Genomic DNA, 113,391 nt, shown 5'->3' on the forward strand with positions numbered 1-113,391 from the left:
CAAGATCTCTTGCCCGCTTAAAGAAGGTATCTCTACAGAGAATGCAAAGAAGATCGCTAAGTTTTTACGTGATGAGGGTCCAAAGTCAGTTAAATCTCAGATCCAAGGTGATGAACTACGCGTCACTAGTAAGAGCCGTGACGACCTGCAAGCCACGATGGCGATGATCAAAGAAGGTAAGTGGGAGTTCGCAGTTCAATTTGTGAATTTCCGTTAATTGAAAAAGCAGAAGCTTGGCCTCATATATGGGGTTAGCGCATATGTCTTGTGGGGAATGTTTCCTCTCTATTGGCCGCTGCTCGAGCCTGCTAACCCGCTTGAAATCGTTTCGCACCGCGCTGTCTGGACTTTGATCTTCTGTGTAATTGTTCTGGCAATCACTCACGCCCTTAAATCAACCCTGGCCACTTTTCGTCGCCCAAAGGTGGCAATCAAGTTGTTCCTTGCCTCAGTTCTGATCTCAATAAACTGGCTGATTTATATCTGGGCAACCAATAACGGGCACGTTGTTGAGGCCTCACTTGGTTATTACATAAATCCGCTGATAATTATCGCCTTCGGTGTGATCTTGTTGAAAGAGAAGATGCGCCGGCTTCAATGGGGAGCAGTTTCAATTGCAACAGTTGGAGTATTCATCCTTACCGTTGATTACGGTCGTCTGCCTTGGGTTGCTTTGGGGCTTGCCCTTTCGTGGGGAACTTATGGACTTGTTAAGAAACAACTCGGTCTTGGTGCGCTAGAAGGTCTAGCGATCGAAACAATGATCGCCTTTATTCCCTACTGCGCATATCTATTCATTATTGGATCTAAGGGTGAAGGACAGTTTGGCAGCGGCGCAGGTTTAACCATTCTCTTGATTAGTGCGGGCGCAGTTACCGCTATTCCGTTGCTCTTATTTAACGGATCTACTACACGCCTTCCATATTCAACGATCGGGCTCTTGCAGTATATAACTCCAACGATTCAATTTTCGATCGGTGTTTGGGTAAACCATGAAGCGATGCCGACAGCGCGTTGGGTGGGATTTATCTTTATCTGGTTAGCGCTAATGACACTGGCAACGGATCTTTTGAAATCAGGCAGATCGGTCGACAACAGCATCGCATAGCGAGAATAAAGCGCTAGTTGCTGAATTAAGAGGCAGTGGGCCAAGTGCGGTGCGCGCATCTTTAGCAATATTTCCAAGCTGTTGACGGGCTTGTTGCAAGCCATCATGGGTGCGCAATGCGCGAAGAACTTGCTGCACCACAACTTCGTCATGAATAGGTGCGCTTAATAACTCTTTAAGTTCAGCATCTTCAGCTTTATTTGAAGCCATTACATTTAAAGTTACAAGGGTAGGAACGCCCTCACGCAGATCAGTTCCTGGAGTTTTTCCAGATTGGCTAGATTCGCTAGCGATGTCGATTACATCATCAGCCAGTTGGAATGCGATACCGATCTGTTCTCCAAATTTAGTTAGCGTTTCAACGGTTTCACGCGGTGCTCCCGATAGAAGTGCGCCAAAGCGGGCGCTAGTTGCAATTAGCGAACCTGTCTTATCCCCCACAACGCGCAGATAATGTGCGAGTGGATCTTCACCGTTCTGTGGTCCCTGGGTTTCCATGATCTGACCTATAACTAAACGTTCGAAAGTTCGCGCTTGTAAGCGAACTGCTTCAGGGCCTAAGTCGGCGAGTAGATCTGATGCCTTTGAGAAAAGGTAATCACCGGTCAAAATTGCGATGGTATTTCCCCAGCGATTATTTGCACTTTCTACACCGCGACGAAGTGGCGCTTCATCCATTACATCATCGTGATAAAGCGTTGCCAGATGCGTTAATTCGCAGACCACCGCTGCAGGAATTACTTCCTTGCGAGTTGGATCACCAAAGTGAGATGAGATAAGAGTTAATAGTGGGCGCAAACGCTTCCCGCCGGCTGCAACTAAGTGGCGAGAGGTTTCTTCAACAAGCGGGTAATCGCCTTTAATGTGTTCACGGAGTAAATGTTCAACGCCTTGCATACCTGTAGCAAGACCTGCCTCAAGTGCCGGATCTAGATCAGGAATGCCGAATGATGACATTAGCGAAGGAAGGCAGCTGAACTTTGAATAAAGTTAATCAAAGGAGTTGGGTAGATTCCAAGTGCGAATGTTGCTACTGCAGATACCGTGATTGTGATCTGTGTGTAGATTGACGGGATTACAACGCTAGTTCCATCTTCGACTGGATCTTTAAAGAACATCAGAACAATTACGCGGATATAGAAGAACGCTGCGATTGCTGATGAAAGAACACCGGTAATCAAAATTGCTGTTGATCCACTTTCGTAGGCAGCTGAGAAGATCGAGAACTTTCCGATAAATCCGCTCGTTAGCGGAATTCCTGCAAAGGCCAGTAAGAAACCAGCGAAAGCTGTGGCAACCCAAGGAGAACGCTTTCCTAGACCGCTCCAGCGATTTAGATCGGTAACTTCACCAGCAGAATCGCGAACTAGAGTCACGATACCGAAGGCACCTACTGTGGCAATTCCGTATGCAAAGAGATAGAAGATTGAAGATTCCAAACCTGATTTGCTAAGCGCAATTACACCTGAGAGCAAGAAGCCTGCATGGGCGATAGATGAGTAAGCAAGCATGCGCTTTACATCGCGCTGTGCGATTGCAACTAGTGAACCAAAGACCATAGTTATCAACGCAATTGCGATGATCGCTGGACGCCATTGCCAGTAAGCCTCAGCGAATGAAACATAGAAGATACGGAGCATTGCACCGAACGCGGCAACTTTGGTGGCAGCTGCCATAAGGGCGGTAACTGCAGTTGGTGCGCCCTGATAAACATCTGGTGACCAAGCGTGGAACGGAACTGCGCCAACTTTAAAGAGAAGTCCGATTGAGATAAATGCGATTCCGAGAAGTAGATAAATATCATTTCCACTTCCACCGATTACCGCTGAGTGAATTCCAGCGAAGGTAACGGATGATGAATATCCGTAAAGATATGCGATTCCCATCAAGAAGAAAGCAGATGCGAAAGCGCCGAGCAAGAAGTACTTAAGAGCAGCCTCTTGCGACATCAAGCGGCGGCGGCGCGATAGTCCGGCCAATAGATAAAGTGGAAGCGAAAGAACTTCTAGCGCCACAAAGAGAGTAATTAAATCGGTAGCAACTGGAAAGAGCATCATTCCGGCAATTGCAAAGAGAGTTAGCGGGTAGACCTCAGTGACTCTTAAATCTTGCTGCAGTGATGCACGTTCTTCATCTGATCCTGGAAGAGCAGCAGCCAGCGCGGTGAAGTTCTCTTGATCTGCAAGCAAAAAGACCGCAATAATTGAAATAAGAAGTATCGAACCTTGAATCAACATTCCTGCGCCATCGAAGGTTACTGACTCCATCGCAGCCGCTGATGATGAGCGATCACGCACGCTAATTAGCGAAACTAGCGATAGGACCAAAGTGGCCAGAGTAATAAATAGTTGTGATGAAGCGCGTGATTTACGAGGAGCAAAGGCTTCGATGAGCACGCCAAGAACAGCGCCACCAAGCACGATCAGAATCGGTGCAAGAAGTGCATAATCAAGGGTTGGAGATACGAATTCAATCATTACTTGCCCTCACTCATGGTTGGCGCTGGATCGCTAAATCCTTGTTGCGAAATGATGGTCTGCGATGCTGGATTAATGATGTTTAACAACGGTGATGGGTAGAAACCAAGAACGACGATCGTTGCGATAACAGGTGCGATCGCAATTTTCTCGCGCAGAGTTAGATCGCTTAAATTCTCATTGCCCGGAGTTGTTGGGCCATGGAGCGCGCGTTGTACCGGAATCAAAATGTATAGAGCCGCTAAGACGATACCGAAGGTAGCGATAACCGCTGCAACTGGATATCGCGTAAAGGTTCCAACTAATACTAGGAATTCGCTAACGAAGCTAGAAAGACCCGGTAGCGCCAAGCTCGATAGACCGGCGATAAAGAATGACCAAGCCATGATTGGTGTGACGCGTTGTAGTCCACCGAAATCTGAAATTGTCGATGAGTTACGGCGAGTGATCATAAATCCAGCAACTAAGAAGAGCGCTGCAGTTGAGAATCCGTGGTTAAACATGTAAAGCGTTGAACCAGACATACCTTGCGAAGTCATCGCGAAGATTCCCATGGTGATAAATCCGAAGTGAGAAATCGAGGTATATGCGATCAGGCGCTTAATGTCTTTCGCACCAATTGCAAGAAATGCACCGTAGAGAATGGAGATAACTGCCAAGGTAATAATCATCGGAGTAAATGTCTTGCTTGCCTCTGGGAAGAGAGTTAGGCAGTAACGGATCATTCCGAATGTTCCGACCTTATCTAGAACACCTAAGAGCAATACTGAAGTTCCAGGGGTCGCTGATTTTGCAGCATCTGGTAGCCATGTATGTAGCGGCCAGAGCGGAGCTTTGATCGCAAATGCGATAAAGAATCCGAGGAATAAGACGTTCTCCATCATCGGAGTCAGAACTGTATGTAGCTGAGAAAGTGTTGTTATATCGAAGGTGCGGTTGCCGTAGCGAGTTGCCATTACATAAATGCCGATAATTGAAGCGAGCATTAGCAAGCCACCGAAGAGGCTGTAGAGCAAGAATTTAACTGCTGCGGCAGCGCGTTCGCCGGATCCAAAACCACCAATTAAGAAGTAAACCGGAACCAACATCGCTTCAAAGAAGACGTAGAACAAGAAGACGTCAGTTGAAGCAAAGACGCCGATCATCATTGTTTCAAGTACTAGAAGTAGTGAGTAGAAGACCTTGGGGCTCCAACGTCCGCCTTCAGATTCATTCCAGCCCGCAACTACGACGATTGGGGTTAAGAGAACAGACATCAAGATCAATACGAGGGCAATACCGTCAACACCCAAGGCATATTTGATACCAAAGGCAGGAATCCATTCGCGAGATTCTACGAATTGAAAACCTTTAGCGTTGAAGTCAAAGGAGATCGTCATGTAAATGCCAACAAGAGCAACCAATATTGTGGTCACAAGTGCGATCTGTTTAGTTAAAAGAACGTTTGTCTTAGGAGCTAGCGCGATGAAAGCGGTACCAATCAGCGGCAGCAGCATCAAGAAAGAGAGGATGTTCATATCTGCCAGGTTCACGTTGTTACCACCCAAATTGCCGCGATCAGCGCTGCTGCGCCAATCAAAATTAGAACTGCATAGCTACGAACAAAACCTGTCTGAGTTTCGCGGAGCGCAGATCCAGAGCCGAGCGCCATCTTTCCAACACCGCGAACTGCGCCATCAACAACTGAGCCATCAATCTTGACTAGGGCAGAAGTTAACGCTTGTCCTGGGCGCATAAAGAGCGCTTCGTTTACATCATCTTGGAGTAAATCGCGTCGTGCGATGCGAGTAAAGATTGAGACTTTCTCAGGTGCCACGTTATCAATTTCAGAGAGTTGGTACTTGATGACTGCAATTGCAACGCCAATTGCAACCATTGTGAGAGCAAGTCCAGAGACAACAATTGGAGGCAGAAGTTCGGTGTGCTCACCATGTTCTTCAAAGAGTGGCTCTAGCCAATGCTTGAACGCTTTTCCACGATAGAGCAGATAGCCTGAAATAACTGAGCCGATTGAAAGGATAACCATCGGTACCCACATCAAAGCAGGGGATTCATGTGGATGTTGGTTATCGTCCCAACGCTTTGGACTGGTAAAGGTCAAGATCATTACACGCGTCATATAGAAGGCGGTGATCGCTGCACCTAAGAGCGTGACTGAACCGAGAATAATTCCCTTTGCACCACCGGCATTTAGCGCCGTTTCGATAATCATATCTTTGGAGTAAAAACCAGCGAATGGTGGAACTCCGATAATTGCTAAGTAGCCAAGACCAAAGGTCACAAATGTGATCGGCATAAATTTACGCAGTCCACCATATTTGCGCATATTTACTTCATCGTTCATGCCATGCATTACCGAACCTGCGCCAAGGAACATTCCGGCTTTAAAGAATCCGTGGGTAAGTAAGTGCATGATTGCAAATGCGTAACCGGCAGGTCCAAGACCTGATGCCAAGATCATGTAACCGATCTGAGACATCGTTGAAGCAGCAAGTGCTTTCTTGATGTCATCTTTAGCCATACCGATAATGGCACCGAACAAGAGAGTGATTGCTCCAACGATAACAACGAGAAGTTGTGCGGTTGGCGCGGCATCAAATACAAAGTTAGAGCGAACAATTAGATAAACGCCTGCTGTAACCATGGTTGCGGCGTGGATCAAAGCAGAAACTGGAGTTGGGCCAGCCATCGCATCGCCCAGCCATGCCTGCAATGGGAACTGCGCAGACTTTCCGACTGCCGCAACTAGCAACATAACTCCGATGGCAGTCATCGCTGCTTCAGATGCATGATGTGAATGTTCTTTTACTCCGCTAAATGAAACGGTGCCTAATGTGGCAAAGGCGATCATGATCGCAAAGGAAAGCCCCATATCGCCGATACGGTTCATGACAAATGCCTTCTTAGAAGCAGTTGCATACGCTGGTTTTTGATTCCAGAAACCGATCAATAGATAGGAGGCAAGTCCTACGCCTTCCCAACCGACATAGAGGTTGAGATATGAATCGCCAAGAACCAAGAGCAACATCGCTGCGATAAAGAGGTTTAGGTATGCAAAGAAACGACGGCGATCTTTGTCGTGAGACATGTATGAGATGGAATAGATATGAATCAAAGTTCCAACGCCGGTGATTAGCAGTACAAAGCAGATCGATAACTGATCTAACAAAAGCGATGCATCTACGTTAAAGCTTCCAACGCTGATCCAGGTAAAGAGCTTCTGCGTCACCGGGCGAAGCTCTGCTTCGCGATCAAGCATCTGTGAAAGTTGAATTAAACCAACTGCAAATGATCCAGCAGACATCGCAGTAGCAAGTAGGTGTCCCCACTTATCAGCCTTACGTCCAAGAAGCAGCAGGGCAAGTGCGCCAAAGAGTGGAAGCGCGATTAAATAAACGAGACCGTTATTGGTAGCCATATTTATCGCTTCAACAAACTGGCATCATCGATAGATGCTGATCGGCGTGAACGGTAGATCGTGACGATGATCGCAAGGCCTACTACAACTTCACAGGCTGCAACAACCATCGTGAAGAAGGCAACTACTTGACCATCTAGCGTTCCGTTAATTCTTGAGAAAGTTACTAGTGAAAGATTTGCTGCGTTGAGCATTAGCTCAACACACATAAAGACAACAATGGCGTTGCGGCGAACGACTACGCCAACGGCGCCGATCGTAAAAAGAATCGCGGAAAGGTAGAGATAGTTATCGAGGCTCATTACTTCTCCTCCACAACTGATGTATCAACATTGTCGAGTTGGAACTGAGCTGAATCAATTACATCTCCACGCGCCTTGAGCGTTGCAGAAATTGAAGAAGGGGCTGGCGTTCCATCTGGCAAAAGCGCTGGAACATCGACTGCGTTGTGACGAGCAAAGACGCCTGGGCCAGGTAGTCCAGCAGCGCCTGCTAAAGAATCTGAGCGGAAACGATTTACTGATTGTTCGCGCTGAGTTGGGCGCGGGGTTGTGCGTTGATGATGTGCCAGAACCATTGCGCCAACTGCTGCGGTAATTAGCAGCGCTGAAATAACTTCAAATGGCCATACGTACTTTGAGAATAAGAGTGCAGCAAGTCCTTGCACATTTCCTGGTCCATTTGCAGCATCTAATCCAATTGGTTCGCGACCCAAAGTTGCACGACCAAGGAGTGAAACCATTAGTCCGCCAAAGCCGACTGCTGCAGTGATTGCAATAGGACGAAGTCCAGTAATTGTCTCGGTTAGCGAATCAGATGAATCAACACCGACCAACATCAAGATAAAGAGGAAGAGCATCATCACCGCACCGGTGTAGACAACCACCTGAACAATTCCGAGGAAGAGCGCACCTTGTGCGATGTAGAAAATTGCGAGCGAGACCATAACCCAAGCCAGTAACAACGCTGAATGAACTGCCTTCTTAACTAACAACATTCCAAGTGAAGCAAGAACTGAAAGTGGTGCTAAGAACCAGAAGAGAACTGTCTCTGGCGTCTGAATAGTTAGTAAAGGTTCCATTATTTTTGCTCCTGTGAAGGATGAGCTTCCTTAACATCGCCGTTGTAATAGTTGGTATCGGTCATACCTGGATACATTGGATGTGGAGGTGGCAACATGCCTGCGCGAAGTGGACCTAGTAAATCGTCTTTTTCGAAGATCAATTTGCTGCGAGTTGAATCTGCTAGCTCGTATTCATTTGTCATGGTTAGCGCACGTGTTGGACATGCTTCAATGCAAAGCCCGCAGAAAACACAACGTAGATAGTTAATTTGGTAGACCTTGCCGTAACGCTCTCCTGGTGACATTTGATTATCAGGAGTGTTATCTGCACCTTCAACATAAATCGCATCAGCAGGACATGCCCACGCACAGAGTTCGCAACCAATGCACTTTTCGAGTCCATCTGGGTGGCGATTTAATTGATGGCGACCGTGGAAACGCTCTGCAGTTGGCTCTTTAACTTCAGGGTATTGAACAGTGTTTACCTTCTTAAACATGGTTATGAAGGTGACCCAGAAACCCTGCGCCTGCTTGAGCAAACTCTTTGGACCAGGTTGCTCTACTTTTTCATAGGCAACGCTGGTGATATCTACATCTTTATTCTCTTTATTTACGAGTGGTTGAAATTCGTTTTGGTCAGCCACGATCGCCTCCCTTGTCTGAAACACTATTTGAAACATTGATTGTGGTTATTTCGGATGGAAGCGATGGAACGGCAAAACTTGGAGCTGCTGCTTCTGGGTAAACATGTGCAGCGCGCTTTCTCTTTGAGGCATCAACTGCTGTAGAAATTCCCATAACGATGAGGACTACGACGCCAGCAAAAATAAATGTGGTGACACGAGATTGGCTGGTAGTAGAAATTAGACGAAGCGTTGCAACTACCAAGATCCAGAGCAACGAGACCGGAATCAAGACTTTCCAACCGAATTGCATAAATTGGTCGTAACGCAAACGAGGAAGAGTTCCACGTAACCATACGAAAACAAAGAAGAAGAAGAGAACCTTTAAGAAGAACCAAACGAGTGTGAACCAACCGCCGAGCCATTGCTCTGTAAAGCCCAGACCTGGAATTGCGTGGTAACCACCAAGGAATAACGTTGTTGCTAGTGCTGAAACAGCGATGATATTTACATATTCTGCCAAGAAGAAGAGTGCGAATTTAAGTGATGAATACTCAGTATGGAATCCACCAACGAGTTCACCTTCAGCTTCGGCTAGGTCGAATGGCGCGCGGTTTGTTTCGCCAACCATTGAGATCGCATAGATAACAAAGGATGGGAAGAGAACTAGTCCGTACCACCAAGTGCTCTGCTGCGCGGCAACGATTGATGATGTAGACATTGATCCGGAGTAGATAAAGACTGAAACAAGTGAAAGTCCCATGGCGATTTCATAAGAAACAACCTGCGCGCTTGAGCGGAGTCCGCCAAGCAGCGGATAAGTCGAACCTGATGACCAACCAGCGAGAACAATTCCGTAGACACCGACTGATGCGGTGGCAAGAACATAGAGAACACCGACTGGAAGGTCGGTTAACTGCATAACAGTTTCTTCGCCGAAGAAGTTAACTGGGCCAGTCATTGGCATAACCGCAAAGGCCATAAATGCTGCGGTGGTGCTGATTACTGGAGCAATTACAAAAACAACCTTGTCGGCTGCAGCCGGAATCAAATCTTCTTTGAGCGCAAGCTTTACGCCATCTGCAAGCGCCTGAATTAAGCCGAATTTTCCAACGCGGTTAGGGCCAACGCGCATCTGCATACGAGCAACGATGCGACGTTCGCCCCATACAGACATGATCGTCAAGACAACGCAAACGGCAAAGACAATAACTGCCTTAAGGGTGATGATCCAACCCGGATCATCTAGCAATAACTGAGCGTTATTCATGCCTTCACCACCGATACAACATCGCCGTGCACGGCATTTAATGAGATCAAAGTTTGTGTACCGAATGAGTTGCGTGGCACCCAAACTGCATCATCGTGAATATCTTCAACTAGCGCCGGAAGTGAGATTGATCCGTGTGAGTTAGAGACTCGCAAGATATCGCCATCTTTAACGCCCATTGCCTCTGCGCGCTTTGGTGAGATAACTGCAACAGATTTACGTGCAGTCCCAGCTAAGTTGGCTTCACCTTTTTGCAAAGTACCAAGATCTAACAAGCGACGCCATGAAGTAAGTAGAGCTTCATTTCCAGAAACCTTATTTGCACCCGCTGCAGAAACTGCTGCGAAGTTAGCGCGTGCGCCATCCCATTTACCGAGTGATGAAATCTCACGCGCTGCTTGGGTAACTGTGCCGAGCATGATTGATTCGCCCATTTCATCAGCGATAGCCGACAAGATACGAAGATCAGAACGATTTAGTGAATCTGCAACTGCCGCATCGAAAGCACGTGCGCGGCCTTCCCAGTTAAGGAACGAGCCAGATTTTTCAGTAACTGCAGCAACTGGCAGAACTACATCAGCCACATTGGTAACTGCAGAGTGTGCAATCTCGAGTGAGACAACAAATGACTTTGAAAGTGCGGCAAGTGCGGCTGCGCTATTTGGCATATCTTGTGGATCAACGCCACCAACAACAACTGCATCAAGTGAACCGTTGCCAAGGCTTTCAATAATTTCAGAAGTTGTGCGACCAACGTTTGTAGGAATTGTTTGAACTCCCCAAACAGCCGCGATATCTACACGTGCTGCAGCATCGGCAACAGGGCGGCCACCTGGAAGAAGTGTGCCAATTGCACCAGCTTCAAGTGCGCCGCGTTCGCCTGCGCGACGCGGAATCCAAGCAAGCTTTGCGCCAGTCTTTTCAGCAAGCGCAGCGGCTGCAGAAAGTAGACCAGTAGTTTCAGCAGCGCGTTCGCCAACCAAAATAACTGACTTACCGGTTAGGGAAAGCGCTGAAAGTGCAGCGACTTCAGATCCTGGTGCGACCTTAATAAATTCAGCCTTTAACTTTTCAACGCCGATTGAAAGCTTAGTTGCAACTGCGCTGACCTTTAGCGCGCGCTTGCGAACCTGCTTGTTGATTCGAAGGAAGACGATTGGTGATTCTTCTTCTGGTTCAAAACCAATGAGAACCACATGATCTGCGATATCGATATCGCGGTAGGTAGTTGCTGATCCAACAACTTTCGCGCCAAGGAAATCACGTTCTTCATCTGATGAAACGCGCGCACGGAAATCGATATCGTTTGTGCCAAGTGCGATGCGTGCAAACTTGCTGTAACCGTAAGCATCTTCTGCAGTTGCGCGTCCACCAACTAGAACCGCAGCGCGCTTGCCCTTAAGACCTGCTGCAGCTGCAGCGATTGCCTCTGGCCATGATGCAGGAGCAAGAACTCCGTCAGCGCCACGAACCATTGGAGTTGTTAGACGATCAACTTCAGTTACGTACTTAAATGCCCAGCGACCTTTATCGCAGTTCCATTCTTCGTTAACTGCGGCATCATCACCAGCAAGGCGACGTAAAGTCTTTCCTCGACGAACATCGGTGCGCATATCGCAACCTGATGCGCAGTGTTCGCAAGCAGATGGAGTTGAAACTAAATCGAATGGACGAGCGCGGAAGCGATAAGCAGCGCCAGTAAGCGCGCCAACCGGACAGATCTGCACTGTATTTCCAGAGAAGTAAGACTCGAATGGTTGGTTCTCGTAGATACCAACTTGCTGCAGCGCACCGCGTTCGTTGAGAGTAATAAATGGATCGCCAGCAATTTGATCAGAGAAACGTGTACAACGAGCGCAGAGAACGCAGCGTTCGCGATCGAGCAGAACCTGAGATGAAATTGCAACAGGCTTTTCAAATGTGCGCTTTACGCCTTCGAAGCGAGTCTCACCATTTCCGGTGCTCATCGCTTGGTTCTGCAATGGACATTCGCCGCCCTTGTCGCAAACTGGGCAATCAAGTGGGTGGTTAACAAGAAGAAGTTCCATCACACCGCGCTGTGCTTTTTCAGCAACTGGTGAAGTTAGTTGAGTCTTTACGATCATATTTGGTTCTACAGGAATCGTGCAGGAAGCCTGTGGCTTTGGAAATGCGCGACCATTGATTTCGATATCAACTAAACATTGACGACAAGCGCCAACTGGATCAAGAAGTGGGTGATCGCAGAAACGTGGAATCTGAATTCCTAGTTTTTCTGCAGCGCGAATAACCAAAGTCCCCTTTGGAACGCTGACTTCAAAACCATCGATAACAACGGTGATGAGTTCTACTGCTTGCGCGGTTGTGTTCTCTTGAGTCGTAGTCATTATGCGTTTGCTCCAGAGAAGAGAGTTGATTTAACTGGATCGAATGGGCATCCACCGTTTGTTAAGTGGGCGATGTATTCGTCACGGAAATATTTGATTGAAGATGTGATTGGGCTAGTTGCGCCATCACCAAGTGCGCAGAATGAGCGGCCCATGATGTTGTCGCAGAGATCGAGCAACTTAGCTAGATCTGCTTCAGTACCCACGCCGTTTTCTAGATCGCGCAGAATCTGAACCAACCACCATGTGCCTTCGCGACATGGTGTGCACTTGCCACATGACTCGTGCTTGTAGAACTCAGTCCAACGCAGTACTGCGCGAACCACACAAGTTGTTTCATCAAAGATCTGTAGCGCTTTAGTGCCGAGCATTGAGCCAGCAGCGGCAACGCCTTCGTAATCAAGTGGAATATCAAGGTGCTGATCTGTAAATAGTGGCGTTGATGATCCACCTGGTGTCCAGAACTTCAACTTATGTCCGGCGCGAATTCCACCTGACATCTCAAGGATTTCACGAAGGGTAATTCCAAGCGGGGCTTCAAATTGACCAGGATTTACAACGTGGCCAGAGAGTGAGTAAAGCGTGGTTCCCTTTGATTTTTCGGTGCCCATTGATTGGTACCACTCAGCGCCGTTTGCGATGATCGCAGGAACTGAAGCGATTGATTCGACGTTATTTACAACCGTTGGTCGTGCATATAAACCTGCGATCGCAGGAAATGGTGGACGCAGACGTGGTTGGCCGCGGAAACCTTCAAGTGAATCAAGCAAAGCAGTTTCTTCACCGCAGATGTAAGCGCCGGCACCAACGTGGAGAACAACATCAATACCTTTACCAAGATGGCCAGCTTTGTAAGCATCTTCGATCGCTTGATTTAAACGACGGACAACATGTGTAACTTCACCGCGGATATAGATAAAGGCATGCTTTGCACGAATTGCATGGCAAGCGATGATGCAGCCTTCAATAAGTACATGTGGGTTAGCCATCAAAAGTGGAGTGTCTTTACAAGTACCTGGCTCAGACTCGTCAGCATTTACAACTAAGTAGTGATCTTTGTTATCGCCCTGTGGGATAAAGCCCCACTTCATTCCGGTTGGGAAGCCTGCGCCGCCGCGACCGCGAAGTCCAGAATCTTTTACAAGTTGAATAACTGCATCTGGATCCATAGCAAGTGCTTTGGCAGATGCCTTGTATCCACCATGACGTGTGTATGCATCGATTGTGAATGAATCTTTCTCATCCCAATGTGCAGAAAGTACTGGAGCTAGTTTTGTCATTACTTGCCCTCTTTCGAAAGTTTTAAACCAAGCAGTGTTGGTTCGCCAGCTTGCAATCCTTCATTGGCTTTTCCATCGCTTAAACCGGCAAGAACAGCTGATGCTTCTTTCCAAGTAACCAAAGAGTTAGGTCCACGAGTTGGTGGTTTAGGTGTTCCCTTGCGCATTGAATCAACTAGATTTTTTGCAGTCTCAACGTTCTGGTTGTCGTAGAACTCCCAGTTAGCCATAACAACTGGTGCGTAATCGCAGGCTGCGTTGCATTCGATATGTTCTAGAGAAACTTTTCCATCAGCGGTAACGCCATCGTTTTCAACGCCGAGGTGATCTTTAAGCGCTGCAAATATCGCATCTCCGCCCATAACCGCGCACAAGGTGTTGGTGCAAACACCTACGTGGTACTCGCCTACTGGGCGGCGCTTGTACTGGGTGTAGAAAGTTGCAACGGCAGTTACTTCAGCAGTTTCTAATTCAAGCAACTTTGCAATCTCTTCAATGCCTTCGTTGGTTACATAACCGGCAAGTGATTGCACATAGTGAAGTAAAGGCATGATGGCAGAGCGGCTTCGTGGGTAGCGCTTGATAATCGAATTCATGATTTCGATCTGATCTGGTGAGTAAGCCATTAGCGGTCAACTCCTCCCATCACAGGATCGATTGAGGCAACAGCGCCGATGATGTCGGCAACCATTGAGCCTTCACACATTGCAGATGTTGATTGCAAGTTATTGAAAGATGGTTCGCGGAAGTGAACGCGGTAAGGACGTGTGCCGCCATCAGAGACTACGTGTGCACCGAGTTCGCCACGTGGAGATTCAACTGCTGTGTAAACCTGACCTGCTGGAACGCGGAAACCTTCGGTAACAAGTTTGAAGTGGTGGATCAAAGACTCCATTGATGTGCCCATGATTTCGCGGATGTGGTTAAGCGAGTTACCCATTCCATCTGCACCAATTGCAAGCTGTGCTGGCCATGCAATCTTCTTATCGGCAACCATTACTGGTGCGCCTTCAAGTGATTTAAGTTTTTCAGCGCATTGTTCGATGATGCGAAGTGATTGTTCTAGTTCGTTGATACGAATCAAGAAGCGGCCGTAAACATCGCAAGTGTCTGCTGTTACAACATCGAACTTGTAATTCTCGTAACCTGAGTAAGGCTGAATCTTGCGTAGATCAAGTGGCAATCCAGTTGCGCGAATAACTGGACCTGTGACTCCAAGTGTTGTTGCACCAGCAAGATCAAGGTAACCAATTCCCTCGGTGCGCTTCATCCAGATGCTATTTCCAACGAGCAACTTCTCGTTATCTTTAAAACTATGACGCAGATCTTTTACCGTTGCCAAAACTTTCTCAACAGAGCCGGCAGGAAGATCTTGAGCAACTCCACCTGGGCGGATATAGGCCATATTCATACGAAGGCCTGAGATAAATTCGAAGATATCTAGAACTTTTTCGCGTTCGCGGAAGCAGAAGATCATTGGTGAAAGTGCACCTAATTCAAGTGCTCCGGTACCGAGTGCAACCATGTGTGAAGAGATACGGTTGAACTCCATCATCATTACGCGAATAACGTTGGCCTTTTCAGGAACATCGCCTGTAATTCCGAGAAGCTTTTCAACGCCTAAGCAGTAAGCCGCTTCGTTAAACAACGGTGCCAAGTAATCCATACGAGTTACAAATGTTGTGGCCTGAGTCCAGTTACGGAACTCGATGTTCTTTTCGATTCCTGTGTGCAGGTAACCAATTCCGCAACGAACTTCAGTAACAGTTTCGCCTTCAAGTTCTAGAACCAAACGAAGTACGCCGTGAGTTGATGGGTGCTGAGGACCCATATTTACAACAACGCGTTCTTCTTTCGCCTGACCAATTTCAGTTACGAGTGAATCCCAATCGCCACCGGTTACCGAGAAGACAGTGCCTTCAGTGGTTTCGCGTGATGATGCATATGGATCTGCGTACGTGCTCACTTGTAAGACCTCCGATCTGATGGAGGTGGTGTAACAGCGCCCTTGTATTCAACGCCGATTCCGCCAAGTGCGTAATCCTTACGTTGTGGATGTCCTTGCCAATCATCTGGCATCAAGATGCGAGTAAGTCCTGGGTGGCCATCAAAGATGATTCCAAACATGTCGTAAGTTTCGCGTTCGTTCCAGTTAGATCCAGCCCAGACTTCAACAAGTGAAGGAATGTGTGGATCGACATCTGGAACAGAAACTTCCAAACGAATTCGTTGGTTATTTGTCACTGATAACAAGTGGTAAACCGCGTGAAGTTCGCGATTGGTATCTTCTGGATAGTGCACACCAGATACGCCCATCGACATTTCAAATTTCAATTTATCGCGCAAGATAAGTGCGACTTCTACTAAACGCTCGCGCTTGATGTGCAGAGTTAGCTCGCCGCGATCAACAACAACGCGTTCGATTGCATCAGCGAAATCTGGATATGCGCGCTCTAAATCATCAGCAACCTGATCAAAATAGCCACCAAATGGGCGCTGTGAAGAGCCTGCAGAAGCGGTTGCGCGAACTAGCCCACCGTAACCCGAGGTATCCCCCGTGCCGGCAGCACCAAACATTCCGTGTTGCTCATCAGACATTTAAGCCAACAACCCCTTTAACTGATGGGTTGGAACAGCGGCCATAGCTGCAGCTTCAACTTCCTTGATAACTTTTTCGCGGTTAGGTCCGAGTTTTTCGTCGTAAATCTGATCGTGCAATTTAAGAATTGCATCCATCAACATTTCAGGACGTGGTGGACAACCTGGCAGATAAATATCAACTGGTACTACGTGGTCAACGCCTTGCACGATTGCGTAGTTGTTAAACATTCCGCCTGAAGATGCACATGCACCCATTGCGATAACCCACTTTGGTGCAGCCATTTGATCGTAAATCTGGCGAAGCACTGGAGCCATCTTGTTTGAAACACGACCGGCAACAATCATCAAATCTGCTTGACGTGGGGATGCGCGGAAAACTTCCATGCCAAAACGTGCGAGATCGTAACGACCTGCACCGGCAGCCATCATCTCAATTGCGCAACATGCCAAACCGAAAGTTGCTGGCCAGAGTGAATTTTTACGCATATAACCTGCAAGTTTTTCAACTGAGGTTAAAACGATTCCGCTAGGTAACTTCTCTTCTAATCCCACTCGAGGCCTCCGCGACGCCAGACATATGCAAATGCAACGAAGACTGTTCCGATAAAGATCGCCATTTCGACTAAACCAAATAGTCCAAGTTGATCAAAGGTGACAGCCCATGGATATAAGAAAACGATTTCAATATCAAAGATGATAAATAGCATCGCGGTTAGGAAGTACTTAACTGGAAAACGTCCACCCTGTGCTGCTTGCGGTGAAGGTTCGATTCCGCACTCGTACGCCTCTAACTTTGCGCGGTTGTAACGTGCAGGTCCGGTGAGGGCGGCTGCGGCAAGAGAGAAAATTGCGAACCCAAAGCCAACGGCGGCAATCGCCAGAATTGGAATATATGGGTTACCGATCACAAGCGAAATCCTAAGGTGGCCACGGGGGTGGTCGCGACCGTTAGGCCTTTACGCCTCTGTGAACTGCAACAACCCCGAAAGTTAAGTTCTGCCAGCCGACTTGGCTCCATCCCGCGGCCTCGATCTTGGCGGCGAGCGCCTTCTGATTTGGCCAGGCCCGGATCGATTCAGCCAGGTAGATATAGGCATCTGGGTTTGAAGAGGTCCGCTTTGCGATTGCGGGCAGGGCGCGCATTAAGTAATTGGTATAGATGGTGCGGAATGGGCGCCAGGTTGGGCTGGAAAACTCGGCTATAACGATCCGGCCGCCCTTTTTGGTAACGCGTAGGGCTTCCCCGAGGGCTTTATCTACATCTGAGGTATTGCGCAGGCCGAAAGAGATGGTCACAACGTCGAATTCGCCATCGGCAAAAGGCAGATTCAAGGCATCGGCGAAGGTGAAGGGCAGGTGGGGCCGGGCTTTACGGCCGGCAGCCAGCATTCCTTCAGAGAAATCAGCTGGAATAACGTCTGCGCCAGCAGCAGCTAGGGGTTCGGAGCTAGATCCAGTGCCTGCAGCCAAATCCAAGATCTTCATCCCAGGCATTGGGGCGATGATCGCGGTGGTCGCACGGCGCCAAGCCTTGGTCTGGCCCAGGCTGAGCAGATCGTTCACGAGGTCGTAGCGCTTGGCCACCCCGTCAAACATTGCGGCGACTTCATCGGGGTTTTTATCCATATTTGCGCGCGACATAGGCCAAGTCTCTCGCAATAGTAGGCTCACTCACAACTCCAAAGCGGTAAAGGGGAAGTAAATGTCGATCTCAACCGGATCACTTCGGGCAACGGTCTTTCCTCGCAGCACTGCGCTAACCCATGCCACCTTCATCGTCGGCGGAACTTTGTTCATTGCCGCTTTGGCACAAATCGCAGTTCCAGTTCCGGGATCCCCAGTTCCCGTCACAGGTCAAACACTTGCCGTTTATTTAATCGGAACCACTTACGGTGCACGACTTGGGTTTGCAACTTTTGCAACATATTTACTTGCCGGAGTTGCAGGCGCTCCAGTCTTTGCTGCAGCAACAGGTGCAACTAGCCACGGTATTGCCCGTTTAACTGGTGCAACCGGCGGTTATCTAATCGGAATGCTTGTAGCCACTTTTGTTCTTGGCGCGCTCGCAGATCGCAAAGCCGATCAGAAATTTAAAACTTCATTTCCAGCGCTAACTTTGGGAAGCGCCATTGTCTTTGCCTTTGGATTGATCTGGTTAAAAACATCGCTAGATCTTTCTTGGGCAGCAACAATTAGCGCAGGCCTTACTCCATTTATCTTCGGCGAACTTTTGAAGATCGCAATCACTGCAACTTCTCTGCCACTGATTTGGCGCAAGATTTCACAAAAGTTAAATCGATAACCTAATTCTTTATGCCGCAACTTATCCCCGTTACTACTGCGCGCCTGGGCGAGCACTTACCGCTGCTGGAGCTACTTCCAGATAGCGCACCTGTTACATGGGTTCGCGGCGGCGATGGCTTAGTTGGCTGGGGCTCTTACGCAACCACAGCAGTAAGTGGCCCAAATAGATTTAACGATGCTCGCAAATGGTGGCATCTGCAGCTAGAAAAACTAGCAATCTCTGATTCAGTTCACGTCAGCGGAACTGGCCCAATACTTTTTACCTCTTTCTCTTTTGACCCGAACGAAGAGTCAGTTCTTGTAATTCCTGAAATCGTCGTCGGCATGCGCAATGGCAGCTCTTGGATCACTTGGATCGGCGATCAAGCCCAGCCGAAACTCGCTGAAAGTGCGCAAACTTTGGAAGATGCTGAATACAACTGGGGAGATGGATCGATAAGCCCGGCCGAATGGCAGATTCGCGTTGCACAAGCAATTAAAGAGATTGAAAGTACCAAACTTGAAAAAGTTGTTCTTGCTCGCGATCTGAAAGTTAACTCACATCGCGCAATTGATCCACGAAAAATTCTCCGCAACCTAAGCGCTGAATATCCATCTACTTGGATCTTTGCAGTCGATGGGCTAATCGGCGCAACTCCCGAGCTATTGCTCCGCCTATCTCGCGGCATGGTTACGTCACGAGTTCTTGCTGGAACGATCAGCAAAACTGGAGATGATGAGAGAGATTTAGCACTTGCCGCATCGTTGGCGAGATCATCTAAAGATCTCGAAGAACACGAATATGCAGTCAGATCAGTTGCAGATGCGCTCGATCCTTTCTGCACATCAACGAACGTTCCTGAATCCCCCTTTGTTCTTCACTTAGCAAATGTTATGCACCTTGCGACTGACGTCACGGGTGCTTTAATTGAAAGCAAGAAGAGCGTTGATGCTTTTACAATTCTTGAGAAATTACATCCCTCCGCTGCTGTATGCGGCACACCAACTGAGATTGCTGCAAAGCTGATTAAAGATATCGAAGGGATGCCACGAGGCCGCTACGCCGGCCCAGTTGGTTGGCTAGATGCGCGCGGTGACGGTGAACTTGGAATCGCCCTTCGCTGCGGACAGATTTCGGGAAATGAACTCCGCATCTTTGCGGGCTGCGGAATTGTGGCTGGGTCGAACCCAGAGAAAGAGTTAACTGAGAGCAACGCTAAATTTGCGCCAATGCGAAGCGCACTTTCTTAAGCTTTAAAGCGATTTCATCTTCCCTGCCAGATCTTTAATTAGATCGGCATTTGCTTCTCGGTTAGGAACATCCAGGACTACAACGCTTAGCCCCTTAATTGGTGCAGTTAATTCCTTACTTAAATCTGCGGAGTTATCGATAGTTTTTGTGCTGATACCCATTGATTTGGCAATCGCCGCAGGATCTAGCCCGTGTGGTGTCCCAAAAACTTCTTCAAATCCTTCAACTCCGCGTTGTGGCAGAGTTGAGAAAATTCCACCGCCATCATTATTTACAACGAAGATCTTGAGGTTTACCTGGTCGTGATGAATTAACCCAGTTAAGTCATGTAAGAAAGCTAAATCTCCAAGTACTGCAATTGCCGAACCGTGATGTGTTGCAATTCCCGTTGCGGTTGAGATATTTCCATCAATGCCTGCAAGCCCACGATTGGCATAGGTAATGACTCCTGATCGTGCAGCTGCAAAAGCTTCAAGGTCTCTAATCGGACGCGATGATGCAATAAATATTGCCGTTTCTGCAGGAAGGTTGGCTGCAATCTCACGAGCGATAACTGGTTCAGACCAGATTGAAATCTCTTTCACAACTTTTGCAGTGCGTTCAGAATACTTCTGCCATTTAGCAATCCATTCCAGATCGGCAGGCGCAACATAAAGTTCGGGGAGATCGGTAAAACGCTTATCTGCCGTGCGATCTGTATCTACTGTTGCAATTCGCGGATCAATAACAAATGTTGACCGCGCAGATTTAATGAGTGCGTTAACCGATCTGGAAAGTGTTGTGCGGCCAATGACAATGACGGTATCTGGAGCCAAATCTTTAGCGATTGGAGTTGCTGTTAGAAATAAACTGGCATGGGCGTTGGCCTCTGCAAATGTAAGTGGATCCTCGCTGATTACCGGCCATCCGAGAGATTCAATAAATGCTCTAACTGCGGCAACTTCAAGTCCACCACGATCATGGCCAATTACTAGTAAGCCACGTGTTGATTTACTGGCGAGAGTTCCGGCTTTCTTGCGATCAAAGACTTTTGGTGGATTTACCTTTAAACCATCGAGCCACGCATCGTTATCGTCACCAAGAAGTGGTTCTTCAAATTGCACATTGATATGTACTGGGCCGGTTTGAAGTGCGTTAAGTGGAAGTTCTAGCGGATAGGCCCCACCAGAAACATCGGAGAAGTAACGAACTGCTTTGCCAAAGATGCGTGCTTGCTCAGTGGTTTGGTTGGCGCCCGTTCGACGTAGTTCGGCTGGACGATCTGCAGTGATTACAAAGAGTGGGATATTTGAATGTGATGCTTCCAGAACTGCAGGATGGTAATTCGCAACCGCTGTTCCGCTAGTGCAGATAACTGGCACAGGACGATTACTGGCCTTTGCTAAACCAAGTGCGTAGAAAGCAGCGGTGCGTTCGTCGATGCGGATATGTAACTTAATCAAGCCACGCTTTTGTGCCGCAACGAGTGCAAGAGATAAAGGTGCATTGCGGGATCCTGGTGAAATAACTGCATCAGTTATTCCCGCCTCAAGAATTTGGCGAATGATTACGCGAGCAAGTTGAGTTGCTTGGTTCATGCGATTAGCTCCCAAGTCTTCATGAGGCGATCCTGCCACCATTTATATCTCTCTGGTGAAACTTCAAGACCTTCGAAGTTTGGCTTAATCCGCTTTACTTCAATTTCGCCGTTAACAATTGGAAGATCGCCAACATTTGCTGAAAGTAGTGAGCCTGTGGCAAGTCCGCAATCAAAATTCATCTCGCTAACTGAGGCAGCCAGAGCTAATCCGTGGGAAATTCCCACAGCACTTTCTAGGGCGCTAGAAATAACGATCGGTAAATTGTGGCGCTGCGCTAATTGATGTACGCGCACGATTCCACCTAGTGGTTGCACTTTGAGTGCCAAGATATCTACGGCGCCGCTTAGATCTACTTTAAATGGATCAGCAGATTTTCTAAGTATTTCATCGCCAGCGATTGGAATATCTACCTTTAGCTTTGCCTTTAATTCGCGCAGCTTGTCAACGCTCTGGCAAGGTTGTTCGACATATTCAATCGCACCAATGTTTTCGTAGATTGATCGCAAGTTAGTTATTGCAGTTGCAACGCTCCAATTCCCGTTTACATCGATTCGCAATTTAGCGTTTGGTCGAAGCGCGCGAACTTTGGCAAGGCGAGCGATATCTTCACTTAAGTTATCGCCTACCTTTACTTTAAAAGTATTTACTCCTGGGAAAGTTTCGACAATTCTTTCGATATCACTTGGCGCATTCAGCGCAGGAATGGTTCCATTTACTTTTACTTTGCTCCGCTTGAGTTCTGGCCATGGCTTGGTTGCGGCTTCAATTGCAGATTGCAGCCAAGGTACACATTCACTTGGTTGGTATTCCAGAAATGGTGAGAACTCTCCCCATCCAGCGACGCCTTGAATGAGCGCTACTTCGCGAATATTTATCCCGCGGAAGTTTGTCTTAGTAGGTAGCGCAACAACGCGCATTGTGGAGAAGAGTTCTTGCGACATATTTAGGGACGCTTGGGAAACTTTCCAAAATCTGGCGCGCGCTTTTCCTTGTAAGCATCGCGGCCTTCTTGACCTTCTTCACTTAAGTAGAAGAGCAGCGTTGCATCGCCAGCAAGTTGTTGAATTCCAGCAAGGCCATCATCGGCTGCGTTCATTGAAGATTTAAGTAGGCGAAGTGCAAGTGGAGAATTGCGCAGCATTTCGCGGCACCAAGAAACTGTTTCAGCTTCAAGTTCTTTAAGCGGAACAACGGTATTAACAAGGCCCATGGCGAGCGCTTCTTGCGCATCGTATTGACGAGTCATAAACCAAATTTCACGCGCCTTCTTCTGTCCAACACTTGCGGCAAGTAAACCTGAACCGTAACCGCCATCGAATGAACCAACCATTGGGCCGGTCTGACCGAACTTGGCGTTATCGGCAGCAATTGTTAAATCACAAACAACGTGCAGAACATGTCCACCGCCAATTGCCCAACCAGCGACCATTGCAACAACAGGCTTAGGGGTGCGACGAATTTGAATTTGTAGATCTAAAACGTTTAAGCGGCCGATGCCCTTTTGTGCCAAGGGATCTTCGCCGAGATATCCATCATCTCCGCGCACGCTGATATCTCCGCCAGAACAGAAGGCTTCATCGCCGGTTCCGGTAAAGATGATTACGCCGACATCTGAGTTATCGCGCGCGAGTGAGAATGCTTCTTGTAATTCAATAATTGTTTGGGGGCGAAATGCGTTACGCACCTCTGGTCGATTGATCGCGATCTTGGCCATGCCGTCGCCTACTTGATAGGTGATATCGGTAAATTTCTCTCCACCTGCGCCAGTTGCCCACGCAGGGATAGAACGGTTACCAAATTCACGCTTGATCGGCTTGCTCACGATTCCTCCATCTTCGACTTCGAGCGATAGCCTACGCGTGCAATGGAGCAGACGTCACAACGAGAGATTCGTGCGATAGATCCCACGTGGGACCTCGCCGAGTTAATGGCGCGCCTTGCCAAAGCCCTTATTGGAGATGGTTCGGCCCTGGCCCTTGGCCCAGTTTCAGTCGCCGGCGCCCCAGATCGCGTGGCGCTAGTAGTCAATACCAGCGGATCAACTGGGATAGCTAAAGAAGTTGGTTTATCGGCCAGCGCACTTTTAGAGAGCGCCAAGAGTGCAAATAAATTTGTTGGTGCAAAGCCAGGGCAGATCTGGTCGTTGTTGCTGCCGTTAACTCATATCGCAGGCATAAACATTTTAGTTAGAAGTTTAGAACTTGGAACAGTGCCAATTGATGCCCGAGAAATTACTGGCAAATACCCGTTCGCTGATTTCACTGCAGTTGTGCCGACTCAATTGTTTCGTGCGCTAAATGACGACAGCGATCTGCTGGAACATTTGATTTCTGCGCAAGCGGTATTGGTGGGAGGTGCGGCACTTTCTTCAGAGCTACGTGAAGCCGCACATGAAGCAGGTATCAAGGTAGTTGAGACTTACGGCATGACCGAAACCTCAGGTGGATGTATTTACAACGGAACACCGCTTGACGGAACCGAATTTGAAATTGACGATCTTGGAGTTATTTCAATATTTAGCAAATCGCTAGCCACAACTTATCTAAATGATCCAAAATCTTGGGATGAGAAGATCCGTAACGGATACTTTGTCACAACTGATCTTGGATATATCGAAGATGGAAAACTTGTCGTAACCGGCAGAAGCGATGATCTGATTATCTCTGGTGGCGAAAATATCTCGTTGGCTGAAGTAGAAAGAATTGTCTCGACAACTTTTTCTGGAATTGATTGTGCAGCATTTGCGGTATCTGATCCACAATGGGGGCAATCACTTCAATTAGCGATTGCTGGCGATGTTAAGCCAGAGCAATCTGCGATAAACGAATATCTCTCTTCACAAATCTCAAAAGCGGCAAAGGTAAAGAACTTCTTATATGTAAGCCAACTCCCCCGTACCGCCCTTGGCAAAATTGATCGCCGCAAACTTGCAGAGCTCGCGACTGAGGCAAACCATGGCTAATAAGTGGGTCCTTGGTGCGCGCCCGCGCACACTGGCTGCAGCTATTGCTCCGGTATTAGTTGCTACCGCATTTGCAGGAAGTGACTGGAAACCCGTCCCTGCAGCACTCGCACTCTTAGTTAGTTTGTCGCTGCAAATTGGCGTTAATTACGCAAATGATTATTCAGATGGAATCCGTGGCACTGATGATTCTCGTATCGGGCCGATCCGTTTAACCGCAAGCGGTCTGGCTAGTGCAAAATCTGTAAAGAACGCTGCCTTTATCTCTTTCTTCGTTGCGGCTATCGCTGGCTTAGTTCTGGCTCTTCAAACTTCCTGGTGGTTAATTGCTGTTGGTGCGCTAGCCATTGCGGCTGCTTGGGGATACACCGGAGGTTCTAACCCTTACGGATATAAAGGTTTAGGCGACTTTTCAGTCTTTGTGTTCTTTGGGATTGTTGCAACTGTCGGAAGTTATTACGTGCAGACCGAAGAGTTGAATTTGCAGATATTTATCGTGGCAGTTCCGATGGGTGCTCTGGCATGTGCCATCCTGGCAATTAACAACTTAAGAGATCGCGGCCAAGATGAATTAGTTGGAAAGCGCACGATGGCGGTGCGGCTGGGAGATAAAGGTGCGCGTGCTCTTTACATATCTCTACTAGTTTCGGCCCACCTCTTTGCTCTGCTTACCTTCGAGCCTTTTGCTTTACTTACTTTGTTAGCGCTACCTCTCAGCACATCTCTGGCAAGTTCGGTCTGGGCTGGGACAACTGGCGCAGCGCTGATTCCACTTCTGGCAAAGACCGGCAAGTTGCAGATGCTCTTTGCCGCTCTATTTGCACTCGGCCTAGTCCTCTAACTTTCGCTAGACTCTACCCATGCTCAGATTTCAAGCGCTCTTCGTTATCGCATCTCTTGCCTTAACTCTTTACTCGTTTATTGATTGTGCAAAACGTGATGAGTCGCTAATTCAGAAACTTCCTAAATGGGGTTGGCTGCTAATTATTTTGTTCTTCTCAGCTTTTGGAGCTATCGCTTATCTATTTATTGGTCGCACCCGCAGAGATAAAGGCCCTCGTCCACCAAAGCGCAGAATCTTGCCTCCGGATGATGACCCAGATTTCTTGCGTCGCCTTTAGTATTTAACTCTTAAAGACCGCTGTATGTGTGCTTTCCAGTTCCCCATACATTTACATATACATAGTTAAATAGAAATGTTGAGCCTGCAAATAAGCAGAGCCAAGCAGCGCGACGTCCACGCCAACCAATAGTTACGCGCGCGTGAAGATATGCGGCATAGGCAACCCAAGTAATGAAGGCCCAAGTCTCTTTTGGATCCCAACCCCAGTAACGACCCCATGCGCTCTCTGCCCAAATTGCACCCGCGATTACCGAGAAGGTCCAAAGTGGAAAGACAAATGCAACGAGTCGATAAGAGAGTTGATCCAAAGTCTCTAATTCAGGAAAACGTTTCGCCCAAGGTTTACGTTCGCCGCGACGTTCCATCGCATCGAGATAGAGGAACGCTCCGGCAATTACATTCGAAAGCAAGAAGACTCCGCCTGAAATAATTGCTGCGATTACGTGGATTACCAACCAAGTTGATTTCAGCGCTGGCACTAGCGGTGCGCTATCGCGATAAAGCAAAGTTACTGCAGTTCCTAAAGTTAACAACGCGGCGATTGAGATAAAGAGTCCGAGCCAACGCAGATCGTGCTTGCGCAGCGCGACTAGATATGCGCCGGTAAAAGCCAGAGCACCGGTGATTGAGAATTCATACATATTTCCCCATGGGACATGTCCATTGGAAATTCCACGCGCGATTACACCCGCGAGCAAAAGGAGAAAACCTAAGACCATCATCGCAGTTGCAATTCGCGCTGCACGTTCGGTTCGCGTGTAATCAAAAGTTCTAGTTAAAGTATTTCCTATCGCGCTATCAGCAAGCTCTGGTGAGCGAACTGCCCAAGCAGTCTCGAAGGCATGGGCTAAGAAAGAGAGCGCAAAAACTGCCATAGCCGAATAAATAGAGTAATTAGAGATATATGCCCAAGTTGTTTGCATTACTTCTCATCTCTCATATGCGCGGTTAATGAAGCGATCTCTTCTTCAAGTCCTGGGGCACCATTCTTGGCTAGCCCTGCTACTTCCACAACTCCAGACGGTGTGATCCTGATCCAAATACGACGGCGTCTTCCAAAGAGCGATGCAAGCAGACCAAGGATTGCGGCGATCGCGCCATAGAGCGCGTATTCCTTGCCGGGATCGTTAACTATTTGCAGGTTTATCCAAGGTACAAAAGTTTCAAAGGTGATTGATCCCGCGCTGAAATTGAAGGTTTCACCAGGCTTAAGCGAATCAAGTGCGATCCGCGACATCTCTGAAGTGTCAATGCGATAGACGGACTGTGGAATTCCTGAATCCAAACCGAGGTCACCTTCCCAAATAGAGAATAGAAGTCTGGGATCTAGCGCTTCAGGAAAGAGTGAGATTCCGCCATCGACTGCCGAACGCGCATAAGTAGGTAAGAAGCTTGCAACAAATCCAAGTTGGGGACGAGCATCAGGAACTTTGATCGAACCAATTGATTTTAGAAATCCGTCTTGCGGCAAGAATGGCACTGGACCTTGAAAGACAACAAAGCCAGCGGTATCTCTAACTGTAACAATGGGCGAGTAACCATTGGCCTGCAAATAAACGCGAGTATTTCCAAATGTAAGTGGGCTATTTACCTTCAAAGCCTTCTCTTCAGAAACTTTTTCTCCAGGATTTGTTACCCGTACATTTGCGGTGTAATCCCTTGGGGCTGCAGTAACTGGATCGTAATCTGCTTGGAAATCTTCAACTTCAATAATAAAAGGATCGATTACATCTTCATTTACTAACTTTCCAAATGACAAGGTGTCATAAGAAGTCGGAACGCTAATGAACCGCTCTCCTTTATTTACGATCGCTTCGCCACGCATTCCAAAGAGCGATCCAACGCTGACGCCAACCAGAATCAAGATAAGTGAGAGGTGGAATAAGAGGTTTCCAGTTTCGCGCAGGTAACCCTTTTCGGCAGAAACTGCTCCATCTTCGTAGCGAATTCGAAAGCGCTTGCGCTTTAACCAAGCAGCGCCCTTATCGAAGTTAGATTTATCGCCAACAAAAGAAGTGAAGAACTCCATGCGAGAGAGATTCTTTGGAGTTGCCGGCGGCACCGCGCGCATCGCCTTGAAATGCTCAACCGATCTTGGCAGAACACAACCAATTAGTGAGATGAAGAGCAGAATATAAATAGCGCTAAACCAAGGTGATGAATAAACCTCAAAACCAGAGAAGCGATCAATCCAGCGAGCTAACTGCGGATCATCAATAAAGTACTGCCGCACCGCCATTGGGTTCTGACTGCGCTGCGGGACGAGCGAGCCTGGAATCGCAGCAACGCCCAACATCATCAATAGAATTAGCGCAGTGCGCATACTTGTTAGCTGGCGCCAAGCAAAGCGCGCTAAACCGCCTGCACCGAGTTCGGGAACTTCTACTTGGCTACTCATTAGATCACCGGCGCAAAATCTGAAATTACTGAGCGAAGTGAGGCCATCAAATCAGACCAGAGACCAAGCAGTTGTGCGATTCCGATAAGAATCAAAATCACTCCACCGATCTTGGAGATCAAATCACCGCGTCTAACTAAGAACTTCCGTAACTTCTCGGATTTATCTAGAAAGAGTCCGGTTGCGATAAATGGTGCACCTAAACCGATGCAATATCCCAGAGATAAAATCGCTCCGCGTGCGGCACTTGATTCTTGAAATGCCAGAGTTTGTACCGTTGCTAGCGCCGGTCCAATGCATGGCGTCCAGCCGATACCAAAGAGAAATCCCAGAAGCGGAGCGCCAACTAGCCCGCCAGTTGTTGAGATACGGGGATGAAAAGTTGGAGCCATCGGAAAGATACCCATAAAGAGCAGGCCTAAGAGAATTGTTAAGCCACCCAGGATGCGAGTGATCAACTCTTCTCGCGCAAATACTTCAGAGCCGATTCCGCCGAAGAGCGCACCATAAGAGATAAAGAGCGCGCTAAAGCCGGCAACAAAGAGAATCGATCCTAAGAAGACTCGGCCGCGAGATTTAGAAAAACCTGCCGCATAGGCGAGATAGCCCGGAACTAGCGGAAGTACACAAGGAGATAGAAAAGAGATGATGCCAGCGAAGATGGCGAAAGGCAGCGCTGCCAGCAAATAGCCACCCATTAATTGATCTACAACGAAGCCGCTCATTCTGCTTCTAACTTTCTAATTATCTTGCTTAGCGATGTCAGCGTTACTTCACCAGAGATTCGTGCAGCGACATTTCCGTTCTTATCAATCAGAACAGTGGAAGGAATGGCATTTGCAGGAAGCGTAGATTTAAAGCCCAGCAAGAGCTCATCATCGATAAATGTTGGATATTGGATATTTAATCTGCGCGCTAAAGCTTCCGCATTTACTGGGTTATCGCGAGTCAATATCCCCATAAATTGCACGTTGGGATATTGCTTGGAAAGTTCGATAAGTGTTGGGATCTCTGCGCGACATGGTGAACACCAAGAAGCCCAAACATTTACTACCGCAACTTGTCCAGGGTTAAAGATAAAAGTCTTGCCCGTGAGAGTCATTCCCGATAACGCCGGCGCTGCTTTGCGATCTTCCAAATTTATATTGGTGACTGCCCCACTGCCTTCAATGAAACTTTCTTCCGCGATCGAACTTCCGCCACCGCACGCAGTTACGGTAAGGGCGATAATCAGAATTGGCGCGAGGCTAGAAAGTCTTTTGCGCATTACTTATTTCTTCTCGGGCAGTAAATGTCCGGCTGGTTCAGAATAGGAAAGTCCTGAAATAACGCCTTCGTCATCAAAGTGAACGCTAGTCACTGAAGCGAGTGTGCAGATTCGATTTCTTGGATCATGCAGAAGAGAGCGACCTTCGATTGCACTTCTTAAAATCCAAATTGGCAGTTGATGAGAAACAACGATCGCATCTTTTCCATTGGCAGCTTTGCGAGCAGCAAAGATTGCGGCGAGCATGCGGTTGATCTGCTCTTCGTAAGGTTCTCCCCAAGATGGTTTCCATGGGTTATATAAATGGCGCCACGAAGATGGGTGTTTTAGCACTCCACTGCCTAGTTCAAAACTTTTTCCTTCAAAGACATTGGCGGCTTCGATTAAACGTTCATCAGTTGTTATCTCAATACCGTGCGCGCGAGCAATTGGTGCTGCGGTTTCTTGCGCACGTTGCAGAGGTGAGACATGCAGTGCGCCAAGGTTTATCGATTTAGACCATTCACCAAGAGTTTGCGCCATTTGCTGTCCGCGAGTTGAAAGTCTCCAACCTGGTTGTCGTCCATAGAGAATTTTCTCAGGATTCTCTACTTCTCCATGTCGCGCGACGTGAACCGTTGTACTCATAGCGCTAAGCATAAAGCATCTGAAGGCTAAGGATTAAACGAGAAATAGCGCTGAAAATCGCTAGGGTAGTGACATGTCACTCACCGTCAGACGCGCAGCGTTCTTTGACGTCGATAACACCTTGGTTCGTGGCTCAACAATTTACTTCCTCGGCCGCGGCATGTACCAACGCGGTTTCTTCACAAAATCAGATATTTCGCGATTTGTATTAGCCAATCTGAGATTTAGATTAACGGGGACTGAAAAGCAGGATGAGATAAATCGCTTTCAAAAATCTGCCCAAGACTTTATCGGCGGCCATAACGTTTCTGAGATTAGAACTGTTGCTCAAGAAATTTATGACGAATATGTCTCTCCCTCACTTTGGGAAGGCACCATCGAAATCGCGCAAGCACATCTAAATGATGACGTAGAAGTTTGGTTGGTCACCGCAGCTCCGGAAGATATGGCAACGCTTATTGCGGAAAGACTTGGTTTTACTGGCGCTCTCGGCAGTAAGGCGGCGATAGTTGATGGCCACTACACCGGTGCAATGAACGGTCCGCTTTTGCACGGTAAAGAGAAAGCGGTTGCAATTGCAGAGATTGCTAAAGAGCGCGGATTTGTTCTAGCCGATTGCTTTGGATATTCCGATAGCCACAATGATCTTCCTTTACTTCAAAGCGTTGGCCATCCATCTGCAATTAATCCTGATGCAAAGTTAAGAATTCGTGCACTTAAGGAGAATTGGCCGATCCATGACTTCCGCAGAATGCGCTCTATCAATCGCTATCTGGGTCCGATCGTCTCGCGCGCTGCCTGGCTGGGAACTCGCTTAACTCCACGCAGAGAATCCAGATAACTCTTACAGTTCGCGCGAAGCGGTCACTTGCCAGTAATGTAGGCAAGTTATGGAAACGCGCTCCTTTGCAGATTACTTACGTACCTTGGATGACGCTGCCCTAATATCCTTGTTTTCACATCGCCCAGATTTAATAACGCCGGTTCCACCTGATGTGGCATCTCTTGCAGTGCGCGCATCTTCTGCGCCAAGCCTGGCGCGAGCCATTGATGCCTTAAACGCTTGGCAATACCAAGTACTAGAAGCCTGCGCGATCGCTGCCGAACCATTTACCGAAAAAACCATGGCAGCGCTAACTGATAAAGCAGCGCTCTTTGTTATTCCAGGCCTGCTCGAACGCGGCCTTATCTATCAAGGTAAAGATGGTTTCTATCTTCCAACCACCGTTCGCGAAGTCCTTGGCAATGAAATACAAGGACTTGGCCCACAGACTGTCGTTAAGTTAAATCTAAAGAAGTTAGATGAAGCACCACCTGCTGCACAGAAAGCTTTGGAAGCGATGGTCTGGGGCCCACCGCGCGGAACTGTTGCAGATGTTAAGAAGCCTGGTGCCGGCGTTGCTTGGTTACTTGAAAATAACTTTGTAGTTGCCGCTAATACCAAGACAGTTCTTTTAGTGCGCGAAGTAGCTCTTGCGCTTCGAGGTGGCAAGTTACATAAAGAGTTACAAGTCCAAGAACCTACTTTGAAAACTGAGAAACGCGATCTCAAGAGCGTGCAGTTAGCTGCGATCGCAAATATCACCACCTTCCTTAGATGGACAGAGGAGATTCTAAATTTCTGGGCGCAAGAGCCTGCCGATACGCTGCGCTCTGGTGGCTTGGGAGTTCGCGATCTGAAAGTTCTCTCGGCCCATCTTGGTGTCGACACATCATGTGCTGCCTTTATCGCCGAGGTTTCTTATTTGGCCGGACTTGTGACAATTGATGCGGATGATCGAATTCTTCCAACTACCCAATTTGATATCTGGTTGATGCAAACGCCATCTGCGAGATGGCAATCTCTTGTTTCACCTTGGCTAATAACTTCTCGCGTGAGCGGTCTAGTTGGTAAAGATGAAAGTAAGAACGTTGCTCCACTTGGCCCAGAGTTAGATCGCGTATCTGCTGCACCAATCCGTAAGTTAGTTCTGCGCTTACTTTCCGAAAACCCATCTGTAGCACCTGAGTTCAACTCATTTGCAGCCCTGGCCACTTGGCATATGCCGGCTAAGCGCAGCAACGGAATCCCAACTGATTATCTGCAGTGGGCGCTGCGCGAATCAGAATGGCTTGGAATTACTGGCCAAGGTGTAATTTCCAAATATGGCTTAGAGCTCTTAGCTGGTGGTGAGTTAGAAAGTATTAATGAAGATTTACCTAAACCAGTTGATCACATACTTATTCAGAGCGATCACACCGCAATCGCCCCAGGGCCGTTGGAACATGAAATCGCGCAAGAGCTTGCGATCTTGGCAGAGATTGAAAGTCGCGGTGGCGCAACCGTTTACCGTTTTAGTGAAGCAACTATTCGCCGTGGTTTAGATCACGGCCGCAGTGGCGATGAAATTAAGGCGTTCTTAAAGAAGACTTCTAAGACTCCGATGCCACAGCCGCTTGAGTATTTGATTGCAGATGTTGCAAAGAAGCACGGCAAGTTGCGCGTTGGAAATACATCTGCGTTTATTCGATGTGAGGATGCTTCGCTAATCGCGCAGATCATGAACGATAAGCGTTTAGATCTCTTATCGCTACGCCAAATCGCGCCAGAAGTTTTAATCTGCCAACACGATGCCGGCGATGCTATGAATATTCTGCGCAGCTTTGGTTACCTTCCAGCCGGTGAAGATTCACAAGGCGCTTTGCTGAGCGGACCGCGAATTCAGCGCGCTAAAACAAAAGCACGCCCACCAAGAATTATCGGTGAGTTCGAGCGACCAGATGAGATTCAACTAGAAGGTGCGCTTCGTGCACTACGTACTGGAGAAAAATCTAGCCACCGCCAAAGCACGATGCGAAATATTGCCGCTAACGCTCTTGGTTCACTCCCCCGAACAACAGCGAACGAGACTTTAGATATCTTGGCTGATTATCTGCAGAACCAACCAGCCACATCTCTTTCAATCGGTTATGCCGATAACAATGGTCTGGTTTCTCATCGAATAATCGATCCGTTGAAACTCTCTGCTGGCTCACTTGTCGCGCGAGATCATGCGACAGGAGAAGTTCAAAGCTTCAGGATCGCTCGTATTACAGGTGTGGCAGCGATATGACGAGCGCCAATAGCGATAAATACGGCAGACTTGACCCTATGTTGGCAGCGATAGAAGCGTTGGTTCGTTGTGAATCACCGAGCGAAGATATTGAAGCTTGTCGCAACGTTGTTCGTTTAGCGAGCGATATTTCAACGCGCGTGCTTGGAACACCTGCCCAGATAAAAGAGATCGAAGGCCGCCCGGTTTTCTGGTGGGGATCAGATACTCCTGAAATTTTAATTTTGGCTCACCTCGATACCGTTTGGCCACATGGTTCTTATTCACCGCTCTGGGAAGTAAATGGCGATGTAGTTCGCGGCCCTGGCGTCTTTGATATGAAGGCGGGATTTGTTCAAGCCCTCTATGCGCTGAAGGGAATCTCTGAAGTTGGCGATCGCGTTGCACTTATTGCAACAACTGATGAAGAGACCGGAAGTTTTGCATCACGCAAATTAATTATGGATTTATCCGCCAAAGCGAAGGCGGTATTAGTTCTAGAAGCATCGCTTAACGGAAAAGTTAAGACCGGGCGTAAAGGCACCGCGATGTACAAGGTCAGCGCACATGGTCTGGCATCACATGCCGGCCTTGAACCAGAAAAGGGTGTCAACGCAACTGTTGAGATCGCGCATTTAATTCTGAAGTTATCTGCGTTAGAGGATTCAGCTCATGGAACAACTGTTGTCCCAACACTTCTTCGTTCTGGCAATAGCGCAAATACAGTTCCTGATTTAGCAGTGCTAGAAATTGATGCCCGATCTTTCTCAAAGGCCGAACTAGAGCGAATTGATAAGGCGATTAAAGCGCTGCCTTCTACGGTGTCTGGGGCGCGTATTGAAGTAACCGGTGGCTTAAATCGTCCGCCGCTACAACCTTCATCAACGAAAGAACTTTACGAGCGTGCAGAACGTGTCGCAAAAGAGATCGGCATGGCGCCTCTTGGTTGTGCCGAAGTCGGTGGCGCAAGCGATGGCAACTTTGCCGCGGCAGCTGGTGCGCAAGTACTAGATGGCTTAGGCGCAGTTGGCGGCGGAGCACATGCACCAAATGAATGGTTAAGTCTGAAATCGATCGAAGAACGAAGTGCGCTTCTGCATGCTCTAATAAAGGATCTCTTGAAATGAGCGAAGGCCCGCTAATTGTTCAGAGCGATAAGACGCTCCTGCTAGATATTGATCATCCGATGTCGACAGAATGTCGTCGCGCTATTGCGCCTTTTGCTGAACTCGAACGTTCGCCTGAACATATTCATACCTACCGTTTAACAAACCTTGGATTATGGAATGCGCGCGCTGCCGGCCATGATGCTGAACTAGTTATCGATACTTTAATTAAATACTCGCGTTACGCGGTGCCACATTCTCTTCTTGTAGATGTTGCCGAAACTATGTCGCGTTACGGCCGTTTACGCCTTGAAGCCGACCCAGTACATGGCTTGATTCTTGTGACTACAGATGTCGGTGTACTTGAAGAAGTTATTCGTGCCAAGAAGATTGCACCGCTACTCGGTGTGCGAATCGATCCGGAAACTATTGCAGTTCATCCCAGCCAACGTGGTGCGATCAAACAATCACTACTGCGCTTAGGTTGGCCGGCAGAAGATTTCGCAGGTTATGTAGATGGCCAAGCACATGAAATCGCGCTAAAGCAGAGCGATTGGAAGATTCGTCCCTATCAAGAGTTAGCAGCAGAAGGTTTCTGGCACGGTGGTTCTGGCGTTGTTGTACTTCCTTGTGGCGCCGGAAAGACAATTGTCGGTGCTGCAGCAATGGCGCACGCCAAGGCAACAACTTTGATTTTGGTTACAAATACAGTTGCAGCGCGCCAATGGCGTGAAGAGTTGCTTCGTCGCACAACGCTTAATGAAGATGAGATCGGCGAATACTCAGGTGCTAAGAAAGAGATTCGCCCGGTCACAATTGCGACTTACCAAGTAATGACGAAGAAGAAGAACGGTGTTTACGCACACCTTGATCTCTTCGATACCCACGACTGGGGCTTAATCATTTACGACGAAGTTCACTTGCTTCCAGCGCCGATCTTTCGCTTTACCGCTGATATTCAATCGCGCCGCCGTTTAGGGCTTACCGCAACGTTAGTGCGCGAAGATGGCATGGAGGGCGAAGTCTTTTCTCTAATTGGTCCCAAGCGCTTTGACGTTCCTTGGAAAGAGATTGAAGCGCAAGGGTATATCGCACCTGCTGAATGTATAGAGGTACGTGTAAATCTCACTGAAGCAGAGCGTCTTTTATACGCTACTGCCGAGCCGGAAGAGCGTTATCGCTACTGCGCAACTACCCGCACTAAACGTGATGTTGTTGAAGAACTTGTTGGTCTACATGCAGGAGAGCAGATTCTTGTGATCGGGCAATATATCGATCAGTTGGATGACCTCTCTGAAACGCTTGGCGTTCCGGTAATTAAAGGTGAGACACCAATCAAAGAGCGCGAAAAGCTTTTTGCCGCATTTCGCACCGGTGAGATCACATGTCTAGTTGTTTCGAAAGTTGCTAACTTTTCAATTGACCTACCTGAAGCAACAATTGCTATCCAGGTATCTGGAGCATTTGGTTCTCGTCAGGAAGAAGCACAGCGCTTAGGCCGCATCTTGCGACCAAAGGCTGATGGCCGTGGCGCTAAGTTTTACTCAGTTGTTTCGCGCGACACTATCGATCAAGACTTTGCCCAAAACCGCCAACGCTTCCTTGCTGAACAAGGTTATTCATACCAAATTATTGACGCTGACGATGTGTATAAAGGCAAGATTTAAAACGCTCTACATCTACTCTGAAGAAGTCATGATGCTCACCATCAATATGAATCACAGGAACTTCGTGACCGTATAACTTTTCTAGTTCTGGACTTCCGTCAATTAGCTTTATCTCTAATTCAAAATTCAATTCTTCGGTAAGCCCCGCCAAAGTTACTTCAGCGTTCTCGCATAAATGACAGCCGCTGCGTGAATAAACAGTTACTAGCGGTTTCACTTCTTCTTTTTCTTTGGTGATGTAAATGCTCGGTCAACCAACTCTTGAATAATTAAGGTGGCATCACCTTTGGCGCGATAAAGATTATCTTCCGCGTTCTTCAATAACGTCTCGGCAGTTGTCTTTGTGACAGTTCCTACTAATGGACCATACTTCTTTGAGAAAACCTTGTGAGCGAACTCGCCGATCGAATTTGCTAACTCGGCGCGAGCTTCATCCAAGGTTGGTTCTGGGCGCGCTGCAGAAGTATTGAAATCCAAGGTAATTGGTCGCTCAGATTTCATCCTTGAGATTACTTCTGTGAAATCTATGTCCGCTATCTCTTCTTGGGACTCAGGGGTCATGGCGACATTCTCGCACCCTGATAGCGTTAGGCGCTATGGCAAGGAAATTTATGCGAATTCCCACTCGCTCTGTTGCCATACTCACAGCGATATCCGCGCTTTTTCTGGGATTAGTTGCACCAACATCAGCAGATGCGTTAGTTCTGGTTCGTCCTGCAACGCATTGGGGCAACGTTTATGCCGGTCCTGCAACCAATATTCTCCAATCTCCAACTCCGAAAGTTGGAAAGCTAGAGAAGAAATCAAAGATAATTGTTAAGTACAACAACTTTCCTGAATGGACCAAGGTTCAGGTGCAAGCCGCCGTTGATGTTTGGGCGGCAAACTTTGAATCCAGCGTTCCAATTTATATTGATGCGACTTGGGGAAGATCTTCCTCGTATAGCGTCTTAGGAAGTGCCCGACCTGGAAGTTACTTCGCAAACTTTAAAGGCGCTCCTGATTCCAGTCTCTGGTATCCATCGGCGCTAGCAAATGCACTTGCCGGTAAAGATTTAGATGGCGATAACCCCGAAATGATTATCACCGTTAACTCGTTAGCAAGTTGGTACCGTGGTACTGGATCTGGTCCAAGTAGAACTGAATACGATCTGCAATCTGTCATCCTGCACGAGATGGCACATGGATTGGGTTTTCTCTCAACCGATAGTTATGACGATTTCTTTGGTTACGGATCAATTGATCAACCAACTCCATATGATGCATATGCGCAAACAGGAGACGGCCGCAGACTTTCTGATCTTCCTTCTCCTTCTCTTGAACTTGGTGAAGCGCTAACTTCGAAGTTAGTTTGGTCAGGACCACTTGGAATAGCAGCAAATGGTGGCGTGAAACCTCTCTTATATACGCCTAAGAAATATGAAGATGGTTCTTCAGTAAGCCATTTAGATGAAGCAACATTTTCTAACGCCGGTAAAGATGCGGCGATGTCTCCTAATCTTGACGCCGGAGAAATTTTCCACGAGCCAGGGCCACTGCTACTTGCGATGATGCAAGATCTACGCAACAAGCCACCTGTGGGTATTGCCGTTGGCATTCCGCAGCAAGTTCGTAACGCTCAAGCACTCGTTTCAGAAGGTTCAGCGATCATTCGCTTTGATCCACCTGCCAATGCTCGTGCTGCACAAATTACTAGCTACACCGTAAAGAACACTAAGACTGGTGCAGAGAAGAGTTTCACATCTGGCCCGGCTGTTATGACAGGGTTAAAGAACGGCACGCTGTATTCCTTTGAAATAACTGCATCTAATTCATTAGGAACTTCTGATCCAGTCACAACAAATTCCATAACTCCGCAAGAGCCTTGGAAGAAGACGGTGATTGATCCGAAGGTAGATGCGCGTAATCTCACCAGCACTACCTTTAACGCTAATCCTGCGATTATTTATCAAGATGCGATAAATGGATCGCTTAAAGTTGCGCTCTGGAATGGCAAGCTGTGGAGCAAATTAACTGTTGACGGTCGCGGCGGATCTGCAGGTCGTACGCGTAATCCCATTGCAGGAGATGTCTCTGCTTGCGTCAGTGGATTTGGCAAAGCGCAAACCTTGCATATCTTCTACTCTGATTCGGTAGATAAAGATCTGCGTTATGCCACATATGATGGCAAGAGTTTCAAATATGAAATTATTGACGGCAATGGCGCAGCGGTAAATAATTACGAAGATCCAATTCGCGTGCGCACAGCTAGCGATGTCAGCGTTTCAAACGCCTGCTCAATTAGCTCAGCTGGTACCCAAGTCTTCTATCGCGATGAGTCTCAAGGAATTCTCTTGGGCGCCGTAAAAGCCAAATCTAGTACCGAATGGAAATATGAACTCGTTGATGGTGATCGTAAAACTGATGATCGAACAACTGGAGATGTGGGCTTCCATCTAGATGCGCTCTTTGATGGCAAAGAGACTGTTCTGCTCTATGACTCGATCCTTACAATTAACACTCGCAAGGAAGCAACCTCGGGTGCGATAAGAGTTGCTAAGCGAATTGGCCTGGCGGCAAGTAGTTGGCGTTATCAAACTCTTGATACCTCAGGGAATGCGATCTCAGTCGTTGGCTATGACGTTGCACTGCACAAGGGTGCGCGTGGAATTCTTGCGACTTGGCTTACCTCTTCAATTCTTACGATTCCTAAGGCGGAACAGATTCGTTGGGCATATTTAGGTGCTCCAACGGTATTTACAACTTTGCCACCAACTAACTATGGAACTCCCTCTAAGTTTCTAAGTAGCGATGGAACGACAACGGCCTTCAACTGTCAGGAAAGACTCTGCGCAATTGATATCTCGAAGAAGACAATCTCGCTCGTTTCTAAAGAGCAGAGCTCAGATGGAATTGATTCAACTTGGATAGTCTTAAATAAAGTGCGTAATTTAATTGCCGGCGTTGGTAACCAACTTATTTCGCTGCGCCCACTCTAAATATTCCAGTTTCGGTTAATAGAAATAGTCCACCGCCAGCTGAGAAACCTGTTGATTTAACTTGACTCAATTCTGCAGCGGTAAAGGCGTTAATCAGTGAACCTTTACTATCAAACTGAAGAACAATACTTTGACCTTTTATTAACTTGGTTGGAGTTAAACCTTTAACTGCAGCGGTGGGTTCGAGAACAGCATAGAAGGAGTTATTGGGGCCATTTGATGCGAGCGTACTTCCAGTAGATGCGAAACGAGTTGTCCAGGTCGGTGCAAAAGAACTCGTGAATTTGGTAATTGCACTCTCGCTTGTTGTTCCAGATTTAACTGAGCCAGTCAAAAATAAGGTGCTAGTTGCGCTAGTCCAACTGCGTTGGGCTCTCGGCGCAGAGCTACGGACAACTGAAGAGATTGCGCCGGTCTTTGAAACTTTGATCAGGACTCCGTCTTCGCGTCCAACCAATTTCTTACCCGAAAGCGTTTCGGTACTTGATCCAAATAAGTTAACGGTTCCATCACCAAGCCGCACGACCGAGTTCAACTTGGTCTTGGCTGTTCCGATCTTTAACTCTTTACCAAATTCGCCTTTGATATTGGTTGAGATAAGAAATGGCCCTGATTCACGGGAGCCAATAACCGAAACACCAGTTGGGCTTATTGATATCGCATCGACAATTGAAATCTCACTTTGGACGCTAGAAAAGGTTTCAATAACTTCACCAACCTTGCTTATCTTCCAGAGCGTTAACTGGCGCATATCTTGGCGAAGTGGGGTCACATTTTCTATTGCTACGTTATCTGGGTTTAGCGCGCTACCTGTTGCGGTAGCTGTATCTGCACTTGCCGCAGCTGCAGAATTTCCAGCAAACCAGATATTTCCCTGGCTATCTGCGGCAATTGCCGTTGCAACCTCATCGCTGCCTGAATCAATGGTTTTTGACCAAAGGCTGGTGCCAGCAAAATCTCTCGCCTGAATCTCGATGTTTGACGTGTTAGTCAATACGTTCTTAAGCGTGATTACTGACTCTGCAGTAACAGCGAAAAGTTCAACTTCAGCGCTCTCTGCCCATTTAACAGCGCTTTTTACTGTGACTAACTTTGGTGCTGCGCTGGCAGTTGTCGGAAATACCAACGCCGAAATTAGAGTTAGGACAAATAATTTACGCAAGTTCTTGTGAGCGATCACGTGCCGCCTTCATAGCTTTAGCAACGGTTGCCGAGATTTCAGAATCGTTAAAAGAATTGAGCGCTGCAAAAGTTGTTCCGTTAGGGCTAGTTACCTTTTCGCGAAGCGTAGTTGGGGAATCGCCAGATTGATCAAGTAGCTTTGCTGCTCCCACAATCGTCTGAATTGTTAACGTTGTTGCATCCTCTTTCGAGAGCCCGAGTGCAACCGCTCCATCGACCATCGCTTCTACAAATCTAAAGAAATATGCTGGGCCAGATCCGCTAGTTGCGGTTACGGCATCTTGCAGATCCTCATCTACCTCGATCACTTTTCCAACTGCGCCTAAGAAGCCAAGAGTGAAAGCTCTCTGCTCTGGCGACACAAGTCCGCAGCAAGAGATAGCTGACATACCTGCTCCGACCAGAGTTGGCGTATTTGGCATCACGCGAATAACTGGGTTGGCAGAAGTTCCGATGATGTCGGCAATACCGCGGATCTGCTTACCGGCCACGAATGAGATAACTAGTACGCCCTTGCTGATCACAGGCGCGATTTCAGCCAATACCGTGGCCATATCTTGTGGCTTAACGACTAGAAGAATTAGATCGCTCTGCGCAACGTTCGTGGCTAAATCAGCGTTTGCCACTTTGTAACGAGAAATTAACTCAGCAGCGCGTTCTTCGCGCTTTTCAGAGATAGTGATATTTGTTGGCTTAACTCCGTAGGTAATCAAGGCAGAGATCAGTGCTTCGCCCATTACTCCGGCCCCAATAACTGCGACCTTGGAGTCGATTAGAGATTTCTCTGAATTAGCCATAGCGAAAGAGTACGCGTAGGCTCTGCGACTATGTCAGAAATTAAGCCAGGTTTCGCACGCGATTGGGTCGAATTCTCAGATCCCAACGATCCTGAGGAAATCTTTAAATGTGACTTAACGTGGCTGACTTCATATTGGACCTGTATTTATGGTGATGGTTGCAAGGGCGTATTTGAAAACCGTCCCAATGCAGGATGCTGCACAGAAGGTGCGATGTATTCCGATGAAGATGACGAAGAACGCGTTCGCAAAGCCGCCGCTGATCTAACTCCCGAGATGTGGCAGTTCTACGATCAAGCGCGCCCGAAGAAACCAAATGGGCAACTTCGTATCTCAGATTTAGATGAAGATAAAGAACGTAAGACTCGCACCATTGATGATGGATGTATCTTCTTAAACCGTAAAGGTTATGAAGCGCCTGGCTTTACCGGAAACTTCGGTTGCGTTCTGCATCATTTAGCTCAAAAAGAAAATCGCCACTTCGTTGATACCAAACCAGATGTTTGCTGGCAGTTGCCGTTGCGTCGTAGTTTTGAAACGCGCGAAGTCGGCGAACGCGAATATTCAATTACCGTAATCGGTGAATACGAAAGACTTGCATGGGGCGATGGCGGAGATGACTTCGATTGGTACTGCACCAGCAATACCGATGCACACGTCGGAAGCGAACCGGTGTACATCTCTAACCGCACCGAACTCCAAGCGCTAATGGGCGAAGCTGCATATGCAGTACTCGCCGAACATTGCGATAAGCGCGTTCAGGGAATTAACGATGCTAAAGCGCGCTCACTTCCGCTCTTTGTCATCCAACACCCAGCATCTATTGCCGCTGGGAAGTAGTCAGTCCAACCCTCTAGAGTTTGGTCATGGCCAAGGTAGAGAAAGATCCATTCCGCTGTTCTGAATGCGGTTGGGGCTCCCAAAAATGGGTTGGTCGCTGCGGTGAATGTCAGGCTTGGGGCAGCGTTGAAGAACTTGCTGCACCGAAGAAACTCTCACTTGTTCCCGGCAAAGTTACACATGCCGCAACACCAATTGGCGATGTCGATCTTTCATCTGCCCGCGCACGTGCAACGGGCGTATCTGAATTAGATCGCGTACTCGGTGGCGGTCTTGTTCCTGGTGCTGCAATCTTGCTCGCCGGCGAACCCGGCGTTGGTAAATCAACACTTCTGCTTTCAGTTGCTGCACAAACTGCCGCTAAAGGAATTCCTGCACTCTACATCAGCGGCGAAGAGTCTGCATCCCAAGTTCGCTTACGTGCCGAACGAATTAACGCAGTCGATCCCAAATTATTTTTAGCATCTGAAACCGATCTCGGCGCAGTTATCGCACACATTGATTCAGTTAAGCCTGAGCTTTTAATTATCGATAGCGTGCAGACCATTGGTTCTGCGGCAGCAGATGGCTCACCTGGTGGTGTAACGCAAGTACGCGAAGTTGCCGGCGCACTTATCCGAATCTGTAAAGATCGCGACATCACATTGTTGTTAGTTGGACATGTTACAAAAGATGGCTCAATTGCCGGTCCTCGTCTGCTCGAACATATCGTTGACGTTGTTCTGCAATTCGAAGGCGAACGTCACTCTCGTCTGCGTTTAATTCGCGCAATTAAAAATCGTTTTGGTGCATCCGATGAAGTTGGTTGTTTTGATTTGAGCGATACCGGCATTGAAAGCGTTCTCGATCCAACTGGTTTATTTACATCACGCCATGCCGAACCAGTTCCAGGTACATGCGTAACAGTTACTCTCGAAGGTCGCCGCCCGTTATTGGCCGAAATTCAAGCGCTGGTAAGCCAAGGTCGCGAAAATGATTTCGGAAATTCACGTCGCGTTACCAGCGGACTCGACTCTGCTCGCACCGCAATGACTTTGGCTGTTCTCGAACTTCGTGCAGCCGTACGTGTTGGTGGTCGCGATGTTTACGCTGCAACAGTTGGCGGAATGAAGATGTCTGAACCCGCTGCTGATTTAGCGCTTGCTCTTGCCGTTGCATCTGCCGCAAAGGCTTTAGCGCTACCCGCAGATTTGGTTGCAATCGGTGAAGTCGGTCTTGCTGGAGAAATACGTAAAGTCAGTGGTGTCTCTCGTCGCTTAGCCGAGGCATATCGTCTTGGATTTAAACGAGCTCTTGTTCCTGCAGGCAGTGATGTAAAGATCGATGGCATGGAGATTGTTGAAGTATCTCGCCTTGATCAAGCGCTGCAGCGCGTCAAAATTACCGGCGATTAATACTTCTTTAAAAGCGCGATAAAGTTGCGGGTATGAGCCATCTCGTAGCGCTATCAGCAGCGCTTGGACCAGATGCCACACTGATCTCCGATTCAGATATCACCGCTTCTTATTCTCGTGATCACGCACCATTTGCAGTAAGCGCTCCGCCTTTTGCCGTTTTACTCGCAAAGAACGCACAGGAAATTTCTAAGGCGCTAATTTTTGCTAACGAAAATAAGATCCCGGTTGTTACGCGTGGCGCCGGAAGTGGTCTATCAGGAGGCGCAAACTCAGATGCGCAAAGCTTGGTTATCTCTCTTGAAAAGATGAATCGGATTCTTAGCCTTGATGCAGCAAATCAAATTGCACGTGTGCAAGCAGGTGTAATCAATATTGATCTAGATACTGCCGCTAAAGAACATGGTCTGGCCTATCTGCCTGATCCAGCAAGCCGCGAATGGTCAACTCTTGGCGGAAATGCTGCAACCAATGCCGGTGGCATGTGCTGCGTTAAGTACGGCGTCACCACAGCCCATGTACGTGCACTGCAAGTTGTATTGGCAACTGGTGAAATCATTGAGTTAGGCAGTGCAACAAAGAAATCTGTTACGACTTATGACTTAGTCCATCTCTTTGTAGGCTCTGAAGGCACTTTAGGAATCATTACTGAGTTAACTCTTAACCTGGAAATTCGCCCGGCTCCCCCAGCAACGCTAATCGCAACTTTTCCGAGCGTTACCAAAGCTGCAGCCGCTGCAGCGGTGCTGCTTAAATATCGTCCATCAATGCTCGAAATAGTTGATCAAACAACCTTGAAGGCTGTCCAAGCTTGGCACCCACTTGGCTTTGAAGTAGCGGGCAGTGTTCTGTTGATGCAGCTAGATGAAAACCATTCGCTCTGCGAAGCAGCGTTAGAGACTTGTAAAAAGTTCGATCTAATCGATGGCGTTTACTCAGATGATCCAGCCGATGCTGCTGATTTAATTCGCGTGCGAAAGTTGGCCTACCCCGCGCTAGAACGCATGGGTGCAACGCTGCTCGATGATGTTGCGTTGCCAATTACCAAGATCGCTGAATTTGTTGAAAAGGTTGAAGCGCTAAGTCGCGAGACCAATTTGGTTATTGGAATCTTTGGCCATGCTGGCGATGGAAATATGCACCCAACAATTGTTCACGATCACGGAGATACAGCAGCGGCTGATCGCGCTAAGCAAGCCTTTGCGCGGATCGTTGAAATCGCTCAATCACTAGGCGGAACGGCAAGTGGCGAACACGGAATTGGTTCGATTAAGCAAGGCTTTGTGGCAAATGAAATATCGCCAAAAGTTGCAGCGCTACAGCGAGAAGTTAAGAAAACCTTTGACCCTAACGGGATTTTAAATCCCGGTAAGAAGATTTAATTACCAAATATTTTATTTGGCAGCTTCAGCTAGATCTTCTGGTGAATCAGGCAAGGTTGCCTTTGGTGATCCAGCAAAAGTGAACTTAGCTTCAGCATCGACGCCTTCAACATCTACAACGATGATCTCGCCGGCCTTTAGCTCGCCGAAGAGAATTCGCTCTGAGAGTGAATCTTCGATCTCGCGCTGAATAACGCGACGCAAAGGACGCGCACCAAGAAGTGGATCGTAACCACGAGCAGCAAGGAGATCCTTAGCTGCTTGAGTAAGTTCGATACCCATATCTTTTGCCTTCAAGCGATCATCAAGGTTTGCGATCATGAGATCAACGATTTGAATAATCTGATCCTTCGTCAACTGGTGGAAGACGATTACATCATCGATACGGTTTAAGAACTCAGGGCGGAAGTGGTTCTTGAGTTCATCTTGAACCTTGCCCTTCATGCGATCGTAATTTGTTAGATCGTCATCAATGTTGGCAAAGCCAAGTCCGAGGCTCTTAGAGATATCGCGAGTACCAAGGTTGGTAGTCATGATGATTACAGTGTTCTTAAAGTCAACGGTACGACCTTGTGAATCAGTTAGTCGACCATCTTCAAGTACTTGAAGAAGTGAGTTGAAGATATCTGGGTGCGCTTTTTCGATTTCATCGAAAAGCACAACGGAGAATGGGCGACGACGAACCTTTTCAGTTAGCTGTCCACCTTCGTCGTAACCGACATATCCTGGAGGTGCACCAAATAGTCGTGAGGCTGTGTGGCGCTCAGAGTATTCAGACATATCGAGTTGGATAAGTGCGGTCTCATCACCAAATAAGAATGAGGCAAGAGTGCGAGAAAGTTCGGTCTTACCAACACCTGAAGGACCGGCGAAGATAAATGAACCACCAGGGCGCTTTGGATCTTTCAAGCCAGCGCGAGTACGGCGGATTGCTTGTGACAACGCCTTGATCGCTTGATCTTGTCCGATAACGCGACGGTGTAGTTCATCTTCCATACGAAGCAGACGTGCAGTCTCTTCTTCAGTTAACTTAAATACTGGGATACCAGTTGAGGCAGAGAGAACTTGTGCAATTAACTCTTCATCAACTTCGGTGACCTTATCGAGGTCAGTTGCCTTCCAATTCTTTTCAGCTTCTGCTTTCTCAGCGATAAGAGTCTTTTCCTTATCGCGAAGTGCGGCAGCGCCTTCAAAGTCTTGGCCATCAATCGCAGATTCTTTTGCTTTGCGCGCTTCGGCGATCTTGTCATCGAATTCGCGGAGTTCGGCAGGTGCGGTCATGCGCTTGATGCGAAGACGTGAACCGGCTTCATCAATTAGATCGATCGCTTTATCTGGCAAGAAGCGATCTGAAATGTAGCGATCTGCCATATTTGCAGCTGCAGCAAGTGCGCCATCGGTAATTGATACGCGGTGGTGGGTTTCGTAACGATCGCGAAGTCCCTTAAGAATTTCAATGGTGTGAGCAACTGATGGCTCTTTAACTTGAATTGGTTGGAAGCGACGTTCTAGAGCAGCATCTTTCTCAACATGCTTGCGGTATTCATCGAGAGTTGTTGCACCAATTGTCTGGAGCTCACCGCGAGCAAGCATCGGCTTCAAGATGCTGGCAGCATCGATCGCACCTTCTGCAGCGCCTGCGCCTACAAGTGTGTGGATTTCATCGATAAACAAAATAATGTCGCCGCGAGTTTTGATCTCTTTCAAAACTTTCTTTAGGCGCTCTTCGAAGTCACCGCGGTAGCGGCTACCGGCGACGAGTGCGCCGAGATCGAGAGAGTAAAGCTGCTTATCTTTAAGAGTTTCAGGAACATCGTTCTTGTAAATCGCCTGAGCAAGTCCTTCAACAACTGCTGTCTTTCCAACGCCTGGTTCGCCAATTAACACTGGGTTATTTTTGGTACGACGTGAAAGAACTTGCATAACGCGTTCGATTTCGGTTTCGCGACCGATTACTGGGTCGAGCTTTCCTTCGCGCGCTGCCTGTGTCAGGTTGCGACCGAATTGATCGAGAACAAGTGAAGTAGATGGTGTGCCTTCTGCAGGACCGCCAGATGTTGCAGTTTCTTTTCCTTGGTAACCGGAAAGCAATTGGATGACTTGCTGACGAACGCGATTTAAATCAGCGCCGAGTTTTACAAGAACTTGTGCAGCAACGCCTTCGCCTTCGCGAATTAGGCCGAGCAAAATATGTTCTGTGCCGATGTAGTTGTGGCCGAGTTGCAACGCTTCGCGAAGTGAGAGTTCAAGAACTTTCTTGGCGCGAGGTGTAAAAGGAATATGGCCGCTAGGTGCTTGTTGTCCTTGGCCGATAATTTCTTCAACTTGTGCGCGAACGCCTTCAAGTGAGATGCCGAGAGCTTCGAGGCCCTTTGCAGCGACGCCTTCACCTTCGTGGATGAGACCAAGGAGAATGTGTTCTGTGCCGATGTAGTTGTGATTGAGCATGCGTGCTTCTTCTTGAGCCAAGACAACAACGCGTCGGGCTCGATCGGTAAAGCGCTCAAACATGGGCAAGGCTCCTTCTATTGGTTACTGCGTCAAGCCTATAACCCAACGCAGGGAAGACGCGAGGTGGATGGCTGGTACCCCTTAGAACCCCAGATTTAGCGGGGATATTCCCAATTAGGCCTACTTGTGGGGCTATTTGATGGATTAGAGAGTCAGGAGCATGCGGGTATTGCCAAGGGTATTTGGCTTTGCCGCTTCGAGATCCAAGAACTCAGCCACACCGGCATCGTAAGAACGAAGGAGCTCTTGATAAACATCTGGTGCAACTGGAGTTCCTTCAATTTCAATAAATCCGTGGCTGCCGAAGAACTCGGTTCTAAATGTTAAACAGAAAATTCGTGCAACGCCAACTTCGCGGGCGCGTTCGATAATTTTTTCCAGGATTTGATGTCCAACGCCTTGGTTATGAAAACTTTTTTCAACGGCAACGGTACGAACTTCAGCTAGGTCATCCCACAAGACGTGGAGCGCACCACAACCAATAACTTTTCCATCTACTTCAGCAACGGTAAATTCCTGAACGCTTTCATACAAAGTAACTGTCTCTTTAGAAAGCATCTGACCCGGGGCTGCATAAGAATCTACTAACTGGCGAATTGCTTTTACATCGCTAGTGCGCGCCGGACGAATATTTACCATGAGAAAACTTTGCGTTATTCGATTTCTGGCTTAACGAGTGGGAAGAGAATTGTTTCGCGAATACCAAGACCAGTAAGCGCCATCAGCAAACGATCAACGCCCATTCCCATTCCGCCCATTGGTGGCATCGCAAATTCCATCGCGCGCAAGAAATCTTCATCGACTTGCATCGCTTCTAAATCACCCTTGGCACCGAGCGTTGCTTGTTCTACTAAACGCTCGCGCTGAATAACTGGATCAATTAATTCAGAGTAACCAGTTGCTAGTTCGAAGCCATCGACGTAGAGATCCCACTTTTCAGCAACTCCTGGAATTTCGCGATGTGCGCGAACAAGTGGTGATGTATCAACTGGGAATCCCATGACAAATGTAGGCTCAATTAACTGATCTTTTGCCACGTGCTCAAAGATCTCTTCGGCTAATTTGCCAGTGATCCACTTCGGATCGATCTTCATACCGAGCTTGGTTGCAATCTTCTTTAGATCTTCAATTGGAGTAAGCGCTGTAACGGTTTCCCCAACGCCTGTTGAAATAGCGTCATAGAGCGAAATCTCTTTCCACTTTCCGCCAAGGTCAGCCTGGCGACCATCATGATGAGTAACAGTGTGCGAACCGGCAACTGCCATCGCAGCGTTCTGTACTAGTGAACGAGTTAAATCTGCGATCGAACGCCAGTCACCATATGCCTGATAGCTCTCGATCATTGCAAACTCAGGAGAGTGTGAAGAATCAGCGCCTTCATTGCGGAAGTTACGGTTAATTTCAAATACGCGCTCGATGCCACCAACCACACAACGCTTCAAGAAAAGTTCTGGCGCAATACGCAGGAAGAGATCCATATCGTAAGCATTTGAGAAAGATTTGAAGGGACGAGCTGCTGCGCCACCGTGCATTACCTGCAACATCGGTGTTTCAACTTCAATGAAGTTCTCGTTATGGAAAGTCTCGCGCAGTGAACGCATTACCGCTGGACGCAGACGTGCATTAGAGCGCGCTTCTTCGCGAACAATGAGGTCTACATAACGCATGCGCACACGCGTTTCCTCAGACATTGGCTTGTGATCATTAGGCAACGGACGAAGTGACTTTGCTGCAATTGCATATGAGTTTGCCAAGATTGAAAGTTCACCGCGCTTTGAAGTGATGATCTCGCCAGTAACGCTGACGATATCTCCAAGATCGATATCGCTCTTCCAGGAATCTAAAACTTCTTGACCGACTTTGTCTAGAGAAAGCATCGCTTGAAGTTCAGTGCCATCGCCTTCGCGCAGAGTTGCAAAACAGAGCTTGCCGGTATCGCGCTTAAAAATTACGCGACCCGTAAGGCTTTGAATATCTCCGGTGGCTTTATCTATTTCGAGATCTACGTACTTAGCGCGGATATCAGCCAGTGATGAGGTGCGAGCAACAGCAACTGGGTAAGGCTCAACGCCTCGCTCGATTAAGCCAGCGCGCTTTTCGCGACGGATGCGCAGTTGTTCTGGCAGATCGTCTTCGATTGGCGCTTGTGGTTCGTTGCTCATAATGACGAGAGTCTACCTATTAGATATTTCGCTCGTGGATCAGGCGCAGGCCAATTAGCGTGAGATCAGGCTCATGCTCATCAATAGTTTCGGCAACGCCAATAATTAGCGGGGCTAATCCGCCGGTTGCAATAACTGTTGGTGCTTGGTCATAACTCTGCGCTAATTCGGCAGTAATGCGATCGACCAAACCATCTACTTGGCCAGCAAATCCAAAGATAGTTCCAGATTGCAGCGCTTCAACGGTGTTCTTTCCGATAACGCTCTTTGGGCGAATCAACTCAACTTTGCGCAATTGGGCAGCGCGCGCAGCAAGGGCATCAACTGAAATTTCAATACCGGGTGCAAGTGCGCCACCAAGAAATTCGCCCTTTGGTGAAACAACGTCGAGATTTGTAGAAGTTCCGAAATCAACCACGATCGCTGGGCCAGCATAGAGAACATGTGCAGCCAAAGTATTAACAATGCGGTCTGCGCCAATTTCCTTTGGATTATCAACCAACAGCGGAACGCCGGTCTTGGTGCCAGGTTCAACAATTGTTGTTGGAATCTTTGAAAAGTAAGAGGCGATCATCGTGCGAAGTTCGCGCAATGTTGCTGGAACAGTCGAACAGATTGATAGACCAGTAACTTCGTAATCTGCAACTAGCGCGTTGAACTGCAACCAGAGCTCATCAGCGGTTGTGCGTGGGTCGGTCTTTACGCGCCATGAGCGCACAAGTTCTTCGCCATCAAAGATTCCTAGGACCGTATTGGTATTTCCGACATCAACTGTTAACAACATAACTACTCCGCTCTCAGATCTAGACCGATATCAAAAACTGGCGCTGAATGTGTAAGGGCTCCGATGGCGATGTAATCAACGCCGCTTTTGGCATAGGCACGTGCGTTCTCTAGTGAAATTCCACCTGATGCTTCGAGTTTGCAGACGCCGTTTACGATCGCAACTGCTTCAGTGCATTGTGCAGGGCTCATATTGTCGAGTAGAACTAAGTCAGGCTTTTGCGGTAAAACGTCACGCAACTGATCGAGCGTATCTACTTCGATTTCAATCTCTGAATCTGGGTATAAAGCGCGCACTTTGGCAAAGGCTTCTACAACGCCGCCCGCTGCGGCAATGTGATTATCTTTAATAAGCGCTGCATCACTTAGGTTCATACGATGATTTGTACCGCCACCCATGCGTACTGCGTATTTTTCAAGCACTCTCATACCTGGAGTTGTTTTGCGGGTATCGCGAACCTGGCACTTAGTTCCAGCAACTTCTTTAACCCAAGCACTCGTTAGCGTTGCTACTCCGCTTAATTGGCTAAAGAAGTTAAGTGCGGTGCGCTCGGCCAATAAAATTGCCCGGGTATTTCCAGAAACGCTGAGCAAAATATCTCCAGCGCTTACCTGATCACCATCGTTCTTTACTCGCTTAATTTCGGTAAGCCCGACTTCACGTAATACCGCTTCCGCAACTTCTATTCCAGCGATTACTCCGCTCTTGCGAGCAGTGAAATCAGCTTTCGCAGTTGCCTTTTCGTCAATGGTGGCAACGGAAGTTATATCTTCGCCGCCCGCCAAATCTTCAACGATAGCTGCTTTAATCAAATCAAAATCAGATTTAGAAAGTGTCATTACTTTCCTACCTCCTGATAGCTAGTAGTCCAATCGCCGCGATTATCTAGTTGCTGGACAATGCGCTTTCGCCAATTACTTTCAGTGTTTGGAAAATCTTCTCGCCAATGCGAACCGCGGGTTTCTTGGCGGATCAACGCTGCTTTAAGAATCGCTTGCGCAAGTTGGAAGAGATTGGTGGTCTCCCAAGCTTCAACACATGGATTCGAACTCGTGCGATCTTGAATACGAGTTAGATCAGCGCTGGTTTGCAGTAGTGAATCGGAAGAACGAAGTACACCGGCACCGCGGCTCATGCTTAGCTGCAGCTCGCGACGAGTTTCTGGGTCTAGCAGAACGCTTTCGGAATTATTCTCAATAGGTTCGCTATGTTCGGGCAGATTGCCAGCGATATCTGCAGCAATTCGTGCGCTAAAAACCAAACCTTCAAGCAGAGAATTTGATGCCAAACGGTTGGCTCCGTGAACTCCAGAACAAGCGGTTTCACCGCAGGCATAGAGGCCTTTAACGCTGGTGCGGCCATTTAAATCAACGCGAACTCCACCTGATGCGTAATGTGAAGCAGGAGCAACTGGGATTAAATCTTTTGCGGGATCAATTCCATTTGCAATACATGATGCGTAGATAGTTGGAAAGCGCGCTTCAAAACCACTTAAGTGTCGAACATCTAACCAGACGTGATGTGCACCGGTTTTATTCATGGTGCGCATAGATGCGATTGCAACAACATCTCGTGGTGCAAGTTCGGCTAACGCATGTTCGGCAACCATAAAGCGCTCACCAGCATCGTTAAGTAGGTAAGCGCCTTCACCACGAACCGCTTCGCTAATTAGCGGTTGCTGACCTTGGGTATTATCGCCAAGCCATAAAACTGTGGGGTGGAATTGGATAAATTCCACGTCAGCAACTTTTGCACCAGCGCGAAGTGCCAGCGCGACTCCATCGCCAGTTGAGACTGATGGGTTTGTGGTTTGTGCGAAAACTTGTCCGAGGCCACCAGTGGCAAGTACAACTGCTTTACCAAGTGCGCGTCCAACGCCATCACGGCTACCTGCACCGATTACGTGCAAGGTAACACCACAAACAGAACCACTGGCATCTTTAATTGCATCTAATACAAGTGCATGTTCAACAACTTCAATCTCTGGATCATCATGAACAGCAGCAAGAAGTGCGCGTGAAACTTCAGCACCTGTTGCATCTCCACCAGCGTGCAAGATGCGATTACGTAGATGACCACCTTCGCGAGTTAACGAGATTTCACCGCTTGCTTCAGTATCAAAGATTGCACCGCGTTCGATTAGCTTGCGAACGGCTTCTGGTCCCTCGGTAACAAGTACGCGGACAGCTTCTTCATCGCATAAATCTGCGCCTGCAACCAAGGTATCTTTTAGATGTTGATCAGGTGTATCTCCTGGGCCAAGTGCTGCAGCGATACCGCCTTGCGCCCATTTGGTAGAGCCTTCATCGACCTTTGATTTAGTAACAATCAAAACCGTAAGTCCATAAGTGCGCGCCTGTAGAGCGGTAGTTAACCCAGCGATTCCAGAACCAACAACAATGACATCTGCTTGGGCGGTCCAGCCAGGAGCGGGCGCTAACAACTTCATCGCACAGCTCCTAACTTCATCTCCATATTGTCGATCAAACGCACCCCATTTAGCCAACCGGCGATAATCGCACGCTTATTTGCCGTCGCATCTATCGCCTTTGAAAAATCCTTCTCATCGATGATCTCGGCGTAATCCAGAGTAAAACCTGCTGCCGATTTTGCCACAGTGGTTAACGCTGCCTGCGCTGCTGATAAATCAGGAGAATCCGCTGCAGCATTTAGTGCACTGTAGAGAACTTGTGCTTGCTCGCGCGCTTTTTCATCCAATCGCACATTGCGAGATGACATCGCAAGTCCATCAGCTTCACGGATTGTTGGTGCGGCAACAATTTCAATATCTGATTTGAGCTCTGTGATGAGCTTTCGAATAAGTGTTAACTGCTGAAAATCTTTCTCACCAAAAATCGCAGTTTTTGGTCTAACCAATTGAAATAACCTTGCAACAACCGTAACAACGCCATCAAAGTGTCCAGAACGAGAAGCGCCCTCATAGAGATCTCCTAAAGCGCCAGCAGAACGCTTTGCAAAGCCTGCTGGATAAATCTCTTCGTAGGTAGGTAACCAGAGATGAGTAACGCCAGATTCTTTAGCTAAATCAATATCCCGATCTGGCGTTTTAGGATATTTGGTTAACTCTTCTTGATCTTCAAATTGCAGTGGATTTACAAAGATGCTGGCGACAACAAAATCAGATTTTTCACGCGCTAATTTAAATAGCGAAGCATGGCCTTGATGAAGCGCGCCCATCGTCGGAACAAATGCGCAGCCGTAAGCGAGTTCGGTAGAACTAGTGACTATCTTCATGATCTTGGCTCCAGTCCTTTCAGGTACCGGGCGGTGATGACTATAAGTTTAAGGCTTTACGGCAATTGCACCAAAAGCTCAGAAATCTTGCCGTGGGTAAGAAGAATTGCCTCAGGGTCAATCGAAACCCAGGGTTCAAGTACGAAACGCCTCTCATGTGCGCGCGGGTGCGGCAGCTTTAATTCATCAGCAGAACTTAAAAGTGATCCGTATTGAATCAAATCTAAATCAATAGTGCGTGGTCCCCATTTTTCTAGGCGCTGTCTGCCAAGTGCTTTTTCGATGCCATGAAGTAAAGAGAGTAAATCCATCGCAGGCAGTTCACTTTCAACGATACAGACCGCATTTAGATAATCAGGTTGCTCGATATCGCTGACGGGTTTTGTGGAGAAATACTCAGAAACAGAGATTACATCCGTGGCCTCGCGCAACATCGCTACCGCTAAATCCATCTGTGCTTTGGGATCTCCAATATTTGCACCTAGCGCGATTACCGCTTTCATCGTGAGATGGTGACCGAGATGTCTTTTACTTCAGCCGCAACTGGCGCTTGTGGTTTATGAACAGTGACAGTTACTCGTGCTGCTTGAGCAAATGTAATCTTGATTCGTTCTGCAATACGACCGGCCAGTTTTTCAATTAGTGAAACTGGATTTGTGGTGATCTCTTCAACAACTAAATCGATGACTTCCGCGTAGTTAATTGTGTCTTTCACATCATCGCTAACGCTGGCGCGGGTCAGATCAACTTCCAGTTCTACATCGACATAGAAATCTTGGCCGTTGGCGCGTTCTGCCTCAAAGACTCCGTGATAACCAAAGCCTTTAATTCCAGTGATGCGAATTAGATCAGCCATGGTTTACAACTAAATCTTTATGTGGTTTCACGCTATGAACTCTAACTGCCCAAATACTTTTATCAAGTAAAGATTTGGTGAGCGCTATCGTCGCTTCTTCACGCTCATCAGGAGTGCTGCCCCCAAGGAAACGTTTGCGCGATCCTCCAATTAGCACTGGATATCCAAGTTCAGTGAATTCACCTATGCGATTTAAGATCTCCCAGTTATGTTCGGCCTCTTTAGAAAAACCTAAGCCTGGATCAATTATCAAGTTATTGCGGGCAATTCCAGCCTTTAACGCTAGATCGATCTGCAACTGCATTTCTGCAATTACTTCACTTACTACATCGCCGTATGTCGCAAGCGAATTCATATCTTTGGAATGACTGCGCCAATGCATCAAAACATATGGGCAACCCATTTCGGCAACGCTTTCATGCATCAGGTCATCAGCAAGCCCGCCACTTACATCGTTGACGATGCTTGCACCTGCTTCAATTGCTAGCGCTGCTGTTTCGGCGCGCATTGTGTCGATACTTATGGGAACTCCGGTTTGCGAAAGTTTTTTTATAACTGGCAAGACTCGAGATTGTTCTTCTGCGGCGGATACCCGATCCGCACCCGGCCGAGTTGATTCGCCGCCAATATCGATTATGTCTACGCCTTCGGCGATCATCTCTAAACCGCGAGCAACCGCCTTTTCGTAAGTGTCATGCTTGCCGCCATCTGCAAATGAATCAGGTGTGACATTTAAAATGCCCATGATCTTCATGATTTATGGATTGGTTAATCGGTTGGTTATCGGTTGGTGATCAGGCTGATCGCTTCAGCTCGTGTTGCTGGATCGCGCAGAACACCACGTACCGCGCTTGTGGTTGTGCGCGCTTGTGATTTGCGAACCCCACGCATCGACATACATAAATGTTCGCAATCAATAATGACAATCACGCCCATCGGATCGAGAATCTTCACCATCGCATCAGCAATCTGAGTTGTTAAACGCTCTTGCACCTGTGGGCGACGGGCAAATAAATCAACTAGGCGAGCAACCTTTGAAAGTCCGGTGATCTTGCCGCGTGGGATATATCCAACATGTGCGACTCCGTGGAATGGAGTTAAGTGGTGTTCGCAATGTGAAAATACTTCGATATCGCGAATGATTACCAACTCTTCATGGCCGATATCAAAGGTAGTTGTTAATACCTCTTCTGGCGCCTTCCATAGTCCTTCAAAGTTCTCTTTAAAGGCGCGGGCAACGCGCGCTGGAGTCTCTTTTAAACCTTCGCGATCTGGATCTTCACCGAGAGCTAGAAGAAGTTCGCGAACTGCAGCAGTTGCGCGCGCTTCATCGTATGGGTGCAGAGCGCGCCCATCTTCAGGTCCCATTGAAACCGGAGTTACATCGTTCACTCTTGATCGGAATCTTTCTTTGCGCTCTTGCGAACTCGTGAAGGTTTCTTTTCAGATTCTGGTTCGATGACAATACGTTCTGGAACATCAACCGGTGGTTGCTGTGAAGGAATACGCGTTGCTGAACCTGTCCAGGCCGGACGGCGTGGCCAAGAGTTAACTTTCTTAAAGATCTTTGCAATTTCTTCTTTATTGAGAGTCTCTTTCTCAAGAAGCTGCAGCACCATCGCATCTAAAGTCACGCGGTTTTCAACCAAGATATCAAAGGCTTCTTGGTGCGCATTTTCAATAAATTTACGGATCTCAGCATCAACGGTTGCCGCAACGTTTTCAGAGTAATCACGTTGGTGACCATAATCGCGACCCATAAATGGTTCTGATGCATCTGCGCCGAGCTTGATGGCACCAATAGTTTCGGTCATTCCGTATTGCGTAACCATAGCGCGGGCTAGTGCGGTTGCCTTTTCAATATCATTTGATGCGCCAGTTGATGGGTCATGGAAGATTAACTCTTCAGCAGCACGTCCTCCGAGTGAGTAAGCAAGTTGATCTAACAACTGATTACGAGTTGTTGAGTACTTGTCATCATCTGGCAGAACCATTGTGTAACCAAGTGCGCGACCGCGCGGCATGATCGTAATCTTGTGAACTGGATCAGTATGTGGAAGTGCATGCGCAACAAGTGCGTGGCCAGCTTCGTGATAAGCGGTAACGCGACGTTCATCATCAGACATAATCCTTGATTTACGCTGCGGACCAGCCATTACGCGATCAATTGCTTCATCGATCTGGCTATTTGAAATTACCTTCTTCTCCTCGCGTGCGGCAAGAAGCGCAGCTTCGTTAAGAACGTTTGCTAGATCTGCACCAGTAAATCCTGGAGTACGACGTGCATAAGTAATTAGATCTACTTCATCTGAAAGTGGTTTGGTCTTGGCATGCACTTTGAGAATTTCTTCGCGACCCTTTAGATCTGGGCGATCAACTGCGATCTGGCGATCGAAACGACCTGGACGCAATAGCGCAGGATCAAGTACATCTGGGCGGTTAGTTGCTGCGATCAAGATAACTTGACCACCAGTTTCAAATCCATCCATCTCGACAAGAAGTTGGTTAAGAGTTTGTTCGCGTTCGTCGTGACCGCCACCCATACCGGCGCCGCGCTGGCGACCAACTGCATCAATTTCATCTACGAAGACAATTGCGGGTGCATTGGTCTTTGCCTGCGCAAATAAATCGCGAACTCGCGCTGCACCAACACCAACGAACATTTCAACAAAATCTGAACCAGAGATTGAATAGAAAGGAACTTGCGCTTCTCCTGCTACTGCGCGAGCAAGAAGTGTCTTACCGGTTCCGGGAGGGCCGTAGAGAAGGACGCCTTTAGGAATCTTCGCGCCAAGGAGTGCGTACTTAGGTGGGTTAGCGAGAAAGTCTTTTATCTCTTCTAGTTCAGCGATCGCTTCATCAGCGCCAGCTACATCGGCGAAGGTATTTTGTGGAACATCGTTATCTTGTAATTTGGCGCGAGATTTTCCAAATGAGAAGACGCGATTTCCACCTTGCGCGCGGCTCATCAAGAAGAAGAACAGGAAGCCAATTAAGAGAATTGGGAATATTGAGAATAGAAAAGAAAGAAATAGCGATTGTGATGGAACTTCAACGGTCCAGCCTTTTACAGGAGAGTTCGCGCTTAAAGCATCGATAAGCGTTGGCTCTTGGCGGGCAATATATGAAGCTTCGACTTTGCTATCGCCTTTGATTAATACACCTGGCTTTAGGATCAAACGAATCTTTTGTGATCGATCAACCAAGACCGCAGATTCAACTTCGGATTGTGAAATTGCAGCGAGTGCGCGTGAAGTATCGATTTGGGTATAACGATTACCGGCGCCGGTAACTTGTCCGAAGATGGTGACGGCCAAGATCGCTGCGACTATCCAGAAGAGTGGACCGCGAAAAATCTTTCCAGCGCGGGAAGTCGGCGCCTTCTTGGGGGTCTTCTTATCGCTCTTTGGCGCTGTAGAACTTTTCTTCTTCAGCAAATTCTTGCCAGCAATTTTCTTCTTTTCCATTAGCGAGAGCGCCGTCCCTACGAATACATGTGCTTTGCGAGCACACCGATAAAGGAGAGGTTGCGATACTTCTCGTCAAAATCAAGTCCATAGCCAACTACGAAATCTTTAGGAATATCAAAGCCGACGTATTTGCAATCAACTTCTACTTTCGCTGCCTCTGGTTTACGCAGAATCGCGAGAATTTCAACACTGGCTGCGCCTCGTGACATTAGGTTTGCGCGAAGCCAAGAAAGCGTGAGACCAGAATCAACAATGTCTTCAACGATCAAGATATTGCGGCCAGTGATATCGCGATCTAGATCTTTCAAGATACGAACAACGCCGCTGGACTTTGTGCCAGATCCATAGGAAGAAACTGCCATCCAATCCATTTCAATATGGCGTTGCATCGCGCGAGTAAGATCTGCCATCGCCATGATTGCACCTTTAAGAACTCCTACAAGAAGTAAGTCGCGGTCTTTGTAATCTGCATCAACGCGTGCTGCAAGCTCCGCAACTTTTTCGCGAAGTTGATCTTCGGTAACGATTACGCGTTCTACATCTGTGCCGACTGCAGCTAGATCCACTTAAGGACTCCTTCATGTGGTTATGAGGTGATCAATTTGGACGGGCCAAGAGCGAAAGTCTGCCCGAAATCCGGGCAACCTTCACACCACCCGGCAGGCTCGCCTCCCCTTGTCCGTGCCAAGAAGTGACCAGCGCCTCAACGGCAGCGAGGTGATCTGCGCTTATTGAGCCACCTGGAGCCCCTGCTGCATAGATCGCAGCCCTCAAAATCCGAGAACGGATCGCTCTGGGAAGTTCGGCAAGGGCTGCGCAATCTAGATCTTTGAGGTCAACTCGAGAGATAACTGCTTGCGCCATCTCATCTAAAGCATCAGCATCATCGCGCAAGATCGCTGCACTGCGGGAAAGCGCTGCAGCAATTCCTGGGCCGATCTCTGTTTCCATAATTGGCAAAACTTTATTGCGCACTTTAACGCGCGTGAACTTTTCATTTTCATTATGTGGATCGTTCCAGGGTTTCAGATCTGCTTCGGTGCATGCAGCAACTGTTTGTTCACGAGTAAGGCTTAAAAGCGGTCGTGCGTACTTTCCATTAACAACTGCCATTCCGGAAAGTGAACGTGTGCCAGAACCGCGCGCTAACCCGAGTAAAACTGTTTCGGCCTGATCATCGCGAGTATGTCCCAAGAAAATTTGAGAAGCGCCAAATGCATGTGCAGCAGAATCAAGAGCGGCATATCGTGCAGCGCGCGCATCGGCTTCTAATCCGGATTTTTCGACAATATCTACTTTTTCAATTAATACTTCTTGATAACCCATATCTTTTAAAGTGCTTTGTACTTTTTTAGCTTGATCTGCCGAACCGCTTTGTAATTGATGATCAACGGTTACGCCAATTAAGGTGATTGCTAAAGCTGGCGCTTCTTTAATAAGGGCATAAGCAAGCGCAAGTGAATCTGCACCACCGGAAACCGCGACTAGCGCACAATCACCAGCGGTTAGGTTTTCTAAAAATGGTCGGACAGCGTTTCGTAGGTCAACGAGCGCGCTGGTCATGCGCTAACTCTAGACCCGACCACCAAATGGCATAAGTCCTTTAATGCTGTAGATATTCGAGTAGAGCAGGCCTTTCCCCTTTGAATTGGCCTCCCACATCATTCCGTTACCAGCATAAATAGTGATGTGGTGGATCGATGAAATTGTTCCTTTATATGAATAGAACAATAGATCGCCTGGAACAAGTTCATTTAAAGAGACATGTTTGGTATATCCCGCATAAAGCGCTGAGTTTAGGCGATCCCAATTTGGCCAACCGAGTCCTGCCGCTTTATATGCGGCGTAAACCAAGCCAGAACAATCAAATGAGTTTGGTCCTTCTGAACCCCAAATGTATGGCTTGCGCGCTAAAACTTGCTTCTTTGCGAAAGCGACCGCAACTGCGCGTTGTTCTTCAGTTGTGCGGATTGTTGAACGTCCCTTAAACCCGGTATCTGCCCAAACCTTTTTCTGGCCCGCAGTATTAGCCGCGGTATTAGCAAGGCTTTCTTCAAGGAGTGCAAGTGCGCGTTGCTGTTCTAGCGTAATTCGGACTCGCTTTGCGCTGGCAAGTTCGCGCGCTAACTTATCCTGAATCGCTTGCAACTTATCTACTTCTTTTTGTTGTAGCGCTTTTGCATCATCTGCAACTTTTTTAGCCCCCGCAACTTTTGCAGTTGCGGTTTCTTGCACAACCTTTGCCGCATCGGCCTTTACCTTTGCCTCGCGCGCCACAATTTCCGCAGCTTTGTAGCGATCAAGCGCCATTGTGTTCTGTACGCCCAACTTATCTAAAGTTGAAATCTGATCAATTAAATCTTGTGGGCCGTTAGCGCTAAGTAGTGGTTCGATATCTGTCATCGATCCACCCATAATGTATGCATTCGCTGCTAGTTTTCCGATTACACGATGTGCTTGTGCAACTGCCTCTTGTGTCTCGCGAGCATATTCCGCGGCAGCTACCGCAGCAGCAGTTGCTACAGCGAGTTCACGCTTTGCCTTTACATATAACGCCTGTGCTGCATTTGCTTTGGCGGTTAAGGTTCGAAGAGTTTGATTGGCTGCTGCTAATTTCTTCGCGGCTACATCGGCGGCTTTTTTCTTCGCGGCTTCAGCTTTCTTCGCCGCCTCAATCTGCGCCAGAGTTGGTTTCGGAGTTGCTGCGATGGCAGGAGTAATCGGTAGCGCGAGCCCAAAAATCAAGGCTAGCGCTAGCGCTTTTCTGCGATGCAACACAAAACCCCCAAGTGTTAAGCCCCCAGAATAAGTGAGCAACCTGTGGAACTCCGTTAAAAGGTGGTGAGTGTCGCTAGTTGGCTACATCTCGTTTTGTGAATAGAACGGTTGCGATAACCAATGCGATTCCCACGTAAATCCCAGAAAGCGAAAGTGCATGGGTATAACTAATTGTCTCGGTTCCACCGGCAGCAACTGTTGCCAACTGACTTCCGGGCAACCATTCCAAAGTGCTGGATTTAACTGCGCCCACAATATTTTCTACAATCAATAGCCACAGTACGCCAAGTGAAATTGAGCTAATTGGTGAGCGGAAGAGAATTCCCAGAACCATGCCGATGATTCCAAAGCCTAAGATCGAGATGAATACATTTAGCAGTGTTTTCGCTATTTCGATACGTCCATCGCTATTGAACCAAAGCGTGGTGCTGACATCTTTACTTCCGGCGAGAATGTAAGAGAGACCGATTGAAATTACAGCTCCGACCAAAGTCATAATGACTGCAAAGGCTTTCATCGATGCCAATTTGCCGATCAATAAGCGGATACGGCCAGGTTGGCGCACCAAAAGATTGCGCAGCGTTCCGAGTGAGTATTCCTGAGCGGTTTGGGCCGCAAATACACAGAGTGCGATGATTCCGAGCAGGTTGCCAATACTCGTAAATGCTTGTGTAGAACCACTTGGTAAGGCGAGCATTTCGCGGGTAATTCTTACACCGCGATCGCCATTGCCTTGTGGGGAATCGATAAGTAAGAAGAGAAGTGAAGAAACCAAGACGCTAAAGAATGCAACTGCTCCCATTGTGCCCAGTAGCAAGGTAGGACGTCGTAATTTGCGCCATTCGGCAAAGAAGATTCTCGTTAGGCTGCGGATCATTTCTGATCTCCTGTCATTTCAAAGAATGTCTCTTCTAGGTTGGGTAGTTGTGGTGAAAGCTGGGTAAGTAATATTCCGGCCTCAAACGCCAACTTATTTAGAACTCCCGCCCATTCTGCAGGTCCTTCAATATGTGCAACTCCATCGCGAATATGTGCTTTATGCCCAGCGCCTTCGGCAAGAGAAATAATTTTTTCTAAATCGCTTAACTTTTCAGTCTTAACCAGCATAAATGGTTGCTGCGCATCGAAAAGGTCTTGCATTGCGCCTGCAAAAACTACTTCTCCCTTTCGCAACATAACCAAATACTCGCTAATGATTTCTAACTCTGAAAGTAAATGTGATGAAACAAATACTGTTGTACCGCCATCTGCCAGCGAACGAAGAAGTTGGCGAATCTCTTGAATTCCTTCAGGATCTAATCCATTAGTTGGTTCATCTAAAATCAAAAGCTTTGGATTTGGCAGAAGTGCAGCTGCGATACCCAAGCGCTGTTTCATACCAAGTGAGTAAGTTTTGTACTTTGATTTTCCGCGATCAGCGAGCCCTACTTGTGCGAGTAATTGATCTACACGTTCAAGGGGAAAGCCTCCAAGGGTTGCTAGAACTTTTAGATTCTCAGCGCCAGATAGAGCTGGATAGAAAGCAGGGCCTTCGATCATCGCCCCTACTTGAGAGAGATATTTCTCTGGAGATGTAATGGGCTCACCCAAGATGCGCCCAGTGCCACCGCTAGGTGAGATTAGTCCGAGCAACATGCGGATCGTCGTTGTCTTGCCAGCGCCATTTGGGCCAACAAATCCGCAGATCGTTCCGGCTGGTACCTGAAAATTGGTATGTGAAACGGCAAAGCCAGAGTCATATTTCTTACTTAAATCGCTAACGGATATCGCTAATTGAGGCATGTACTCAATATAGCAATTGCACCTTAGAATTCTCGGTGTGAGTAATGAGATCTGGGGTTACCAACCAAAGCCTAAGATCGAGATGAATACATTTAGCAGTGTTTTCGCTATTTCGATACGTCCATCGCTATTGAACCAAAGCGTGGTGCTGACATCTTTACTTCCGGCGAGAATGTAAGAGAGACCGATTGAAATTACAGCTCCGACCAAAGTCATAATGACTGCAAAGGCTTTCATCGATGCCAATTTGCCGATCAATAAGCGGATACGGCCAGGTTGGCGCACCAAAAGATTGCGCAGCGTTCCGAGTGAGTATTCCTGAGCGGTTTGGGCCGCAAATACACAGAGTGCGATGATTCCGAGCAGGTTGCCAATACTCGTAAATGCTTGTGTAGAACCACTTGGTAAGGCGAGCATTTCGCGGGTAATTCTTACACCGCGATCGCCATTGCCTTGTGGGGAATCGATAAGTAAGAAGAGAAGTGAAGAAACCAAGACGCTAAAGAATGCAACTGCTCCCATTGTGCCCAGTAGCAAGGTAGGACGTCGTAATTTGCGCCATTCGGCAAAGAAGATTCTCGTTAGGCTGCGGATCATTTCTGATCTCCTGTCATTTCAAAGAATGTCTCTTCTAGGTTGGGTAGTTGTGGTGAAAGCTGGGTAAGTAATATTCCGGCCTCAAACGCCAACTTATTTAGAACTCCCGCCCATTCTGCAGGTCCTTCAATATGTGCAACTCCATCGCGAATATGTGCTTTATGCCCAGCGCCTTCGGCAAGAGAAATAATTTTTTCTAAATCGCTTAACTTTTCAGTCTTAACCAGCATAAATGGTTGCTGCGCATCGAAAAGGTCTTGCATTGCGCCTGCAAAAACTACTTCTCCCTTTCGCAACATAACCAAATACTCGCTAATGATTTCTAACTCTGAAAGTAAATGTGATGAAACAAATACTGTTGTACCGCCATCTGCCAGCGAACGAAGAAGTTGGCGAATCTCTTGAATTCCTTCAGGATCTAATCCATTAGTTGGTTCATCTAAAATCAAAAGCTTTGGATTTGGCAGAAGTGCAGCTGCGATACCCAAGCGCTGTTTCATACCAAGTGAGTAAGTTTTGTACTTTGATTTTCCGCGATCAGCGAGCCCTACTTGTGCGAGTAATTGATCTACACGTTCAAGGGGAAAGCCTCCAAGGGTTGCTAGAACTTTTAGATTCTCAGCGCCAGATAGAGCTGGATAGAAAGCAGGGCCTTCGATCATCGCCCCTACTTGAGAGAGATATTTCTCTGGAGATGTAATGGGCTCACCCAAGATGCGCCCAGTGCCACCGCTAGGTGAGATTAGTCCGAGCAACATGCGGATCGTCGTTGTCTTGCCAGCGCCATTTGGGCCAACAAATCCGCAGATCGTTCCGGCTGGTACCTGAAAATTGGTATGTGAAACGGCAAAGCCAGAGTCATATTTCTTACTTAAATCGCTAACGGATATCGCTAATTGAGGCATGTACTCAATATAGCAATTGCACCTTAGAATTCTCGGTGTGAGTAATGAGATCTGGGGTTACCAACCAACCAATCAACGGCCTGCACCAGATTGGGAAATCAACCCTCAAACTGCAGCAGTGCGTGCCGGTCTTGCTCGTTCTGGTTTTGGCGAAACATCTGAGGCCCTTTATTTAAATAGTGGCTTTACATATTCCTCCGCTCAAGAAGCATTTGATGCATTCGCTGATGAGACAGATCATTACTTGTATAGCCGTTTCCATAATCCCACAGTGCAGATGTTTGAAAAGCGTTTGGCTGCAATTGAAGGCGCAGAATATTGCGTTGCAACAGGTTCTGGAATGTCCGCCATGTTCGCATCTGTCGCCTGTCTTGTTAAAGCTGGAGATCACGTAGTCGCATCAGCTGCGATGTTTAGTTCTTGCCACGTTGTGTTAACTGAGATATTGCCCAAGTGGGGCGTTACCGTAGAGCTTGTAAAAGGAAATGACTCAACAGTTTGGGCTGCAGCGTTAAGCAAACCGACAAAAGTCGTCTTTATCGAATCTCCAAGTAATCCTTTAATGGAAATAGTTGATATCCGTATGGTTAGCGATCTGGCTCATAAAGTTGGCGCCACTGTGATCGTTGATAACGTTATGGCTTCTCCGGTTTTGCAGAAACCCCTTGAACTCGGTGCAGATGTAGTTATGTACTCCGCAACAAAACATATTGACGGTCAAGGGCGCGTACTTGCTGGAGCAGTTCTTGGTTCCTTCTCCTATATTCACGAACATTTAATTCCATTTAATCGCCACACTGGTCCATCACTAAGTCCTTTTAACGCCTGGGTGCTTTTAAAATCTTTAGAAACTATGGAGATGCGCGTTCAACGTATGTGTGAAAATGCCCATGCGATTGCTGAATTTCTAGAGACTCGCAAAGAGATTAAATCTGTTAAATACCCTGGGCTAAAGTCGCATCCAGATTATGTAACTGTTCAGAAGCAAATGACTGGCGGCGGAAGCACAATCGGGATCGAATTTGCTGGCAGCCAAAAAGATGCTTTCGCCTTTATGGATGCTCTGCGAATTATTGATATCTCTAACAATTTAGGCGATAGCAAATCACTTATTACCCACCCATCTTCTACAACTCATCGCCGTTTAGCGCCAGATGTTCAAGCCGAGATGGGTATTACTCCTTCAGTGCTTCGCCTGTCAGTTGGGCTAGAGCATGTAGATGATTTGATAAAGGATTTAACTCAAGCCTTTAAAAGTTGAGCCGCAACAAGCAAAACAGATAGCAGGCTCAAGTAAGTAATAGACCATTGAAAAATTTTTCCTGCAGTTTTCTCATAATTTACTGATTTTTCATTTAAGCCACGGAGTTGAGCGGCGAAAACTAATCCCAGTGCAACCGTAACCGCCATCGCCCAGTTCTGTAGCTCTGCATTAATTATTAGCGCTACTGACGAAGCAATCATGGCAATTGTATAGATCCACATCTGACGAAGTAGATGTGTCTTACTGGCTACAACTGGCAGCATTGGAATATGCGCGGCAGCGTAGTCATCCTTATATTTAATTGCTAAAGCCCAAAAATGAGGCGGTGTCCAGAAGAAGATAACTAGGAAAAAAGACCACGCGGTAACCGAGAGCGAATTTGTAACAGCAGCCCAACCGATTAGCGCTGGCATACATCCTGCTGCCCCGCCCCAAACAATATTCTGCGGAGTGCGCTTCTTTAGCAAAATTGTGTAAACCCAAACGTAGAAAACAATTGCAGTTGCAGTTAGTGCGGTTGTTAGCGCGTTTGTATATACCGCAAAAATTAGAAGTGATATCAAGCCAATTAAAGTTGCAAAGATTAGCGCTTCGGCTTTTGTAAGTACACCAGTTGCAAGTGGCCGCTTTGCCGTGCGCTTCATTAACTTATCTGATTCGGATTCGATCACCATGTTAAATGCATTTGCACTTCCGGCAGCGAGGGTTCCACCAATTAAAGTTGCCATGGTTAAGGTGAGTGAAGGCAGACCTTCATTTGCTAAGACCATCGAAGGAAGAGTTGAAACCAATAAAAGCTCGACTACGCGTAACTTCATGAGGTCTACAAATCCGCGAACCTTTACAGAAGGTTTTACGCGTGAATTCGTGGACACAGGCAAAGATTACTCAGCATTAATGTGCCGCGTTCTCATGGTCCTCTAAGGAAGGACGCCTATTGTGCGTATTGACGCTAAAACTTGCTATCAAAGATAGGGATATGACCAATGACACCTCCAAAGAAGCCTGACTGGATCGAGATCGCCGAAAACGATGGCGGTTTAAATCAACCAGCACCTAAGGCAAAGAAGAGCCGTCCAGTACTTATTGCTGCGACTGCATTGGTTCTGACTTTCGGTGGCGCTGTTGTAGCCCAAACAAATCAAGGTGGGACTGGGGATACTCAGCAGCCTCAATTGGTGCAGGCATCGCAATCAGCCACAATGGCGACTCCGGCGCTAAGCGCCGTAACGCCACAATCAACATCTCCAAATTTATCTAGTTCTGTGCAATCACCGTCGATAAAAGCTCCTTCAATTGGCAAAAACACTCTTCCGGCCATTGCTACCCCACCAAATATGAATGGCGGAGATGACGATGATGAAGATGAGGACGAAGATGAGGACGAAGGTGATGACGAAGATGATGACGACCGTGACGATCATTAATGCCAGTAAAGTTAGCGAGTGCCTCGCAAACTAGTTAAGAAGATTTCACTGGCAGTTACTTGTCTGCTCCTAACTGGCATCGCTAGCCCGATTAGCCAGGCGAATAGCCAAGATCTTTCTGCTTCGAAAAAGATCGTTTTAGTAAAAACCATTAACGGTGCGATTGCACCTAAATCGGTTGAGGCATCAAATAGCGGGCTAGTCAGCGCCCATAACATGATGTATCGCCATAGCGTGACCCTTTATAACGCGCAGACGATGGAGCTTGAAGCTACGATTCCTGATTCGGTAAAACTCTCAGATTTTGGCTACTCGAAATATTCTGGAACATATAAAGGCTCACCTGTAGAAGGCGCCTTCTCTCCTGATGGCAATTATCTTTACTTCACAAATTATGCGATGTATGGCAAAGGCTTTAACAGAGAAGGAACCGACACTTGTTCTCCTAGCGATAACTACGATAAAAGTTTTCTATCGCGCGTAGAACTTTCAACTAAGAAAATTGATGCGATCTATCCTGTCGGTTCAGTTCCTAAGGTTGTTAAAGTCTCACCGGATAATAAATATATTCTTATATCGAATTGGTGTTCCTACACAGTCACAATCATTTCTGTAGAAACTCAACAGGTAGTAAAAACTATAAAAATTGGTCGATATCCGCGGGGCATTGCAATCACCAGCGATAGCAAATTCGCTTATGTTGCCGAAATGGGTGGAAACCGAATCCACCAGATCAACCTGGAAGATTTCTCAGTTAACTACATACCAATTGGATCAAACCCTCGTGCAATTGTGCTCTCCCCAGATAACACAAAACTTTATGCAACTTTGAATATCTCGGGAAAAGTTATCGCTTGGGACTTAGCTACAAATAAGGCGATTAAGAGCGTGGCTACTGGAAAATCCGCACGTAGTTTGGCGATCTCAACAGATGGCTCAGCGCTTTATGTAGTCAATTTTAGAAGCGGGACTTTATCTGTCGTCAGTACAGAAACAATGAAAGTCTTGCAGAACGTCAAGGTTTGTAGCGAACCTATCGGAGTTACTTACGATCAAACCGAATCAAAGACCTGGGTGGCTTGTTACGGCGGTTCAATTAAAGTATTTGCACCTCAGTAACAACAGTTGCGCTTTCCGGTGCAGGAATAGCCAACGGCGCAGCAATCTTGGCTAGATAACGATCTAAAGTCTTGCGTGCACGATCACTTGCTGAATTAGTTCTACGAATCTTGTCGGCGATGATTACAAATGCGTATTCACGATCGCCAGATTGCACATAGCCAGCCAGGCTTACGGTTCCGGTAAGCGTGCCAGTCTTTGCCTTAACCAAACCAACCGCATCCGGAGCCGTCTCGATATAGCGATTTCGCAGCGTTCCACTTTCTCCACCGACCGGAAGACTCTCAATCAACCTTGAAAGAACTGGATCGGAATGAATTTTGTAGAGCAGTTGTGCAAGTACGTGTGCAGTTATTTTATTCTGTCGAGATAAACCACTGGCATCAATAACGACTATCTGCGCTGGATTTATCCCAAATGAAATCAAAATCTCTGCGAAGGTAACTGCTACGCCTTCATCGTTAAATTCATTGCCAGCATACTTTGCGGCGATCTTAGCCATGCGTTCTGAAAGTTGGTTATCACTCCAAAGCAAGAACCAATCAAGCATCTTTATAACTTGTGGTGATTCTGAAGTTAAAATCTCTTCGCTAACTAATGAAGTAGCCTTTTCATCGCTTACCTTGATAAATGCAGCGGTAACTCCACGTTTCTTGTAGAAGGCTTTATAACTTGCAACTTCGTTGGCATAGATACCGTTGTAATAAACCTTTAACTTCTTTATCGAACCGCCTGAGCTCTCTTTAACTTTACTAAGGCTATTAAAGGCAATCCGTGGAAAAGAGGTGCGCTTCATCTTTGTTGCAACCCGATGATCCATCGAAATCCAAGGATCAAACTCGCCATCGATAACAATTGAATCAGGAACCGTGCCGAGTGAAACTCGAGTTGTAAAGACTTGGTCAGGCTGTAAGTGTTTTAAGGTGGCCGCGGCTGCAAGAATCTTCATTGTCGAAGCGGGCTTGCGTTGTGAAAATGCATTTGATTCAAAGACGATCTCGCCGGTGCTTACATCAATTAACGACACCGATGGATTACTTAACTCTGGCTCTACCGCTAGACGCGAGAAAACGCTGGCTGCTGAGATGGGATCAAATGCAGAAGCGCTAGGAGTGATAGCCAATACCGCTGCGGTCAGCAGCGCAGAGCGCCTAACAAAACTATTAAACAAGCGCTGTGTTACCCAACTGTGGCGATAAGAATATTGAGAACTGTTAGGCCAATTAACGTTAGCCAGATGCTCTTCTTTAATTCGCTCTTCTTCGCGTTTATGTAGCTAAGTACCAGAATGGCTAGGACTACCAAGAGCTTTATTCCAACTTTGGTGTGATCTAAGGTCTCATCTGGTTTTGCCGATGAATAAGTACCAACCATCACAAGACCTGCCAATAGCGCAGTCGCTGCGGAATGCATTACACCTTTAGAAAGTTTGCGAGGGCTTTTATTCCATTGCATAAGAAGCAGAATAAGAATTCCAGCGATCGCCAACATATGTGCGATATATGCGATCAGAAATACAGTCTCCATAGTTTCTAGCCCTTTCTAGCCTTTCTTGCATATTAAGTTTAGAGTGCGCACATGGAAATAAATACACCTGCCACGATCGGCCCAGGAGAATTTTTTCCTGTTGTAGGTGTTGGTCCTCATGAAAAACCTTGGCCAACAGGTGCTCAATATGACTCAGAATTGCTTGAGAATGGTGATCGTCGCAATGTTCTAGATCACTATCGCTATTGGTCCGTTGAAGCAATTGTTGCTGATCTCAATACTAAGCGCCATAAACTGCATATCGCTATTGAAAATTGGCAACATGACTTAAATATCGGTTCAGTTGTTCGAACTGCAAATGCCTTTAATGTTTCGGCCGTACATATCGTTGGAAAGCGTGACTGGAATAAGCGTGGCGCAATGGTTACAGATAGATACCTAACCGTTATTCATCACCCCACAATCGCCGACTTTGCAACTTGGTGTAAAGAAAATAACCTGCCGATTATCGGAATCGATAACGTCCCGACTTCTAAACAACTTGAAGGAGCGCAATTACCTGAATCATGTGTGCTTTTATTCGGACAAGAAGGCGCCGGAATGTCAGATGAAGGTATTGAAGTCTGCGAAGTGCTCTATGAGATACGCCAATATGGATCTACTCGTTCCATGAACGCTTCAGCTGCTGGCGCGATAGCGATGTATCACTGGGCGCTGCAACACCTACCTCGTTAACTCCTGCAGCAAACCATCTATCGCACGTTCCACCATTCCGAGAACTTCTTCGAATGCCGAATCAGGTAGCGAATAAGGATCTGGAACTTCGCGATCGCCAGCAATTGTGTAATCAAAGTCGCGCAAGAAATGAACTTTACCGTGCAGTTCTTGATTTTCAGTAAGCGACAAAACATTTCGGTGGTTGCTGCGATCCATCACCAAAATCAAATCAGATTTCTCCATTCGTGCAGCAGTCATTTCCGACGCGATGTGATCGAACTTGTAACCTGCTGCTTCCCAAGTTTTCTTGGAAGGTGGATTTGGACCTTCACCTACATGCCAATTTGAAGTTCCCGCACTATCGACCAGAATTTTCGGTGCGCTCCAAGTAGAAGTTCTATTTGCTAAAACCGCTGCCGCCATTGGAGAACGACAAATATTTCCTAGACAGACCATGGTGATTAAAAGTTCATCGCGATTTCGCAGATGAGATAAATCAGGCACGAGTTATTTAGTCGCCTAAATCATCCGAGACGGGGACATCTTCCATCGCCTCGCGCACAGCAACCAAGCGGCGGTCGATTTCATCTGCTTCAGCCATACGACCAAGAGCGCGAAGCACTTTGGTCATACGGGTTTCGATATCAACAATTAGTTCGAAATCCTTTGGTTCTTCTTCAGAAATAATCTGCAGAACACCATCTAACGTCGCCAGACCTTCATCGAGTTTTCCGAGTAGAACTTCGGCTTTTCCGTATTCGTAGAGCGCAAAGGTTTCACGGCGGTGATCATGGCCGGTTTCAAAGACATCGATCGCCTTGCGAGCAGCTTCGATCGCTTTTTCGCCATCGCCGAGTTCGACATAGCAAGATGCGATCTTCTGATCACAGCGTGCAACTTGAATAACTTCTTTTTCGGTCTTAAAAATCAAACGAGCTTCTTTAAAGGTAGTAATTGCCTGGTCGTACTGCTTTAGCTCGCGATATGCGCAACCAAGCAAATGGAGATCATTAGCGGCACCGATTTGATTTCCATCAACTAAATGCTCTTGCGCACATTCATCCATGATCTCGACAACTTTTACAAAGTTCTTCGAGGCATACCACCACTCACCCAATGTGCAGGCAAGTTCTAATGAGAGTGGAGATTTGCTCTCGCGCAAAATTTCCACAGCTTTGCTCATGGCAGTGGCCGCTTCATCCATACGCTTTAACTGATTTAAGTTATAACCAATTGCAGAGTAAGCCTGCGCAAGTCCTTCGCTAGATTCAGCAGCGCCGAGTTCAGAGAAGATATCGCGCGCGGTTTCGGCAAGTGCTAAAGCTTCGTCGTACTGTCCGCGTGCAAAAATTCGCGCACTTAATTCGTAATATGTATTTGCACGATCTGCGCCATGGACCTCTGGAATTCGATCCCAGAGCATCTCTTCGGTTACGAGCTCGTCCTGGCTTTCATCATCGCTCATGGCGGCGAGATTACTCTTAAATAATTAGGAAGGCGCGTTATATTGTGTAAACGCCATGCGCCAATTTCCCAACGGGCCAAGCGCTGCGCCTTTCAAAATATTCTCAGTTACTGCACGGATTTGCCGTTGGGTCGCCTTATCGAAGCGGTGTCCCCATGGGCAGCGATCTTCCATCGCACAAACCCAGCCATTTGTAGCCATATTCAGGGCGCCCGCACCGGATGGGCGGGTGTAATAAGTGGCCATTGATGGGACGGATTTTTCAAAAGGCAGAATTGAAGATCGCGCGATCGTCTCAACTGGCGGACCGTTAAATGTAATCGGAGTATCGGCTTCATAACCAACGACGCCTTTGATAACTGCCCCAGGTTTTAATACATCAAAAGGCCAGAGGCTGGTTTCAACGACCATATCTCGTTTAAAACCGAGTGAAAGATATTGCGAACCTAAGAGCGTGACTTCTGGTCGGCCTAAATCACGCCAAGGTGTAACGCCAGAAATCGTTTCGCCATTTATATCAATCCGGTTATAGGCGGTATTGCCACCAAGGACAATTAGATTAACTCCACGGTCAACCGCTGCTTCAACTGCATTGCGCATTTGCGTTGTCCAGTATTCGCTGTGTCCACCAAAGACCAGTGCCTTGGTCTTACTTGTTAAATCAGGGTTGCGATCTAAATCAAAGTCGGTGGCATAGTTAATGGAAAGACCTAGCTTTTCTGCTGCTTTTATTACGGGGTATTCCATGTAGCGGAACTGCCCCGATCCATCACCATCGTAAGGACGCGCAAAGGAAACTTCGCTGGCGCGAGTTTCGCGTTTTCCGTCAGGGCCTTTATAAAGGCTGTATCCACCCCACTGGTTGTAAGTCTGCCAAGTTATAACTGATGAGATAAAAGTTAAATCACTTTCAACGTCAGGATTGTTTATGACTAGCGGAATAAAAGTTGCTTCGCGATTTGGAGCCTGTAACTTAAACAAATATTGACCAGGCAGATACTTTTCAGAGGCGACAAAATTCCAACCATCTCTTGCAGATAAAGATGCAAAACGGCGAGCGCCAATGCCGTCGTAGTAACCCATGCGATAGATAGTGACCTTGGCTTTTTCACTTTCAACAAGGGTTAACTTCGCACTTTCTCCGCAACGAAGTGAGGTGGTATCGAAATAACCTTCTGCGCGATCAATTGCCTTGCGCCTTGAGAAATCTGCGCTGAGGCGAAATGGCACACCCTTGCTCCAGGTGGGATCGCCCTTTCGAGCGTTCTCAGATTGAACCCATCCCTGCCCCGGCTGCGAGCAGCTTTGTGCACGAGCAGGCGTTGCCATAGCTGTCGCTCCAGCAAGGACTACAAGGACGCTAACGATCAATTTACGCATGATGTGCGAAAGGATAGGCGCCCTTATTGGGTAGCGCCTGTGAGCCAACCAAGGATTTTGCAGATGCGAATGATTTGCATCTGGCTTACAATTTACGCATGCATATCCCTGATGGCTTTATCGACCTGCCCACCTCTGCCGCCTTCGCCGCGGTAGCCGCAGCAGGCGTTGCCATCTCCATCCGTGGCGCAAAATCTTCGCTTGATGAGAAGACCGCGCCGTTAGCCGGACTTACTGCAACCTTTATCTTTGCGGTGCAGATGCTCAATTTTCCGGTCGCTGCCGGAACTAGCGGACACTTACTTGGCGCAGGACTTGCTGCAGTATTGATTGGTCCTTATGCAGCAACTTTGGCGATAACAATTGTTTTGATCTTGCAAGCCCTGCTCTTTGCAGACGGTGGATTAAGCGCACTTGGCTTAAGTATCTTTAATATGTCACTCGTTGCCGTCTGGTTTGGTTACGGCGTCTTTCTCTTGGTTAAGAAGATTGCACCGAAGAAGAAACTTTCAATCAGCATCGCAGCGGCAATCGCAGCGTTGTTATCTGTACCAGCTGCTGCCGCAGGATTTGTTCTGCAATATGCAATCGGTGCCAATGCCACTTTCTCAGTCTCTGCAGTCTTCACTGCGATGATCGGTACACACTTCCTTATCGGAATCGGTGAAGCGCTAATTACCTTCTTCGCCGTTGGTGCAGTACTAGCCAGTCGCTCAGATTTGGTTTACGGATATAAGAACGAGAGTTCCAAACTAGAGATTCGTGCCAACTAATGAAGCAGAAAACATTTTTGATCACGGGGTTTATTGCCTCACTATTTCTTGCAGGAATTGTTTCGTTCTACGCATCGTCCAATCCTGATGGCCTAGAAAAGGTTGCTGGTGACATTGGTTTTATTGATACGGCGAAAGAGAACACCAATAGCGAAGGAATACTTGCTGACTATGGCGTCAAGGGCGTAGATAACCAGCGTCTTTCAACAGGTGCAGCAGGTGTAATTGGTGTTGTTGCCACGGGAGCAATTTCAACTGGACTCTTCTTCTTAATTCGCCGTAAATCTGGTGACAAAAAATAAAACTTCAGACCACAGAACTTGATCTCGTACATACCCATGGCCACCACCACGGCCACGATGTGGGCGAGCGACTTTATCTACACCGCCATTCAGTAACGCATTCACTGCCCTCACACGTAAAGATTCTGACCGTTCTTGTCTTCATCTCAGTCTCTGTTGCAACGCCAATTACTCGCTGGCCTGCATTTATCGCCTTTTTTAGCCTGCTTATCTTCACAGCAGTTATGAGCAAGATTCCGATTCTTCTGCTCTTTAAGCGTGCGTTAATTGAGATTCCATTTGTCTTCTTTGCAATCCTGATGCCATTTTTTGGTGAAGGTGAAAAGTTCTCCATCTTTGGCGTAATGGTTTATCGCGATGGTTTATTGGCTGGAACTTCTATTGTGGTTAAGGGAACGCTTGGCGTTCTAGCCGCGGTGATTCTTTCAACTACAACAACGGCGCGCGAAATCCTGCGGGGCTTAGAAAAACTCAAACTTCCAATGATCATGGTTCAGATCGCCTCATTTATGTTGCGCTATATCAATGTGATTAGCGATGAGATGGAGCGGATGAAAGTTGCCCGCGAGTCACGTGGCTTTATTGCAACTGGGATCAAACATTGGAAAGTTTTAGCAACCGCAGCAGCTGCTCTCTTTATTCGCTCTTACGAGCGCGGTGAACGAGTTCACTTAGCGATGCTCTCTCGCGGCTTCGATGGCGCACTTCCATCGCTAGATTCTCATTCCGTAACTACACGTGAATGGTTCACTGCGCTATCAATTCCAGGCCTCGCCTTAATTGCTTCAATAACCGCATCACTGATTGGTTGGTAGAAATGTCTAACGTCCCAAGCTTGCAGATCACCGAATTGGCATTTGCTTATCCCGATGGCAACCAGGCGTTGTATGGCGTAAATCTGACAATCCAAAAGGGTGAGCGCGTTGCACTACTAGGTCCTAACGGTGCCGGCAAGACAACACTGGTTATGCATATGAATGGAATTCACCCAACAATGCAGGGTGAAGTACGTATTTCAGGCGAGCTAGTCGATAGCAAAAATAAAGAGTCTCTAAAAGCGATTCGCTCCAAAGTAGGAATCGTCTTTCAAGATCCAGATGATCAACTATTTATGCCTACCGTTGGAGAAGATGTCGCCTTTGGACCGTACAACATGGGGCTCCGCGGTGAAGCGCTAGATAAAGTTGTTCAAGAAGCGTTAACCCAGGTTGGCATGTTGGATTTCATCGATCGCCCACCGCACCATTTATCTTTCGGACAACGTCGCCGTGTTGCTGTTGCAACAGTGCTTGCGATGAAGCCTGAGATCTTGGTCCTTGATGAACCATCTTCTAACTTAGATCCTGCTAGCAGGCGCGAACTTGCAGATATCTTGCGTTCGTTAGATATCACTATCGTCATGGTTACTCACGATCTGCCCTATGCCTTTGAACTCTGTGAGCGTTCGGTAATTCTCTCTGGCGGCATCATCGTTGCAGATGGCAAGACAGGCCAAATTCTCAACGATGAGAAGTTACTGAAGTCGCATCGCCTAGAACTACCGGTTGGGTTTTCATTTAACTAGCCGAAGTTTGATGCGATTTTGACCGATTGCAGCGCCCAGTAAAACAATGAGTGCTCCAACTGGTTCATACCAATGAATCTTCTCTTGTAAGAAGATCACACCAACAATCACCGCTACAACTGGCGTTAAATACGTGACGCTGCTCGCTATTGCACTTCCTGCCAGCGCCATAACTTTAAAGTTCCAAATGTATGCAAACCCGCTACCAAATACGCCAAGTGCGATCATCGCAAAAACAGGAGCTGCTTTGTATTCGTATGTATCAATACCGTTGTAGATAAAGAAGGGAAGCAAGGTGAGCGCACCAAGAGTTACTTGCCCAGCTGCAATAGATTCTGGCGCCAATTTATGCGGTAGAACGAAGCGGCGTGAATAAGGAAATGAAAACCCATAACAAGTAACAGCAGCAAGCAAAATTAGAATTGCCCAGAGCGGATTGTCACCAAGACCTTTCCAAGCACCTAAAACAGTTAATACTCCAGTAAACCCAATCAAGATACCTACTACCTGATGAAGTTTCGGTTTCTCTTTTCGCGTAACAACCATAATTGCTAGCAAAGTCATTAGAGGTGTTACCGCGTTAATAATTCCCGCTAGAACAGAAGTGACTTCCGTTTCGGCTAGCGCGAAGAAGACCCCTGGAATAACATTTAAAAGTAGTGAAACAACCCAAAGGTGAAATAGAACCTTCTTTGATTCGGGAAGTGCAATTCCTTTGTACTTAGCCCATGCCAGCAAAGTCAGCGCACCAAGTGCACAGCGACCAAAGGCAACTCCAAATGGAGTTAGAAATTCAAGGCCCAATTTGATAAATATGAATGAACAGCCCCAGACAACTCCTAAGGCTAGGTAGATCGGTAGCCACGAACTATCTTTCTGTGGCTGCGAGGATGACACGTGGGCCCTGTCGGGCTCGAACCGACGACCCACGGATTAAAAGTCCGTTGCTCTACCGACTGAGCTAAAGGCCCCACTGTATTTCGGCGAAAGTAGCACCGAACACTCGCCGTATCTTAGCGGAGTTTTATCACCGTCTAACAGCTTTATAGGTGCTAAGTGAGGTGCCACCGAGATCATCCCCGTCATCGGGTGCAACGTGGAGAAAAAGATCTTCTCCTGTAATCGACAGGGAAAATGGATTTCTGGTGAGCACATGCCCAGCCTTTGTGTGCGAATAGATCGGTATTTCATGAACTATTTTTTTGGTTTTAAAATCTAGTAAGGCTAGGCCGCCAAGTTCTGATGCCATTTGTTTTTCAGCTTCTTCATTGGATAAGAGTACTGAAATCCCACTAGCGATCACTTCACCAGAATTGAGAAAAATCGCGTCTTGATAATCAACGAAGTGGCTGGGGTTTTTCCATTGTTCAATTTCTTCACCTTTTTGATTCCACACATAAAGCACACGGGATCCCCAATTGCCTCCATAAATCAATGATTTTTCTGGGTCTGGCACAGCCCAGCCAATGGAATCATTTATACGAAAAACTTCACGAATTGAAAAATCAAATGCATTAACTGCAACAACCATGCTGCGTGCATGAGGTCTATATTCTCCAACTGGAATCCAAATATCTTCTCCATCAAAATCTATTCCACCCGGATGGTACATAGATCCTTCACCGATAATCAGGTCTTTTATTAGCGACCCAGACCGATTCGCAATAAATAGGTGACCAACACCGCTACCCGGTGTTGATTTATTTGGATCAAAAACATTTTGTGGGGGCTCATTAACTTCAACAGATGAGAGAAAGACATAATTTTCTGTAACAACTAAGCCTTGCGGATGATATGTAGGAAACTTAAATGAAATTGAATCTTCAAGTTGCCACTGGGTAGTGCGATCGCAGGCTAGGAAACTTTCACGTATTTCTTGACTGTTACGCATAGCCGAAAGCCTACCAACCTGATTTACGAAAACCATATTTATTTTGATCACTAGACCTACGCAAAATCTTCATGTTCCAAAAGAGTTCTATCTCCCCTTTGACGCTCGCAATAAGCGGTCGCGGATGGCGAGGGCCAATCCATTGCCAGTTGGCTCTTGAACTACAACAGTTTTGAGGCCTTTTTTATCAGCTTCGCGAAGTGCTGAGTAAATAACGCGTGCGAATTCTTCTACTGTTTTTGGTGAAGCTAAACGAATAACACTTTCGGGTGTTTCAAATTCTGCGAGAGCAATAAAACCTTCTGTGGCAATTGGTGTTCGATTTAATTCAACGGTTGCACTTGGCGCGTAATGGTTTTCAAGCGATCCACTAACACGGATATCTGTTGCCTCGGTTAGAACTTTCAATCCAGTGACTTCTTCAATCATCTCGGTTGTGATTGCTCCTGGGCGCAAGATACGAGGAGCGGTAGATGTGCAATCGATGATCGTTGATTCAACTCCTACCGATGATGAACCGCCATCGAGGATTTGATCGGTTGGCGCTAGATAGTTAGCAAGCTCTTCGCGCACTGCATCTGCAGTCGTTGGCGAAACATGGCCAAAGCGATTGGCACTGGGCGCAGCAATTCCTTTGCCGCCAATCTTTTCAAAAGCAGATAGCAAGGCAAGTGCAACAACGTGGTCAGGTACTCGTAAACCAACTGTTGGTTGGCCACCAGTTACAAAATCTTCGGCGAGTATTGAGCGCTTTAGAACTAGCGTCATCGGACCCGGCCAGAAGTTGCGAGCAAGTGCGATTGCGTAGTCAGGGATTTCATCTGCCCACTCACCTATTGCTTGCATTGAATGGATATGAACAATTAGCGGATGATCTGCGGGGCGACCTTTTGCTTGATAAATGCGAGCAACGGCTGCAGCGTTTGTGGCATCGGCGCCAAGGCCATAAACAGTTTCGGTGGGAAAAGCGACAAGGCCACCGTCTTTAACCAACTGGGCTGCTGTTGTTAGAGCGTCAGCGGTGCAATTTGAGACGAATTCACCACTGGTCATGTGCGCAATTATCGCGCCTTTTTGCGAGAAGATAACCACATGGCCGCGCAGGTAAAGGTAATGCAGATAATCGCCCGCATGAATGTGGGTGGTCCTGCTGTGATCGTGGCCGAACTCATGCGCGGGCTAGATAAAAGCCAGTTCGAGCAAATCTTGGTAACTGGTTATTGCGATGAGAATGAAGCAGATTATTTAGATACCGTTGCCAAAGATGTTAAAGCGACGCGCATTGCAGGTTTGGGGCGATCAGTTTCTTTGATTGCTGACCTCAAAGCATTTTTTGGTCTGGTTTCACTAATTCGTAAATACAAACCAGATGTAATTCATACCCACACCGCTAAAGCCGGAGTGCTGGGTCGATTGGCATCTTTGTTAGGGGGTCGCGGAGCAGTGCGCGTTCATACATTCCACGGACACTTACTGCATGGGTATTTCAGTTCTGCGTTAACTAAATTAGTTATATTGATTGAGAAGTTCCTTGCCGCGCGCACCAGCGTGTTAATCGCAATTGGCAGCAAAGTAAAAGAAGATCTATTGGCAGCCGGAATTGGTCGCGCCCATAAGTACCGAGTCTTCTTCCCCGGTTTGCCTGCGCCAAAGACTGGTTCTAAAGCAGCGGCCCAGAGCGCGCTAGGTATTTCTTCTGAAGTCTTGTACTGCACTTTCGTTGGTCGCTTAACGCAGATTAAACGCCCCGATCGTTTATTAGATGTGGCCGCTGAATGTAAGCGCCGTGGAATTGATCTTCGTTTCTTGGTTGCCGGCGAAGGCGAACTATTTGAGAGTTCAAAGCAGCGCGCACTGAAAGATCAATTAAATGTGACCTTCTTTGGCTGGCGCAGTGATATCGATCAGATATTTGCGTCAAGTGATATCGCGATTCTGACTTCAGATAATGAAGGTATTCCACTTACTTTGATCCAAGCAGCACAAGCTGGTCTACCAATTGTTGCGACAAACGTTGGTTCGATCTCGGATATCGTCATAAATGAGAGCACGGGCTATCTCACCGCAACAACTGCCACAGAAATGGCTGATGCGATTGAGAAATTGGTGCGTGACCCACAACTTCGCCAAATGATGGGCGCTGCAGGAAAAGCACATGCCGAGCGCTATTTCTCGCTAGATCGCATGATCAAAGACCACTCAGATCTATATCGCTCGCTATAAATCACACCTTTTTCACAGAACCTCCACAGTCACGTATAACTAAATAGGAGATACTTATCCCATGATAACTACACGTACTCGCAAAATAGCCGCCGCACTAATCGCACTGACATTAGTTGGGGGAATTGCAGCTTCACTTCCCGCAGAGGCAGCAACCACTGCTACTCGCTATGTCACCGTTAACTCTGATGGATCTGTAAAGGTCACTCCAGATGCGGTTCGCCTAAATGCGAATGTAAGCGTTGTCGCAGGATCAAATAAAGAAGCGCTGGCAAAGACCTCAACTTCAGCAGCTGCTGTTCGCGCTGCTTTAACTGCTGCAGGTATTGCTAAGGCAGATATCGCAACCCAGAGCATCAGCGTCTATCCCGAGTACAACTACACCCAAGATAAAGGTTCAGTTCTAATCGGCTACCGCGGATCACAAGGTTTTGTCGTAACTATTAAGAACGCTGAAAACGCTGGTGCAGTTGTAGATGCTGTAGTTGCAGCTGGTGGAGATAACTTGCAGATTCAAGGCGTAACTCCATTTGTTCTCGATTCATCAAAGGCAACAGAATCAGCGCGTGCAAATGCGGTGAAGAACGCCAAGGCGAAGGCTGCTTCATATGCGAAGTTGCTCGATACAAAACTTGGTCGCGTTAATTACTTAGTTGAGAACTCAAGCCCAGTTAACTATCCACCAGTAATGGCGATGGCAAAGGCTGCAGATTCAGAAGCGACTGTTGTTGATTTAGGTCAGCAAGATGTAACTGTCTCAATCACTATTCAGTGGGCGCTTCTTTAAAATACATCGCCTTTTCTCGCTGTAATTCGCGCTTTTGCGCGGGCATTTAACCAATTTGGGTTAGCGCCCCTCTAACGGGTACGATTTGCGAGCCTCAAACGTCCCCATCGTCTAGGGGCCTAGGACATCGCCCTTTCACGGCGGTAACACGGGTTCGAATCCCGTTGGGGGCACGCAAGGCCGAATTTATTCGGTGCAACGGCTTTAAGGTGACATAAGAGCCACTTATGTTTTCATTCTTTAAGGCCCGGTAGCGCAGTTGGTTAGCGCGCCGCCCTGTCACGGCGGAGGTCGCGGGTTCAAGTCCCGTCCGGGTCGCGAGAAGAGAGTGTCCACACACTCTCTTCTTTTTTAATAGTTTTTAACTATTGAAATCACAATTGAATATTGGCTCGGTAGCTCAGTTGGTACGAGCGCGCGACTGAAAATCGTGAGGTCGACAGTTCGATCCTGTCCCGAGCCACAAGATTATTTTTTAAGTTTAAATCCCGCAGGGCACTTGGGGTTAGATCCAGAAACCTTTTTGCTTTTATTTCCTTTTTTGCAGGTAATTGATTTAGTTGCGACTTTTGCTGCTTTGTTGATCAGTTTTATCTTTATCTCGGGTGCAGAGAACGTAAAGCCACTGGCATCGAAGTAGATCCAGTCCTTCGAAGTTCTTAGCGAACTTACAGCAATATTCCGAGTACCTTCAGAATTGGTAATGCTGATAGTCGCTGATGCTCTTGTAGTATCAAAGTTCCAAAGGCAATCAGCCTTCTTTTTTGAGATAGCCAAGCTGTAGCTACCTTTATTTACATTACCGTTTCTGTCCAAGTGAGTAGATGCGATCCGGTAGCTAAGCGTGCTGGTCTGTTTATCCCATACAGGCGGATTTACTGAATACAACATTGCATTGCTAGTTGCGAAACTGAAACTCTTTGGATCGGCGCAGGAATCCAACTTATTACTATTCTTAGCATTGGAAAATGTCCATCGTTCTAATTCGCCGTTTTGAATTACGGATTCCTCAGTTGCATCAAAAAGTGCTAAGGCGACTTCATCGTTTGAGTTGGTGAAAAACATGGAGCTTCCTAAAGTGCAAATTTCGGGTGCTCTCGGAAAAAACTTGGACATTACTGAACTGATTTTTGTTAGACATTCTTCTTGAGACTCAAGCATTGAAAATCCCATGGGATAAACCACAGGTCTTCCCGATATTGTGAGTTTTTCTGCTTTGAAATCAACCGTGGGTTTTTCTAATCTTCCGACTGCCCAGGTCCCAATTCTTGAGGACAAGAAATCTGTTCTAATTGTCATTCTGAACTCAGAATCTTGAGGAAAGCTAAAAATAGAAGCTCCCAGTTCAACTCCAAGGGAATCGCAATTGAAACCCATTTCAGCACATTTCCATGACCAGGGTTGAATCATTCCGTTTAGCTCTGAAAAGCCTAACTCTGGATTGAAGGCGATGCGTTCATTTATAAGGGAACTTTTGAATTGGACGATCGCTAAGTAGCTAACTCCATCTCTGTGAGGATTAGCTGGAAAGTCCCAAGATGAGGCGACGCCGCCTGCAGCCATCTGCGACAACTTGTCCGCAGGCCATGTTCCATATTCAAATTCACGTGGAAATCTACTTTGAGAGATTTGCAGTTTTTTTACATCTAGTTGGTATGTAGAAAGGGTTCCCTTGGTCCAGGTTCCTTCGCCAACTTTTCTACTTTCAACAGATTCAATACATGTTTGATCTGATGGCTTGAGGCATGCCGGCAAAATTGCTTGATAGTGCGGCAGGGATCTTGTGGGGTCAACATCTTCGCTGGGTCTAACGCGATAACTGTAACGCTCGCCAAAAAAACCATCTGCTGATTGATTGAAAGTTATTTGGAACTGGCCTTTTTTAGGCGGTAGAAGTTTTCCATTCAACACATTCTTCGAATCTTCTGCAGTCGCACCAGATGCACCAGCGATTGAAAAAACGAGAAGAATTGCAAAAAGTTTAGGAGCTTTAAAACTTTTCACTTGAAAATTAAGCGGGAATTAACCAGCAGATCCTGAACCAGATGGTCCAGCTTTGCGCTGAACTTGTGGGGCGCCGCCGCTGCGTTGACCACCACGAATCTTGGAACCGCCCTCGGCGTGAGTCTGTGTTCCTGGTGCGCCCTTTTTACCTTTTTTCGCTTCAAGGGCAGCGAGCATTCTCGCCTTTACGTCGTCGTTGTTAGCCATGTGTGCAGTCTACCCCTCAGATGGAATACGTAAGAAGTAAACCAATTTAACGAGCCAAGCAACTCCACCAAGTGCCATTAATTGATAACCCAAGGTATCTGGCCAGGTGTAGATAGCGAGTGCGAGTGCGCCATAGAAGGCGGCAAATCCCCACAAAGTAAATGCAGTTGCCCGACGTTGTAAGCCAGCGCGCATTAGGCGATGTGAAAGGTGATCGGTACCGCCTTGAAACGGTGAAATACCACGATAAATGCGCGAAGTGACAGCCACAGTTGTATCCAAGATCGGAACTGCCATTAGCGCCAATGGAATCGCAAAAGATTTAATCTGCGGAACAACGCCTGGGCTGAGGCGAATAGTTAAAACCGAGATGATGATTCCGAGAAAGAGCGCGCCAGCATCGCCCATATAGATCTTGGCTGGAGCACGGTTCCACATAAGAAATCCTGCTGTGGCGCCTGCGGTAACTATTGCAAGGGCGCTCACCAAAATCTGTTGGCGGTCATATGCAATAAAGAATAGGAAGAAGGTAATAACTGCAACTGTGCCTGCAGCTCCACCGTCTAGGTTGTCGAAGAAGTTAATTGAGTTACAAACACCAACAATCCAGAGAACAGAGACTGCATAGTTTAGAAAAGTATTATTGAAGGCTACGCCCATGGTGTCGGTCGAAGTCAGAATCACCGCAACGATTACACCGGTTGCAGTTTGTGCTATTAAACGCGGCCATGGTTCTAAGCCTTTTAGATCATCAATTAATCCCATAAGCGAAATTGCCATCGCTGGAACCAATACGAAACTTGCTAAGCGAAAAGTCTCCATTGAAAAATCGACTGCAAGCAGAGAACCGTAAGAAGCCCCGACAACGCCAATCGCGATTGCAACGCCACCTAAATAGGGAACTGGCTCCTTCTGAGATTTACGTGCCAAGTTGGGGGCATCGACTGCGCCAACGCTAATTGCGATCTTGCGCATCAGCGGCGTAATTGCACCAACAAAGATAAATGTGAGCGCGCCAAGTAAAAGGAATTGCGAAACTGAATATTCCATCTGGTTAGTTACTTATCTTCACTCTTAAAATAGTTATTACGAAGATCATCTACTTCGGATTTGCGGAATCTGCGATGGCCGCCGAGTGTGCGGATCGAAGTTAACTTGCCGGCTTTTGCCCAACGTGTAACTGTCTTTGGATCAACACCGAATAGTTCAGCAACTTCGCGTGGGGTGAGCAAGATTTCCGCATCTGGCAGACGATTCATAACGCACCTTTTCCACTAGCTCAGGCAACGCTTAAAGGCGATGTCCGATTTGTAACGAGTGTCGGAAGTATCCGCCAAAGTGAGCGTAAATAGCAATAGCCAGAAGTGCGGCTAGATTGCCGATTCGAAGCCTTGAACCATGCGCCAGCGCGTGACTAAACGTTCGTAGCCCTGACCTGCCATCTGTCCATCGCCTGCAGCAAGGCCAGAGAGTGAGTGCAAGACATCTTCAACTGAAGTATCTGCTTCGATGCCAGTTTCTTCTCCCGCTAATTTCATTCCGAGATCGAGATATCCAGCTAGCCCGCCGTAATCGAGTTCAACGAGCGATTTTTGATGGAACATCTCAAGCCATTCCAGTAAATGTTCGATCTCCGCTTCTACTGATCCTTCGCCAAATGCGCCCAAGACTGTTTGGTGGGCAACTTGGGTACGAGCAATCGCATCAGAAAGCTTGGCGCGCATAATGCAGAAAGGTCCATCTTGATCAACACCGCGCGCACGTTCTTCTGGCATAAACATCGAGAACCAGCGTGGAGGAATAAGCCAATTTTCGGTGATGATATGCGGAACGCGATCTTCCATCAGATCAACACCAGCGGTGATTACATCCTCTAAATTCTGCGGCAAGAAAAATGGTGTGACAGAGGATGGAAGTGAATCTTTGAAATCATCGAGTGCTGCCCAACAACGAGTTGCCGTCGACCAGGGAGATACATAACGAACGCCATCGATATCTAAAATATGTGCGCCATCGGGGCGACCGGCAGGAGGTTCTGGAAAAACTAAACGGCGCAAGGCTAACTTTTGTTCATTGCGAGTTGAATTTTCATCTGCAACTAAATCTTGCCAGCGCAAACGATCTGCTGGTTCGAATGCAGAAAGTGGTTCGTAGATTCGAAGTGATGCTACGTACGGAGTTGGTCTCAAGGCTTTTACTTTACCCGCGAGAAATTAAGCACGCGGAATATAATTTCCTTCAGCAAAGGGATCTTCGTCATCGCGAGATTTATTTGCAGGATCTTCGCCATGGAGTTCTTTCGCAAGACGATCGAGGTCCATCTCCTGAGAGTTGTACTTGAGATCTCTGGCGACTTTTGTCTGTTTAGCTTTTGCACGGCCGCGACCCATAGGGCGACCTCCTTACCAAAGTGAAATTCGTCAAGACGCGAAGGTTATCGCGTCCTGTAGTTACCTTCCAAAGCAGCGGCGCCGGGGCCGTTTTGAGCGTGAATTGAGCCTGCCACCCAGGCATTCATGCCACGGGCGGCAAGTGAACGGATGGTCAGATCGGCGATAGCGGGGTCGACGATGGCGACCATACCGATGCCGACGTTCCAGGTGCGCTCGAGATCGGGCTGTGGAACTCCGGCGATTTTTGCCATGAAATCCATTTCGGCAGGAAGTGCCCAAGTACTGCGGTCGTACTTTGCAATCAAACCATCTGGAATAACGCGTGCGGTGTTATCGGCTAAACCGCCACCAGTGATGTGAGAAAAAGTGCGAAGGTTTTCTTGCTGCGCTCTGATTAACGCTAAACAATCCAAGGTATAAATCTCGGTTGGCGTAAGAAGTATTTCACCAAGCGATTTTGTTAAACCTTCATAAGTTTTATTGAGATCCAGTTTCTGTGTGGCCAGGATATGGCGTACCAAAGAATAACCATTGGCATGGAAACCACTTGCCGGCATCGCAATGATTGCATCTCCTGCTTTAACACGATGAGATTCAAGTTGCTTATCAGCATCAACTACACCAGTTGCCGCCCCTGCAATGTCGAATTCATCTTCTTTAAGTAAACCTGGATGTTCTGCAGTTTCGCCACCGATTAACGCGGTATTGGCCTTAATACAACCGCGTGCAATACCGCCAACAATTTCAGCTATGCGTTCCGGAATCACTTTGCCAACTGCGATGTAATCAGTCATGAAAAGTGGTTCTGCGCCACAAACAACTAGATCATCGACAACCATCGCAACTAAATCTTCGCCGATGGTGTCGTACTTGCCCATCAAACGTGCAATCTCAGTTTTGGTTCCAACACCATCAGTTGATGTTGCAAGAAGTGGCTTCTTATAATTCTTTAGCGCGCTGGCATCAAATAAACCAGCAAATCCCCCAATGCCACCTTGCACTTCAGGACGTGTGGCTTTTGCGATCGAAGCTTTCATCAATTCAACGGCGCGATCTCCAGCATCGATATCGACGCCTGAATCTTTATATGTGCTCATGGTTTTTCACCACCTCGGTGACTTCAAGGCGCATCTTTCCTTCTGACATATCTGCAGGTACTGCAATCGGGTATTTGCCTGTAAAACAAGCGGTGCAGAGCTTATTTTCATCGATGGTTGTTGCAGCAATTAAGCCTTCCATCGATACATAACTCAGCGAATCTGAGCCAATGGAGCGGCGAATCTCTTCGATTTCTAGACCGCTCGCAATTAATTCAGCACGGGAAGCGAAATCTATTCCGTAATAACAAGGCCATTCAACTGGCGGGCTAGAGATACGAACGTGAATTTCTAGGGCTCCGGCTTCGCGCAGCATTCGCACAATTGCGCGTTGGGTATTTCCGCGAACAATCGAATCATCTACAACCACAATGCGCTTGCCTTCAATAATTTCACGTAGTGGATTTAACTTAAGACGAATGCCAAGCTGGCGAATAGTTTGTGAAGGTTGAATAAAGGTGCGACCAACATAAGAGTTCTTAACTAAACCAAGACCGTATGGAATTCCTGATTGTTGTGCGTAACCAATCGCAGCTGGCGTTCCGGATTCAGGAACTGGAATAACTAAATCGGCTTCAACTGGCGCTTCGATTGCTAAGCGCTTGCCGATCCGGACGCGAGTTGCATGAACGCCTTGGCCCGCAATAGAAGTATCTGGGCGTGCTAAATAAACATATTCGAAGATGCAGCCTTTGGGATCTGGTGTAGCCCACATCTGCGAACGAATTCCATCTTCATTAATTGCTAAGAACTCACCGGGTTCAACTTCGCGCACAAATGCAGCGCCGACAATATCCAGCGCTGCAGTTTCAGAGGCAACTACCCAGCCGCGTTCTAGTTTTCCGATTACCAGTGGGCGAACACCGTGACGATCACGAGCGGCATATAAAGTCTTTTCATCCATAAAGACAAGCGAGAAAGCGCCTTCTAGCTTTGGCAGCACAGCAATTGCACTTGCTTCAACGTTCTTCTCATCCTGCAAACCAATCAACGCGGTCATGATCTCGGTATCAGTTGTGGCACCGCGTCCGGTTTTGGCGTTCTCGCCTTCGAGCTTCTGCACCATTTCGGCGAGATCGCCAGTGTTGGTGAGATTGCCGTTGTGGGCTAACGCCAAAGTGCCGTATTTAGTGGGTCTTAGCGTTGGTTGTGCGTTAACCCAGGTGCTTGATCCAGTGGTGCTGTAACGGCAGTGGCCAATTGCTAGATCACCAGTGAGTGATGCTAAATCGGTTTCGGTAAAGACCTGCGATACCAGACCCATATCTTTGTAGATCAAAATGCGTTCGCCATCAGATGCTGCGATACCTGCAGATTCTTGCCCGCGATGTTGCAGCGCATAAAGTCCATAGAAAGTTAACTTGGCAACTTCTTCGCTAGGTGCCCAAACACCAAATACTCCGCAAGCATCTTGTGGGGCTTTATCGTCATCTAAAACGTTGTGATTGAGCAAACCATCAGGGCGACGAGTCATGACTTCACCTCCAACGGCAATAGTTCAGTTAAATCTGCGCGAACACCAGATGCGCAAATCAAACCAGCAGACATGGCATCTGCCCAGCTGCGCTCACCGCTGGCAAGTGCCAACCAAGTTTCCGCGTTCATCTCGATCACATTAGGTGGTGTGCCACGTGTATGAGTCGGACCATCTCCGCACTGCACCGCGGCATATGGCGGAATACGGACTTCGATTGCGCGACCCGGTGCGCGTTCGGTTAAGAGCGCAAGGCTCTCTTTAACCGCTTCGAGGATTTTAGGATCGCGCATTTTTTATCCAAACAACTTTGGGAAAGTTTCGGTATGAGCCTTACGCAGTTCGGTAAGAGAAATCTTTGCGTCATTTATCTCCAACGCATCTCCCCCAGTTGATCCGATCTTGGTAATCGCAATTGAGTGCTTATTTGCTAGCGCAGTAAGTGCAGAAGCCTGGCTTGGATCAACTGCAACAACTACGCGACCTGGAGTCTCACTAATTAGTGCAACGCCCACATTTTCCAAAGTTACTTTGGCACCTACGTTATGGCGCAAGACCATCTCAGTAAGCGTTGCTGATAAACCACCTTGGCTTAAATCATGTGCGGCGATGAAAATCTTCTCGGTACGCCCTGCAACCAAGACTTCAATAAGGCGCATTTCACGCTGTAAATCAGCGATTGGTGCAGATCCTCCGCGTTGTCCGTGGATGTATGCCCATTCGCTGCCAGCGATATCTGCTTTGGTTTCACCAAGTAGATAAAGATCAAGCCCTGCTTTATCAAAACTCATCGGCGTGCGGGTGCGCACATCATCGATTACGCCAAGTACGCCAATAACTGGCGTAGGCAAGATCGCAACTGCACCTGTTTGGTTATAGAAAGAAACGTTTCCACCTGTAACAGGTAGGCCCATCTCTAAACAGCCATCAGCTAATCCGCGCACAGATTCAGCGAATTGCCACATTACACCTGGATCTTCAGGAGAACCAAAGTTAAGACAGTTGGTGACAGCAAGTGGCTTAGCGCCAGCAGTTGCAATATTGCGGGCGGCTTCAGCAAGCGCCAACTTCGCACCTTCATATGGATTTAGGTAAGACCAGTTTGCGTTGGCATCTGTTGCTACAGCAACGCCTAGATGTGTCTTCTCATCAATGCGTACCATTCCAGAATCATCCGGTTGTGCCTGAATTGTGTTGCCTTGTACATAGCGATCGTATTGTGATGTCACCCAAGATTTATCTGCCAAGTTTGGCGTTGCAGCCAACTTCAAAACCGCAGCTTTAATTTCATCTCCATTGCTTGGAAGCGCCACATCAACAACTTCAGCGTTAACGCGATCAATGTAATCAGGCTTGGCAAGGGGGCGGTTATAAACTGGTCCATCGTGCGCCACGGTGCGTGGTGGTACATCAACGATCAAATCTCCATGCCAGGTAATTTCTAGGCGGTCTCCATCAGTAACTTCACCAATAACCGTGACCGTGACATCCCATTTCTTACAGATTTCCAGGAAGCGATCGATGTGCTTTGGCTCGACAATTGCGCACATGCGTTCTTGTGATTCAGACATCAAGATTTCTTCAGGTGAAAGCGTGGCATCGCGCAACGGAACGCGATCGAGTTCTACCTTCATGCCGCCGCTGCCGCCAGAGGCGAGCTCGCTGGTAGCGCAAGATAAGCCTGCCCCGCCAAGGTCTTGGATGCCTACAACTAAATCTTCGGCGAAAATTTCTAGCGAACATTCAATTAGTACTTTTTCAACAAATGGATCTCCGACTTGAACCGCTGGACGCTTTGCAGGACCGGTTGATTCAAATGTTTCCGATGCAAGGACGGATACGCCACCGATTCCATCGCCACCAGTTTTTGCGCCATATAAAACAACTAGATTTCCGGCACCCGCAGCTTTAGCAAGTTTGATATCGCTATGTTTCATAACGCCAACGCAGAGTGCGTTAACAAGTGGGTTACCTAAGTAAGTCTGATCAAAGACAACTTCGCCACCGATATTTGGCAGACCTAAGCAGTTTCCATAACCACCAACGCCAGCGATAACGCCAGGCAAGACGCGACGCGTATCTGGATGATCTGCCGGTCCAAAGCGAAGTGGATCCATAACTGCAATTGGGCGCGCACCCATCGTCAAAATATCGCGAACGATTCCACCGACGCCGGTTGCAGCGCCTTGATACGGCTCAATAAAAGATGGGTGGTTATGTGATTCGATTTTAAAAGTAACGGCATATCCCTGGCCAACATCGACAACGCCCGCATTTTCACCGATGCCAACTAAAAGCGCATCGGTCTTAACTGCCTTGTCGCCGAATTGTTTTAAATGAACTTTCGATGATTTATAAGAACAGTGCTCAGACCACATAACTGAATACATCGCGAGCTCGGAAGAAGTTGGGCGACGCCCCAAAATCTCTTTAATGCGCGCATATTCATCGGGCTTCAATCCAAGTTCAGCGAAAGGTTGGGTTGTTTCAGAGTTTGCAGTTGCAATCGCGACGGTATCGAGAGCCATCTATTTCACCATCGCATTTAATACAGAGGTAAAGAAGCCAAGACCATCTGCGGTTGGGCCGGTTAACGTGTCTATCGCGTGTTCTGGGTGGGGCATAAGGCCGACCACGTTGCCGCGTTCATTGGTAATACCGGCGATTTTATTGCGTGAACCATTGGGATTTTCACCTACATAGCGCGCAATGATGCGGCCTTCGCCTTCAAGTTTGGCCAGCGTTGCATCATCACATTGGAAGGAGCCTTCACCGTTTTTTAGCGGGATCACAATCTCTTGCCCCACTTGGTAAGAAGATGTCCAAGCAGTGGTGTTATTTGTGATCTCTAACTTCTGATCACGACATAAGAAGTGAAGCTCGTGGTTGCGAGTCAACGCACCTGGAAGCAAATGCGCTTCGCATAAGACTTGGAAACCATTACAGATTCCGAGTAAAGGCATTCCGCCATTTGCAGCATCGATGATTTTTTCCATCACTGGCGCAAAACGTGAGATTGCACCACAGCGCAGGTAATCACCGTAAGAAAATCCGCCAGGCAAGATGACCGCATCAACGCCTTTGAGATCAGCGTCTCCGTGCCAAAGCGAAACCGCAGTTGTGCCGGCATGTGTTGCCGCGCGCGCAGCATCGCGATCATCTAGCGTACCCGGAAAAGTTACAACGCCAACTTTCATTTACTTCTCAACTCTTACTGTGAAAGTTTCGATAACTGGGTTTGCAAGAAGTGTTTCGGCTGCCTTCTCAACTTCTGCAAGCTGTGCAGGAGTTGGCTCGCCATCTACTTCAATTTCAAAGCGCTTTCCTTGGCGCACGCTCTTGGCAAAGTTAAAGCCCAGGCGAGGAAGTGCAGCAGATACGGCAACACCTTGTGGGTCGAGGATCTCTGGCTTAAGCATTACATCAACCACGATCTTTGCCATCTTTATCTCCTTTTAGAACTTGGATTAGAACTTGCTGCCGGTGATTCGGAAATACGCTTCTTCATATCGCGCAGCAGTTTTTTCTACGATCTCTGCCGGCAATTCTGGTGGTGGGCTCTTCTTATCCCAGCCGCTTTGAGTGAGGAAATCTCTAACGAATTGTTTATCAAATGAGCCCTGTGCGCTACCCGGTTGCCAGGTTGATAACTCCCAGAAACGCGAAGAATCAGGAGTTAGCGCTTCATCTCCAAGGGTTATTGCGCCTTTAGCATCGCGACCGAATTCGAATTTGGTATCGGCCAAGATGATGCCGCGGCTGCGGGCAAAGTCGGCAGCGGTTTCATAAAGCGAAAGAGTTAAGTCGCGAAGTTTGGCGGCATCGTCTGCACCAACAATCTTCGCCGCTTGGTCGAAATCAATATTTATATCGTGATCGCCGATTTCTGCCTTCGTTGCTGGTGTGAAAATGCTATTTGGAAGTTCTGATCCATCAACTAAGCCAGCCGGCAGAGCATTCCCGCATACTGCCTGGTTGCTTTTATATTCTGTTAATCCGCTGCCAGTTAGATAACCGCGCGCTACACATTCGATCTCAAACATATCAAGTGGTTTAACAATTACTGCACGGTCTGCAACTTGATCTGGAACATCATCACTGATGATGTGGTTAGGGACGATATCTTCAAGGAGTTCAAACCAGAAAAGCGATAACTGAGTAAGGATCGCGCCTTTATTTGGAATTGTGGTCGGCAGTACCCAATCGAATGCCGAGATGCGATCTGAAGCAACTAGCAAGATTTCATTAGAATCGTTCGTATAAAGATCGCGTACTTTTCCTGTGCGTAGGTGTTGCCAACCTTTGATAGTTGGTGCTGGCGGTGCGCCAGCTACGCCGAAGCCGCTCACCGGATCGAGTGCGGTTTGTACTGCGCCGCGGCAGGGTGCGCGGATGTAATCGCATCGATGCGATCTACAACTCGAGCTATTTGTTGGCGAGCATCGCCAGTAAATTCTATTGGTTGGCTAATCAACGCATCAAGAGCAGCGCGATCAAGCGGTAAGCGCTCATCTGCAGCGAGTGCATCGAGCAGTGTGTTTGCCTTACCTTCGCGCATCAACAACGCGGCCTTTACGGCGTGCTCCTTAATAACTTCATGTGCAACTTCGCGACCAATGCCAGATTTAACTGAAGCCATCAAGATCTTGGTTGTCGCTAAGAAAGGTAGATAACGATCGAGTTCTGCAGCGATTACTGCAGGGAAAGCACCGAATTCGCTAAGGACTGTGAGCGTTGTTTCAAGCAAGCCATCGATTGCGTAAAACGCATCAGGAAGTGCAACGCGGCGAACCACGCTGCAAGAGACATCGCCTTCGTTCCATTGATCGCCGGCAAGTTCTGAAACCATCGATGCATATCCGCGCAAGATCACGCTTAAACCATTGATGCGTTCGCAAGAGCGAGTGTTCATCTTGTGCGGCATGGCAGATGAACCAACTTGTCCGGCTTTAAATCCTTCGGTGACAAGTTCGGCACCAGCCATCAAGCGGATTGAAGTCGCAAGTGACGATGGGCTAGCAGCAAGTTGTACAAGAGTTGTCACAACATCGTAATCAAAAGAACGTGGATAAATCTGACCAGTTGAATCAAGAACACGGTTAAAGCCAAGTTCGTTAGCGATCTCGAGTTCCAGGCTGTGATGCGCTTTCGATGAACCAAGCAGGTCAATTGAATCTTGTGATGTACCAACTGGGCCCTTGATGCCACGCATTGGATAGCGATCTTGCAGTGATGCTAAACGCTCGTATGCGAAGAGCAGTTCTTCAGCAGCAGATGCAAAGCGCTTTCCTAGCGTTGTGATCTGCGCGGGCACATTGTGCGAACGACCGGCAATTGCTTGATCTGAATACTGCGCCGATTTGTCAGCAAGCTGTGCCAGAACTGCAACAACTTTGTCGTGGACAATCGCTAAACCGTTTTTGATTTGTAGCGCTTCAATATTTTCAGTCAAGTCACGGCTAGTCATGCCGGCGTGGATTGCTTCGTGGCCAGCTAGTGCGTTGAACTCTTCAATGCGCGCCTTCACATCGTGACGAGTCTGTTTTTCGCGAGCATCGATAGAAGCCAAATCAACTTTAGTGATTACCTTCTCGTAATCGGCGATGACTGCATCTGAAATCGCATGGCCCAACTTGTTCTGGGCGCGTGCCACAGCAAGCCATAAACGGCGCTCGGCGATGATCTTCTCTTCAGGTGCGAAGATGGCGCGCATTGCAGTTGATGCATAACGATCAGCAAGGACGCTCACTGGCTTATTCTCCCCCATTTAATTGCCCTTCTCAGCGACCGACGCATTGAAAGCGATATCGCTGCGATAGAAAGAGCCTTCGAGTTCAATCTGTGAGATTGCGAGGTATGCACGATCGCGGGCTTCGGTTAGATCTGAACCTAGCCCAGTCACTGTTAATACACGACCGCCACTAGAAATTAAACCAACGCCATTAAGGGAAGTTCCAGCATGAAAAACTTGCGTCTTTGAAATCGCTGGAATATTTGTAATCGCGCCTTTGGTCTTTGGAGATTCTGGATATCCCTGCGCTGCAAGCACAACAGTTACCGCGCTTTCATCGCGCCAAGAAAGAGCAACATCATCAAGTGAATCAGTTGCTGCTTTGTAGAGTAATTGTGCAAGCGGTGTTGCAAGTCGCGGAATCAAAACTTGTGTTTCGGGATCTCCAAATCGCGCATTGAATTCGATAACGCGTAATCCGTGATCAGTTAAAGCTAAGCCTGCGTAGAGAAGTCCAACAAATGGTGTTCCACGTGCAGCCATTTCGGCTATGACTGGCGCCAATACTTTTTCGTAAGTTTCTTCCATGATGTCATCGGGTGCCCAAGGCAGCGGTGAATACGCACCCATGCCACCAGTGTTTGGGCCTTCATCGCGATCGTAGGCGCGTTTGAAATCTTGCGCTGGTTGCATCGGCAGAACATTGCGCCCATCTGAAATTCCAAATAATGAAATCTCTGGGCCGTTTAGAAATTCTTCAATCACAACACGCTTACATGCAAGGGCATGTTCTAGCGCCTTTGCGCGATCGTCAGTGACAACAACGCCTTTACCTGCGGCGAGACCATCATCTTTAACAACGTATGGAGCGCCGAAAGCATCGAGAGCGTTTTCAATTTCTACTTGAGTTTCGCAGGTAAAGCTGCGCGCTGTTGGAACGCCGGCATCGCGCATGACACCTTTTGCAAAATTCTTAGATCCTTCAAGTTGTGCTGCCGCTTTTGATGGGCCAAAGACAGCCAATCCCGCTGCTCTCAGCTCATCTGCTACGCCATTAACTAGCGGAACTTCAGGACCAATTACAACGAGATCAACGGATAACTTCTTGGCGAGTTCAACTATTGCACTGTTATCTGTGATTGCAATTGGATGAAGCGTTGCAATTTCTGCGATACCTGGATTTCCAGGTGCGCAATGAAGTTCGGTACAACTTGGATCTGCTTGTAACCCTAGTGCGAGTGCGTGTTCACGACCGCCGCTTCCGACTAGGAGGATTTTCATGGTTTAGATGAAATCCTTCACGACAATTGTTTGGTCGCGACCCGGCCCGACGCCGATTGCGCTCATCGGCGCACCAGAAATCTTTTCCAAGAAGGCGATGTAATCCTGAGCATTCTTTGGCAGATCGCTCAGCTTGCGTGCACCAGAGATATCTTCAGTCCAACCTGGCAAGTTTTCGTAAATTGGTTTTGCATGGTGGAAATCTGATTGTGATGCGGGAAGTTCTTCAACGCGCTTGCCATCAATTTCATATGCAACGCAGACTGGAATTTCTTTCCAACCAGTTAAGACATCGAGCTTAGTTAAGAAGAAATCGGTAAGTCCGTTAACGCGAACTGCATAACGCGCAATGGGTGCGTCATACCAACCGCAACGACGTGCACGACCAGTTGTTACACCGATTTCGCCGCCGATAGTGCGCAACTTTTCGCCATCTTCATCGAAGAGTTCAGTTGGGAATGGGCCAGAACCAACGCGAGTTGTGTAGGCCTTAACAATTCCGATTACGCGATCGATCTTGGTTGGTCCGATTCCGGAACCTGTGCAAGCACCGCCTGCAGTTGGGTTTGATGAGGTTACGAATGGATAGGTACCGTGATCGACATCGAGCAAAGTGCCTTGTGATCCCTCAAGTAATACGCGCTTTCCAGCCTTTAAAGCTTCATCTAGCAGCAGAACAGTGTCTGCAACATATGGGCGCAGGATTTCGGCATAGGCAAGGTATTCGTTTAGAACTTCATCAACATCGATGTTCTTGCGGTTAAAGACCTTGATTAGTACTTGGTTCTTATCGCGAAGTGCACCTTCGATTTTCTGACGCAAGATAGATGGATCAAAGAGATCTTGTACACGGATACCGATGCGGTTGATCTTGTCTGCATATGCAGGTCCGATGCCGCGACCAGTTGTGCCGATCTTTGATTTACCTAAGAAGCGTTCAGAAACTTTATCGATGGTGCGGTGATACGGAGTAATCAAATGCGCATTAGTTGAGATAACTAACTTGGAGCAATCGATTCCGCGTTCAGTTAAGCCACGAATTTCTTCAAGCAGAACACCTGGATCAATCACAACGCCATTGCCAATTACTGGAACAACGTTAGGACTCAAGATTCCGGATGGAAGTAAGTGAAGTGCGTACTTCTGATCGCCGATAACTACGGTGTGGCCCGCGTTGTTGCCACCTTGATAGCGAACAACATAATCAACGCGGTCACCCAGAATATCTGTGGCTTTACCCTTGCCTTCGTCGCCCCATTGAGCTCCGAGCAGAACTAACGCTGGCATGGCAAAACCTCTCCGCAGGTGTTAACGATTATTACTTTACTTTTTAAGTGATGTGCCGGTTGAACGAAGATCTTCGCAAGCATGTGCAACGCGAGCTGCCATTCCTGCTTCAGCAGCCTTACCCCACGCACGTGGATCGTAAGTCTTCTTATTTCCAACTTCGCCATCAATCTTTAGAACGCCGTCATAGTTCTTAAACATGTGATCAACGACTGGACGGGTAAATGCGTACTGAGTATCGGTATCGATATTCATCTTAATTACGCCGTAATCAAGTGAGTCACGGATCTCTGAGAGAAGTGAGCCCGAACCACCGTGGAATACGAGATCCATTGGCTTGCTACCTGCCGCAAGGCCCTTCTTGGCAACAACTGCATCTTGCAGAGTCTGCAAAATCTTTGGCTGCAAGACAACGTTGCCTGGCTTGTAAACGCCGTGCACGTTACCGAATGTTGCAGCAACCATGTAGCGACCGCGTTCTCCGAGTCCAAGAGTTTCGATAGTCATCAGCGCATCTTCAGGAGTCGAGTACAACTTTGCATCGTGCTTGGCTTCGACGCCATCTTCTTCGCCACCGACAACGCCGATTTCGATTTCAAGGATTGTGCGCGCAGCAACTGACTTTGTTAGAAGTTCATCTGCGATCTTCATGTTTTCATTCATATCAACTGCTGAGCCATCCCACATATGTGAGTTAAAGAGTGGTGCTTGGCCGTTCTTGATGCGCTGTGCGCCAATTTCAAGAAGCGGACGCATATAGCCATCTAGTTTTTCTGCTGGGCAGTGATCTGTGTGGATTGCAATATTTACGTTGTAGTTCTTTGCAACAACGTGTGCGAACTCAGCGAGCGCAACTGCACCATCAACCATGTTCTTTACTGTTGAGCCAGATGCGTATTCCGCACCGCCCCATGAAAATTGGATGATTCCATCTGATTCGGCTTCGGCGAAACCACGAAGCGCGGCGATGATGGTTGAAGATGATGAAACGTTAATTGCGGGATATGCGAATGCGCCGGCTTTCGCGCGATCAAGCATCTCTGCGTAAATTTCAGGGGTTGCAATGGCCATGATGACTCCAAATTATCTCGGGGCGTAATCCCTGACCGAGCGCTTCATTGGGCCGCATTCAGGCTTACGCCTAATCCAACCACCTCTGCGGGCGGATGAAAAATCGCCATCCCCTTTACGCGTAAGAAATGGCGATTCTCCAGCCCGATTAGAGCAATTGGGGATGGCCTTTATGGATTGAGGGTCTTCTGCAGGAAGGCGATTAGGCCAGCTAGCAGAGCAGGGCTGCTGATGATTTTTAGTAAGAGCGCCAGAAACGTTGTAAGCATTTTTCTCCTTTTCTTAAATAGTTCTTATCTTGTTCTCGAGACTGGGGATCATCCCTCTTATCTTCTTTGCCACATCGCTGAAGCCTTCCGCCTGTTGATATTCACGGGTAATCTGCTGAGTTATGAGCAACCCATCAACCGGTGATTCCAGCGGCGATTCAATAGAAAACCTCTCCCAAGAAAATCGCCACTTTCCTCCGAGCCCAGCCTTTGCAGCTCAGGCCAATGCCAAATCTGATTTATATGCACATGCTGAAAAAGATCGACTTGCTTTCTGGGAAGAACAAGCGCGCGAACTTACTTGGGATAAAAGTTGGGAGACAGTTCTTGAGTGGAACTCTCCGTATGCAAAATGGTTTGTCGGCGGAAAGATAAATGCTTCAGTAAATGCACTCGATCGTCATGTTGCAGCAGGTCGTGGAGATCGCGTTGCATTTCATTTTGAAGGCGAACCTGGCGATACTCGAACAATCACTTATGCGCAGATGTTGGCAGATGTCAGCAAAGCTGCACATGCCTTAACGCAAATCGGAATTAAAGCCGGCGATCGCGTTGCGATTTATATGCCGATGATTCCTGAAGCAGCGGTTGCGATGTTGGCATGTGCGCGAATCGGTGCAGTGCATTCAGTTGTCTTCGGTGGGTTTTCCGCTGACGCTCTTCTTTCAAGAATTCAAGATGCAGATGCAAAATTGGTAATCACCGCAGATGGTGGATTTCGCAAAGGTGCTGCTTTTGCGCTTAAGCCCGCAGTTGATGAAGCGCTAAAGGGAAAACATAACGTTGAAAAAGTTTTAGTTGTAAAGCGCACTGGACAAGAAACTGCGTGGAACTCAGATCGCGATATCTGGTGGCACGAGCTCGTTGATAGCCAAAGCAGTGAGCACACACCTGAATTTTTCGATAGCGAGCACCCGCTCTTTATTCTCTATACCTCTGGCACAACCGCTAAACCAAAGGGAATTTTCCATACAACAGGTGGTTATTTAACGCAGGCGGCATACACACATCGCGTGGTATTTGATATCAAGCCCGAGAAAGATGTTTATTGGTGCACCGCAGACGTTGGTTGGATTACCGGGCACTCATATGTTGTCTATGGTCCGCTAATCAATGGTGCAACTCAAGTTATGTATGAAGGAACACCTGATACGCCGCATAAAGGACGTATGTTTGAGATCGTTGCAAAGTACGGCGTAACTATTTTGTACACCGCACCAACCTTGATCCGCACCTGGATGAAATGGGGAGATGAATTTCCTAAGGCGCACAAGTTGTCTTCGCTTCGTTTGCTTGGTTCAGTTGGTGAACCAATTAACCCTGAAGCATGGATGTGGTACCGAGAAGTTATCGGTGCCAACAATTGTCCGATTGTTGATACTTGGTGGCAGACCGAAACTGGTGCGATCATGATTTCGCCACTGCCTGGTGTTACATCCACTAAACCAGGATCTGCGATGAAAGCGATCCCAGGTATTAGCGCTGTTGTTGTAGATGACAACGCAAACCCTGTACCAAATGGACATGGTGGTTTCTTGATTTTAGATAAGCCTTGGCCTTCTATGTTGCGTGGCGTTTGGGGCGAGGATGAGCGTTACAAAGAAACCTACTGGTCGCGCTTTAAAGGAATTTACTTTGCAGGAGATGGCGCAAAGTTAGATGACGAAGGTGCGATCTGGTTGATGGGTCGAGTCGACGACGTCATGAACGTTTCTGGACACCGTATTTCAACAACAGAAGTTGAATCTGCACTTGTTTCACATGAAGCAGTTGCAGAGGCAGCTGTTGTAGGCGCCGCAGATGAGATGACCGGACAAGGAATTGTTGCCTTCGTTATCTTGCGCGGCGGTATTCCTCACGCTGGCGGTGAAGAGTTAGTGAAAGAGCTTCGCGCCCATGTAACTAAGGAAATTGGCGCTATTGCCCGTCCACGTCAGATCATGGTTGTTGCAGAATTGCCGAAGACTCGTAGCGGCAAAATTATGCGCCGTTTACTCAAAGATGTCGCTGAAAATCGCGCAGTTGGCGATGCCACAACTTTGGCAGATCCAAATGTTATGAAGTTGATTTCCGAAGGTTTAAATTCTTCTAAAGACGAAGATTAAGAAACTCTTCCTTAACCCAATCATTTGCTTGGGTGATTAGCCCTGGAATGTAAGGCTGAACTTTGGGAAGTATTTGGCTATCTGTGATCTGATTTTGCGCTGCCTGCCATGGTGACCAGAGCAGAACCGTTGCGATCAAGTAAAGCGCGATTACGGTGCGCGCGATTTCCAGAAGAGCACCAGCAACTGAATCTAAGAAAGCAATTGGGCCACGAAAAATTGAGGCCCGCAGACCCTTGGCTAGCGCTCCTGCGATAAATGAACATAGGTAGCCACCGCCAACAATTGATGCGATAACAAAGCCAATTCGCTTTATATCCAGCGACCAATCGTGTGAGAACTTAAGGGAAAGGTAGATTCCAAGAACTCCGCCTGCAACAAATCCGACAAATTTAAAGAGGGTGCGGATCAAGCCATTGCGGTAGCCAATAATTGTTGAAAAAATTAGCGCTACGATAATTACTAAGTCAGCAACCATTAAATCTTCACTCCTAGATGTTTCTCGGTTAAATCTATTAACTCTTGCTCAGATTTTACTTCGCCGATCTTCTTAAAGGTTACTTTTCCAGCAGCATCGATAAACCAAGTCACAGGAACGCCCATTCCGAAGTAACTACGTGTTTTATTCTCGCGGTCATAGAAGTTAGGCCAGGTCATGCCGTTTTCTATTATGAATTTACGAGAATTATCAGGGGAAGATTCCTCAACAGCGACGCCGACTAACTGAACTTTGCCTTTAGCTTTCTTATAAAAGCTAACAAATTCAGGTGTTTCGGCCAAACAAGTTGAACACCAAGAACCCCAAATGTTGATGATCATCGGACCGCGGAGAGATTCCATGCTGGCACCGGCCGTGCCATCTAGACATTCAATAGTTGCGCCTTTGGTAATTGATTTATCGAAAGTAATTGACGCACAGGAAATTACTTCGCCTTTTATCGCAACGGGTTCTGGTGAAGAACATCCAGTAAGAATTAGCGCTGCGACAACAAATAAGGCGCGCTTCATCGGAAATCCTCATCGCTTTTAACCAAAGCCTTGGCTTTTATTTTATCCATTTCGCCAATTCCAAATGAAGGACAAATTTTTGCCACAGGACATGCTCCACACGCTGGTTTGCGTGAATGGCAGATGCGCCGCCCGTGCCAGATCATCCGTTGCGACAAATTAGTCCATTCTTCTTGAGGGATTAACTCTCCCACTTCGAATTCAACTTTAACGGGATCTTTCGATTCGCTCCACTCAAATCTTCGAGAAAGGCGACCGAAATGGGTATCGACTGTAATTCCGGGAATATCAAAGGCATGTCCTAGAACAACATTGGCAGTCTTTCGACCTACACCGGGCAGAGTGATTAACTCTTCCAAAGTTTGTGGAACGTCACCGTCAAAATCCTCGATGATCTTTACAGCAAGGCCCTGAATGTGACGAGCCTTGGCTCGAAAGAAACCGGTTGTATAAATCAAATCTTCAATATCGTTTAGCGAAGCTTTGGCGTAAGCGCGCACGTTCCTATATTTTTTGAAGAGCGCTGGTGTAACCGCATTGACTCGCCTATCAGTGCACTGCGCAGATAAAACTGTTGCAATCGTGAGTTCTAATGGGTTGGAGAAATCTAGTTCGCAGCGCACATTGGGATAAGTTTTGGTCAATATTCGATATATAGCCCTTGCGCTTTTACGAGTTTCGCTATCGGGGGCCATGCGAGTAAACTACCCACGTGCCTCAAGAAGATGAAGTCGTACGCAGAGCCCCGCTCTTTACCGCCCTCGATGACGCTGCCGCAGTATCCCTGCGCGCCTCGATGGATACTGTAAAGATCGCGAAGGGTTCAATCCTCTTTAAAGAAGGCGATGACGGCGAGCACCTTTATGTAATTATCGAAGGCAAGCTAAAGCTCGGAACCTCCAGCGGAGACGGTCGCGAAAACTTGCTCTCTATCCTCGGGCCTGGCGAAATGTTTGGCGAACTTTCACTCTTTGATCCCGGCCCACGCACTTCAACTGCAACTGCAGTGACCGATGCAAAATTACTTTCACTTAGCCATGAAAAAGTTATTCCTTGGCTTAAGCAGAACCCAGAAGTTTCACTGCAATTGCTTGCACGTTTGGCACAGCGCCTACGTCGCACCAATGAAGCGGTCGGCGATTTAGTTTTCTCTGATGTTCCAGGTCGCGTTGCTAAAGCCCTGATCGATCTCGGTGATCGCTTTGGAAAGACTACTGCTGAAGGTTTGCTCGTTAACCACGATCTAACTCAAGAAGAACTTGCACAGCTTGTTGGCGCATCACGCGAAACAGTAAATAAGGCTCTCGCCGATTTTGCTGGTCGCGGATGGCTAAAGCTTGACGGTCGCTCAGTGCTAATTACTGATGTCGAACGTCTGAGCAAGCGCTCTCGCTAAGTAATTAGCTAAATTAACTAAGCAACTTCAACGGTGAGTTCAACCTCAACCGGTGAATTCAAAGGAAGCTCTGCAACGCCAAGTGCGCTACGTGCAGCAATTCCTGGTTCTCCCCAGATATGCATAAATAACTCTGAAGCTCCGTTTGCAACAAATGGTTGGCTGATAAATCCTGGGGAGCCATTTACATAACAAACTATGCGAACAATCTTGACGATTGAATCAACTGGTGCCACTAACTCAACTGCTGCTAAACAATTAAGTGCACAGATTTCTGCAAGCTCTTTTGCTCGTTCTTGAGTAATTTCAGCGCCAACTTTTCCTGTATCAGCCATTGATCCATCAACGAGAGGCAACTGGCCTGCGGTGAAAACTATATTTCCGGTGCGTACTGCAGGGACATATGCAGCTACTGGCTTTGCTGCAACTGGAAGTGTTAAACCTTTTTCGGCCAACTTGGCGCGGACATCAACTGCCATTTTTACTTAACCTCTCGCTTCATGTAAGCAACGAGTTGTTCGCCGCCTGGTGCTGGAATAACTGTGACTAGTTCCCATCCATCAGAACCCCAAGTATCGAGAATCTGCTTAGTTGCGTGAGATAGAAGTGGGACGGTTGCATATTCGAATTTCATTAATTTCCTCCGGCTAGCGATGCTTTAACAAGTGATGAAACCATTGAGCCATCTGCTTTTCCTGCGATCTGTGGCTTGATCGCGCCCATTACCTTGCCCATATCGGCAGGTCCGGCAGCTCCTGTTGATGCAATCGCTGCAGCAATCAACTTCTTAACATCATCTTCTGAAAGTTGAGCAGGTAAATACTTTGCGATTACTTCGCCTTCGGCCTTTTCTTCTGCAGCTTTTTCCGGGCGGTTACCTTTTGCAAATTCTTCAGCAGCTTCGCGACGCTTCTTTGCCTCACGCGATAGAACCGCGATGATCTCGTCTTCGCTAAGTGTGCGCGCTTCTTTGCCAGAAACTTCTTCATTGGTGATCGCGGTCAAGACCATGCGGATCGTGCCTGATACAACCTTGTCGCTGCTGCGAATCGCCTCAGTTAGGTCGCTCTTAAGTGTCTCTTTGAGTCCCACTTGATTGTTGCTCCAAACCTTTGAATTGCTCGAACCCTTGAATTGCCTAGGTGTATCTTCTCATGCAATGAGTTATCAACTTCGCCAGGCCGAGATCCCAATCCTGCCCACTGGCCACGCACCGATCCGCGTTCTGCACTTCTCGGATCTGCACCTGACCCCTGCGCGCAAGACCGAGATAGCCGATATCAAATCCTTTATCGATCTATCCCCCGATTTAGTTATCTCGACCGGTGATTTCTTAGCTCATATGCAAGCCGTTCCCGTGGCACTCGATGCCCTTGATGCACTACTAAACCTTCCTGGTTTATTCGTCTTCGGTTCTAACGATTATTACGCACCAAAGCCAAAGAACCCACTTAAGTACTTACTGCCAAATCACGGAAAAAGAATTCACGGTGAAGATCTACCTTGGCCAGATCTAGATAAAGGTCTGCAATCGCGGGGGTGGATAAATCTAAATCGCTCACGTGCCACAATAAAAATTAAAGATACAACTATCGAAACTCGCGGCACCGATGATGCCCACCTTGAGTTTGATGATTACTCACTAGTTGCTGGAAAACCTGGTCCGTGTGACATTGCGATCGGCGTAACGCATGCACCTTATTTAAGAATTCTTGAAGGAATGACTCGTGATGGTTTAGATGCAATATTTGCAGGCCACACACATGGCGGACAAGTTCGTCTGCCGATGCCTGGTGGTTCACGTGCACTAACAACTAACTGTGACTTACCAACTTGGCGCGCACGCGGGTTAACAAAGTTTGGAAGCGAGCCTTACCTACATGTTTCAGCAGGAATGGGAACAAGTCCCTTTGCACGTATTCGTGTTGCTAGTCCGCCAGAAGTAAGTTTAGTAACGCTTACTGCAAAGCTTTAATGTCAGCGTCAACCATTAATTCAGCCAACTCTTTCCAATGAGTTGTGGCTTTCCAACCAAGGGCTTTGGTTGCCTTTGATGGATCTCCGATAAGTGCATCTACTTCTGTTGGGCGGATGTACTTCTTATCGGTCTCAACGTGGTCTTGCCAATTTAAACCTGCGCGTGAAAATGCTGCTTCAGCAAAGTCTTTAACTTTCGCGCCAACACCTGTAGCAACTACGTAATCTGAAGGCTTATCTTGCTGCAACATCAGCCACATAGATTCAACGTATTCCTTGGCATAGCCCCAGTCGCGAACCGCATCGAGATTTCCGAGGAATAACTTGTCCTGCTTGCCAGCTTTGATCGCCGCAACTGCGCGAGTGATCTTGCGAGTTACGAATGTTTCTCCGCGACGCGGTGATTCGTGGTTAAACAAAATTCCGTTTGTCGCGTGCATGCCATAGCCATCGCGGTAGTTAACGGTGCACCAGTAAGCCATTAGCTTTGCTGCTGCATATGGAGATTGTGGGCGGAACATAGAAAGTTCGTTCTGTGGTGGTGGAGTTGAACCAAAGAGTTCAGATGTTGATGCTTGGTAGAAACGGGTATCGATATCTGCAGAGCGAATCGCTTCAAGGAGACCAACTGCGCCAACCGCATCTACCTGTCCGGTGTACTGCGGCATCGTGAATGAAACCTGCACGTGTGACTGTGCGCCAAGGTTATAAACCTCAGTTGGTTTGATTTCACGGATTAAATTTGTAAGTCCAACGCCATCAATTAGATCTCCGTAGTGCAAGAAGAGCTTTGGATTTTTAGCGTGTGGATCTTCATAGATATGGTCGATACGAGAGGTGTTAAACGTTGAAGAACGGCGGATAAGTCCGTGTACTTCATAGCCTTTAGCTAGCAAGAACTCTGCAAGGTATGAACCGTCTTGGCCGGTAACACCAGTTATGAAGGCAACTTTTTTACTCATCGTCGACTTACTCCCTTTGCAGTTGCATCGATGTACCACTCGATTGTTGAAGCGATTCCGTCTCTTAGCGAGATCGCAGGTGACCAACCTAGCGATTTAACCTTCGTAACATCAAGAACCTTGCGTGGCGTTCCGTCAGGTTTCGATGAATCCCAAGCGATTTCGCCAGTAAAACCCGCAACTTCAGCGACTAATTCAGCCAAAGCCTTGATCGTTAGATCTTCGCCGCTGCCGATATTTAAGTGCTGCGCAGAATCATATTTTTCACCCGCGAGAACAACTGCAGAAGCCAAATCATCAACGTGTAAGAACTCGCGCATTGGTGAACCAGTGCCCCATAAAGTTTCTTTAGCGCGACCAGACTCTTTCGCTTCAACAAAGCGGCGGATAAATGCTGGCAGTACGTGCGAACCTTGAAGCTCAAAATTATCTTTCGGACCGTAAAGATTTGTTGGCATTAGTGAGATCCACTTGCGGTCATACTCTTTACGGAAAGACTTGATTAACTCGATGCCGGCAATCTTGGCGATTGCATATGCAGAGTTTGTTTCTTCCAGCGGACCAGTTAATAAATACTCTTCTTTGATTGGCTGTGCGCAATCGCGTGGATAGATACAACTTGATCCAAGGAAGATGAATTTTTCTACATCTGCCGCATGTGCAGCTTCCATAAGATTGCTTTGAATTCGCACGTTATCGGCCAGGAACTCAACTGGAAAAGCGTTATTGGCTCCGATGCCGCCAACCTTGGCTGCAGCATCGACAACGATCGCAGGCTTAGCCTTCTTAATGAAATCAATAGTGGCATCGCGGTCGAGAAGATCGCAGACGCTGCGATTAATGCCGATAACCTTTTCACCAGTTTTTTCGTAGGCGCGTACGATTGCTGAACCAGCAAGACCGGTGGCACCTGCGACAACGATGGTCATGAAGTGAGTCTACAGGCGAAGCGTTGTGGAATTAGCGAGTGAATTCAGCGGCAACGAGCTCTGCGATTTGTGCAGTATTTAACGCTGCACCCTTACGCAAGTTATCGCCGCAGACAAATAAATCAATCGCTTTAGGATTATCCAAAGATTGGCGCACGCGACCGACCCAAGTTGGATCAGTACCTACGACATCAGCAGGAGTTGGAAATTCCTTCTTCTCTGGATTGTCGTAAAGGAGAACGCCCTCAGCTTTTTTCAGTGCGGCTTGTGCAGCTTTACGTGTAATTGTCTTTGAGAAGACGGCATGCACGGTAAGTGAGTGAGTAGTGATTACAGGTACACGCACGCAAGTCACAGCGACTTTTAGTTTAGGCATACCGAGAATCTTGCGTGATTCATTGCGAACCTTAAGTTCTTCAGATGAATAACCATCTTCCTTAAGCGAACCTGCCCATGGAATAACATTCATAGCGAGTGGTGCTGGGAACGGTCCAAGATCTTTGACAACGGTGCGGAGATCGCCTGCGACATCACCTAAACCTTTACCGGCAACCTGATCAATTTGCGCACGTAGGCTGTCGATTCCTGGTTGTCCGGCGCCTGATGCTGCTTGGTAAGACGAAACAACAAGTTCCTTTAGACCGAACTTCTTATCTAGCGCACCCATCGCAACGATCATAGAAAGTGTTGTGCAATTTGGGTTAGAGATAATTCCCTTAGGGCGCTTCTTAATATCTTTTGGATTTACCTCTGGAACAACCAAAGGAACTTTCTTATCCATGCGGAACGCGCCAGAATTATCGACAACTACTGCGCCACGAGCTGCGGCAATTGGCGCCCATTCGGCAGAGATCTCATCTGGGACATCGAACATCGCGATATCGATACCATCGAATGCTTCAGGAGAAAGTGCGACAACAGTTAGCTCTTCACCGCGGCAAACCAATTTCTTACCAGCGCTACGAGCTGATGCAATAAGACGGATTTCACCATAAACATTTTTGCGCTTGCTCAAGATATCGAGCATCACGGTTCCGACGGCGCCGGTTGCACCGACTACTGCTAATGATGGAAGTTTCTTCGCTGACTTTGCTTTCTTAGCGACCTTGGCTTTTTTCTGAGTCATCGACCTGTTCCTCCATATACGACTGCTTCGACTTGATCGGCATCTAATCCGAAGGCGGTATGCGCTGCGCGAACACCCTTTTCGAGATCGCTTTCGCGACAGATGATTGAGATTCGGATTTCAGATGTTGAAATCATTTCAATATTGAGCCCTGCTTCAGCCATTGCTGCAAAGAACGTTGCAGTTACGCCTGGGTGCGAACGCATTCCGGCGCCAACAAGTGAGAGTTTGCCGATGGAATCGTCATATTGAATTGAGGCGAAACCGACTTCTCCCTGAATGCGCTTCAAAATCGCAGTTGCGTTAGCGCCTTCTGCCTTTGGAACTGTAAATGAAATATCCGTTAGGCCGGTTGCTGCAGCAGATACGTTCTGCACGATCATGTCGATGTTGATATCGGCATCAGCGATGGCCTGGAAGATGCGTGCAGCAATACCGGTGCGATCAGGTACGCCAACGATGGTGATCTTGGCTTCGGATTTATCGTGTGCGATACCCGAGATGATTGCTTGCTCCATGTTTCCTCCTTCAGGATGGTTTTCAACCACCCAGGTTCCTTCGTTTGGTGAAAATGATGAACGGACGTGAATTGGTAAGTTGTAACGACGTGCGTATTCGACGCAACGCAAGTGCAGAACTTTTGCACCAGCTGCAGCAAGTTCAAGCATTTCTTCATATGTAACAGTCTTTAATTTGCGTGCTGCAGGAACAACGCGTGGGTCAGAGCTAAAGACTCCATCAACATCTGTGTAAATTTCACAGACATCGGCATCGAGCGCTGCAGCAAGTGCAACCGCAGTTGTATCTGAACCACCGCGACCTAAAGTTGTAATGTCTTTTGTATCTTGCGAAATTCCCTGGAAGCCGGCAACGATTGCAATCGCACCGTCGGCGAGCGCTTCTTGAATTCTTCCCGGTGTTACATCGATGATGCGTGCGCGACCATGTGCAGAATCTGTAATCACTCCGGCTTGTGAACCAGTAAAAGAACGAGCTTCATGTCCCAAATTTGAAATTGCCATTGCAAGTAGCGCCATTGAAATGCGCTCACCGGCAGTCAGCAACATATCTAGTTCGCGGCCACCAGGAATTGGGGTAACAGCGTTGGCTAAATCGATTAGTTCGTCAGTGGTATCGCCCATCGCGCTGACGACGACAACGACCTGATTGCCATCCTTCTTCGCCGCCACGATGCGAGCGGCAACGCGCTTCATGCCCTCGGCATCGGCTACGGAGGATCCGCCATATTTCTGAACGATTAGTCCCATGGCTCAATATTGAACTAATTTGGCGCTGCTTTCCACCCGATTAGGGAAAATCTCAATATATGAAACAGCCATTCGATCAAATAGTGAGACGATCAGCTTTCTACGTTACGACGGCCTTCAAAAGCGCGACCAAGGGTTACTTCATCTGCATATTCGAGATCTCCGCCGACCGGTAGCCCGCTGGCTAGGCGTGAGACGTTGATGCCGAGTGGCTTAATCAAGCGAGCTAAGTAAGTAGCCGTTGCTTCGCCTTCCAGGTTCGGGTCGGTCGCCAAGATGACTTCAGTGATATTTGAATCAGATAAACGAACCATTAATTCGCGTATGCGAAGTTGGTCAGGGCCAATTCCATCGATCGGACTAATGGCTCCGCCGAGTACGTGATACTTCCCGCGGAATTCGCGGGTGCGCTCGATTGCGATTACATCTTTACTTTCTTCAACAACACAAATTTGTGCAGGATCGCGACGTGGATCGCGACAGATGCGACATTCGGTTTCTTCAGAAACGTTTCCGCATTGGCTGCAAAACTTAACGCGTTCTTTAACGGTGCGAATCGCATCTACAAGTGCAAGGGCTGCATCTCCGTCAGTTTGCAAAATATGGAAGGCAATTCGTTGTGCGCTTTTTGGACCAATTCCAGGCAAGCGACCTAATGCATCGATGAGATCTTGGATCGCACCTTCATACATGCCTGTGCTCATTAGTCCTTATTCTTTTCGCTGATCACAGTTGCACCGAGTTCGGCGGCGAGCAGCGCTGCACCTGATAACAAGTTCTTATCTGATGGCGCTTCATCCTTGCGAACTGCGCGCGCTTCAGGGGTTGAAGTTGTATCAATCGATGAATCAACAACTACTTCGATCTTGCGATCGATGCCAACGATTTCAATAAATGCTTGGCGCAGGATCTCATCTGATTCAGAGCGCACGAATGAGTCGCGGGCGCCGGCGTTGACTATGCCGATCGTTATTAGTTTGTCGTCTACGGCGATTATCTGCGCGGAGGCGGAGAGCAAAGACCACGTTAGACGACGGCGCTTCTTAACGTTTTCGATTACATCTGGCCAAAGGCGACGTAAACCAGCGATGTCCATAACTTTGTTTTTCTCCGAAGCAGGTTGGCTCGTCGACTCGGGAAAAGCTTCTTTAGAGTCTCCTCCGCCAACTGCTTTCGGAGAAATAACTTCGGCAACAGGTTCTTCGGCAACTTTCGCTTTTGCTGCTGGTTTCTCTGAAGCCTTTGGCGCATCTTCAACCTTTGCGGGTGGGGTTGGTGCCGTGGACTTTGCTGGCGTTGGTGAAGGTGTTGCGATGTTTTCGACTCGTTCGAGGCGTTCGATGCGCGAAAGCAATCCCGCTTCGGAGTTATCGCCGCCAGGTAACAACATGCGGCCGCAGATAAGTTCGAGAATTAATCGGGGCGCTGTTGCACCGCGCATCTGGGTCAAACCTTCTGCAGCAATATCCGCAGAGCGAGATAAGTTGGCAGCGCCAATGTTGGCGGCTTGTTTGCGCATGCGTTCTAGTTGATCATCAGGAAGTCCGCGCAAGATTGAATTTGCATTGGTTGCTTCAAGTGCATCAACGATCATTAGATCGCGCAGCCGTTCTAGTAAATCGCCAGCAAAGCGACGGGGATCGTGGCCGGATTCGATTACACGATCTACGGTTTTAAACAACGTTGCACCATCTCGGGCAGCGAGTGCATCAACTGCATCATCTAGTAGCGCACCGTCGGTGAAGCCGAGTAATTGAATGGCGATTTCGTAGCTAACTCCATCTGGGCCGGCACCAGCAAGCAGTTGGCCAAGTACAGAAAGTGCATCACGAACTGATCCACCGCTGGCGCGAACAACTAGTGGAATTACGCCTTTAGCAACGGTTACGCCTTCTTCTTTACAAATCTTTTCAAGGTGCTCAGCCAAGATTCCAGGTGGAACTAAACGGAATGGATAGTGGTGAGTACGTGAACGAATAGTTGAAATCAACTTTTCAGGTTCGGTTGTTGCGAAGATAAAAATTACGTGAGGAGGTGGTTCTTCAACAACTTTGAGAAGGGCATTCGCTGCACCAGGTCCGAGCTGGTGTGCTTCATCGATGATGTAAATCTTGTACTTGCTTTGTACTGGTGCGAAGAATGCTTTATCGCGCAGATCGCGGGCATCGTCAACTAAACCGTGGGTGGCAGCATCGAGCTCAATAACATCGAGTGAACCCGGACCATTTGCAACTAAATCTTTACAAGATTGGCAAAGTCCACATGGAGTTGGTGTTGGGCCTTTTTCGCAGTTAAGGGAGCGCGCCATAATGCGAGCGCTAGAAGTTTTTCCGCAACCACGTGGTCCGCTAAATAAATATGCGTGATGTGTTTTTCCAGATGTAAGTGCGTTAGAGAGTGGAACAGTTACATGTTCTTGTCCGATCACATCTGCAAATACAGATGGTCGATACTTGCGATACAACGCGAGTGACATATTCACTCCTCTCTTCTCGGCTTCAACTACATCACAAACTAAACAGAGTTCACAATACTTAAGGGACCCCTCACGCACCCATCAGAGCACGCCTACCCTTGCTGTATTCCTACCCTGGGGGAGTTCAGCGCGGTAATGCCGCGTGAGGGATCTGGCGTAAGGATAGTTGTTACACCTATACCCTTAGCCAGTCGGGAGCGATCCCGCCAGGAGGATTCGCATAGCGGCCGAGTGCGCACGCTTGGAAAGCGTGTAAAGGGCAACCTTTCGAGGGTTCAAATCCCTCATCCTCCGCAGGGTGTATTTCAGCCATCGCCAATGGGTGGGGATAACCTGATTAAGGTCGTCAGAGCTTTTCTCTATTTTTCAGGAATGCCAATAACTATTCCTAAATCATTACTTCTCGTACCTAAAATCCCCAGCATCGCTGTTGTTGGTTTACTAGCAGCCCAATTTCTTATCCTTCAAAGTATTGGAGGTACTGAACCTAAGTGCACTTTAAATGTCGAGAGGCCACACTATTCAACAAGTTTGTCTGAAAATCAAAACATCGATGCCATTAAACTGAATATCACCTCGATTTGTAATGTCTCACAAAAATACACTCAACTAAGCGCATCTATACAAAAAATTAAGAATAACCGCGAAATCACTGCCTACTCATTTGTAAATGAAAGAAGGAGCTCGACCACCAAATCACCTAATGTCGCGAGCTTCAAAGAGCTCTTCGGTCCATGTCAGAAGGGGGTATCCGCCGCATATCGTGGCACCGCCCAGGGTTATGTGTACTTAGAAAATGGCAAAAAACTGCCTGTTAAGGGAGACTCAGGAAAATTTGTAGCGGCAGGATGCTTGATAGGTGCACAATAAAGGTGTGAGTTATTTTGAAGAGTGCTTAACATCTGGTGGTCTTCTTTTCCAAGAAGAAAGAAGAGCTCTTTATAAGTACCTGCTTGAAATAAACAAGGACTTTTATGTTAATCAAGCAAACATGCTTCTAGAGAAAGGTATTACAAGTAGAAGTATCGCTAATGGTGAAGCTACTTATTTCCTTAAGGGTAGAAAAGTGAATTACTCCGCAAGAGAGTTAAACTCTGATGAAATTCAATCTGAAGTTCGGGAAATCAAATTGACTAGGATTAGAAAATACAACATTAGAAAACTTGAGAAGTTTTTCGCGCAATGCGATGTAGACGTAATCTCGAACTTTCCTATCCCTGGACAAATTCCGAAGGCAGAATCAGGATACGGCTTTAATACATACCCTTTCTACACTCTTGCTTATTACGCCGACGGTAGGAACTACATAAAGGGAATAGTCAAAAAACTTAGGACAAATGACAACGAGATTCTTACAAAGCTTCGAACAGTGATTTAATCTATTTGATGAAATAAATTGGTTTAAATGTAAGTTAGATTTCGACGCCAATGTATTTGGTCTCGAGGAATTCGTGGATGCCATCGAAGCCGCCTTCGCGGCCAAGACCGCTCTGCTTAACTCCACCGAATGGCGCTGCTGGATCTGAAATCATTCCGCGGTTGATTGCAACCATTCCGGATTCAAGGGCTTCCGAAATCTGGATCGCGCGCTTTAGATCTTCAGAGTAAACGTAGCTAATTAGTCCGAAGTCAGTGCTATTTGCGAGTTCAATCGCTTCAGCATCGGTATCGAAGATAACCACTGGTGCAACCGGTCCGAAGACTTCGTGGTTAAGAATTTCCGCTGTTTTTTCTACTTCTAGAACTGTTGCTGGGTAGAAAGCGCCTGGACCATCAGGGGTCTTGCCGCCTGTTAATACCTTGGCTCCAGACTTAACTGAGTTATCAACTAGCTCTGCAATCTTGTTGCGTTCTTTAATTGAAACACTTGCGCCAAGTTGTACACCAGCATCGCGACCGCGTCCCATAACAAAAGTTCCCATTGCTTCAGCAAACTTTTGCATAAATTCTGCGGCTACCTTGCGTTGCACATAAACTCGGTTTGCGGCAGTACAAGCAGCTCCACCATTGCGCATCTTTGCCAACATCAAACCTTTAATTGCTTCATCAATATTGGCGTCATCCATAACAACAAACGGTGCATTTCCCCCGAGCTCCATAGAGCAACGAATTACATTATCGGCCGCTTCTTTAAGAATGATTCGACCAACTTCAGTAGAACCAGTAAATGAAAGATTCTTAACACGTGGATCATGCAACATCTTGGCGATCGCAGGACCAGTTGGTGTTGGAAGAATTAAATTAACTACGCCCTTTGGAACGCCTGCGCGATCAAGGATGTCCATGATGGCGAGCGCGGTCAGAGGTGTTTCACCGGCTGGTTTTAAAATCATTGTGCAACCTGCAGCAATTGCGGGACCAATTTTACGTGTTGCCATTCCGGCAGGGAAGTTCCAAGGAGTAATAAGAAGTGAGAGACCAACAGGTTGGTGTGTAACTAAAATTCGCTTATCGCCACTAGGTGACATGCGGAAATCTCCTGCAATGCGTACTGCTTCTTCAGAGAACCAGCGGAAGAATTCTGCGGCGTAGGCAACTTCACCTTTTGCATCAGGTAGCGCCTTGCCATTTTCTTTGGAAATTAACTCTGCTAAGTAATCTGCTTCTTGAATCATTAACTCAAATGCTTTGCGGAGCATCTCTGCGCGCACGCGGGGCGCGGTCTTGGCCCAGGCAGGTGCGGCGCGGTGGGCGGCAGCTAGGGCGGCCTCGATCTGCGCATCTCCGGCGGTAGAGACCTTGGCGATTACTGAGCCGTCGCTGGGATCAATTACATCTAAAGTGCCATTTCCATCTACCCATTGACCATCTATATATAACTGAGTGCGCATAAGATGAGCATACTAAATAGTTAAATGGACGCGCTAGCCGCGGTAACTGAAGGAGTTTTTGTGCCCAAGTCGTGGACAGATGGTGCGCCTGAACCAGTTGCTCTCCAAGAAACTGCGCATGTAAAAGATCCGCTTAGCTACAAGGTAAAGCGCCGTCTTTTAGGTAATGCGCTTAACCGACATTCGCTCGGACATCAACGTTTATCAAAGCGCTACGCACTCGGAATTCTCTCTTCCGACTGTATTTCATCTTCGGCTTACGGTACTGAACAGATTCTTATTGCGCTCTTGCCAGCATTTGGATTAGCAGCTTTCGCAATATTGATGCCAATGACAGCGGTTGTTTTGGTAATTCTTACCATAATTACACTTTCATACCGCAATGTGATCGATGTTTATACAAAAACTGGTGGCGCATACATTGTCGCGCGAGATAATTTCGGACCTGTAACAGCGCAGATTGCAGCAGTTGCTTTGATTCTTGATTACGTCGTAACAGTTGCAATTCAATCTGCAGCAGGTGTTGCCGCAATCATTTCTACATTCCCATCACTCGATCCATGGAAAATTCCAATGATCTTGTTGGTAATCGTTCTACTTACTTACGGAAATCTTCGCGGTGTTAAAGAAGCCGGAAAAGCTTTTGCATTCCCAACTTACTTCTTCGTCGGTTGTATGTTGATTGTCTTCGGAATGGGTTTCTGGCGACTCTTCAACGGAACGCTTCCAGTTCTTGCAACTGATCTACCCGGTGCGGTTGAAGTTGGACAAGAGCAAGGACTTTTAACGGCAGCTGCAATCTTTATCCTGCTTCGTGCATTTGCAAATGGCGGATCTTCACTAACTGGTTTGGAAGCAATTTCCGATGGCGTTGCGCTCTTTAA

Annotated in this window: 117 protein-coding genes, 5 tRNA genes and 1 other RNA gene (2 of these 123 running past the window's edge); 35 read left to right on the top strand and 88 right to left on the bottom strand. The window is 47.5% G+C overall.

The genetic code is table 11. The features are described 5' to 3' along the window. Positions 1–217: the 3' portion of a YajQ family cyclic di-GMP-binding protein gene (locus A1s21148_RS06365; RefSeq protein WP_095671580.1), read on the top strand. The gene continues 272 nt to the left of window position 1, outside the view; only the last 217 of its 489 coding nucleotides appear in the window; its start codon lies beyond the left edge, outside the window; it ends in the stop codon at positions 215–217. After that, positions 218–1,108 carry an EamA family transporter RarD gene (gene rarD / locus A1s21148_RS06370; RefSeq protein ID WP_095671581.1) on the top strand — a complete coding sequence of 297 codons (891 nt, stop codon included), beginning with the start codon at positions 218–220 and terminating at the stop codon, positions 1,106–1,108. On the opposite strand, the gene A1s21148_RS06375 is transcribed toward rarD, so the two are convergent. From A1s21148_RS06375 to A1s21148_RS06450, 16 genes are all read right to left on the bottom strand, one after another. Then, on the bottom strand, positions 1,076–2,065 hold the full coding sequence (locus tag A1s21148_RS06375; RefSeq protein ID WP_095671582.1) for a polyprenyl synthetase family protein: 990 nt from the start codon (positions 2,063–2,065) through the stop codon (positions 1,076–1,078). The two genes, rarD and A1s21148_RS06375, sit on opposite strands and share 33 nt — an antisense overlap. Then, a complete protein-coding gene (gene nuoN, locus A1s21148_RS06380; protein ID WP_223299381.1) occupies positions 2,065–3,585 on the bottom strand; it encodes an NADH-quinone oxidoreductase subunit NuoN in 1,521 nt (506 codons plus the stop codon). The genes A1s21148_RS06375 and nuoN overlap by 1 nt, the downstream gene beginning before the upstream one ends. Next, positions 3,585–5,102, bottom strand: a complete 1,518-nt coding sequence (locus tag A1s21148_RS06385) for an NADH-quinone oxidoreductase subunit M (RefSeq protein ID WP_095671861.1) — start codon at positions 5,100–5,102, stop codon at positions 3,585–3,587. Before A1s21148_RS06385 ends, nuoN begins: the two co-directional genes overlap by 1 nt. A gap of 11 nt (positions 5,103–5,113) precedes the next feature. Next, positions 5,114–7,003, bottom strand: coding sequence for an NADH-quinone oxidoreductase subunit L (nuoL, locus tag A1s21148_RS06390; RefSeq protein ID WP_095671583.1), 1,890 nt, complete (start codon positions 7,001–7,003; stop codon positions 5,114–5,116). 2 nt (positions 7,004–7,005) lie between these two features. Next, a complete protein-coding gene (gene nuoK, locus A1s21148_RS06395) occupies positions 7,006–7,305 on the bottom strand; it encodes an NADH-quinone oxidoreductase subunit NuoK (protein ID WP_095671584.1) in 300 nt (99 codons plus the stop codon). Continuing rightward, positions 7,305–8,084, bottom strand: a complete 780-nt coding sequence (locus A1s21148_RS06400) for an NADH-quinone oxidoreductase subunit J (RefSeq protein ID WP_095671585.1) — start codon at positions 8,082–8,084, stop codon at positions 7,305–7,307. The genes nuoK and A1s21148_RS06400 overlap by 1 nt, the downstream gene beginning before the upstream one ends. Further along, a complete protein-coding gene (nuoI, locus tag A1s21148_RS06405) occupies positions 8,084–8,605 on the bottom strand; it encodes an NADH-quinone oxidoreductase subunit NuoI (protein ID WP_420021916.1) in 522 nt (173 codons plus the stop codon). The genes A1s21148_RS06400 and nuoI overlap by 1 nt, the downstream gene beginning before the upstream one ends. Before the next feature lie 97 nt (positions 8,606–8,702). Then, positions 8,703–9,959, bottom strand: coding sequence for an NADH-quinone oxidoreductase subunit NuoH (nuoH, locus tag A1s21148_RS06410; RefSeq protein ID WP_095671587.1), 1,257 nt, complete (start codon positions 9,957–9,959; stop codon positions 8,703–8,705). Next, positions 9,956–12,325, bottom strand: coding sequence for an NADH-quinone oxidoreductase subunit G (locus A1s21148_RS06415; protein ID WP_095671588.1), 2,370 nt, complete (start codon positions 12,323–12,325; stop codon positions 9,956–9,958). Before A1s21148_RS06415 ends, nuoH begins: the two co-directional genes overlap by 4 nt. Then, a complete protein-coding gene (gene nuoF, locus A1s21148_RS06420) occupies positions 12,325–13,605 on the bottom strand; it encodes an NADH-quinone oxidoreductase subunit NuoF (RefSeq protein ID WP_095671589.1) in 1,281 nt (426 codons plus the stop codon). The genes A1s21148_RS06415 and nuoF overlap by 1 nt, the downstream gene beginning before the upstream one ends. Next, positions 13,605–14,231, bottom strand: a complete 627-nt coding sequence (gene nuoE / locus A1s21148_RS06425; RefSeq protein WP_095671590.1) for an NADH-quinone oxidoreductase subunit NuoE — start codon at positions 14,229–14,231, stop codon at positions 13,605–13,607. The genes nuoF and nuoE overlap by 1 nt, the downstream gene beginning before the upstream one ends. Beyond that, positions 14,231–15,571, bottom strand: a complete 1,341-nt coding sequence (locus tag A1s21148_RS06430; RefSeq protein WP_095671591.1) for an NADH-quinone oxidoreductase subunit D — start codon at positions 15,569–15,571, stop codon at positions 14,231–14,233. Before A1s21148_RS06430 ends, nuoE begins: the two co-directional genes overlap by 1 nt. Next, entirely contained in the window at positions 15,568–16,203 is a 636-nt protein-coding gene (locus tag A1s21148_RS06435) for an NADH-quinone oxidoreductase subunit C (protein WP_095671592.1), read from the bottom strand. Before A1s21148_RS06435 ends, A1s21148_RS06430 begins: the two co-directional genes overlap by 4 nt. Further along, the gene (locus A1s21148_RS06440) at positions 16,204–16,758 is read right to left on the bottom strand and encodes a NuoB/complex I 20 kDa subunit family protein (RefSeq protein ID WP_095671593.1); all 555 of its coding nucleotides are present in this window, start codon (positions 16,756–16,758) and stop codon (positions 16,204–16,206) included. It lies immediately after the preceding gene. Further along, the gene (locus A1s21148_RS06445) at positions 16,749–17,114 is read right to left on the bottom strand and encodes an NADH-quinone oxidoreductase subunit A (protein ID WP_420022007.1); all 366 of its coding nucleotides are present in this window, start codon (positions 17,112–17,114) and stop codon (positions 16,749–16,751) included. Before A1s21148_RS06445 ends, A1s21148_RS06440 begins: the two co-directional genes overlap by 10 nt. 40 nt (positions 17,115–17,154) lie before the next feature. Then, positions 17,155–17,847 (bottom strand): demethylmenaquinone methyltransferase, encoded by a 693-nt coding sequence (locus A1s21148_RS06450; RefSeq protein ID WP_095671594.1) that lies wholly within the window; start codon positions 17,845–17,847, stop codon positions 17,155–17,157. A 61-nt stretch (positions 17,848–17,908) separates the two neighbouring features. On the opposite strand from A1s21148_RS06450, the gene A1s21148_RS06455 reads away from it, so the two are divergent. Both A1s21148_RS06455 and A1s21148_RS06460 read left to right on the top strand, forming a co-directional pair. Further along, positions 17,909–18,508: a biotin transporter BioY gene (locus A1s21148_RS06455; RefSeq protein WP_095671595.1), complete on the top strand. Its 600-nt coding sequence runs from the start codon at positions 17,909–17,911 to the stop codon at positions 18,506–18,508. Positions 18,509–18,519: 11 nt separating this feature from the next. Continuing rightward, complete coding sequence (locus tag A1s21148_RS06460; RefSeq protein ID WP_095671596.1) at positions 18,520–19,740, top strand: isochorismate synthase; 1,221 nt, start codon at positions 18,520–18,522, stop codon at positions 19,738–19,740. Positions 19,741–19,743: 3 nt separating this feature from the next. Here the strand turns inward: A1s21148_RS06460 and menD are convergent, their stop codons facing one another. The 3 genes from menD to menB are packed head-to-tail and all read right to left on the bottom strand — an operon-like array spanning position 19,744 to position 23,104. Further along, positions 19,744–21,318, bottom strand: coding sequence for a 2-succinyl-5-enolpyruvyl-6-hydroxy-3-cyclohexene-1-carboxylic-acid synthase (menD, locus tag A1s21148_RS06465; protein ID WP_095671597.1), 1,575 nt, complete (start codon positions 21,316–21,318; stop codon positions 19,744–19,746). Continuing rightward, a complete protein-coding gene (locus tag A1s21148_RS06470; protein WP_095671598.1) occupies positions 21,315–22,262 on the bottom strand; it encodes an o-succinylbenzoate synthase in 948 nt (315 codons plus the stop codon). The genes menD and A1s21148_RS06470 overlap by 4 nt, the downstream gene beginning before the upstream one ends. Positions 22,263–22,264: 2 nt before the next feature. Then, the gene (gene menB, locus A1s21148_RS06475) at positions 22,265–23,104 is read right to left on the bottom strand and encodes a 1,4-dihydroxy-2-naphthoyl-CoA synthase (protein ID WP_095671863.1); all 840 of its coding nucleotides are present in this window, start codon (positions 23,102–23,104) and stop codon (positions 22,265–22,267) included. An 81-nt stretch (positions 23,105–23,185) separates the two neighbouring features. Between menB and A1s21148_RS06480 the strand changes: the two genes are divergently transcribed. Genes A1s21148_RS06480 through A1s21148_RS06490 form a run of 3 tightly spaced genes read left to right on the top strand, consistent with a single transcriptional unit; the run spans position 23,186 to position 25,404 of the window. Continuing rightward, on the top strand, positions 23,186–24,283 hold the full coding sequence (locus tag A1s21148_RS06480) for an AMP-binding protein (protein ID WP_095671599.1): 1,098 nt from the start codon (positions 23,186–23,188) through the stop codon (positions 24,281–24,283). Then, positions 24,276–25,124 (top strand): 1,4-dihydroxy-2-naphthoate polyprenyltransferase, encoded by an 849-nt coding sequence (locus A1s21148_RS06485; protein WP_095671600.1) that lies wholly within the window; start codon positions 24,276–24,278, stop codon positions 25,122–25,124. The genes A1s21148_RS06480 and A1s21148_RS06485 overlap by 8 nt, the downstream gene beginning before the upstream one ends. Positions 25,125–25,143: 19 nt before the next feature. After that, entirely contained in the window at positions 25,144–25,404 is a 261-nt protein-coding gene (locus A1s21148_RS06490; protein ID WP_095671601.1) for a PLD nuclease N-terminal domain-containing protein, read from the top strand. A 10-nt stretch (positions 25,405–25,414) separates the two neighbouring features. On the opposite strand, the gene ccsB is transcribed toward A1s21148_RS06490, so the two are convergent. From ccsB to A1s21148_RS06515, 5 genes are read right to left on the bottom strand one after another with little or no spacing between them, the layout of a single operon-like run. Continuing rightward, entirely contained in the window at positions 25,415–26,329 is a 915-nt protein-coding gene (gene ccsB / locus A1s21148_RS06495) for a c-type cytochrome biogenesis protein CcsB (RefSeq protein ID WP_095671602.1), read from the bottom strand. Continuing rightward, positions 26,329–27,804 carry a cytochrome c biogenesis protein ResB gene (gene resB, locus A1s21148_RS06500; RefSeq protein ID WP_095671603.1) on the bottom strand — a complete coding sequence of 492 codons (1,476 nt, stop codon included), beginning with the start codon at positions 27,802–27,804 and terminating at the stop codon, positions 26,329–26,331. The genes ccsB and resB overlap by 1 nt, the downstream gene beginning before the upstream one ends. Then, positions 27,804–28,529 (bottom strand): cytochrome c biogenesis CcdA family protein, encoded by a 726-nt coding sequence (locus A1s21148_RS06505; RefSeq protein WP_095671604.1) that lies wholly within the window; start codon positions 28,527–28,529, stop codon positions 27,804–27,806. The genes resB and A1s21148_RS06505 overlap by 1 nt, the downstream gene beginning before the upstream one ends. After that, complete coding sequence (locus A1s21148_RS06510; RefSeq protein WP_095671605.1) at positions 28,526–29,071, bottom strand: TlpA family protein disulfide reductase; 546 nt, start codon at positions 29,069–29,071, stop codon at positions 28,526–28,528. The genes A1s21148_RS06505 and A1s21148_RS06510 overlap by 4 nt, the downstream gene beginning before the upstream one ends. A gap of 3 nt (positions 29,072–29,074) precedes the next feature. After that, positions 29,075–29,698: a histidine phosphatase family protein gene (locus tag A1s21148_RS06515; protein ID WP_095671606.1), complete on the bottom strand. Its 624-nt coding sequence runs from the start codon at positions 29,696–29,698 to the stop codon at positions 29,075–29,077. A 73-nt stretch (positions 29,699–29,771) separates the two neighbouring features. Here A1s21148_RS06515 and A1s21148_RS06520 point away from each other — a divergent pair, with 73 nt between their 5' ends. Genes A1s21148_RS06520 through A1s21148_RS06535 form a run of 4 tightly spaced genes read left to right on the top strand, consistent with a single transcriptional unit; the run spans position 29,772 to position 35,542 of the window. After that, a complete protein-coding gene (locus A1s21148_RS06520; protein ID WP_095671607.1) occupies positions 29,772–30,539 on the top strand; it encodes an HAD family hydrolase in 768 nt (255 codons plus the stop codon). Positions 30,540–30,588: 49 nt separating this feature from the next. Beyond that, positions 30,589–32,790, top strand: a complete 2,202-nt coding sequence (locus tag A1s21148_RS06525) for a helicase-associated domain-containing protein (RefSeq protein WP_095671608.1) — start codon at positions 30,589–30,591, stop codon at positions 32,788–32,790. Then, on the top strand, positions 32,787–33,896 hold the full coding sequence (locus tag A1s21148_RS06530) for a M20/M25/M40 family metallo-hydrolase (RefSeq protein ID WP_223299384.1): 1,110 nt from the start codon (positions 32,787–32,789) through the stop codon (positions 33,894–33,896). The genes A1s21148_RS06525 and A1s21148_RS06530 overlap by 4 nt, the downstream gene beginning before the upstream one ends. Beyond that, positions 33,893–35,542, top strand: coding sequence for a DNA repair helicase XPB (locus tag A1s21148_RS06535; protein ID WP_095671610.1), 1,650 nt, complete (start codon positions 33,893–33,895; stop codon positions 35,540–35,542). The genes A1s21148_RS06530 and A1s21148_RS06535 overlap by 4 nt, the downstream gene beginning before the upstream one ends. Here the strand turns inward: A1s21148_RS06535 and A1s21148_RS06540 are convergent. Then, positions 35,505–35,759 carry a glutaredoxin family protein gene (locus A1s21148_RS06540; RefSeq protein WP_095671611.1) on the bottom strand — a complete coding sequence of 85 codons (255 nt, stop codon included), beginning with the start codon at positions 35,757–35,759 and terminating at the stop codon, positions 35,505–35,507. The genes A1s21148_RS06535 and A1s21148_RS06540 overlap by 38 nt on opposite strands. Further along, on the bottom strand, positions 35,756–36,103 hold the full coding sequence (locus tag A1s21148_RS06545) for a hypothetical protein (RefSeq protein ID WP_125932394.1): 348 nt from the start codon (positions 36,101–36,103) through the stop codon (positions 35,756–35,758). The genes A1s21148_RS06540 and A1s21148_RS06545 overlap by 4 nt, the downstream gene beginning before the upstream one ends. A 35-nt stretch (positions 36,104–36,138) precedes the next feature. On the opposite strand from A1s21148_RS06545, the gene A1s21148_RS06550 reads away from it, so the two are divergent. Continuing rightward, positions 36,139–38,520, top strand: a complete 2,382-nt coding sequence (locus tag A1s21148_RS06550; protein ID WP_223299385.1) for a fibronectin type III domain-containing protein — start codon at positions 36,139–36,141, stop codon at positions 38,518–38,520. Here A1s21148_RS06550 and A1s21148_RS06555 read toward each other — a convergent pair. Together A1s21148_RS06555 and proC are read right to left on the bottom strand one after the other, a co-directional pair. After that, on the bottom strand, positions 38,498–39,700 hold the full coding sequence (locus A1s21148_RS06555) for a hypothetical protein (RefSeq protein WP_095671614.1): 1,203 nt from the start codon (positions 39,698–39,700) through the stop codon (positions 38,498–38,500). The two genes, A1s21148_RS06550 and A1s21148_RS06555, sit on opposite strands and share 23 nt — an antisense overlap. Beyond that, positions 39,675–40,499: a pyrroline-5-carboxylate reductase gene (proC, locus tag A1s21148_RS06560; protein WP_095671615.1), complete on the bottom strand. Its 825-nt coding sequence runs from the start codon at positions 40,497–40,499 to the stop codon at positions 39,675–39,677. Before proC ends, A1s21148_RS06555 begins: the two co-directional genes overlap by 26 nt. A gap of 30 nt (positions 40,500–40,529) precedes the next feature. On the opposite strand from proC, the gene A1s21148_RS06565 reads away from it, so the two are divergent. From A1s21148_RS06565 to A1s21148_RS06575, 3 genes are read left to right on the top strand one after another with little or no spacing between them, the layout of a single operon-like run. Further along, positions 40,530–41,339 carry a DUF3109 family protein gene (locus tag A1s21148_RS06565; protein WP_095671616.1) on the top strand — a complete coding sequence of 270 codons (810 nt, stop codon included), beginning with the start codon at positions 40,530–40,532 and terminating at the stop codon, positions 41,337–41,339. Positions 41,340–41,365: 26 nt separating this feature from the next. After that, entirely contained in the window at positions 41,366–42,733 is a 1,368-nt protein-coding gene (gene radA / locus A1s21148_RS06570) for a DNA repair protein RadA (protein WP_095671617.1), read from the top strand. A 32-nt stretch (positions 42,734–42,765) separates the two neighbouring features. After that, positions 42,766–44,115, top strand: a complete 1,350-nt coding sequence (locus A1s21148_RS06575) for an FAD-binding oxidoreductase (protein WP_095671618.1) — start codon at positions 42,766–42,768, stop codon at positions 44,113–44,115. Between the two features lie 12 nt (positions 44,116–44,127). Here A1s21148_RS06575 and A1s21148_RS06580 read toward each other — a convergent pair whose 3' ends face one another. The 19 genes from A1s21148_RS06580 to A1s21148_RS06670 form a co-directional block, all read right to left on the bottom strand. Beyond that, positions 44,128–46,626 carry an ATP-dependent Clp protease ATP-binding subunit gene (locus A1s21148_RS06580; protein WP_095671619.1) on the bottom strand — a complete coding sequence of 833 codons (2,499 nt, stop codon included), beginning with the start codon at positions 46,624–46,626 and terminating at the stop codon, positions 44,128–44,130. Positions 46,627–46,770: 144 nt separating this feature from the next. Next, positions 46,771–47,265: an amino-acid N-acetyltransferase gene (locus A1s21148_RS06585; protein WP_095671620.1), complete on the bottom strand. Its 495-nt coding sequence runs from the start codon at positions 47,263–47,265 to the stop codon at positions 46,771–46,773. A gap of 14 nt (positions 47,266–47,279) precedes the next feature. Beyond that, complete coding sequence (gene lysS / locus A1s21148_RS06590; protein WP_095671621.1) at positions 47,280–48,788, bottom strand: lysine--tRNA ligase; 1,509 nt, start codon at positions 48,786–48,788, stop codon at positions 47,280–47,282. A gap of 19 nt (positions 48,789–48,807) precedes the next feature. Next, positions 48,808–49,572, bottom strand: a complete 765-nt coding sequence (locus A1s21148_RS06595; protein WP_095671622.1) for a type III pantothenate kinase — start codon at positions 49,570–49,572, stop codon at positions 48,808–48,810. A 2-nt stretch (positions 49,573–49,574) separates the two neighbouring features. Further along, a complete protein-coding gene (gene nadC / locus A1s21148_RS06600) occupies positions 49,575–50,411 on the bottom strand; it encodes a carboxylating nicotinate-nucleotide diphosphorylase (RefSeq protein ID WP_095671623.1) in 837 nt (278 codons plus the stop codon). Beyond that, complete coding sequence (locus A1s21148_RS06605; RefSeq protein ID WP_095671624.1) at positions 50,411–52,021, bottom strand: L-aspartate oxidase; 1,611 nt, start codon at positions 52,019–52,021, stop codon at positions 50,411–50,413. Before A1s21148_RS06605 ends, nadC begins: the two co-directional genes overlap by 1 nt. Then, the gene (panC, locus tag A1s21148_RS06610) at positions 52,018–52,827 is read right to left on the bottom strand and encodes a pantoate--beta-alanine ligase (protein ID WP_095671625.1); all 810 of its coding nucleotides are present in this window, start codon (positions 52,825–52,827) and stop codon (positions 52,018–52,020) included. The genes A1s21148_RS06605 and panC overlap by 4 nt, the downstream gene beginning before the upstream one ends. 56 nt (positions 52,828–52,883) lie before the next feature. Continuing rightward, positions 52,884–53,330: a 2-amino-4-hydroxy-6-hydroxymethyldihydropteridine diphosphokinase gene (folK, locus tag A1s21148_RS06615; RefSeq protein ID WP_095671626.1), complete on the bottom strand. Its 447-nt coding sequence runs from the start codon at positions 53,328–53,330 to the stop codon at positions 52,884–52,886. Then, a complete protein-coding gene (gene folB, locus A1s21148_RS06620; RefSeq protein WP_095671627.1) occupies positions 53,327–53,683 on the bottom strand; it encodes a dihydroneopterin aldolase in 357 nt (118 codons plus the stop codon). The genes folK and folB overlap by 4 nt, the downstream gene beginning before the upstream one ends. Beyond that, positions 53,676–54,437, bottom strand: coding sequence for a dihydropteroate synthase (folP, locus tag A1s21148_RS06625; RefSeq protein ID WP_095671628.1), 762 nt, complete (start codon positions 54,435–54,437; stop codon positions 53,676–53,678). The genes folB and folP overlap by 8 nt, the downstream gene beginning before the upstream one ends. Before the next feature lie 26 nt (positions 54,438–54,463). Next, positions 54,464–55,051: a GTP cyclohydrolase I FolE gene (folE, locus tag A1s21148_RS06630; RefSeq protein WP_095671864.1), complete on the bottom strand. Its 588-nt coding sequence runs from the start codon at positions 55,049–55,051 to the stop codon at positions 54,464–54,466. 20 nt (positions 55,052–55,071) lie between these two features. Further along, positions 55,072–57,150, bottom strand: a complete 2,079-nt coding sequence (gene ftsH, locus A1s21148_RS06635) for an ATP-dependent zinc metalloprotease FtsH (protein ID WP_095671629.1) — start codon at positions 57,148–57,150, stop codon at positions 55,072–55,074. A 17-nt stretch (positions 57,151–57,167) separates the two neighbouring features. Further along, positions 57,168–57,719, bottom strand: coding sequence for a hypoxanthine phosphoribosyltransferase (gene hpt / locus A1s21148_RS06640; RefSeq protein ID WP_095671630.1), 552 nt, complete (start codon positions 57,717–57,719; stop codon positions 57,168–57,170). A gap of 31 nt (positions 57,720–57,750) precedes the next feature. Beyond that, positions 57,751–58,716, bottom strand: a complete 966-nt coding sequence (gene tilS / locus A1s21148_RS06645) for a tRNA lysidine(34) synthetase TilS (protein WP_095671631.1) — start codon at positions 58,714–58,716, stop codon at positions 57,751–57,753. 9 nt (positions 58,717–58,725) lie between these two features. Next, positions 58,726–59,931 carry a C40 family peptidase gene (locus tag A1s21148_RS06650; protein WP_095671632.1) on the bottom strand — a complete coding sequence of 402 codons (1,206 nt, stop codon included), beginning with the start codon at positions 59,929–59,931 and terminating at the stop codon, positions 58,726–58,728. Between the two features lie 73 nt (positions 59,932–60,004). Continuing rightward, a complete protein-coding gene (locus A1s21148_RS06655) occupies positions 60,005–60,808 on the bottom strand; it encodes an ABC transporter permease (RefSeq protein ID WP_095671633.1) in 804 nt (267 codons plus the stop codon). Beyond that, the gene (locus A1s21148_RS06660) at positions 60,805–61,713 is read right to left on the bottom strand and encodes an ABC transporter ATP-binding protein (protein WP_095671634.1); all 909 of its coding nucleotides are present in this window, start codon (positions 61,711–61,713) and stop codon (positions 60,805–60,807) included. Before A1s21148_RS06660 ends, A1s21148_RS06655 begins: the two co-directional genes overlap by 4 nt. A gap of 57 nt (positions 61,714–61,770) precedes the next feature. Next, positions 61,771–62,310: an ABC transporter permease gene (locus tag A1s21148_RS06665; protein ID WP_095671635.1), complete on the bottom strand. Its 540-nt coding sequence runs from the start codon at positions 62,308–62,310 to the stop codon at positions 61,771–61,773. Beyond that, positions 62,307–63,215 (bottom strand): ABC transporter ATP-binding protein, encoded by a 909-nt coding sequence (locus A1s21148_RS06670; RefSeq protein ID WP_095671634.1) that lies wholly within the window; start codon positions 63,213–63,215, stop codon positions 62,307–62,309. Before A1s21148_RS06670 ends, A1s21148_RS06665 begins: the two co-directional genes overlap by 4 nt. A 37-nt stretch (positions 63,216–63,252) precedes the next feature. On the opposite strand from A1s21148_RS06670, the gene metZ reads away from it, so the two are divergent. After that, positions 63,253–64,476, top strand: coding sequence for an O-succinylhomoserine sulfhydrylase (gene metZ / locus A1s21148_RS06675; RefSeq protein WP_095671636.1), 1,224 nt, complete (start codon positions 63,253–63,255; stop codon positions 64,474–64,476). Here metZ and A1s21148_RS06680 read toward each other — a convergent pair. Then, the gene (locus A1s21148_RS06680; RefSeq protein WP_223299386.1) at positions 64,458–65,354 is read right to left on the bottom strand and encodes a heme o synthase; all 897 of its coding nucleotides are present in this window, start codon (positions 65,352–65,354) and stop codon (positions 64,458–64,460) included. The two genes, metZ and A1s21148_RS06680, sit on opposite strands and share 19 nt — an antisense overlap. A gap of 111 nt (positions 65,355–65,465) precedes the next feature. Between A1s21148_RS06680 and A1s21148_RS06685 the strand changes: the two genes are divergently transcribed. Both A1s21148_RS06685 and A1s21148_RS06690 read left to right on the top strand, forming a co-directional pair. Then, positions 65,466–65,906 (top strand): hypothetical protein, encoded by a 441-nt coding sequence (locus A1s21148_RS06685; RefSeq protein WP_095671637.1) that lies wholly within the window; start codon positions 65,466–65,468, stop codon positions 65,904–65,906. Positions 65,907–65,924: 18 nt separating this feature from the next. Further along, complete coding sequence (locus A1s21148_RS06690; RefSeq protein WP_095671638.1) at positions 65,925–67,025, top strand: YncE family protein; 1,101 nt, start codon at positions 65,925–65,927, stop codon at positions 67,023–67,025. On the opposite strand, the gene A1s21148_RS06695 is transcribed toward A1s21148_RS06690, so the two are convergent. Both A1s21148_RS06695 and A1s21148_RS06700 read right to left on the bottom strand, forming a co-directional pair. Beyond that, positions 67,003–68,148 (bottom strand): D-alanyl-D-alanine carboxypeptidase, encoded by a 1,146-nt coding sequence (locus A1s21148_RS06695; protein WP_223299387.1) that lies wholly within the window; start codon positions 68,146–68,148, stop codon positions 67,003–67,005. The genes A1s21148_RS06690 and A1s21148_RS06695 overlap by 23 nt on opposite strands. A 56-nt stretch (positions 68,149–68,204) precedes the next feature. Continuing rightward, complete coding sequence (locus A1s21148_RS06700; RefSeq protein ID WP_095671640.1) at positions 68,205–68,552, bottom strand: hypothetical protein; 348 nt, start codon at positions 68,550–68,552, stop codon at positions 68,205–68,207. 51 nt (positions 68,553–68,603) lie between these two features. Here A1s21148_RS06700 and A1s21148_RS06705 point away from each other — a divergent pair, with 51 nt between their 5' ends. Continuing rightward, complete coding sequence (locus A1s21148_RS06705) at positions 68,604–69,248, top strand: TrmH family RNA methyltransferase (RefSeq protein ID WP_095671641.1); 645 nt, start codon at positions 68,604–68,606, stop codon at positions 69,246–69,248. Here A1s21148_RS06705 and A1s21148_RS06710 read toward each other — a convergent pair. From A1s21148_RS06710 to A1s21148_RS06720, 3 genes are read right to left on the bottom strand one after another with little or no spacing between them, the layout of a single operon-like run. After that, positions 69,237–69,734, bottom strand: a complete 498-nt coding sequence (locus tag A1s21148_RS06710; RefSeq protein WP_095671642.1) for a low molecular weight protein-tyrosine-phosphatase — start codon at positions 69,732–69,734, stop codon at positions 69,237–69,239. The two genes, A1s21148_RS06705 and A1s21148_RS06710, sit on opposite strands and share 12 nt — an antisense overlap. A 7-nt stretch (positions 69,735–69,741) precedes the next feature. Then, entirely contained in the window at positions 69,742–70,695 is a 954-nt protein-coding gene (locus tag A1s21148_RS06715) for a tetratricopeptide repeat protein (RefSeq protein WP_095671643.1), read from the bottom strand. 24 nt (positions 70,696–70,719) lie between these two features. Then, a complete protein-coding gene (locus tag A1s21148_RS06720; protein WP_095671644.1) occupies positions 70,720–72,075 on the bottom strand; it encodes a N,N-dimethylformamidase beta subunit family domain-containing protein in 1,356 nt (451 codons plus the stop codon). 98 nt (positions 72,076–72,173) lie between these two features. Here A1s21148_RS06720 and A1s21148_RS06725 point away from each other — a divergent pair, with 98 nt between their 5' ends. Genes A1s21148_RS06725 through A1s21148_RS06740 form a run of 4 tightly spaced genes read left to right on the top strand, consistent with a single transcriptional unit; the run spans position 72,174 to position 74,714 of the window. After that, a complete protein-coding gene (locus tag A1s21148_RS06725; RefSeq protein ID WP_095671866.1) occupies positions 72,174–72,848 on the top strand; it encodes an energy-coupling factor ABC transporter permease in 675 nt (224 codons plus the stop codon). After that, on the top strand, positions 72,848–73,150 hold the full coding sequence (locus A1s21148_RS07570; RefSeq protein WP_095671645.1) for a PDGLE domain-containing protein: 303 nt from the start codon (positions 72,848–72,850) through the stop codon (positions 73,148–73,150). Before A1s21148_RS06725 ends, A1s21148_RS07570 begins: the two co-directional genes overlap by 1 nt. Positions 73,151–73,209: 59 nt before the next feature. Continuing rightward, on the top strand, positions 73,210–73,965 hold the full coding sequence (cbiQ, locus tag A1s21148_RS06735; protein WP_190276879.1) for a cobalt ECF transporter T component CbiQ: 756 nt from the start codon (positions 73,210–73,212) through the stop codon (positions 73,963–73,965). A 2-nt stretch (positions 73,966–73,967) separates the two neighbouring features. After that, positions 73,968–74,714 (top strand): energy-coupling factor ABC transporter ATP-binding protein, encoded by a 747-nt coding sequence (locus tag A1s21148_RS06740; protein ID WP_095671646.1) that lies wholly within the window; start codon positions 73,968–73,970, stop codon positions 74,712–74,714. Here the strand turns inward: A1s21148_RS06740 and A1s21148_RS06745 are convergent. The 4 genes from A1s21148_RS06745 to A1s21148_RS06760 all read right to left on the bottom strand — a co-directional run bounded on the left by A1s21148_RS06745 (position 74,703) and on the right by A1s21148_RS06760 (position 77,658). Beyond that, positions 74,703–75,611: a DMT family transporter gene (locus tag A1s21148_RS06745; RefSeq protein WP_095671647.1), complete on the bottom strand. Its 909-nt coding sequence runs from the start codon at positions 75,609–75,611 to the stop codon at positions 74,703–74,705. The genes A1s21148_RS06740 and A1s21148_RS06745 overlap by 12 nt on opposite strands. 1 nt (position 75,612) lies before the next feature. Beyond that, positions 75,613–75,685, bottom strand: a tRNA-Lys gene (locus tag A1s21148_RS06750). A gap of 56 nt (positions 75,686–75,741) precedes the next feature. Further along, a complete protein-coding gene (locus tag A1s21148_RS06755) occupies positions 75,742–76,605 on the bottom strand; it encodes a DUF6454 family protein (RefSeq protein ID WP_095671648.1) in 864 nt (287 codons plus the stop codon). Between the two features lie 87 nt (positions 76,606–76,692). Further along, the gene (locus tag A1s21148_RS06760) at positions 76,693–77,658 is read right to left on the bottom strand and encodes an L-threonylcarbamoyladenylate synthase (protein ID WP_095671868.1); all 966 of its coding nucleotides are present in this window, start codon (positions 77,656–77,658) and stop codon (positions 76,693–76,695) included. A gap of 39 nt (positions 77,659–77,697) precedes the next feature. Here A1s21148_RS06760 and A1s21148_RS06765 point away from each other — a divergent pair, with 39 nt between their 5' ends. The 5 genes from A1s21148_RS06765 to A1s21148_RS06785 all read left to right on the top strand — a co-directional run bounded on the left by A1s21148_RS06765 (position 77,698) and on the right by A1s21148_RS06785 (position 80,078). Then, positions 77,698–78,828: a glycosyltransferase gene (locus tag A1s21148_RS06765; protein ID WP_095671649.1), complete on the top strand. Its 1,131-nt coding sequence runs from the start codon at positions 77,698–77,700 to the stop codon at positions 78,826–78,828. A 61-nt stretch (positions 78,829–78,889) separates the two neighbouring features. Further along, complete coding sequence (locus A1s21148_RS06770; RefSeq protein WP_095671650.1) at positions 78,890–79,615, top strand: SIMPL domain-containing protein; 726 nt, start codon at positions 78,890–78,892, stop codon at positions 79,613–79,615. A gap of 100 nt (positions 79,616–79,715) precedes the next feature. Beyond that, positions 79,716–79,788, top strand: a tRNA-Glu gene (locus A1s21148_RS06775). Between the two features lie 71 nt (positions 79,789–79,859). After that, positions 79,860–79,933: transfer RNA gene (locus tag A1s21148_RS06780), tRNA-Asp, on the top strand. A gap of 71 nt (positions 79,934–80,004) precedes the next feature. Further along, positions 80,005–80,078 (top strand) — tRNA-Phe (locus A1s21148_RS06785). A 5-nt stretch (positions 80,079–80,083) separates the two neighbouring features. Here A1s21148_RS06785 and A1s21148_RS06790 read toward each other — a convergent pair. The 17 genes from A1s21148_RS06790 to fbaA form a co-directional block, all read right to left on the bottom strand. Then, on the bottom strand, positions 80,084–81,619 hold the full coding sequence (locus A1s21148_RS06790) for a hypothetical protein (protein WP_095671651.1): 1,536 nt from the start codon (positions 81,617–81,619) through the stop codon (positions 80,084–80,086). 18 nt (positions 81,620–81,637) lie between these two features. Next, the gene (locus A1s21148_RS06795; protein WP_095671652.1) at positions 81,638–81,826 is read right to left on the bottom strand and encodes a DUF5302 family protein; all 189 of its coding nucleotides are present in this window, start codon (positions 81,824–81,826) and stop codon (positions 81,638–81,640) included. Between the two features lie 9 nt (positions 81,827–81,835). Beyond that, the gene (locus tag A1s21148_RS06800) at positions 81,836–82,876 is read right to left on the bottom strand and encodes an MraY family glycosyltransferase (RefSeq protein ID WP_095671653.1); all 1,041 of its coding nucleotides are present in this window, start codon (positions 82,874–82,876) and stop codon (positions 81,836–81,838) included. An 8-nt stretch (positions 82,877–82,884) separates the two neighbouring features. Then, a complete protein-coding gene (locus tag A1s21148_RS06805) occupies positions 82,885–83,085 on the bottom strand; it encodes a BldC family transcriptional regulator (protein WP_095671654.1) in 201 nt (66 codons plus the stop codon). A gap of 111 nt (positions 83,086–83,196) precedes the next feature. After that, positions 83,197–84,015 (bottom strand): DUF8083 family protein, encoded by an 819-nt coding sequence (locus A1s21148_RS06810; protein ID WP_095671655.1) that lies wholly within the window; start codon positions 84,013–84,015, stop codon positions 83,197–83,199. A 24-nt stretch (positions 84,016–84,039) separates the two neighbouring features. Further along, entirely contained in the window at positions 84,040–84,216 is a 177-nt protein-coding gene (locus A1s21148_RS06815; RefSeq protein WP_095671656.1) for a DUF3073 domain-containing protein, read from the bottom strand. Between the two features lie 44 nt (positions 84,217–84,260). Continuing rightward, positions 84,261–85,316, bottom strand: coding sequence for a phosphoribosylformylglycinamidine cyclo-ligase (gene purM / locus A1s21148_RS06820; protein WP_095671657.1), 1,056 nt, complete (start codon positions 85,314–85,316; stop codon positions 84,261–84,263). Beyond that, the gene (gene purF / locus A1s21148_RS06825) at positions 85,303–86,790 is read right to left on the bottom strand and encodes an amidophosphoribosyltransferase (RefSeq protein WP_095671658.1); all 1,488 of its coding nucleotides are present in this window, start codon (positions 86,788–86,790) and stop codon (positions 85,303–85,305) included. The genes purM and purF overlap by 14 nt, the downstream gene beginning before the upstream one ends. Next, positions 86,787–87,083, bottom strand: a complete 297-nt coding sequence (locus A1s21148_RS06830) for a sterol carrier family protein (RefSeq protein ID WP_095671659.1) — start codon at positions 87,081–87,083, stop codon at positions 86,787–86,789. Before A1s21148_RS06830 ends, purF begins: the two co-directional genes overlap by 4 nt. A 3-nt stretch (positions 87,084–87,086) precedes the next feature. Beyond that, entirely contained in the window at positions 87,087–89,318 is a 2,232-nt protein-coding gene (gene purL / locus A1s21148_RS06835) for a phosphoribosylformylglycinamidine synthase subunit PurL (RefSeq protein WP_095671660.1), read from the bottom strand. Then, entirely contained in the window at positions 89,319–89,987 is a 669-nt protein-coding gene (gene purQ / locus A1s21148_RS06840; RefSeq protein ID WP_095671661.1) for a phosphoribosylformylglycinamidine synthase subunit PurQ, read from the bottom strand. Beyond that, positions 89,988–90,233, bottom strand: a complete 246-nt coding sequence (purS, locus tag A1s21148_RS06845; RefSeq protein WP_095671662.1) for a phosphoribosylformylglycinamidine synthase subunit PurS — start codon at positions 90,231–90,233, stop codon at positions 89,988–89,990. 24 nt (positions 90,234–90,257) lie between these two features. Next, positions 90,258–91,139: a phosphoribosylaminoimidazolesuccinocarboxamide synthase gene (locus A1s21148_RS06850; RefSeq protein WP_095671663.1), complete on the bottom strand. Its 882-nt coding sequence runs from the start codon at positions 91,137–91,139 to the stop codon at positions 90,258–90,260. Then, complete coding sequence (gene purB / locus A1s21148_RS06855) at positions 91,136–92,557, bottom strand: adenylosuccinate lyase (RefSeq protein ID WP_095671664.1); 1,422 nt, start codon at positions 92,555–92,557, stop codon at positions 91,136–91,138. Before purB ends, A1s21148_RS06850 begins: the two co-directional genes overlap by 4 nt. Further along, on the bottom strand, positions 92,558–93,802 hold the full coding sequence (gene purD / locus A1s21148_RS06860; protein WP_095671665.1) for a phosphoribosylamine--glycine ligase: 1,245 nt from the start codon (positions 93,800–93,802) through the stop codon (positions 92,558–92,560). Positions 93,803–93,805: 3 nt separating this feature from the next. Beyond that, on the bottom strand, positions 93,806–95,089 hold the full coding sequence (locus A1s21148_RS06865; RefSeq protein WP_095671666.1) for an adenylosuccinate synthase: 1,284 nt from the start codon (positions 95,087–95,089) through the stop codon (positions 93,806–93,808). Between the two features lie 36 nt (positions 95,090–95,125). Then, positions 95,126–96,160: a class II fructose-bisphosphate aldolase gene (gene fbaA / locus A1s21148_RS06870; RefSeq protein ID WP_095671667.1), complete on the bottom strand. Its 1,035-nt coding sequence runs from the start codon at positions 96,158–96,160 to the stop codon at positions 95,126–95,128. 391 nt (positions 96,161–96,551) lie between these two features. On the opposite strand from fbaA, the gene acs reads away from it, so the two are divergent. Beyond that, positions 96,552–98,534 (top strand): acetate--CoA ligase, encoded by a 1,983-nt coding sequence (gene acs / locus A1s21148_RS06875; protein ID WP_095671668.1) that lies wholly within the window; start codon positions 96,552–96,554, stop codon positions 98,532–98,534. Here acs and A1s21148_RS06880 read toward each other — a convergent pair. The 3 genes from A1s21148_RS06880 to nth are packed head-to-tail and all read right to left on the bottom strand — an operon-like array spanning position 98,518 to position 100,237. Further along, complete coding sequence (locus tag A1s21148_RS06880) at positions 98,518–99,012, bottom strand: CvpA family protein (RefSeq protein ID WP_095671669.1); 495 nt, start codon at positions 99,010–99,012, stop codon at positions 98,518–98,520. The two genes, acs and A1s21148_RS06880, sit on opposite strands and share 17 nt — an antisense overlap. After that, positions 99,012–99,542 carry a TlpA family protein disulfide reductase gene (locus A1s21148_RS06885; protein ID WP_095671670.1) on the bottom strand — a complete coding sequence of 177 codons (531 nt, stop codon included), beginning with the start codon at positions 99,540–99,542 and terminating at the stop codon, positions 99,012–99,014. Before A1s21148_RS06885 ends, A1s21148_RS06880 begins: the two co-directional genes overlap by 1 nt. Continuing rightward, positions 99,539–100,237: an endonuclease III gene (gene nth / locus A1s21148_RS06890; protein ID WP_095671671.1), complete on the bottom strand. Its 699-nt coding sequence runs from the start codon at positions 100,235–100,237 to the stop codon at positions 99,539–99,541. The genes A1s21148_RS06885 and nth overlap by 4 nt, the downstream gene beginning before the upstream one ends. Before the next feature lie 17 nt (positions 100,238–100,254). Between nth and A1s21148_RS06895 the strand changes: the two genes are divergently transcribed. Beyond that, positions 100,255–100,938: a Crp/Fnr family transcriptional regulator gene (locus A1s21148_RS06895; RefSeq protein ID WP_095671672.1), complete on the top strand. Its 684-nt coding sequence runs from the start codon at positions 100,255–100,257 to the stop codon at positions 100,936–100,938. Between the two features lie 17 nt (positions 100,939–100,955). On the opposite strand, the gene A1s21148_RS06900 is transcribed toward A1s21148_RS06895, so the two are convergent. From A1s21148_RS06900 to A1s21148_RS06905, 3 genes are read right to left on the bottom strand one after another with little or no spacing between them, the layout of a single operon-like run. Next, complete coding sequence (locus tag A1s21148_RS06900; protein WP_095671673.1) at positions 100,956–101,417, bottom strand: RidA family protein; 462 nt, start codon at positions 101,415–101,417, stop codon at positions 100,956–100,958. A 2-nt stretch (positions 101,418–101,419) separates the two neighbouring features. Next, positions 101,420–101,572, bottom strand: coding sequence for a Sp36 family protein (locus A1s21148_RS07530; protein WP_017954825.1), 153 nt, complete (start codon positions 101,570–101,572; stop codon positions 101,420–101,422). Beyond that, positions 101,572–102,030 carry a GatB/YqeY domain-containing protein gene (locus A1s21148_RS06905; protein ID WP_095671674.1) on the bottom strand — a complete coding sequence of 153 codons (459 nt, stop codon included), beginning with the start codon at positions 102,028–102,030 and terminating at the stop codon, positions 101,572–101,574. Before A1s21148_RS06905 ends, A1s21148_RS07530 begins: the two co-directional genes overlap by 1 nt. A gap of 67 nt (positions 102,031–102,097) precedes the next feature. On the opposite strand from A1s21148_RS06905, the gene A1s21148_RS06910 reads away from it, so the two are divergent. Then, complete coding sequence (locus A1s21148_RS06910; protein ID WP_095671675.1) at positions 102,098–102,913, top strand: metallophosphoesterase; 816 nt, start codon at positions 102,098–102,100, stop codon at positions 102,911–102,913. Here A1s21148_RS06910 and gmd read toward each other — a convergent pair. From gmd to ffs, 7 genes are all read right to left on the bottom strand, one after another. Next, entirely contained in the window at positions 102,897–103,877 is a 981-nt protein-coding gene (gene gmd / locus A1s21148_RS06915; RefSeq protein ID WP_095671676.1) for a GDP-mannose 4,6-dehydratase, read from the bottom strand. The genes A1s21148_RS06910 and gmd overlap by 17 nt on opposite strands. Then, positions 103,874–104,806 carry a GDP-L-fucose synthase family protein gene (locus A1s21148_RS06920; RefSeq protein ID WP_095671677.1) on the bottom strand — a complete coding sequence of 311 codons (933 nt, stop codon included), beginning with the start codon at positions 104,804–104,806 and terminating at the stop codon, positions 103,874–103,876. The genes gmd and A1s21148_RS06920 overlap by 4 nt, the downstream gene beginning before the upstream one ends. Before the next feature lie 31 nt (positions 104,807–104,837). Further along, positions 104,838–105,932 (bottom strand): aspartate-semialdehyde dehydrogenase, encoded by a 1,095-nt coding sequence (locus A1s21148_RS06925; protein WP_095671678.1) that lies wholly within the window; start codon positions 105,930–105,932, stop codon positions 104,838–104,840. Beyond that, positions 105,929–107,200 (bottom strand): aspartate kinase, encoded by a 1,272-nt coding sequence (locus A1s21148_RS06930; protein ID WP_095671679.1) that lies wholly within the window; start codon positions 107,198–107,200, stop codon positions 105,929–105,931. Before A1s21148_RS06930 ends, A1s21148_RS06925 begins: the two co-directional genes overlap by 4 nt. 92 nt (positions 107,201–107,292) lie before the next feature. After that, a complete protein-coding gene (gene recR, locus A1s21148_RS06935) occupies positions 107,293–107,892 on the bottom strand; it encodes a recombination mediator RecR (RefSeq protein ID WP_095671680.1) in 600 nt (199 codons plus the stop codon). Between the two features lie 11 nt (positions 107,893–107,903). Then, positions 107,904–109,676 carry a DNA polymerase III subunit gamma and tau gene (locus A1s21148_RS06940; protein ID WP_095671681.1) on the bottom strand — a complete coding sequence of 591 codons (1,773 nt, stop codon included), beginning with the start codon at positions 109,674–109,676 and terminating at the stop codon, positions 107,904–107,906. A 58-nt stretch (positions 109,677–109,734) separates the two neighbouring features. Further along, an RNA gene (gene ffs / locus A1s21148_RS06945) (signal recognition particle sRNA small type) lies at positions 109,735–109,831 on the bottom strand. 54 nt (positions 109,832–109,885) lie between these two features. Between ffs and A1s21148_RS06950 the strand changes: the two genes are divergently transcribed. The 3 genes from A1s21148_RS06950 to A1s21148_RS06960 all read left to right on the top strand — a co-directional run bounded on the left by A1s21148_RS06950 (position 109,886) and on the right by A1s21148_RS06960 (position 111,054). Beyond that, positions 109,886–109,970: transfer RNA gene (locus tag A1s21148_RS06950), tRNA-Ser, on the top strand. Between the two features lie 78 nt (positions 109,971–110,048). Continuing rightward, positions 110,049–110,546: a hypothetical protein gene (locus A1s21148_RS06955; RefSeq protein WP_125932395.1), complete on the top strand. Its 498-nt coding sequence runs from the start codon at positions 110,049–110,051 to the stop codon at positions 110,544–110,546. Positions 110,547–110,550: 4 nt separating this feature from the next. Then, a complete protein-coding gene (locus A1s21148_RS06960) occupies positions 110,551–111,054 on the top strand; it encodes a hypothetical protein (protein ID WP_125932396.1) in 504 nt (167 codons plus the stop codon). 34 nt (positions 111,055–111,088) lie between these two features. Here the strand turns inward: A1s21148_RS06960 and A1s21148_RS06965 are convergent, their stop codons facing one another. Next, positions 111,089–112,507: an NAD-dependent succinate-semialdehyde dehydrogenase gene (locus tag A1s21148_RS06965; protein WP_095671684.1), complete on the bottom strand. Its 1,419-nt coding sequence runs from the start codon at positions 112,505–112,507 to the stop codon at positions 111,089–111,091. A gap of 24 nt (positions 112,508–112,531) precedes the next feature. Here A1s21148_RS06965 and A1s21148_RS06970 point away from each other — a divergent pair, with 24 nt between their 5' ends. Continuing rightward, on the top strand, positions 112,532–113,391 hold the start of the coding sequence (locus A1s21148_RS06970; RefSeq protein ID WP_223298681.1) for an amino acid permease. 1,516 nt of this gene lie beyond the right edge of the window; only the first 860 of its 2,376 coding nucleotides appear in the window; it begins with the start codon at positions 112,532–112,534; the stop codon falls past the right edge of the window.

The organism is Candidatus Planktophila lacus, from assembly GCF_002287925.1.
Lineage (GTDB): Bacteria > Actinomycetota > Actinomycetes > Nanopelagicales > Nanopelagicaceae > Planktophila > Planktophila lacus.

Excerpts from the sequence above, each read along its gene's own strand:
- A1s21148_RS06375 (WP_095671582.1), bottom strand. The coding sequence starts at position 2,065 with ATGTCATCATTCGGCATTCCTGATCTAGATCCGGCACTTGAGGCAGGT.
- nuoN (WP_223299381.1), bottom strand. The coding sequence starts at position 3,585 with ATGATTGAATTCGTATCTCCAACCCTTGATTATGCACTTCTTGCACCG.
- A1s21148_RS06385 (WP_095671861.1), bottom strand. The coding sequence starts at position 5,102 with ATGAACATCCTCTCTTTCTTGATGCTGCTGCCGCTGATTGGTACCGCT.
- nuoL (WP_095671583.1), bottom strand. The coding sequence starts at position 7,003 with ATGGCTACCAATAACGGTCTCGTTTATTTAATCGCGCTTCCACTCTTT.
- nuoK (WP_095671584.1), bottom strand. The coding sequence starts at position 7,305 with ATGAGCCTCGATAACTATCTCTACCTTTCCGCGATTCTTTTTACGATC.
- A1s21148_RS06400 (WP_095671585.1), bottom strand. The coding sequence starts at position 8,084 with ATGGAACCTTTACTAACTATTCAGACGCCAGAGACAGTTCTCTTCTGG.
- nuoH (WP_095671587.1), bottom strand. The coding sequence starts at position 9,959 with ATGAATAACGCTCAGTTATTGCTAGATGATCCGGGTTGGATCATCACC.
- A1s21148_RS06415 (WP_095671588.1), bottom strand. The coding sequence starts at position 12,325 with ATGACTACGACTCAAGAGAACACAACCGCGCAAGCAGTAGAACTCATC.
- nuoF (WP_095671589.1), bottom strand. The coding sequence starts at position 13,605 with ATGACAAAACTAGCTCCAGTACTTTCTGCACATTGGGATGAGAAAGAT.
- nuoE (WP_095671590.1), bottom strand. The coding sequence starts at position 14,231 with ATGGCTTACTCACCAGATCAGATCGAAATCATGAATTCGATTATCAAG.
- A1s21148_RS06435 (WP_095671592.1), bottom strand. The coding sequence starts at position 16,203 with ATGTCTGATGAGCAACACGGAATGTTTGGTGCTGCCGGCACGGGGGAT.
- A1s21148_RS06450 (WP_095671594.1), bottom strand. The coding sequence starts at position 17,847 with ATGTCGCGCGCAAATATGGATAAAAACCCCGATGAAGTCGCCGCAATG.
- A1s21148_RS06455 (WP_095671595.1), top strand. The coding sequence starts at position 17,909 with ATGTCGATCTCAACCGGATCACTTCGGGCAACGGTCTTTCCTCGCAGC.
- A1s21148_RS06460 (WP_095671596.1), top strand. The coding sequence starts at position 18,520 with ATGCCGCAACTTATCCCCGTTACTACTGCGCGCCTGGGCGAGCACTTA.
- menD (WP_095671597.1), bottom strand. The coding sequence starts at position 21,318 with ATGAACCAAGCAACTCAACTTGCTCGCGTAATCATTCGCCAAATTCTT.
- A1s21148_RS06470 (WP_095671598.1), bottom strand. The coding sequence starts at position 22,262 with ATGTCGCAAGAACTCTTCTCCACAATGCGCGTTGTTGCGCTACCTACT.
- A1s21148_RS06480 (WP_095671599.1), top strand. The coding sequence starts at position 23,186 with ATGGAGCAGACGTCACAACGAGAGATTCGTGCGATAGATCCCACGTGG.
- A1s21148_RS06485 (WP_095671600.1), top strand. The coding sequence starts at position 24,276 with ATGGCTAATAAGTGGGTCCTTGGTGCGCGCCCGCGCACACTGGCTGCA.
- A1s21148_RS06490 (WP_095671601.1), top strand. The coding sequence starts at position 25,144 with ATGCTCAGATTTCAAGCGCTCTTCGTTATCGCATCTCTTGCCTTAACT.
- ccsB (WP_095671602.1), bottom strand. The coding sequence starts at position 26,329 with ATGCAAACAACTTGGGCATATATCTCTAATTACTCTATTTATTCGGCT.
- resB (WP_095671603.1), bottom strand. The coding sequence starts at position 27,804 with ATGAGTAGCCAAGTAGAAGTTCCCGAACTCGGTGCAGGCGGTTTAGCG.
- A1s21148_RS06505 (WP_095671604.1), bottom strand. The coding sequence starts at position 28,529 with ATGAGCGGCTTCGTTGTAGATCAATTAATGGGTGGCTATTTGCTGGCA.
- A1s21148_RS06510 (WP_095671605.1), bottom strand. The coding sequence starts at position 29,071 with ATGCGCAAAAGACTTTCTAGCCTCGCGCCAATTCTGATTATCGCCCTT.
- A1s21148_RS06515 (WP_095671606.1), bottom strand. The coding sequence starts at position 29,698 with ATGAGTACAACGGTTCACGTCGCGCGACATGGAGAAGTAGAGAATCCT.
- A1s21148_RS06520 (WP_095671607.1), top strand. The coding sequence starts at position 29,772 with ATGTCACTCACCGTCAGACGCGCAGCGTTCTTTGACGTCGATAACACC.
- A1s21148_RS06525 (WP_095671608.1), top strand. The coding sequence starts at position 30,589 with ATGGAAACGCGCTCCTTTGCAGATTACTTACGTACCTTGGATGACGCT.
- A1s21148_RS06530 (WP_223299384.1), top strand. The coding sequence starts at position 32,787 with ATGACGAGCGCCAATAGCGATAAATACGGCAGACTTGACCCTATGTTG.
- A1s21148_RS06535 (WP_095671610.1), top strand. The coding sequence starts at position 33,893 with ATGAGCGAAGGCCCGCTAATTGTTCAGAGCGATAAGACGCTCCTGCTA.
- A1s21148_RS06545 (WP_125932394.1), bottom strand. The coding sequence starts at position 36,103 with ATGACCCCTGAGTCCCAAGAAGAGATAGCGGACATAGATTTCACAGAA.
- A1s21148_RS06550 (WP_223299385.1), top strand. The coding sequence starts at position 36,139 with ATGGCAAGGAAATTTATGCGAATTCCCACTCGCTCTGTTGCCATACTC.
- proC (WP_095671615.1), bottom strand. The coding sequence starts at position 40,499 with ATGGCTAATTCAGAGAAATCTCTAATCGACTCCAAGGTCGCAGTTATT.
- A1s21148_RS06565 (WP_095671616.1), top strand. The coding sequence starts at position 40,530 with ATGTCAGAAATTAAGCCAGGTTTCGCACGCGATTGGGTCGAATTCTCA.
- radA (WP_095671617.1), top strand. The coding sequence starts at position 41,366 with ATGGCCAAGGTAGAGAAAGATCCATTCCGCTGTTCTGAATGCGGTTGG.
- A1s21148_RS06575 (WP_095671618.1), top strand. The coding sequence starts at position 42,766 with ATGAGCCATCTCGTAGCGCTATCAGCAGCGCTTGGACCAGATGCCACA.
- A1s21148_RS06580 (WP_095671619.1), bottom strand. The coding sequence starts at position 46,626 with ATGTTTGAGCGCTTTACCGATCGAGCCCGACGCGTTGTTGTCTTGGCT.
- A1s21148_RS06585 (WP_095671620.1), bottom strand. The coding sequence starts at position 47,265 with ATGGTAAATATTCGTCCGGCGCGCACTAGCGATGTAAAAGCAATTCGC.
- lysS (WP_095671621.1), bottom strand. The coding sequence starts at position 48,788 with ATGAGCAACGAACCACAAGCGCCAATCGAAGACGATCTGCCAGAACAA.
- A1s21148_RS06595 (WP_095671622.1), bottom strand. The coding sequence starts at position 49,572 with ATGTTGTTAACAGTTGATGTCGGAAATACCAATACGGTCCTAGGAATC.
- nadC (WP_095671623.1), bottom strand. The coding sequence starts at position 50,411 with ATGACACTTTCTAAATCTGATTTTGATTTGATTAAAGCAGCTATCGTT.
- A1s21148_RS06605 (WP_095671624.1), bottom strand. The coding sequence starts at position 52,021 with ATGAAGTTGTTAGCGCCCGCTCCTGGCTGGACCGCCCAAGCAGATGTC.
- panC (WP_095671625.1), bottom strand. The coding sequence starts at position 52,827 with ATGAAGATAGTCACTAGTTCTACCGAACTCGCTTACGGCTGCGCATTT.
- folK (WP_095671626.1), bottom strand. The coding sequence starts at position 53,330 with ATGAAAGCGGTAATCGCGCTAGGTGCAAATATTGGAGATCCCAAAGCA.
- folB (WP_095671627.1), bottom strand. The coding sequence starts at position 53,683 with ATGGCTGATCTAATTCGCATCACTGGAATTAAAGGCTTTGGTTATCAC.
- folP (WP_095671628.1), bottom strand. The coding sequence starts at position 54,437 with ATGAAGATCATGGGCATTTTAAATGTCACACCTGATTCATTTGCAGAT.
- folE (WP_095671864.1), bottom strand. The coding sequence starts at position 55,051 with ATGGGACCTGAAGATGGGCGCGCTCTGCACCCATACGATGAAGCGCGC.
- ftsH (WP_095671629.1), bottom strand. The coding sequence starts at position 57,150 with ATGGAAAAGAAGAAAATTGCTGGCAAGAATTTGCTGAAGAAGAAAAGT.
- tilS (WP_095671631.1), bottom strand. The coding sequence starts at position 58,716 with ATGACCAGCGCGCTCGTTGACCTACGAAACGCTGTCCGACCATTTTTA.
- A1s21148_RS06655 (WP_095671633.1), bottom strand. The coding sequence starts at position 60,808 with ATGATCCGCAGCCTAACGAGAATCTTCTTTGCCGAATGGCGCAAATTA.
- A1s21148_RS06660 (WP_095671634.1), bottom strand. The coding sequence starts at position 61,713 with ATGCCTCAATTAGCGATATCCGTTAGCGATTTAAGTAAGAAATATGAC.
- A1s21148_RS06665 (WP_095671635.1), bottom strand. The coding sequence starts at position 62,310 with ATGATCCGCAGCCTAACGAGAATCTTCTTTGCCGAATGGCGCAAATTA.
- A1s21148_RS06670 (WP_095671634.1), bottom strand. The coding sequence starts at position 63,215 with ATGCCTCAATTAGCGATATCCGTTAGCGATTTAAGTAAGAAATATGAC.
- A1s21148_RS06685 (WP_095671637.1), top strand. The coding sequence starts at position 65,466 with ATGACACCTCCAAAGAAGCCTGACTGGATCGAGATCGCCGAAAACGAT.
- A1s21148_RS06700 (WP_095671640.1), bottom strand. The coding sequence starts at position 68,552 with ATGGAGACTGTATTTCTGATCGCATATATCGCACATATGTTGGCGATC.
- A1s21148_RS06705 (WP_095671641.1), top strand. The coding sequence starts at position 68,604 with ATGGAAATAAATACACCTGCCACGATCGGCCCAGGAGAATTTTTTCCT.
- A1s21148_RS06715 (WP_095671643.1), bottom strand. The coding sequence starts at position 70,695 with ATGAGCGATGATGAAAGCCAGGACGAGCTCGTAACCGAAGAGATGCTC.
- A1s21148_RS06720 (WP_095671644.1), bottom strand. The coding sequence starts at position 72,075 with ATGCGTAAATTGATCGTTAGCGTCCTTGTAGTCCTTGCTGGAGCGACA.
- A1s21148_RS06725 (WP_095671866.1), top strand. The coding sequence starts at position 72,174 with ATGCATATCCCTGATGGCTTTATCGACCTGCCCACCTCTGCCGCCTTC.
- A1s21148_RS07570 (WP_095671645.1), top strand. The coding sequence starts at position 72,848 with ATGAAGCAGAAAACATTTTTGATCACGGGGTTTATTGCCTCACTATTT.
- A1s21148_RS06740 (WP_095671646.1), top strand. The coding sequence starts at position 73,968 with ATGTCTAACGTCCCAAGCTTGCAGATCACCGAATTGGCATTTGCTTAT.
- A1s21148_RS06755 (WP_095671648.1), bottom strand. The coding sequence starts at position 76,605 with ATGCGTAACAGTCAAGAAATACGTGAAAGTTTCCTAGCCTGCGATCGC.
- A1s21148_RS06760 (WP_095671868.1), bottom strand. The coding sequence starts at position 77,658 with ATGACCAGTGGTGAATTCGTCTCAAATTGCACCGCTGACGCTCTAACA.
- A1s21148_RS06765 (WP_095671649.1), top strand. The coding sequence starts at position 77,698 with ATGGCCGCGCAGGTAAAGGTAATGCAGATAATCGCCCGCATGAATGTG.
- A1s21148_RS06770 (WP_095671650.1), top strand. The coding sequence starts at position 78,890 with ATGATAACTACACGTACTCGCAAAATAGCCGCCGCACTAATCGCACTG.
- A1s21148_RS06795 (WP_095671652.1), bottom strand. The coding sequence starts at position 81,826 with ATGGCTAACAACGACGACGTAAAGGCGAGAATGCTCGCTGCCCTTGAA.
- A1s21148_RS06800 (WP_095671653.1), bottom strand. The coding sequence starts at position 82,876 with ATGGAATATTCAGTTTCGCAATTCCTTTTACTTGGCGCGCTCACATTT.
- A1s21148_RS06805 (WP_095671654.1), bottom strand. The coding sequence starts at position 83,085 with ATGAATCGTCTGCCAGATGCGGAAATCTTGCTCACCCCACGCGAAGTT.
- A1s21148_RS06815 (WP_095671656.1), bottom strand. The coding sequence starts at position 84,216 with ATGGGTCGCGGCCGTGCAAAAGCTAAACAGACAAAAGTCGCCAGAGAT.
- purM (WP_095671657.1), bottom strand. The coding sequence starts at position 85,316 with ATGAGCACATATAAAGATTCAGGCGTCGATATCGATGCTGGAGATCGC.
- purF (WP_095671658.1), bottom strand. The coding sequence starts at position 86,790 with ATGACTCGTCGCCCTGATGGTTTGCTCAATCACAACGTTTTAGATGAC.
- A1s21148_RS06830 (WP_095671659.1), bottom strand. The coding sequence starts at position 87,083 with ATGCGCGATCCTAAAATCCTCGAAGCGGTTAAAGAGAGCCTTGCGCTC.
- purL (WP_095671660.1), bottom strand. The coding sequence starts at position 89,318 with ATGGCTCTCGATACCGTCGCGATTGCAACTGCAAACTCTGAAACAACC.
- purQ (WP_095671661.1), bottom strand. The coding sequence starts at position 89,987 with ATGAAAGTTGGCGTTGTAACTTTTCCGGGTACGCTAGATGATCGCGAT.
- purS (WP_095671662.1), bottom strand. The coding sequence starts at position 90,233 with ATGGCAAAGATCGTGGTTGATGTAATGCTTAAGCCAGAGATCCTCGAC.
- purB (WP_095671664.1), bottom strand. The coding sequence starts at position 92,557 with ATGGGGGAGAATAAGCCAGTGAGCGTCCTTGCTGATCGTTATGCATCA.
- purD (WP_095671665.1), bottom strand. The coding sequence starts at position 93,802 with ATGAAAATCCTCCTAGTCGGAAGCGGCGGTCGTGAACACGCACTCGCA.
- A1s21148_RS06865 (WP_095671666.1), bottom strand. The coding sequence starts at position 95,089 with ATGCCAGCGTTAGTTCTGCTCGGAGCTCAATGGGGCGACGAAGGCAAG.
- fbaA (WP_095671667.1), bottom strand. The coding sequence starts at position 96,160 with ATGGCCATTGCAACCCCTGAAATTTACGCAGAGATGCTTGATCGCGCG.
- acs (WP_095671668.1), top strand. The coding sequence starts at position 96,552 with ATGAGCAACCCATCAACCGGTGATTCCAGCGGCGATTCAATAGAAAAC.
- A1s21148_RS06880 (WP_095671669.1), bottom strand. The coding sequence starts at position 99,012 with ATGGTTGCTGACTTAGTAATTATCGTAGCGCTAATTTTTTCAACAATT.
- A1s21148_RS06885 (WP_095671670.1), bottom strand. The coding sequence starts at position 99,542 with ATGAAGCGCGCCTTATTTGTTGTCGCAGCGCTAATTCTTACTGGATGT.
- nth (WP_095671671.1), bottom strand. The coding sequence starts at position 100,237 with ATGGCCCCCGATAGCGAAACTCGTAAAAGCGCAAGGGCTATATATCGA.
- A1s21148_RS06900 (WP_095671673.1), bottom strand. The coding sequence starts at position 101,417 with ATGGCAGTTGATGTCCGCGCCAAGTTGGCCGAAAAAGGTTTAACACTT.
- A1s21148_RS07530 (WP_017954825.1), bottom strand. The coding sequence starts at position 101,572 with ATGAAATTCGAATATGCAACCGTCCCACTTCTATCTCACGCAACTAAG.
- A1s21148_RS06910 (WP_095671675.1), top strand. The coding sequence starts at position 102,098 with ATGAGTTATCAACTTCGCCAGGCCGAGATCCCAATCCTGCCCACTGGC.
- gmd (WP_095671676.1), bottom strand. The coding sequence starts at position 103,877 with ATGAGTAAAAAAGTTGCCTTCATAACTGGTGTTACCGGCCAAGACGGT.
- A1s21148_RS06920 (WP_095671677.1), bottom strand. The coding sequence starts at position 104,806 with ATGACCATCGTTGTCGCAGGTGCCACCGGTCTTGCTGGTTCAGCAATC.
- A1s21148_RS06925 (WP_095671678.1), bottom strand. The coding sequence starts at position 105,932 with ATGACTCAGAAAAAAGCCAAGGTCGCTAAGAAAGCAAAGTCAGCGAAG.
- A1s21148_RS06930 (WP_095671679.1), bottom strand. The coding sequence starts at position 107,200 with ATGGGACTAATCGTTCAGAAATATGGCGGATCCTCCGTAGCCGATGCC.
- recR (WP_095671680.1), bottom strand. The coding sequence starts at position 107,892 with ATGTATGAAGGTGCGATCCAAGATCTCATCGATGCATTAGGTCGCTTG.
- A1s21148_RS06940 (WP_095671681.1), bottom strand. The coding sequence starts at position 109,676 with ATGTCACTCGCGTTGTATCGCAAGTATCGACCATCTGTATTTGCAGAT.
- A1s21148_RS06955 (WP_125932395.1), top strand. The coding sequence starts at position 110,049 with ATGCCAATAACTATTCCTAAATCATTACTTCTCGTACCTAAAATCCCC.
- A1s21148_RS06965 (WP_095671684.1), bottom strand. The coding sequence starts at position 112,507 with ATGCGCACTCAGTTATATATAGATGGTCAATGGGTAGATGGAAATGGC.